This window comes from Lacticaseibacillus suihuaensis (genome assembly GCF_054785075.1).
Genome location: NZ_BAAGBJ010000004.1, coordinates 115,344 through 216,036, shown reverse-complemented (window position 1 = coordinate 216,036; position 100,693 = coordinate 115,344). Strand labels below are relative to the sequence as shown.

Below are 100,693 nucleotides of genomic sequence, written 5' to 3'. Positions count from 1 at the left end.
AATAGAAGTGCGGTGGCGATAGCGAGAAGGATACACCTGTTCCCATGCCGAACACAGAAGTTAAGCTTCTCAACGCCGAGAGTAGTTGGTGGGTGACTGCCTGCGAGGGTAGGAAGCTGCCGCGCTTCATTTATGGAGGATTAGCTCAGTTGGGAGAGCGTCTGCCCTACAAGCAGAGGGTCACAGGTTCGAGCCCTGTATCCTCCAGTGCCCCACGGGCATTGGATCAGTAGTTGATTCACATGAGCCGTTAGCTCAGTTGGTAGAGCATCTGACTTTTAATCAGAGGGTCGACAGTTCGAGCCTGTCACGGCTCATTTTCATTAGAATTGGAATCTGCGGGTGTGGCGGAACTGGCAGACGCGCTAGATTTAGGTTCTAGTGGTTAATACCGTGGGGGTTCGAGTCCCTTCACCCGCATTTGCCGACTTAGCTCAGCTGGCAGAGCACCTGTCTTGTAAACAGGGGGTCGGAGGTTCGAACCCTCTAGTCGGCAGCAGTTGAATATTTCGCGGAAGTAGTTCAGTGGTAGAACATCACCTTGCCATGGTGGGGGTCGCGAGTTCGAATCTCGTCTTCCGCTTCTCACTTTCCGCCGGGATGGCGAAACTGGTAGACGCACAGGACTTAAAATCCTGCGGTAAGTGATTACCGTGTCGGTTCGAACCCGACTCTCGGCATGGTCATATTAATACGCACCCATAGCGCAACTGGATAGAGTGTCTGACTACGAATCAGAAGGTTGTAGGTTCGACTCCTACTGGGTGCATTCCGGCTCGCCGGAACGCAATTGAATAGCGATAATGCGGAAGTAGTTCAGTGGTAGAACATCACCTTGCCATGGTGGGGGTCGCGAGTTCGAATCTCGTCTTCCGCTTCATCGGGAAATAGCTCAGCTTGGTAGAGCGCTACGTTCGGGACGTAGAGGTCGTGGGTTCGAATCCCGTTTTCCCGATCAGTCAAAGATCGACGTGCAGACGCCGATCTTTTTTTGCGTTCGCTTTTTTGGCCAACCATGGCTATAATGAAAGTCAAGATTAGTCAGACTCTCGACAAAGGAGGTGTCGTATTGCAAGGGCAGAACATGTCGGATGTGATTGAGCAGTACCTGAAAGCGATGCTTCAGGCCGAGCGGCAGGTCGAGATCTCGCGAGCCGAGGTCGCAGACCAGTTCAATTGCGTCCCGTCCCAGATCAATTATGTGATCAAGACCCGCTTCACCCCGGAGCGGGGGTACGTGGTCAAAAGCAAGCGCGGCGGCGGGGGCTACATTCGCATTCACAAGGTCAGTCAGCTGTCCGACCAATCGCTGGTGTGCCTGATGGCTCAGAAGCTGCCGGAGACGCTGAGCGACGCGGCGGCTCAGCGCATGCTGCAGCAGCTGTACGAGGCTGGGTTGGTGAGTCGCCAAACCGGCACCGCAATGCTCAACGTGCTGAGCCCCCAGGTGCTGGCCCAGCCCGACGCGGTCAGCGAGGGCCGGCTGCGAGCCAGGCTGATGCAGGCGCTGCTTGACAGCCTGCGCTACGGCCACTAGCCTGTGTTGCGGTCGCACTAGTTCGGCTGTCGCAACTGCGCGGCCGACCGGGATTGCCGCACCGCACCGCCGACCGCTGTAGTTGCACCGCGACGACGAACTGTGACTCAATAGTAGATGAACGTTAGTGTTGAACCGATCCCAGGGATCAAAGGAGTTTGCGTATGGACAACTTATTCACCCCTAGTGCTAAAAACGTCTTACAAATCGCGCAGGATCAGGCTAAGGCCTTCCACCACCACGCCGTCGGCACCGAGCACCTTTTGATTGCCCTGGTGATCGAGCCCGAGGGCATCGCCGGCAAGACCCTGCGTCAGCTGTCGGTCACCGAGGCCGATGTGCATGATGAAATCGAACGCTTCACCGGTTACGGCACCAGCGCCGGCAGCAGCACCGCCAAGGACGCCTACCTGCCGTACTCGCCCAAGGGCAAGGAGATTCTGAGCTTCGCCGGCGATGAGGCCAAGCGGCTCGGCGCCTTAAAGATTGGCACCGAGCACATCCTGCTCGGCCTGCTGCGCGAGGATGACATCCTGGCGGCCCGGATTCTGCAGAACCTAGACCTGAGCCTGGCCAAGACCCGGCAGCTGGTGCTGAAGAAAATGGGTATCTCGGATGCCCCGGCCAAGCACAAGGGCGGCCCAGCTGCCCGGCCGACCCGGGCGGCCAGCGCCGGCACCCCGACGCTCGACGGTCTCGCGCGTGACCTGACCCAGCTGGCCCGGGAGAACAAGATGGATCCCGTGGTCGGCCGCGACAAGGAAGTGCGGCGGCTGGTCCAGATCCTGGCGCGTCGCACCAAGAACAACCCGGTTTTGATCGGTGAACCAGGGGTCGGCAAAACCGCCATCGCCGAGGGCTTCGCCGAGAAAATTGTGGCCGGGCAGGTGCCGGCCGACATGAAGAACAAGCGGCTGATGATGCTCGACATGGGGTCTTTGGTCGCCGGCACCAAGTACCGCGGCGAGTTCGAGGACCGGCTCAAGAAGGTGATCGACGAGATTTACCAAGACGGGCAGGTCATCTTGTTCATCGACGAGCTTCACACGCTGATCGGCGCCGGTGGGGCGGAAGGCGCAATCGACGCCTCCAACATTTTGAAGCCGGCCCTGGCTCGCGGCGAGCTGCAGCTGATCGGGGCCACCACTCTGGACGAGTACCAGAAGTACATCGAAAAAGACGCGGCGCTGGAGCGGCGTTTTGCCACCATTCAGATTGACGAGCCGAGCCCGGCCGAGGCCGAGCAGATTCTGCAGGGCTTGCGGCCGCGCTACGAGGCGCATCACGGGGTGACCATCACCGACGCGGCGCTGCACGAGGCCGTTGTGCTGTCGACGCGCTACATCGCCAGCCGCTTCCTGCCGGACAAGGCAATCGACCTGATCGACGAAAGTGCCGCCAAGGTTCGCTTGGACGAGGCCGATAAGCCGACCAAGGCTGACAAGCTGCAGGCCAAGCTGCAAGACACCGTCGCCGCCAAGAACGAGGCGATCATGCACCAGGACTTCGAGCTGGCCGCCACCATCCGCGAGAAGGAGCAGAAGCTTCGCGCCAAGCTCGAGGCCGACTCGGCCCAGGCCGGTGCGGTTCGCACCGACGTCCAGGTGACCCCAGAGGACGTGGCTGAGGTCGTCTCGCAGTGGACCGGGGTGCCGGTCACCCAGATGCAAAAGAAGGAAAGCGAGCGGCTGGTCAACCTGGAGAAGGTCCTGCACGAACGGGTCGTCGGCCAGGATGAGGCGGTGTCGGCCGTCGCCCGGGCGATTCGCCGGGCCAGGAGTGGTCTGAAGGACCCGACCCGCCCGATCGGCTCCTTCATGTTCCTCGGCCCCACCGGTGTCGGCAAAACCGAGCTGGCCAAGGCCCTGGCGGAGGCGATGTTTGGCTCCGAGGACGCGATGATTCGCGTTGACATGTCCGAGTACATGGAGAAGTACTCGACCAGTCGCCTGATCGGGGCGGCGCCGGGCTACGTCGGCTACGACGAGGGCGGCCAGCTGACTGAGAAGGTACGCAACAAACCTTACTCAGTGGTGCTCTTGGATGAGGTCGAGAAGGCCCATCCGGATGTCTTCAACATCCTGCTGCAGGTGCTGGACGACGGCTTTTTGACCGACTCCAAGGGGCGGCGCGTCGACTTCCGCAACACGATTTTGATCATGACCTCGAACATCGGGGCCACCGCGCTGCGCGACGACAAGAGCGTCGGCTTCGGGGCGGTTAACGGCGCCGGTGACTTCAAGGCGATGAAGTCGCGGATGCTGCAGGAGCTGCGCCGGGCGTTTCGTCCTGAGTTCCTCAACCGCATCGATGAGACCGTGGTCTTCCACAGCCTCAACAAAGACGAACTGCACGAGATCGTCAAGATTATGGCCAAGAACGTGCTGCACCGCCTGTCCGACCAGGACATCACGGTCAAAATCACGCCGGCCGGCATCAACGCCGTCGCCAAGGCCGGCTTTGACCCCGAGTACGGGGCCCGGCCGATTCGCCGGGCACTGCAGCGCGACGTCGAAGACGAGCTGTCCGAGCTGTTGTTGACCGGCCAGGCCAAGGCCGGCGACACCATCACCATCGGCGCCAAGAAGGGGAAGCTGACCTTCGGCGTCCGGCCGGCGGCGGCACCGGCGGAACCGGTCAACGCTTGACAAACAAACGCCGAATCTGGTACCATTAGTGCAATTGCATTTCGGTTAGGATGTGGCTGCGTCGATCTATTGTCCGGCGTAGCGCAAATAAAAACGCAAAAGTAGCGGCACGGCACGACTACTTTTCGTTTTTTTTTGCTCAAAACGCCGCCCGACCAGCAGATGTAACCTAACTGTAATATTTGACGGTACCGTAAATCTATGAGGGGTGAACAAATTTGGTAGGACACTTAGTGAATTACGGCAAGCACCGCACCCGCCGTTCCTATTCCCGGATCAAAGAAGTACTCGATCTGCCCAACCTGATCGAGATCCAGACGAACTCATACCAGTGGTTCTTGGACGAAGGCCTGAAGGAAATGTTCGACGACATTATGCCGATCGAGGACTTCCAAGGCAACCTGTCGCTGGAATTCGTCGATTACCAGCTGCTTGAGCCAAAATACACGGTTGAGGAGGCGCGTCAGCACGACGCGAACTTCTCCGCACCGCTGCACGTCACCCTGCGCCTGACCAACCACGAAACCGGTGAAATCAAGTCCCAGGATGTCTTCTTCGGCGACTTCCCGCTGATGACTAAGCAAGGGACCTTCATCATCAACGGCGCGGAGCGAGTTATTGTTTCCCAGCTGGTTCGCTCGCCTGGTGTCTACTACAACAGCGCCACCGACAAGAACTCCCGCGTGACCTACGGAACCACCGTGATTCCGAACCGCGGCGCTTGGCTTGAGTACGAAACCGACGCCAAGGATCTGGCCTACGTGCGGATCGACCGCACCCGCAAGATTCCGATGACCGAGCTGGTCCGGGCACTGGGCTTTGGCGCCGACCAGGACATCATCAATATTTTCGGCGACAACGACTCCCTGATGCTGACGCTTGAAAAAGACGTCCACAAGAACACCGAGGACTCCCGCACCGACGAAGCGTTGAAGGACATTTACGAACGCCTTCGCCCAGGCGAACCGAAAACCGCGGACTCTTCTCGCTCGCTGCTTTACGCGCGGTTCTTCGATCCAAAGCGCTACGACCTGGCTAACGTCGGCCGCTACAAGGTCAACAAGAAGTTGAGCCTGAAGACCCGGCTTTTGGGCCAGACTTTGGCCGAGACCCTGGCCGATCCCGACACCGGCGAAGTGATCGCCGCCAAGGGCGATAAGATCGACCGCCACGTGATGGACACGCTCGGTGGCTACCTGGACCGTGACGATTTCAAGACCGTCACCTACCAGCCATCCGACCAAGGCGTGGTGACCGAACCGATGACCATTCAGGTGGTCAAGGTCTACTCTCAGGTCAACCCTGAAAAGGAAATCAACCTGATTGGCAACGGTCACATCGACAAGAAGGTCAAGTACCTGACCCCGGCCGACATCATCGCCTCCATGAACTACTTCCTGAACCTGCAGGAAGGTCTTGGCGCCACTGATGATATCGACCACTTGGGCAACCGCCGCATCCGTTCGGTCGGCGAGCTGCTCCAAAACCAGTTCCGCATCGGGCTGTCCCGCATGGAGCGTGTCGTGCGCGAGCGGATGTCCATCCAAGACACCGCAACCATCACGCCGCAGCAGCTGATTAACATCCGGCCGGTGGTTGCCTCGATCAAAGAATTCTTCGGGTCCTCACAGCTGTCCCAGTTCATGGATCAGACCAACCCGCTGGGCGAGCTGACCCACAAGCGCCGCCTGTCCGCCTTGGGCCCTGGTGGCCTGACGCGTGACCGCGCCGGCTACGAAGTGCGAGACGTTCACTACACCCACTACGGCCGCATGTGCCCAATCGAAACGCCAGAAGGCCCGAACATCGGTCTGATCAACAGCCTGGCATCCTACGCGGTGGTCAACCCGTACGGCTTCATCGAGACCCCGTACCGCCGTGTGTCTTGGACGGATCACCGCGTGACCGACAAGATCGACTACCTGACCGCCGACGAGGAAGATAACTACGTCGTGGCTCAGGCCAACGCGCCTTTGACCGACGACGGGGCCTTTGCCGAAGAGACCATTCTGGCCCGTAAGAAGGACGAGAACATCGAAACGACCGCCGATCACATCGACTACATGGACGTTTCGCCTAAGCAGGTTGTCGCCGTTGCGACCGCCTGCATCCCGTTCCTTGAAAACGACGACTCCAACCGTGCCCTGATGGGTGCGAACATGCAGCGCCAGGCCGTGCCGTTGGTCGACCCACACGCACCGCTTGTCGGCACCGGCATGGAGTACAAGGCCGCCCACGACTCCGGGATTGCCGTTTTGGCTGAACACCCTGGGACCGTTGAGTACGTCGACGCCAAGGAGATTCGCGTTCGCCGCGACGACGGCGCCTTGGACAAGTACAAGCTGATGAAGTTCCGTCGCAGTAACGCCGGCAAGAACTACAACCAGCGGCCGATCGTTCGCCTCGGCGACAAGGTCGACGCCGACGAGATCATCGCCGACGGCCCAGCGATGGAGAACGGCGAGCTGGCTCTGGGCCAAAACCCGATCATCGCCTTCATGACCTGGAACATGTACAACTACGAAGACGCGATTGTGCTGTCCGAGAAGCTGGTCAAGGAAGACGCCTACACCTCGATTCACATCGAGGAGTACGAATCGGAAGCCCGCGACACCAAGCTTGGCCCTGAAGAAATCACCCGCGAAATTCCGAACGTCGGCGACGACGCCCTGAAGGACCTCGACGAGTTCGGGATCATCCGCATCGGGGCGGAAGTCCGCGACGGCGACATTCTGGTCGGCAAGGTGACGCCTAAAGGGGTGACCGAGCTGTCCGCCGAGGAACGCCTGCTCCACGCCATTTTCGGGGAAAAGGCTCGCGAAGTTCGCGACACCTCCCTGCGGGTTCCGCATGGCGGCGGCGGCATCATCCAAGACGTTCGCATCTTCACCCGTGAGGCCGGCGACGAGCTGGCGCCTGGCGTGAACATGATGGTCCGCGTCTACATCACCCAGAAGCGCAAGATTCAGGTCGGCGACAAGATGGCCGGCCGTCACGGCAACAAGGGGACCGTCTCCGTGGTTGTGCCTGAAGAAGACATGCCGTTCCTGCCTGATGGCACCCCGGTCGACATTCTGCTGTCGCCAATGGGTGTGCCATCCCGTATGAACATCGGGCAGGTGCTCGATCTTCACCTGGGGATGGCCGCTAAGAAGCTGGGCATTCACGTGGCAACGCCGGTCTTCGACGGTGCCAACGATGATGATCTGTGGGCCACCGTCAAGGAGGCCGGCATGGCCTCCGACGGCAAGTCCGTCCTGTACGACGGCCGCACCGGCGAGCCGTTCGAAAACCGCGTGAGCGTCGGTGTCATGTACTACATGAAGCTCGCCCACATGGTCGACGATAAGCTCCACGCCCGTTCCATCGGGCCTTACTCTCTGGTTACGCAGCAGCCGCTGGGTGGTAAAGCCCAGTTCGGTGGCCAGCGTTTCGGGGAAATGGAAGTTTGGGCCCTGGAAGCCTACGGGGCGGCTTACACCCTGCAGGAAATCCTGACCTACAAGTCCGATGACGTCGTTGGCCGGGTCAAGACCTACGAGGCGATCGTCAAGGGCGAACCGATTCCTAAGCCTGGGGTGCCTGAATCCTTCCGCGTTTTGGTCAAGGAGCTGCAATCCTTGGGCCTGGACATGAAGGTGCTGGACGCTGCCAAGAACGAAATCGAGCTGCGCGACATGGATGACGAGGACGACGACGTGGTATCCGTCGACGCCTTGGCTAAGTTTGCCGCCCAGCAGGAAGAAAAGAAGGCCCAGGAGGCTGCCACAGCCGCCACCGAGCAACACGACGAACACTAGGAGGTTAGCCCTTTGATTGATGTCAATAAATTCGAAAGCATGCAGATCGGCTTGGCCTCGCCGGACAAGATCCGCAGCTGGTCGTACGGGGAAGTCAAGAAGCCCGAGACGATCAACTACCGGACGCTGAAGCCCGAACGCGATGGGCTGTTCGACGAGCGAATCTTTGGGCCGACCAAGGACTGGGAGTGTGCCTGCGGGAAGTACAAGCGCATCCGCTACAAGGGCATTGTCTGCGACCGCTGCGGCGTCGAGGTGACCCGCAGCAAGGTGCGGCGCGAGCGCATGGGCCACATCGAGCTGGCCGCGCCGGTTTCCCACATCTGGTACTTCAAGGGGATCCCGAGCCGCATGGGTCTGGTCCTCGACATGTCCCCACGGGCGCTTGAAGAAGTGATCTACTTCGCGTCCTACGTGGTGATCGATCCCGGCGACACGGCGCTTGAGAAAAAGCAGCTGCTGACCGAGCGCGAGTACCGCGACAAGCGCGACGAGTACGGCAACGTCTTCAATGCGAAGATGGGTGCCGAGGCGATTAAGGAGCTTTTGCAGGCCGTTGATCTGCCCAAGGAAGTCGCCGAACTGAAGGAAGACCTGAAGTCCGCCCAGGGCCAAAAGCGGACCCGTGCGATCCGGCGTCTGGACATCCTCGACGCGTTCCTAGAATCCGGCAACGATCCGGCCTGGATGGTCATGGACACGATTCCGGTCATCCCGCCAGATCTGCGGCCGATGGTTCAGCTCGAAGGTGGGCGCTTTGCCACCTCTGACTTGAACGACCTGTACCGCCGCGTGATCAACCGCAACAACCGCCTCAAGCGGCTGCTCGACTTGAACGCGCCGAACATCATCGTTCAAAACGAAAAGCGCATGCTCCAAGAGGCCGTTGACGCCTTGATTGATAACGGGCGCCGTGGGCGTCCCGTCACCGGCCCGGGCAACCGGCCGCTGAAGTCTTTGAGCCACATGCTCAAGGGGAAGCAGGGGCGGTTCCGTCAGAACCTGCTGGGCAAGCGTGTCGACTACTCCGGTCGTTCCGTTATCGACGTCGGCCCGACCCTGAAGTTCTACCAGTGTGGCCTGCCGCGTTCCATGGCGCTTGAGCTCTTCAAGCCGTTCGTGATGCGCGAGTTGGTCGCTCGGGAAATGGCCTCCAACATCAAGAACGCCAAGCGCAAGATCGACCGTGAAGACGACGACATCTGGGATGTGCTCGAAGACGTGATCAAGGAGCGTCCGGTTCTGTTGAACCGCGCCCCTACGCTGCACCGTCTGGGGATTCAGGCCTTCGAGCCAGTCCTGGTCGACGGCAAGGCAATGCGCCTGCACCCGCTGGTGTGTGAAGCCTACAACGCCGACTTCGACGGGGACCAGATGGCGATCCACGTGCCGCTGTCCGACGAGGCCCAGGCCGAGGCCCGGCTCTTGATGCTGGCCGCTCACCACATCCTGGCACCTAAGGATGGTAAGCCAATCGTGACGCCTTCCCAGGATATCGTTTTGGGTAACTACTACCTGACGATGGAGCAGAAGGGCCGCGAAGGCGAAGGCATGATCTTCAAGGATGCCAACGAAGTCCTGATGGCGCTGCAAAACGGCTACGTTCACCTGCACAGCCGCATTGCCATCGCCGTCAACTCGATGCCGGACAAGCCGTTCGAAGATGCCCAGCGCAACAAGCTGATGGTGACCTCCGTCGGCAAGGTGATTTTCAACGAAATCATGCCGGCCGACTTCCCGTACCTGAACGAGCCGACCCAAGACAACATTGTCAACGGCGTCCCGGACAAGTACTTCCTGAAGCCGGGTGAAGACCTTGACGCCTACCTGACCGATGCCCCGCTGATCCTGCCGTTCAAGAAGGGCTTCTTGTCCGACATCATCGCGGAGGTCTTCAAGACCTACAAGGTGCAGCGGACCTCCGACCTGCTGGACGACATGAAGACCCTGGGCTACACCCAGGCGACGCATTCCGGCCTGACCGTCGGCGTGGCCGACGTGCCGAACCTGCCTGAAAAAGGCGAGATCGTCGAGGCGGCCCACAAGAAGGTCGCAACCGTGTCCAAGCAGTTCCGCCGTGGGCTCATCACCGACCAGGAACGCCACGACCGTGTGATCACGATCTGGAACGACGCCAAAGACGACATTCAGCAAAAGCTGATCGACGCCTTCGACCCGACGAACCCAATCTCCATGATGAGTGACTCCGGGGCTCGTGGTAACATCTCGAACTTCACCCAGCTTGCCGGGATGCGTGGCCTGATGGCGGCGCCAAACGGCGGGATGATGGAAGTGCCGGTCCTGTCGAACTTCCGTGAAGGACTGTCCGTTATGGAAATGTTCATGTCCACCCACGGGGCCCGTAAAGGGATGACCGATACCGCGCTGAAGACCGCCGATTCGGGTTACCTGACCCGGCGTCTGGTCGATGTGGCCCAGGACGTCATCGTTCGCGAGGAAGACTGTGGCACCGACCGCGGTCTGCTGGTCACGGCGATTCGCGAAGGCAACGAAATGATCGAGCCGCTTTACGATCGTCTGGTCGGCCGTTACACGCAAAAGACCGTTTACGATCCAAAGACCAAGGCCGTCATCGTGCCCAAGGACACCCTGATGGACGAAGACGCGGCTCAGGCCGTGGTCGACGCCGGGGTTGAGGCCGTCACCATCCGCTCCGTCTTCACCTGCGACACCAAGCACGGTGTCTGCCAGAAGTGCTACGGCCGCAACATGGCCACCGGCACCCAGGTCGAAGTCGGCGAGGCCGTCGGGACCGTCGCTGCCCAGTCCATCGGCGAACCTGGTACCCAGCTGACCATGCGTAACTTCCATACCGGCGGTGTTGCCGGCGGCGAAGATATCACGCAGGGGCTGCCACGTGTCCAGGAAATCTTCGAAGCCCGCAACCCTAAGGGGCTGGCGGTTATCTCCGAAGTTGACGGTGAAATCACCGCCATCGACGAGAACCCGGCCGAACACACCCGTGAGATCACGGTGAAGGGCGAAACCGACACCCGGACCTACAGTGTGCCTTATGCCTCCTCCGTGGCGGTGGCCGAAGGCGATCACATCGATCGCGGCGGCCGCCTGACCGGTGGTTCGATCGACCCGAAGCAGCTGATTAAGGTTCAAAACGTCATTTCGACCGAAAACTACCTGATCAACGAAGTGCAGAAGGTTTACCGGATGCAGGGTGTTGAAATCGGCGATAAGCACGTCGAGGTCATGGTGCGGCAGATGCTGCGCAAGATCCGCGTGATGGATCCAGGCGATACCGACATTTTGCCGGGGACGCTTTTGGACATCGCCGAATTCACCGAACGCAACAAGCAGACCCTGGTTCAAGGGGGCATTCCGGCCACCGGTCGCCCGGTTCTGCTCGGGATCACCAAGGCCTCCCTGGAGACCAACTCCTTCCTGTCTGCGGCTTCCTTCCAAGAAACCACCCGTGTCCTCACGGATGCCTCGATCCGCGGCAAGAACGATCCGCTGGTCGGCCTCAAGGAGAACGTCATCATCGGGAAAATCATTCCGGCCGGTACCGGGATGGCGACCTACCGTCACATGGAACCCAAGACCGTCGGCACCGTGTCCGACAGCGTCTACTCAATTGCCGATATCGAAAAGCAGATGAAGGACAAGGAGGCAGCCAAGGCTGCCGCCAACACCGACACCCCGACTCAAGACTAGGCGACGTCAAAAGAGGCACCGGCAAGCGCATTGCGCTTGTCGGTGCCTCTTTGCGTGGCTGTCGGTCGCAGCCAAGGCGGCCCAGCCACCAGTTACGGCCGGGCCACGCCCAGGCTCAGACGATGCTGGCGTTCAGCACGGTCTTGAAGTGATCCAAGGCCCAGGCCTGACCGCCGGGCTTGAAGGTCGCGACGGCGTCTTGGTGGATCACCAGCGGGTAGTTCAGGTTGTAGGCGTCGACGGCTGAGTGCAGGACGCAGATGTCCGTGCAGACGCCGACTAGGTGGAGCTCGGTGACCCGCCGCTCGCGCAGCCACAGGTCCAGTGGGGTGCCGGCGAAGCTGGAATAGCGCGTCTTGTCAAACAGCGTGACGTTCGCTTCCGCTTGGTGTTGCTTGTACCATGGGGCGAGCGGGCCGAAGAGTTCGCGGCCCCAAGAGCCGCGAACGTTGTGCGGCGGGAACAGCTTGCTTTCCGGGTGGTAGGGGTCGTGCGGCGTGTGGACATCGGTGGGCAGGTAGACGAAGTCACCGGCCGCCCGGAACTGCTCGGCCAAGGCGACGATGCGAGCCGCAATCGCCTGTGCGGGGGCGCCGGCCGACAAGGCGCCTTGCGCCGCGACAAAATCATTGGTGTAATCGATAATCAACAGGGCTTTTGGCATTTGTAACACCTCCTGCTGCCAACTGTAGCAGAAAGTCGGGCGTTGTCAAGACATCTCGCCGCTCGTGAAACCGTGTGCATTCCAGGCAGCCTTAACGCCGGCACGACGGCCTTTGACAGGCGAAAAAGTTTGCGAAACACCGCGAATTACCTTGCGTTTTGGCGGCCGCTTCTGTATACTATCAAGAGTGCTGTGTAATCTAGTGGGTTACTATGCACTTCTGGCTCGTGTTGGGCCACGGTAGCGTGGATGTGAGAGGTTGCGACACGCCCGGCCGCTTTGCCACGGCGGCGTGGCGGAAATTTTCACGGAGCTAGTCTACTAACTGATAATAGACGAAGGAGGTCACACAATGGCAAAACAAAAGATTCGGATCCGGTTGAAGGCTTACGAACACCGCATCCTTGATCAATCCGCAGATAAGATCGTCGAGACAGCCAAGCGCACAGGTGCTACTATCTCAGGCCCGATCCCTCTGCCGACGGAACGCACGCTTTACACGGTGCTGCGTTCGCCACATAAGTACAAGGACTCTCGGGAACAGTTCGAAATGCGCACGCACAAGCGCCTGATCGACATTGTTAACCCGACGCCCAAGACCGTTGACGCGCTGATGAAGCTCGATCTGCCAAGCGGCGTTGACATCGAAATCAAATTATAATTCATCGTATTGGAGGTGTACCCATGACACGTAAAGGAATCTTAGGTAAGAAAATTGGCATGACGCAAGTTTTCACCGCTAACGGCGAACTCGTTCCCGTTACCGTGATCGACGTGACCCCAAACATCGTCCTGCAAGTCAAGACCGTTGAATCTGACGGTTACGAAGCAGTTCAGCTGGGCTACGGCGACAAGCGTGAAATCCTTAGCAACAAGCCAAGCGTCGGTCACGCCAAGAAGGCTGACACGACCCCTAAGCGCTTCATTAAGGAAATCCGTGATGTAGCGCTTAGCGAATACGAAGTAGGCAAGGAAATCAAGGCTGACGAATTTGCTGCTGGCGACATCGTGGATGTCACCGGTACTTCCAAGGGCCACGGTTACCAAGGTAACATCAAGAAGGATGGCCAATCTCGCGGCCCTATGGCTCACGGTTCTCGTTACCACCGTCGCCCAGGTTCTCTTGGCGCCATCATCAACAAGGTGTTCAAGGGCAAGAAGCTGCCTGGCCGGATGGGTAACCACACCCGCACCATGCAAAACCTGACCGTTATCTCGACCGACCTGGAGCACAACGTTATCCTGATCAAGGGGAACGTTCCTGGCGCCAACAAGTCGTTCGTGACGATCCGTTCCGCTGTTAAAGCAGCAACCAAGTAATACGAAGGGAGGACAATAACTAATGGCAAACGTTACTTTATACAAGCAAGATGGCTCCGAGAACGGCACTGTTGAACTGAACGATGCAATCTGGGCGATCGAACCAAACGAAAACGTCGTGTTTGACGCAGTTGTGATGCAACGCGCTTCCCTTCGTCAAGGCACTTCTAAAGTTAAGAACCGCCACGAAGTTTCCGGCGGTGGCCGCAAGCCATGGCGCCAAAAAGGGACTGGCCGTGCGCGTCAGGGCTCGATCCGCAGCCCGCAGTGGCGTGGCGGTGGGATCGTCTTTGGCCCACACCCGCGTTCCTACGCTTACCGCATCAACAAGAAGGCTTACCGCCTGGCGATCAAGTCCGTTCTGTCTCAGAAGGTCACCGATTCCGAACTCGTCGTTGTCGACGGGCTGAACTTCGATGCTCCGAAGACCAAGGACTTCGCCGCGGCGCTTTCCGCGCTGAAGGTTTCCGAGAAGGCACTGGTCGTTCTTGAGGCCGGCAACGACAACGCCGCTTTGGCTGCGCGCAACCTGCCGAACGTCAAGGTGATCCCGGCTGACGGTGTCAACGTCTTGGACGTTGTCAACTACGGCAAGCTGATTGTGACCCAATCCGCACTCTCAAAGATTGAGGAGGTGCTCGCATAATGGAAGCACGCGACATCATTTTACGCCCAATCGTGACCGAGCAATCCATGGCAGCCATGGACGACAAGAAGTACACCTTCGAAGTTGCCCTGCATGTCGAAAAGACCGCCGTTCGCCGCGCCGTTGAAGAAATCTTCGACGTCAAGGTGGCCAGCGTCAACATTGCCAACGTCAAGGGCAAAAAGAAGCGTCAAGGCAACTTCGTGGGTTACACCCGCAAGCGCCGCAAGGCCATCGTGACCTTGACTGCTGATTCCAAAGAAATCAAGATCTTCGAAGACTAGTTCAAATAATAAGCATAGGAGGGAACAAGCGTGGGTATTATTAAGTACAAACCTACCAGCAACGGTCGGCGTAACATGTCTGGCTCTGATTTCGCTGAAATCACCAAGACGCGTCCTGAAAAGACGCTGCTTGAAAGCCAGAGCCACACGGCTGGCCGTAACTCATACGGTCACATCACGGTTCGTCACCGTGGCGGCGGCCACAAGCAATTCTACCGGACGATTGACTTCAAGCGTCAAAAAGACGGTGTCGTTGCGACGGTCAAGGCAATCGAATACGATCCAAACCGGACCGCTAACATTGCACTGCTGCACTACGAAGACGGGGTCAAGACCTACATTCTGGCACCTAAAGGCCTGAACGTTGGCGACAAGATCGTTTCCGGCGAAGAAGTCGACATCAAGGTCGGCAACGCAATGCCGTTGAAGAACATCCCAGATGGGACCACGATTCACAACATCGAGCTCAAGCCTGGTAAGGGCGGCCAACTGGCCCGTTCCGCCGGGGCTTCTGCCCAGCTGCTGGGTAAGAACGATGACGGCAAGTACGTCACGGTTCGCCTGGCATCCGGTGAAGTGCGGATGGTTCTGGCTGTTAACCGTGCGACCATCGGCGCTGTCGGCAACGAACAGCACGAACTGATCAGCATCGGTAAGGCCGGCCGCAAGCGCTGGTTGGGCTTCCGTCCGACCGTCCGTGGTTCGGTTATGAACCCTAACGATCACCCGCATGGTGGTGGTGAAGGTAAGGCACCTATCGGCCGCCCATCTCCGCTTTCTCCATGGGGTAAGAAGACCCTCGGCAAGAAGACCCGTGATCACAAGGCCAAGTCCGAGAAGTTCATCGTTCGTCACCGTAAGACGAAGTAAGCCACTTACTGAATCACATCGAATAAAGGAGGTCACACAATGGGTCGCAGTCTTAAAAAAGGACCTTTCGCCGACGCTCATCTGATGAAGAAGATCGAAGCACAGGCGGACAGCGACAAGAAGACCGTCATCAAGACCTGGTCTCGTCGCTCTACCATTTTCCCAAGTTTCATCGGTTACACCATCGCCGTTTACGATGGTCGCAAGCACGTCCCAGTTTATGTTTCCGAAGACATGGTTGGTCACAAGCTGGGCGAATTCGTCCCAACCCGTACCTTCCGTGGTCACGCTAAGGACGACAAGAAGACCAAAGGGCGCTAGAAAGGAGCATATTCATGGCTGAACAAATTACGTCTGCAACCGCAACGGCCAAGACGGTTCGGATCGCTGCTCGCAAAGCGCGTTTGGTGATCGACCTGATCCGTGACCGCGACGTTGCCGAAGCATTGGCGATCTTGGACTTCACGCCTCGTGCGGGTTCCCCGCTCGTTGAGAAAGTTCTCAAGTCCGCTATCGCAAACGCGGAACATAACTTTGACTTAGATGCGCAAAACCTTTACGTCAAGGAAGCCTACGTTAACGAAGGCCCAACCTTGAAGCGGTTCCGTCCGCGCGCCAAGGGTTCTGCATCACCGATCAACAAGCGCACCAGCCACATCACCGTGGTTGTTGCCGAAAAAGAAGCATAAGGAGGGATAACGCGTGGGTCAGAAAATCAATCCAAACGGTTTCCGTGTTGGCGTCATTCGTGACTGGGAATCCAAGTGGTACGCAGACAAAGACTTTGCTAAGTACCTTCACGAAGACATCAAGATCCGTAAATTCATCAACGACAAGCTTGCAGAAGCCTCCGTTTCGACTATCGAAATCGAACGCGCTGCAAACCGCGTGAACATCTCCATTCACACTGCCAAGCCTGGCATGGTGATTGGTAAGGGCGGCGCCCAAGTTGAAAGTCTGCGCAAGCAGCTCAACGACTTGACCGGTCGCAAGGTTCACATCAACATCGTCGAAATCAAAAAGCCTGACTTGGACGCCAAGCTGGTTGGCGAAAGCATCGCCGCTCAGCTTGAACAACGTGTGGCCTTCCGCCGCGCGATGAAGCAGGCCATGCAACGCACCATGCGTTCCGGCGCCAAGGGCATCAAGACCCAGGCTGCTGGTCGTCTGAACGGTGCGGATATTGCCCGTCGTGAGCACTACTCCGAAGGCACCGTGCCTTTGCACACCCTGCGTGCCGACATCGACTACGCATGGGAAGAAGCGACGACGACTTACGGCCAGATCGGCATCAAGACCTGGATCTACCGGGGCGAAGTGCTGCCTGATAAGCCTAACCGTCCTCAAGCGAAAGGAGGGAAATAACCAATGTTAGTACCTAAGCGTGTTAAGCACCGTCGCGAATTCCGCGGCAAGATGCGCGGTGCAGCCAAGGGTGGCAAGGAAGTCAGCTTTGGTGAATACGGTCTGGAAGCCCTGGAATCCCACTGGATCTCCAACCGCCAGATTGAAGCCGCTCGTGTCGCGATGACTCGTTACATGAAGCGTGGCGGGAAGGTTTGGATCCGCATTTTCCCTCAAAAGTCCTACACCAGTAAGGGTGTTGGGGTCCGCATGGGTAATGGTAAGGGTGCGCCATCCGGCTGGGTCGCAGTTGTTAAGCGCGAAAAGATCATGTTCGAAGTTGCTGGGGTCCCTGAAGAAGTTGCCAAGGAAGCACTGCGCCTGGCATCGACCAAACTCCCGGTTCGCACCAAGATCGTGAAACGCGAGGAAGTAGGTGAGCAATCTAATGAAGGCTAAGGAAATTACGGCATTAAGCGCTGCTGAGATGCTCGAAAAGGAAAAGCAGTACAAAGAAGAACTTTTCAACCTGCGCTTCCAACAAGCAACTGGTCAGCTTGAAAACACTGCTCGCTTGAAGCAAGTGCGTCACAACATCGCACGGATCAAGACGGTCCTTCGGCAGCAAGAACTCAACAAATAATCGGAAAGGAGACAATCACCTTGGAAGAACGTAATTCTCGTAAAGTTTATCAAGGCCGCGTCGTTTCGGACAAAATGGATAAGACCATTACCGTCGAAGTCAAGACGACTAAGACTCACCCGGTATACGGCAAGCGTGTGAAGTACTCGAAGAAGTACTACGCCCACGATGAGGAAAACACCGCTAAGACCGGCGACTTGGTCCGCATCATGGAAACTCGTCCGATGTCTCGCAACAAGCGTTTCCGTTTATTGAACGTTGTCGAAAAGGCAGTTCGTATCTAATCGAGATCGAGACGAAAGGAGGACCAACCCGTGATTCAACAAGAAAGTCGTCTTAAAGTGGCGGACAACTCCGGTGCCCGCGAATTACTTGTCATCAAAGTGCTTGGCGGTTCCTACCGCAAGACCGGTAACATCGGTGACATCGTTGTGGCAACTGTAAAACAAGCTACACCAGGTGGCGTTGTCAAGAAGGCTGATGTTGTGAAGGCTGTCATCGTCCGCACCAAGTCCGGTGCGCGTCGTGCAGACGGCTCCTACATCAAGTTTGACGAGAACGCGGCTGTCATCATCAACGCCGACAAGAGCCCAAAGGGGACTCGTATCTTTGGACCAGTCGCACGTGAGCTGCGTGACGGCGATTTCATGAAGATCGTTTCCTTAGCGCCCGAAGTTCTGTAATCTGACCAATAGGAGGTGCGAAACATGAAAATCAAAACTGGTGACAAAGTGCGGGTCATGCGCGGTAAAGATGCCGGCAAGACAGGGACGGTGACCAAGGTTCTGCTTAACGCAGACAAGGTCATTGTCGAAGGCGTCAACATGATCAAGAAGCACCAAAAGCCAAACAATGCCAACCCTCAGGGCGGCATTATCGACAAGGAAGCAGCGATTCACGTGTCCAACGTGATGCTACTTGACCCGGAAACCGACAAGCCAACGCGCATCGGTTCCGCCGTTAAAGATGGTAAAAAAGTGCGGATCGCCAAGAAGTCTGGTTCCGCAATCGAAAAGTAATTCAGAAAGGAGGACTAAACTCGCATGACCAACCGTTTACAAGAACGCTACAACACTGAGATCGCGCCTGCTCTGGTTGAGAAATTCAGCTACAAGAGCACGATGCAGACCCCTAAGGTCGAAAAAATCGTCCTGAACATGGGTGTCGGCGACGCGACCCAAAACGCCAAGAACCTTGACGAAGCCGTTGCCGAACTGAAGCTCATCTCCGGTCAGCAGCCTTTGATCACCAAGGCCAAGAAGTCCATCGCGAACTTCCGCCTGCGTGAAGGCATGGCAATCGGTGCCAAGGTTACCCTGCGCGGTGAACGCATGTACGACTTCCTTGACAAGCTGATCAACGTTTCCTTGCCTCGAGTTCGTGACTTCCACGGTATCTCCGCGAAGTCCTTCGACGGGCGTGGGAACTACACGCTTGGGGTTAAGGAACAACTGATTTTCCCTGAAGTGGATTACGATAAGGTTAACCACGTTCGGGGTCTGGACGTTGTCATCGTCACGACTGCTAACACCGATGAAGAAGCACTCGAGCTGCTTTCCAAGCTTGGGATGCCATTCGCCAAATAAGGAGGGACACACTTGGCTAAGAAATCTATGATCGTGAAGAACAATCGGCCTGCAAAGTTCGCAGTGCAAGAATACACACGCTGCCAACGTTGTGGCCGTCCGCATTCCGTCTACCGTAAATTCAAACTCTGCCGGATTTGCCTTCGTGAATTAGCACATGCCGGTCAAATCCCAGGTATGCGCAAAGCTAGCTGGTAAACAACCACAAGTCAAAGGAGGTTAAATCAATGGTCTTGACCGATCCAATCGCAGATTACTTGACCCGGATTCGTAACGCCAACATGGTTCGTCACGAATCCCTGGTCGTACCTGCATCTAAGATGAAAATCAACATTTCCGAGATCCTTAAGTCCGAAGGCTTCATTCGTGATTACGAAGTCATCGAAGACGACAAGCAAGGCGTGATCCGCCTCTTCCTGAAGTACGGGAAGAACAACGAACGCGTCATCTCCGGCTTGAAGCGGATCTCTAAGCCTGGTCTGCGTTCATACGTGAAGGCAAACGAAGTGCCGAAGGTATTGAACGGCCTGGGCATCGCGATCCTTTCCACTCCAGAAGGCGTCATCACTGACAAAGAAGCCCGCGCGAAGAACGTTGGCGGCGAAGTGCTCGCGTACGTCTGGTAAGACAAACAATTCAAAAGGAGGTGCCTACAAGTGAGTCGTATTGGTAATAAAGCAATCACTGTCCCAGCTGGTGTCACCATCACTGCCGACGGCGAGAACATCACCGTTAAGGGTCCTAAGGGCGAATTGACTCGCCACTTTGCGCCTGAAATCGAAATGCACCAGGAAGGCGCAGAAATTACTTTCACGCGCCCGGATGATTCCTGGAAGGCGATGCACGGCACGATGCGTGCAAACCTGAACAACATGATCGTCGGCGTGACCGAAGGCTTCGTCAAGAAGCTCAAGCTCGTCGGGGTCGGCTACCGTGCCCAAAAGCAAGGTGCTAAGCTGGTCCTGGCCGTCGGTTACTCCCACCCGGTCGAAATGGAAGCTCCTGCCGGCGTTGAATTCGATGTGCCAAGCAACACCGAAATCAACGTTTCCGGGATTTCCAAGCAGGTTGTGGGTCAGTTCGCAGCCGAAATCCGTGCCGTTCGTTCCCCAGAACCTTACAAGGGCAAGGGTATTCGTTACGTTGACGAATACGTTCGTCGTAAGGAAGGTAAGACCGGTAAGTAGTCGTTAGCAAACAAAACAAGAGGTGAACATTGTGATTTCTAAGCCAGATAAAAACAAAACTCGGCAGCGGCGTCACGCGCGTGTCCGGGGTAAGATTTCTGGTACGAGCGAGCGCCCACGCTTGAACGTTTTCCGTTCTAACAAGAACATCTACGCGCAATTAATTGATGACGTAGCGGGTGTGACGCTAGCAAGTGCCTCCACTCTTGATAAAGAAATTGCCGCAACCGACAACAAGACCGCCCAGGCAACAGCCGTTGGTGAACTGATCGCCAAGCGGGCCATTGCCGCCGGTCACAAAGATGTGGTCTTTGACCGTGGTGGTTACCTCTATCATGGTCGCGTGCAGGCTTTAGCTGAAGCTGCGCGTGAAAACGGCCTCGAATTCTAATCAAAGGAGGATAACCAACACATGGCATCATACATCGATCCAAACCAACTCGACTTGGAAGACCGCGTCATTGCGATCAACCGCGTCACCAAAGTTGTCAAAGGTGGTCGTCGGCTGCGTTTTGCAACCATCGCGGTCGTCGGCGACAAGCACGGCCACGTCGGCTTCGGTACCGGTAAGGCGCAGGAAGTGCCTGAAGCGATCCGCAAAGCCGTTGAAGACGCCAAGAAGAACCTGATCGAAGTGCCGGTCGTCGGCACGACGATTCCGCATGAAGTGATCGGTCACTTCGGCGCCGGCGAAGTACTGCTGAAGCCTGCCGTTGAAGGGTCCGGGGTCGCTGCTGGGGGCGCTGTCCGTGCCGTCATGGAACTCGCCGGTATCTCTGACGTTACCAGCAAGTCCCTCGGCCGCAACACGCCGATCAACATGATCCGCGCAACCGTTGAAGGGCTCAAGCAGCTCAAGACGATTGAAGAAACCGCAGATCTTCGCGGCGTGTCCGTTTCTCACTTACAAGACTAGGAGGGCACATAATGGCTCAATTAAAAATCACGTTGACCAAGAGTGCTGCTCACCGGTTGCCTAAGCAACGCACGATTGTGAAGGAACTCGGTCTTGGTCGGGTTAACAGCTCTGTTGTTAAGCCCGACAACGCAGCCACCCGCGGTGCGATTTTCCAGATTTCCCACTTGGTTTCCGTTGAAGAGATCAAGGACTAAAACTACACACGAAACGGAGGTGTCCTAGAGTATGAAGTTGCATGAATTAAAGCCAAGCGAAGGCTCACGCCAACACGGCAAGCGCCTCGGCCGCGGTACTTCCAGCGGTCAGGGTAAGACCGCCGGTAAGGGTCAAAAAGGCCAACTGGCACGTCAGGGCGGCAAGACCCGTCTTGGGTTCGAAGGTGGCCAGATGCCACTGTTCCGCCGCATGCCAAAACGCGGTTTCAAGAACATCAACCGGAAGGACTTTGCTGTGATCAACTTGAAGGATCTCAACAAGTTCGAAGACGGGACCGAAGTCAACCCAGCATTGCTGATCGAAAGCGGCCTGGTCAAGGACGCGAAGGACGGCATCAAGTTGCTGGCTGACGGTCAACTCGACAAGAAGCTGACCATCAAGGTCAACAAGGCGTCCGAAGCTGCAGTTGAAGCGGTGAATGCCGCAGGCGGTTCGATCGAGGTGATCTAATGCTGAAGACCCTCATTAACGCGCTCAAAGTCAAGGAGATCCGCAACAAGATCCTCTTCACCTTAGGCGTTTTGCTGGTTTACCGGTTAGGATCTCAGATCTCGGTTCCTGGCGTCGATGCTTCGGCGTTGACCAAAATCAGTGAGAGTGGCTTGATCCCGTTACTTGACACTGTCAGTGGTGGCGGCCTTTCGAACTACTCGATTTTCTCCATGGGGGTTTCACCATACATCACGGCGCAGATCGTGGTCCAGCTGTTGCAGATGGACATCGTGCCCAAGTTCGTCGAATGGAGCAAGCAAGGGGAGGTCGGTCGGCGTAAGCTGAACCAGGTCACCCGTTACCTGACCATCGGCCTTGGGTTCTTCCAGGCAATCGGGATCACGGCCGGGTTCCAAACCCTGTCCGTATACGGCCTGGTGAAGAACCCGAGCATCGAGACCTATGTCGTGATCGGGATTATCCTGACCGGCGGCACGATGCTTTTGACTTGGATGGGTGAGCAGATCACCGATAAGGGGATCGGCAACGGCGTGTCGATGATCATCTTTGCCGGGATCATCGCCCGTCTCCCAAGTGGCTTCCAGCAACTGTTCACGGACAACATCGTCAACAACGATCCGAGTGACCGTTGGAAGGGCGCGTTGTTCCTGATCGCGCTGGCCGTTCTGCTGATCGCCGTTGTGACCTTTGTCACTTGGGTGCAGCAGGCCAACCGGAAGATTCCAATCCAGTACACGCGGCGCGTCACGGCGGCGGGGAGCAATTCCTACCTGCCGCTGAAGGTCAACGTGGCTGGGGTGATTCCGGTCATCTTCGCCAGCTCGTTCATCGTGACCCCTCAGACCATCTTGATGGCCTTTCAGGCCAAGCATGCCGGCGATGGTTGGTACCAAGTGATGACCAACATCTTCAACATGCAAAAGCCGGCCGGGACCGCGATTTACACCCTGTTGATCGTCGTCTTCACCTTCTTTTACGCCTTCGTCCAGGTCAACCCGGAGAAGGTCGCCGAAAACCTCACCAAGCAGGGGAGTTACATCCCAGGTGTTTGGCCTGGTAAGGAGACCGAGAAGTACATGTCCGGCGTCTTGATGCGGTTATCCACCGTCGGGGCACTGTTCCTGGGCGTTGTGGCGCTGATGCCACAGCTGGCCGCGAACATCTGGGGCCTGCCACAGTCCATCGGGCTGGGCGGCACGAGCCTCCTGATCGTGGTCATGACCGCCGTTGAGCTGGTTCGCCAGCTGGACGGACTCTTGATGAAGCGCGAGTACGTCGGCTTCATTCGAGACGATCTCATCACAGACTAGTCAATTTCGAGGAGGATGCAACGTGAATCTCATTTTAATGGGACTTCCCGGTGCAGGTAAGGGGACCCAGGCCGAGAAAATCGAGGCCGAGTACCCCATTGCCCACATCAGTACAGGGGACATGTTCCGTGCGGCCATGGCGGCCGGCACGGCGCTGGGACTCAAAGCCAAGTCTTACATGGATTCCGGGTCTTTGGTCCCGGATGAGGTGACCGAGGCCATCGTGAAGGAACGCTTAGGCGAAGCCGACACGGACGCCGGTTACATGCTGGACGGCTTCCCACGCACCATTGCGCAGGCAGAAGCGCTCGAGCAGATCACGGCCGACCTGGCCAAGCCGGTCGAGGCCGTGATCAACATCGCCGTTGAACCCGAGGTCTTGGTGGATCGCCTTTCCGGCCGGTTCATCTGCAAAACCTGCGGGGCGACCTACCACAAGCTGTACCACCCAACCAAGGTGGCCGGCACGTGCGATCGCTGCGGCGGCCACGAGTTCTTCCAGCGCGACGACGACAAGCCCGAAACGGTGAAGAACCGCCTCAAGGTCAACATTGAGATGAACACCCCGCTGCTGGACTTCTACAAGTCCCGCAACCTCTTGTTTGAAGTCAATGGGGACCAAGACATTGACCTGGTCTTTGCAGAGATCGAGAAGATCTTGAAGGCGATCGCCAAGTAGATCACGCGTCTTTTGCAAATACCCCTGACTGTTTTCAAAATTCAATTTTTATGGTACAATATCGCGGTATGTGCGGTGAGTGCCAGTGGCCTCACCCTTTTCGCGCGTAGAACCAGACATTTAGGAGGAAATTCTTAGTGGCAAAAGACGATGTAATCGAGATTCAAGGCACCGTGGTCGATACTTTACCGAACGCGATGTTCCAAGTCGAGCTTGAAAACGGGGCGACCATCCTGGCCCATGTCTCCGGGAAGATTCGGATGCACTACATCCGCATCCTGCCTGGCGACCGGGTGACCGTGGAGCTGTCGCCGTACGATCTGACCAAGGGTCGGATCACGTACCGCTTCAAGTAGGGTTGCGCTGCAGCCCTTGCCACGTGCCTGACAAGATATCCACTTAACCGGGGCCGCACTATGGCCCACCCAGAGGAGGCTTAATCATGAAAGTACGTCCATCTGTTAAAAAGATGTGCGAGCACTGCAAAGTGATCCGCCGCAAAGGCCGTGTCATGATCATTTGCCCTGCTAACCCAAAGCATAAGCAACGCCAAGGCTAAAACCTAAAACACAAATAGGAGGTGTCCATCGTATGGTTCGTATCGCTGGTGTCGACTTACCACGTGGTAAGCAAATCGTTATTGCCCTGACCTACATTTTTGGGATCGGCAAGACCACCGCTCAGAAGATCCTCAAGGAAGCAGGCGTTCCTGAAAACGTCCGCCAAGAAGACCTGACCCCAGATCAAGAAGACAAGATCCGCGCAGCCGTTGACAACATCAAGGTTGAAGGCGATCTTCGTCGCGAAGTCAGCCTGAACATCAAGCGGCTTCAGGAAATCGGCTCCTATCGTGGGATCCGTCATCGCCGTGGTCTGCCTGTTCGCGGTCAAAACACCAAGAACAACGCACGGACGCGCAAGGGTAAGAAAGTTACCATTGCCGGCAAGAAGAAATAATTAAGAAGGAGGTAATATTCGATGGCAGCACGCAAAACTACTCGTAAGCGCCGGGTGAAGAAGAACATCGAGTCCGGTGTGGCTCACATTCACTCCACGTTCAACAACACGATCGTTATGATCACCGACCCTCGCGGCAACGCGATCGCTTGGTCCTCAGCTGGTAGCCTTGGCTTCAAGGGTTCCCGTAAGTCCACGCCTTTCGCCGCTCAGATGGCCGCGGAAGCCGCAGCGAAGGAATCCATGGAACACGGCATGAAGTCTGTTGAAGTCACCGTCAAGGGCCCTGGCTCTGGTCGTGAAGCCGCGATTCGCTCCCTCCAGGCAACTGGACTTGAAGTGACCGCGATCCGCGATGTTACACCGGTTCCGCATAACGGTTCCCGTCCCCCAAAGCGTCGTCGTGTGTAATTGTGACCAGACGACTCGTCTTGGTTGACAATGTTCACTTCTCGTTTTGAAAGGGGTACAGACTAGATGATCGAATTTGAAAAGCCGAACATCACCAAAGTTGACGAAAGCACCAACTACGGCAAGTTCGTGGTTGAGCCGCTCGAACGCGGCTACGGGACCACGTTAGGTAACTCGCTGCGTCGCATCCTGTTATCCTCTTTGCCTGGTGCTGCGGTCTCCAACATCCAAATCGACGGTGTGCTCCACGAGTTCTCCACGATTGACGGCGTGTTGGAAGACGTCACCCAGATCATCCTCAACATCAAGAAGCTCGCTTTGAAGATGACCGCGGATGATGACAAAACCGTCGAGATCGACGTGGCCGGCCCGGCAACGGTGACGGCTGCCGACATCGTGACCGATAGTGACGTCGAAGTGCTTAACCCTGAGCAGTACATCTGTACCGTTGCTGAGGGCGGCCGCTTCTACGTTCGGATGACGGTTCGCACTGGTCGCGGCTACGTGCCGGCGGACCAAAACAAGAGCGACGACATGCCGATCGGGGTACTGCCTGTCGACTCCATTTTCACCCCCATCAGTCGGGTCAACTACCAAGTTGAAAGTGCTCGTGTTGGGCGGCGCAACGACTTCGACAAGCTGACTTTGGATGTTTGGACTAATGGTTCGATCTCTCCGCGCGAGGCCATCAGCCTGGCCGCGAAGATTTTGACCGAACATCTCGACATCTTCGTCAACTTGACCGATGAAGCCAAGAACGCCGAAATCATGGTTGAAAAGGAAGAGACTCACAAGGAAAAGATGCTCGAGATGACCATCGAAGAGCTCGACTTGTCTGTTCGCTCCTACAACTGCCTGAAGCGTGCTGGCATCAACACGGTTCAGGAACTGACCAACAAAACAGAAGCCGATATGATGAAGGTGCGCAACCTTGGCCGCAAATCACTTGAAGAAGTGAAGAACAAGTTATCCGACTTGGGCCTGGGTCTGCGCAAAGAAGATTAATCTCGTAAAGGAGGCCAATCCATGAGTTACCGGAAATTAGGGCGTACGAGCTCTCAACGTAAAGCACTGCTTCGCGATCTGACGACGGATCTGATCATCAACGAACGGATCACGACGACCGAAGCCCGCGCCAAGGAAATCCGCTCCACGACGGAAAAGATGATCACCTTGGGCAAGCGCAACGACTTGCACGCACGCCGTCAGGCTGCCGCATTCCTGCGCAACGAAATCGCTGACGTCAAGGAAGACGGCGACAAGGTTGTCGTTCAGTCTGCCCTGCAGAAGCTGTTCGCAGACGTTGCCCCACGCTACGCAGAACGCAACGGCGGCTACACCCGCACGTTGAAGACCGCGCCTCGTCGTGGCGATGCCGCACAAATGGTCATCATCGAACTCGTCTAAGTTCGCCTGACCACTTTTTTCAAAACCGAGCCGACCCCCGTGGCCGGTTCACTTTGATCATTTGATCGATGGAGCGTTACGATGTTGGCTACCTTTTGGTATGGGCGTCAGCCCCAGGCCTCGGCCTGCCGAGTCTAGCTTGCGAGCACCGGGCAACCGGTGTCTCCATCTCAAATGATTTTTTTTACATACTGGGCCTCCGCGAAAGCGGGGGCCTTTCGTGCCTCTGGCGGCCGCGGCCTGCCGGTCCCGGGGCGGGGCGACCAGTGGCTGGGGGTTTACTGACGAAAACCAAGCATGGTACGATGGAAGTGACGAGAGGACGCCGCTGACGCAACGAGAAAGTGGGGACGACCATGACAGACGCTATTGTGCCACGCGTTAATCGCGTGGCGATGCTGCCGAACTTGTTCTTGCGCGTGACCTATCAGGACGGCGCGGTTCGCTACGTGCGAAGCCCGGTCAATAAGCAGATCGCCGCCGGGGCCTCGCGCAAGGTGACGGCCAAGACGCTGGGGGCCATGATGCAGACCAGCGCCGCCAGCTACATTCCTGCCAACGCCATCGACATCAATCCGGACAACACCTTCACCGTCAATGCGGTGGACTACGACGGCGACGACCTGTACCGCAACGGGCGGCGGTCGTACATGGGGTGAGTTCCGATCGGGAGGGCGGCCGCCACGAGCGGCCGCCTTTTTGGTGTTCGACAAGGTGGCGTCTGGCAGTGGCTGCGATGACAGTTTCGTGGCGAGAGTGATACAGTTAGCGTTTTAGAAGCATGACAGATGCAAATATGGTATCATGATTCCGTCATGCAAAATCGGAAAAGAGGGGCATCATGGCCGAAGCGATCACGATCGATCATTTGAATTTTCATTATCCGGATGCGGATCATCCCACGCTCAAAGACATCAGCCTGACCGTGCGTCAAGGCGAATGGGTCGCCATCATCGGCCACAACGGGTCGGGCAAGTCGACGCTGGCCAAGAACATCAACGGCCTGCTGGCGCCGGATTCCGGCACGGTGGTGGTCGGCGGCCTGACGCTGGCCGAAGACACGGTGTGGGACATCCGGGCCAAGGTTGGTATCGTGTTCCAGAACCCGGACAACCAGTTCGTCGGCGCGACGGTGGCCGACGATGTCGCGTTCGGGCTGGAGAACCGCGGGGTGCCGCGGCCGGAGATGCTGGTGCGGGTGCAAGACGCGCTTGAGGCCGTCGGGATGAGCGAGTTTGCGACCCGTGAGCCGGCGCGGCTGTCGGGCGGTCAAAAGCAGCGCGTCGCGATCGCCGGGATCGTGGCGCAACGCCCGGACATCATTATTTTGGACGAGGCGACGTCGATGCTGGACCCCGCCGGCCGGGCCGAAATCGTCGCGCTGATCCAGAAGCTGCGGGCGGACACCGACTTGACCGTGCTGTCGATCACCCACGACATCGACGAGGCGGCCAAGGCCAACCGCGTCATTTTGCTCAACGACGGCGAGATTCGTGAGGCGGGGACGCCGGGCGAGATTTTCGCCTACGGACCCGAGCTGATTAAGCTGGGGCTGGACGTCCCGTACCCGGAGAAGCTGAAGGCGGCACTGGCGGCGCGTGGCGTCAAGGTGCCGGCGACATACCTGTCTGAGGAAGGCCTGGTGGATTACTTATGGACATTACATTCGACCATGTGAGCTACACGTACCAGGCCGGGACGCCGTTCGCCGGGCTGGGACTCAAAGACATCAGCACCACCATCAAGGGTGGTGCCTACACGGCCATCATCGGCCACACCGGCTCCGGCAAGTCGACGCTTTTGCAGCACCTGAACGCGCTGATCAAGCCGACCAGCGGCACCGTGACCATCGGCGACTTCACCATCACCAGCGAGACGTCGAACAAGAACCTGCGGCCGCTGCGCCGGAAGGTCGGCATGGTGTTCCAGTTCGCCGAAAACCAGCTGTTCGAGCAGACCGTGGCGCAAGACATCGCCTTTGGCCCCAAGAACTTCGGGGTGCCGGAGCAAGACGCGCTGGCGCTGGCGGCCAAAATGATGCCGCTGGTGGGGCTGCCGGAGGCGCTGCTCGAACGCTCGCCCTTTGACCTGTCGGGCGGCCAGATGCGCCGCGTGGCGATCGCCGGGGTGCTGGCGATGCAGCCGGAGGTCTTGGTCTTGGACGAGCCGACCGCGGGGCTTGATCCCGCCGGCCGCCAGGAGATGATGCAGATGTTCAACCGGCTGCACCAGGAGTCGGGGCTGACCATCGTGCTGGTCACCCACCAGATGGACGACGTGGCCGATTACGCCGACAACGTGCTGGTGATGCAAAACGGCGAGCTGGTGCGGCAAGGCACTCCGGCCGAGGTTTTCACCGATCCGGACTGGCTGCGTCAGCACTCGCTGGGGCTGCCCAAAACGGCGGTGATGGCCGAAAAGCTGGCGGCCAAGGGCTTCGAGTTCGATCCGCTGCCGCTGACCGCCGACGCGTTGGCGGATCAGCTGCTGCCACAGATTGGAGGGGACGCCCGTGAATAAGCTGCTGCTAGGGCGTTACCTGCCCGGCGACTCCTGGGTCCACCGGCTGGATCCGCGAACCAAGCTGATGGCCAGCTTCTATTACATCGCCATCATTTTCCTGGCCAACAACTGGCAGTCTTACCTGCTGATGTTCGCCGTGACCATGGCGATGCTCGCCGCGTCCAAAATCAAACTGGGCTTCTTCCTGCGCGGGGTGCGGCCGATGATCTGGCTGATTCTGTTCACCGTCGTGCTGCAGATCTTCTTCACCAAGGGGGGGCCGACGTACTGGTCCTTCGGGTGGCTGGCGATCACGCAGTTCGGGCTGGTCAACGGCGCGTTCATCTTCATGCGCTTCGTCTTGATCATCTTCGTCTCGACGCTTCTGACGCTGACCACGCAGCCGCTGTCTCTGGCGGATGCGGTCGAGTCACTGCTGCGGCCGCTGCGTAAGCTGCACGTGCCGGTGACCGAGCTGGCGCTGGTGCTGCAGATCGCGCTGCGCTTCGTGCCGACTCTGATGGACCAGACGACCAAGATCATGAACGCGCAACGGGCCCGGGGGGTCGATTTTGGCTCCGGCAACCTGTTTCAGCAGATGAAGGCGGTGGTGCCGCTTTTGATCCCGTTGTTCGTGGATTCGTTCACGATTGCCGAGGACCTCGCGACGGCGATGGACGCCCGGGGCTACCAAGGCGGCGATAACCGCACCAAGTACCGCGTCTTGAACTACCACCGAGCCGACGTGTTCGCCGGCCTCGCGATGGTGGTGCTGACGGCGGCGCTGGTGCTGCTTCGCGCATAGACAAGTGTTGCAGTCGGCGGTCGGGCCTTGAGGTCGGCCGCTTTTGACTGCCGGAAAGGCATACGATGACGCATTACAAAATGACGCTGGCCTACGACGGCACCAAGTTCGCCGGCTACCAGGTTCAGCCCCGCCAACGCACGGTGCAGGGGGTGTTGCAAAAGGCCCTGGGCAAAATGGCCAAGTGCGAGTCGATTCACGTCGACGGCTCCGGTCGCACCGACTCCGGGGTGCATGCGCTGGGCCAGGTGGTGTCCTTTGATTTCCCGGGAAATATTCCCGCCCGGTCGATGCTGCGCGCGATGAACTCGCTGATGCCCCTGGACATTGAGATCCTGAAGGCCGAAATCGTGCCCGAGACCTTTCACGCCCGGTACTCGGCCATCGGTAAGCGCTACTTGTACCGGGTTGCGCGTGGTCGCTTCACCGACCCGTTCAACCGGTTATACACCGGCCACTACCCGTACCCCCTGGACCTCGACCTGATTCGCGCGGCGCTGCCGGATGTCGTCGGCACCCACGACTTCACCAGCTTTGCGGCCAGCGGCGGCGTGATTGTCGACAAGGTCCGCACGATTTACGAGGCGACGGTGCGAGAAGACGCCGCGCGAAACGAGATCGTGTTCGAGTTTTACGGCAACGGGTTTCTCTACAACATGGTGCGAATCCTGGTCGCCACGCTGCTTGAAATCGGCAACGGCCGCCGCCCGGTTCACGACTTCCTGCGCCTGTATCAGGTGTTGGACCGCCAGCAGGCTCGCGGCACCGCCCCGGCCTCGGGGCTGTACCTGAAGGAAGTGTATTACCCCGAGGACGACCAGGCGCTTAAGTGACGGTGCGTCGCCGCCTGTTTGGCAGCGGCCGAGGCGAGGCGGCCGCTACGGTGGGGCGGACACGGCGGTGAGCTTGGCTTCGGGCTGGGATGGCGCCGAGGCGGAAAAGGGGATGCGACTTGAAGAAGCAGAGAACTTGGCTGTTGGTGGTGGGAATCGTGCTGATCGGGGCGAATCTGCGCCTGCCGATCACGATGATGCCGCCGTTGTTGCCGCGGCTGGTGGCCAGCGGCCTGCTGCCACAGGCGCTGGCCGGGCTGGTCACCTCGCTGCCACTGCTGGTGTTCGCCCTGGTGTCGCCGCTGTTCGGGCGGCTGGGCAGCCAGCACGGCAGCGGTCGCATTCTCTGGGGTGCGGCGGTGCTGCTGGTCGCCGGTAGCGGGTTGCGCCTGTTGCCGAGCGGCTGGGCGTTGCTTGCCGGGACGCTGTTGGTGGGGCTTGGCATCGCCGCCGGCAACGTGCTGCTGCCAGCCTTAATCAAGGCCGAGTTTCCGCGGCGCATCGCGGTGATGACCACGGTGTACACCACCGCGATGGGGCTGGTCGCAAGCCTGGGCACGGGAACGGCTGGACTTTTGGCGCAGCACGTCGGGGTCACGGCCACCGAGGCGGTGCTTGGCAGCGTCTCGGTGCTGGCCCTTTTGGTATGGACCCTGGTGCTGCCGCGGTTGACCGGGCCGCGAGGCGGTGGTGTACAAGCGCGTCTGCGCGTTGGCCGGTACCCGATGGCCTGGCTGGTCGCGGCGTTCTTCGGACTGCAGTCGATTCTTTACTACACGCTTTTGACCTGGCTACCGACGATTTGGCAGGCCGCGGGGTTCGATGCGGTGGCGGCCGGCAGCCTGGCCACGCTGTTTCAGCTGTCCGGCCTGCCGCTGACCATGCTGACGCCGAGCTTGGCCGAGCGGCGGCATGGGCTGGTGGGGTTAGTGATCTTCGTCACCGCAGGCTTTGGCCTCGGGCTGCTCGGCGTGTTGGCGGGGCCGGCCAGCTTCGGCTTTCAGGCGGTGGCCGCGGTGGTCGCCGGCACGGCCAGCGGCGCCGCGTTCTCGCTGTGCATCGTCTTTTTTCAGCAGAAAACCGCCAGTCCCCGGGCAACCGCGGCGCTTTCCGGCATGGCCCAGGCCAGTGGCTACCTGCTGGCGGCGGCCGGCCCCCTGGGCTGTGCGTGGTTGGGGCAGCGGCTCGGCTGGGCGCCTGTGCTCGAGCTGTGCCTGGGCCTGACCGTGCTGCTGGGCGGCTTCGGCGGCCTGGTGCTGCGGGGCCCGAAGATTCAGGCGTGAGGGCTGCTGGGAACGCCTGGTGGAGTTGACGCGAAAAACGCGTCGGTCGCGTTGACTTCCCGCCGCATTTTTGGTATGTTAGTAGCTGGTATTGTTTGCCCCACGATAAGCCCCGGAAACTTATGACGTGTCAAACAAGCACAGAAACATTGGAGGAAACAAATCGTGCGTACAACATTTATGGCTAAGCCAGGCGAAATCGAACGTAAATGGTATGTGATCGACGCAACGGACATCAGTCTTGGCCGTTTGGCTTCCGTCGTCGCTTCCATCCTGCGCGGCAAGAACAAGCCGACCTTTACCCCGCACGTTGACACCGGTGACAATGTCATCGTCATCAACGCCGCGAACCTGAAGCTGACCGGCAACAAGGCCAGCGACAAGATCTACTACCGTCACAGCCAACATCCAGGTGGTTTGAAGCATGAAGTTGCTGGCGATCTGCTGAAGAACGACCCAGCACGCTTGGTCGAATACGCTGTCAAGAAGATGCTGCCTACCAAGAACACGCTTGGTCACCAGCAATTCATGAAGCTTCACGTGTACGCCGGGGAAGATCACTCCCACGAAGCACAGAAGCCAGAAGTACTCGACATCACCAACCTAATCTAAGGAGGATACAACTGTGGCTCAAGTATCTTACAGCGGCACTGGTCGCCGCAAAAACTCCGTTGCCCGGGTCCGTCTGGTTCCTGGCTCCGGCAAAATCACAATCAACGGCAAGGACGTCCACGACTACCTGCCATATGAAAACCTGATCCTTGATCTGACCCAACCTTTCGGTATCACCGAAACCACCGGTCAGTACGACGTCTTGGTTAACGCCAATGGCGGCGGCTTCACCGGTCAGACCGGTGCCATCCGTCACGGGATCTCCCGTGCGCTGCTCACCGTTGACCCAGACTTCCGCGGCCCCCTCAAGCGTGCCGGCATGCTCACGCGTGACCCTCGTATGAAGGAACGTAAGAAGCCAGGTCTGAAGAAGGCCCGTAAGGCTAGTCAGTTCTCCAAGCGTTAATCGTTCTCGATTCAACGCCGCGAGCGGTTGCTTCGGCAGCCGACTGATCCGGCTGACGGACAAGGTAAGCCCACTCATTGCGAGTGGGCTTATTTTTGTGCCGTGGCGAGCTTCAAAGTTGACGGCCTAATTGGTAGGGCTTACACTAGATTCAGATGATTGTCAACGGGCAGGCGAAAACGCTGCGGCCGCAGCGCTTGCAACTCTACTGCTTAGGGGGAAGGTCCGGGACATAAGCATTCCCAGTACCCCCACCCATGCCATGCCGAACCAGGCAACAACGTCGACGTTTTCGTGCAACGGCCTCCTCCGATTGGGGCCGACCACCAGGGTGTGGACCACCACCCTCCTGCCGCACAGTCCGGTGCCTACTCGCTTGCGAGGTAGCTGCGGCACCGAACTGACAGGGGGCTTGTCCCAACGTGCCGCGCAGCGATGCGAGTGCGGTGAGACGACAGCACCAGAACGCAAGTCGTCAGCAAGAAAACTGAGGCTGCCGCGGGTTTTGAACCCGCGGTGGCTTCGGCGCGTCTGGCGCATTTGAGGCCGGTGTGGGCGGCGATGCCTGGCACGGATCGCCGCTTGGCTGCAGGCGTCGACGCAAGGCCTGCGGCACCGTGGCCACGGCAAGCAAAAACCGTCAGACCATTGAGTTCCCGGCAGTCATGAGACGAGGCGTCTCGTGATTGGGGGGAGTCCTCAATTCGGTCTGGCGGTTTTTCAGTGCTTCGGGGAATGCTAGTGTTCGCGGTGCTTGCACAGTCCGGTGAGGCCGAATAGCGAGAGCAGCGCGGCCACGCCGTTCATGCTCAGCAAGGCGGCCGCCTGGGTCGCCTCGCCGGTTTGTGGCAGGTCGCGGCCGGTCGCGCTGGTCGTGGTAGCTGGTGCGGCCAGGGTCACTGGGTTGACGGCGGTCACGCTGGCCTTGTCAGCCGCGCTGGCCGCGACGGTGGTTGATTTGCCTGGGTGAGCGGCGGCGATGGCGTGAAGCGCGGTCCCGGTGGCCGGCTTGCCGGCCAGCGCGTGTTGCTGACGCGTTACGTTGTCTTCAAGCGACTCCGCCTGGGTCAACTTAGCCAGCTTGGTCTTGGCCGCGGCGAGCCTGGTTTTGGCGGCAACCGCAGCGGCCTTGGCTTCGGCCAGCGCTGCCTTGGCGGTTTGGGCGGTGGCCTTGGCGGCGGTCAGGGATTGCTTCAAGGCGGCGAGCTTGGCCGTGGCCTGGTCGTAGGCGGCTTGGGCCGCGACCAACGCGGTCTTGGCTGCGGCCAGTGCGGCCGAGGCCTTGGCCTGGGCCGCCGGCACGTCGGCCAGCAGGGCGGCCTGCTTTTGGGCCGCAACTAGCGCGGCCTGGGCCTTGGCGGCTGCGGTCTTGGCGGCGGTCAGCGCCGTCGTGTCGGCTTTTTGCTTGGCGAGGGCCGCGGTCAGTGCCTGCTTGGCGCTGGTCAGCGTGGCCGTGGCTTGCTTCAGCGCGGCCTGGGCGGCAGCGGCGGTGGCTTGGGCCTGCTTCAGCGCGGCGGCCTGTTCGGCTTGCGACTTCAGGCTGTTGGTGTAGGCGGTCTGCGCCTTGGCGGTTGCGGCCTGGGCCTGCTGTAGCGCTTCCTGGGCCGCCTTCAGCGTCTTTTGGGCGGCAGCCAGCGCGGCGGCGTTGGCCTTGCTGCCGGCGGCCAGCTGGTCAACCTTCTTTTGGGCGGCGGTGACGGCAGCGGTGGCGGTGGTGACGGCCTTTTGCGCCGTCGTCTGCGCGGTCTTCGCCTGTGTCAGCGCCGCCTTGGCGGCTGTCAGCTGGTCGGTGGCGGTGGCGACGGCGGCCGCCTGCTTGGTGGTGTCGACCTTGGCGCCGGTGGTCAGGCCGGGCGTGGCAATCACGGTGCGGTCAAAATTGGCGGCGTTGCCAAAGGACGCGGCGGTGTCCGGCACGAAAATCATGCGGTAGGCCTCCATGGTCGCCGGGTCGGCGCCGAAGAAGGTGTCCCAGGCCCCGAAGAAGGCGTCGTGAACGCCGTTAGCGGCGATCGAGGCCAGCTGGTAGTTGGCGATGCCCAGAATCTGTTTGCCGGCCAAGAAGGTGCTGTCGTTCTCAACGGTGGCGTTGCGGTCGGCGTAGATGTCGGCCCCGACGCTGTAGACCTGATTGAAGACGAAGGCCATCAAGGCGCGTTGCTTGACCTCCTTGAAGGTCATGGTGTGTTGCGTGACGGCCCAATCCGCGATGCCGACGTCTTGGTCATCGGACATGACCTGATCGATGATCAGGTTCTCGTCGACGCCCGAGGTTTTGGCGAGGTGGTCCAGGGCATCGGTGATGTCGCCACCCTTGACCGCGGCCGCGTTGACGGCCTTGGCCAAGGCGATGGTGTCTTGGTTGACCTTGACCGCGCCGACCTGATCGATGATTCCGAACTGGGTGCGAATCTCGTTGATGGCGCCGGCCAGCGTCTGCACCAGCTCGGTGATCTCGGCGGGGCTCAGCTGCTTGAGCGTGTCGTTGTAGTCGCGCGTGATCTTGAAGACCTTTTTATCGTTGGCGGTGTTACCCGTGTAAGCAAGGGTCAAATGGCCGTTGGAAGCGTCGCCGCCGAACGCCTGGTTGATCGCGTTCATGTCGGCGACGCGGACCTTGATGCTGGCGTTGGCCTGGGTGTCTTGGATGTACTTGGCCACCGCCTGCTTCAGGGCGGCGGTGACGGTCACCTTGACGCCGCTCTTGGTGCTGGATTGGCTCTTGGCGGCGGTCAAGGCCGCGGTGGCCTGGTCCAGCGCCTGCTGCGCCGTCGTGACGCCGGTCTGGGCCGTCTTGACGGCGGCCTTGGCGGTGGTCAGGTCGGCCGTGGCCTTGGCGAGCGCTTGTTGGGCAGTGGTCAAGGCGGCCTTGGCTTGCTCAGTGGCGGTGTGGTCGCTCGCCTTGGTCGCCGCGTCAACGGCGGCCTGGGCCTGGTCGACCGACGCCTGGGCCTTCGCCTCGGCAGCCTTGGCGGTGTTGAGCGCGGTCAGGGCCTTGGCGGTGTCGGTTTGCTTGGCCGCGGCAGCCACCGCGGCGTCGGCCGTTGCGACCTGGTCCTTGGCCGACACCTGCGCCTGGGTGGCGGTGGTGACGGCAGCCTTGGCGGCCTTGACGGTGCCGGCATCCGCGTCAACGGTTGCCTGGGCCTTAGTCTGGTCTGCGGTTGTAGTCGCAACGGCGGCCGAAGCCTCTGTCACGGCCTGTGCCGCGGCCGCCTGATCGGCCGGGGTGGCGTGTTCGGCCGCGCTTTGGGCGGCGGTGACGTCGGCCTGGGCCGTGGTCACACTGGCCTGTGCCGCGGTCACGGTTTGCGCGGCCGCTGCGGCCTTGGCCTCACCGGTAGTCAAGGCTTGGGCGGCCTTGGTTTCGGCTGCGGTTGCCGCATCGGCGGTTGCCTGGGCCGCGGCCTGGGCCTGCGTCGTGGTGGTGGCTTGGACCTGGGCGGTGGCGACGGCCGCTTGCGCCTGCTCCACCGGGGTGGCGCTGGTCGCCGTCGCGGTTGCGGTCGGTTGGGTCTGATCGGCCGGGGCAGTGGTCGGGGCCGTCGTGTCGGCCTGCACAACGGCGTGGCCGCCGATGCCGGTGATCGCGGCCGCCGCCAGCGTGGCGGCAAGCGTCAACTTACCTTTATGTAGAGTCGTCCCTTTGGTGAGCCGTTGGGTCCGATAATCTTGACGTGTTTGCGTCATAATACGTGTTCCTCCAAACTTTAGTTGCTCGGCTGCAATATCGGCCGTGATCGATAATTATTGCGACCGCCATCGTAGCCAAAAATCACATATATGCACGTGGATTTCCGCCTGGTTCGCCGGATTTGCATATATGCACGCGAATCTCGAGATATTATCATCGAAATCACAATAAATATCACTGTGTAAGCATTTTATAAAAATACTTATACGGCGAGCTTAGCCCCTTATTGAGGCCCAGTCAACGGGATAAACCTACCGTTAACTATCGGTTGGCGGGTCAGGCATCTCCGCCGACCGCCGCGGGGTTTTGTGCTATTCTTGAGGGGTGATGAAATTCATTTTTGGGGAAGATTTATGAGTCAGTTTATTTTCTTATTGTCTGACGTGCTGGCGCTGGGCACCGCACTGCTGGTTGTACTCGGCGGCCTCGCCTTTGCCACCTGGGTCCGGGCCAGCACCGCCGCCCCCTGGGTCGTGGCGCATCGCAAGGCGCTACTGGGTGCCGGTACGGCGGTGGGGGCCTTGTACCTGGGCGGGTTGCTGCTGAACGCTTCGACGCGCTGGACCGCCTTGAACCTGCTGATTGTGACGCTTGCGCTGCTCAGCCTGAGGCCGCGCCGGCGGCCACGGGCCTGGCTGGCAGGGGCCTTGCTTGCGGCCTATGCATTGCTAACGCTCGGCCACCGCGCCACGTGGCTTGCGGTCGCCGGGCTGCTGGTCGCCGCCTCGGCGCTTGCGGGGCGATTCACCGCGGCGGCGGTTCGGCGGCGGTATGGCCTGGTTCAGCTCGGGCTGCTGATCGCGCTGGCCGCCGGCTTGCTGATGGCCCAGGTGCAGTGGGTGGCGCCGGCAGCCGGACCGGCGTTTTGGGGCCGCGAGCTCTTGGCCCTGGCGCTGTTGGCCGCACTGGGCCACGGGGCGGCCGCCTTGTTGGCGGGAACGCTTGCTCGCACCAACCGCCTGGTGGTGCAGACGCGGGTCGATGAGCTGACCGGGGTCCAGAACTTCGGCACCTTCACCAAGGAGCTCGAGCGGCTGTTCTCCGACTTTCAGAAAAACGGCACGGGCTACTCGGTGTTTGAAGGGGACCTCGACCACTTCAAGCAAATCAACGACACTTACGGCCACCTCGGCGGCAACGCCGTGCTGCGGCGGCTGGCGCATGAGCTGGCCGGGTTTGCCGACGGGCTGCCGTTTTCGGCGACCGCTTACCGGCTGGGCGGCGAGGAGTTCGCCATCATCGCCCGAACCGACCTGTCCCAAGCCGCGGCCCAGGCAATCGGTGACCGCTTCTTGGAGCTGCTGCAGCTGGTGCAGTTCAACGACGTGGCGGAGGGGCTGACCATCACCTGCTCGATTGGCCAGGCCCGGGTGCAGGCCGCGGATTACAGCGCCGAGGACGTCTACAAGCAGGCCGACCGCAACCTCTACGCGGCCAAGCACAGCGGCCGCAACTGCATTGTGCCGCAGGCGGATGGCACCGACGGTCAAAACGCCTGACCGGCGGCGCGGCCGCCGACCTGCGACAAGACGTGAAGGCGGCCTGGTGGCTGATGGGCCGCAAGCGGCGGCGAGACGCCTGCCGCCCGGCGTCGGCCGAGGCAAGCCCCGTGGCGAGACGCCAAAAAGCAGTTCAACGATTGAGTTGAACTGCTTTTTTTGACGCGCGGCGCCGGTGGTCGCCTACTGTTGCTCGGCGGCCTTGACCTGCTCGCGCAGTCGGTTTTGGTACTTGATCAGCCACAGGTCGTCAGGGTATTGGGCCATCAGGTTGGCCGCGAATTCCACCGGGTCGGCCCCGACAATCTGGGCGACCGGCACCTGCTCGGCCGCGCTTTCCTGAAACATGCGCAGCATCTCCTCCAGCGGTTCTATCAAGTCGCCGCTGCGAGCGAAGTTCCACAGGTAGGCCTGCAGCGCCAACAGCGTCTGGGCGTAAGGCGCCGGTAGGGCGTTGGCGTCCTTCAAAAACTGCCGGTAGCGCTTCTTATCTCGAATTATCTTGGTCAATCCCGTTGTCATGGTCGGTCTCCTCTGACTGGTCGGTGCCGCGTCGCCGGTTGTTGATGTCGGGCGGCGGTTGAGGCGAGCAGTTTTGCTCAACTAATTGTTAACACTAGGTACCGGTACATAATATCAATGAGTAGCTGCGATGTCAACCAGTCGACCGAGTTTTCACAAGGAAGGTTGCGGCGAAGGAAAATCGAAAAATATTTCAGGAATATCAACTTAACTTGAGATTCGAAAACGCGTTCAAAACGTTCTGGCTATACTAATTGGTAATTGCGGTGCCGGTTTTTGACCCGTCGCCGCAGCGCCATTTGGGGGAATTTGGATGGTCAATCTCAAGGAGGAATTAGGAGAATGAGTCGATTGACGAATCAGCGGGTTGCGCCAGGCGCAGCCAAGGAACACTTCAAAATGTACAAGAAGGGGAAGCTGTGGCTGACCGCCGGAATTTTTGCGGTCGCGATTGGCACCGCCTCCGTCGGCGGAACCAAGGTGCAGGCGGCCAACCCGGCGCAGCCGACCCTAGAACCGGTGGCGACCACCATCACCAGCACCGGGCTGGAGCTCAGCGCCGCCATCGACGAGAAGTATCCGGGCCACATCGACCTGATGTACCTCATCGATAATGGCAACGGCTCCACCGCCATTGCGCCGGACATGTGGATCAACGGCAACGTCGACGCGACCTACACGGTTCAGCCGCTTGATATCCTGGGCTATGTGCCACAGGCGGCGGGAACGTTGCTCTCGTCGACCGCGACCGGGCCGACCAGCAAGGAGCTGCGGCTGCCGCTGGGTACTCGCAACGCCGTGATCTGGTACAAGTGGGTCGGTTTTGACACCGTGAAGACCCATTACGTCGACGAGAATGGCAAAGAGCTGGTGCCGCCGACCGAGTCCAAGCAAGGCACTGCCGGCACCGAGGAAACCGTCACCGCCCCGCACATCGGCGGTTACACCGTCAAGGGCGATGCCAAGCAGACGGTCAAGCATGGCAGCAATCAAAACAGCGAGACCCAGGTGACCTTCACCTACACCAAGAATCCGGAAGCCAAGCAGTTCACCCGCAACTTCCTGTTCGTGGATTACACCGACCCGGACAACCCGGTTCCAATTACCCAGCAGACGGCTCGCGGCGCCTGGGGGACCCCGCCGATGTCCTACGACTACAACTACGTGACCAGAGATCTGGAGAAAGAGGGTTACGTCTACGTCTCCGACAACGTGCCGGACCAGTACGTCACCGGTCCGGACGACCCATACACCGTCAACACCTACGTGATCAAAATGGTCAAGAAGCCGACCACGACGACCACGGACCCTGGGACCACGACGACGGACCCGGGCACCACGACGACGGATCCGGGCACTACGACGACGGACCCGGGCACCACGACGATAGATCCGGGAACCACGACGACAAATCCGGGCACTACAACGACGGACCCGGGCACCACGACCACAGACCCGGGGACCACGACGACCAAGCCGGCCGTGGTCAAGAAGGGTAAGCTGGTGGTGAACTACGTCGACGCGCAGGGTAACGTGATTCACAAGCAGAACGTGATCACGCGCAAGGTTGGCCGCCAGTACAAGATTGCGGTGCCGACCTTCAAGGGCTTCACCTTCGTCGCGGCCAAAACCGGCGCGTTGCGCGGCACCTTCACCGCCAAGAAGCAGACGCTGACGCTTCTGTACGAGGCCGACACCCAAACGGCATCGGTCACCTACATCGACGCGACGGGCAAGACCGTTTTACGCACGGATACACTGACAGGCCGTACCAAGCAGACCAGCGACTATGACCCGACGGCCACGATTCAGTCTTATCTCGCTCAGGGCTACACGCTGATTAGCAACGATTTTCCTGAAAAAGGGCTGGCCTTCGACGCCAACGACGGTAAGGAGCAACTGTTCACCATCGTGCTGAACTCACCGGCCGCTGCGGATGAGGACGACACCACCGGCGACGTGACCATCAACATCGACAGTCACGACACGACGGTTGGGGATGTCACCATCGGCTCGAACAATCCGACCACCGGCGACACCACCATCTCGGGTGACACTAACACAGACAACAGCCAGACCGTCATCTCCGGGGACACGAACAACGACAATAGTCAGACTACCGGTGACACCACGATTTCTGGCGACACAAACACCGATAATAGTCAGACCGTGATTTCCGGCGACACCAATACTGATAACAGTCAGACCACCGGTGACACCACGATTTCGGGTGACACGGACAACAGCCAGACCGTCATCTCCGGGGACACGAACAACGACAATAGTCAGACCACCGGTGACACCACGATTTCGGGTGATACGGATAACAGTCAGACGGTGACAAGTGGTGACACCACAACGATTAAGGATAGTGGCAACACGACTGGGAGCAACAACGTCACTGGCGATACTGACAGTAGCACGACCACCGGTGACACCACGACGACTACCGACAGTGGGAACAGCACAACCGACAACAGTCAGACTAGTGGTGACACGACGGTTACGGATAACAGCCAGATCAACACGACCAACACCGATCACAGCGGCGATACCACTATTGTTGAAAATGGCGGTGACACGACAACCGAAAATAGCGATTCAACCACGCCGGACACCGACGACAATGGTGGTGTGACCGACCCAACCCCTGACGGCAAGGACGGCGACACCCCGACCGATACCACGCCGACGGATACGACGCCGACGGATACGACGCCAGCGGATACAACGCCGACGGACACCACGCCAGCGGATACCACCCCGACCGATACCACGCCAACGGATACAACTCCGACGGATACGACGCCAGCGGATACAACGCCGACGGACACCACGCCAGCGGATACCACCCCGACCGATACCACGCCAACGGATACAACTCCGACGGATACGACGCCAGCGGATACAACTCCGACGGATACGACGCCAGCGGATACAACGCCGACGGACACGACGCCAGCGGATACCACGCCGACGGATACCACGCCGAAGGATACCACGCCGACGGATACCGCGCCGACGGATACCACGCCGACGGATACCACGCCGACGGACACGACGCCAGCGGATACCACGCCGACGGATACCACGCCGACGGATACCACGCCGACGGATACAACGCCGACGGACACGACGCCAGCGGATACCACGCCGACGGATACAACGCCGACGGATACCACGCCGGCGGACACCACGCCAGCGGATACCACGCCAGCAGATACGACCCCGACGGACACCACGCCGACGGATACCACGCCAACAGATACGACGCCGGCAGATACGACCCCGACGGACACCACGCCGGCAGATACGACGCCGCTCACCGGGCTGCCAATCACGGGTGGTAACACCGCGACGACAACGCCAACCGGCAACACGGCCAAGACGCCGGCTCGGGCCACGAACCTGACCACCGGCCGCACCACGGCGACGCCGACTGCGCTGCCGATCACCGGTGGCGCCACCACGACGCCGCTGAGCAGCCCAGCCGCAACGCCGGTCGCGACCAATGGCGAGACCTTGCCGCAAACCGGTGAGGCCAAGAACACCGCGGTGGTGGTTGCTGGACTGGCAATCCTGGCGTTCGGCCTGGCCGGTGCGTTCCTGAAGCGCCGGGCTCACTAGCCCTGGCACCACGATGACTGCAGTTCACTGCCAACGATGAGAAGGCTGCCGACGTCTCTCAGACACGGGCCACGCTAGCCCCCACTGACGCCGCCCGTCGCGCCACCGCAAGAACTGCACGAACCCTATTCCCCATGCCAGCCCCACGCTGGCGCAGGCGGCCCCTCGGCTTTTGAGAGGGGTCGTTTTTGTGCTGGCCGGTCAGTTGCATCCGCCGGCGTTTTTACGCGATTTTTACGCAACCCTTACACTGCGGTGTTAGCGGGGATACATTCACGCGCTACACTGGCTGAGTCCGGCAGGACCGGACCAAACTGGGTTTGGGGAGACGAGAGAATGAGAGTGAAACATTGGCAAAAATGGGCCGTGGTGCTGACGTCGGCCAGCGTGTTGGGCGGCTTGGGGGTCACCGCGGTGCCGCACATTCCGGCGGTGGCGGTCAACCGCTCCGCCAAGGCGGTGGCCAAGCAGCTGATCTCGCAACACACCACGAACTTGGCCCCGGGTGTGGCCGAGGAGAAGGATACATACATTAACCAGCGGGGTGAGCAGACCGTCGCGCATACCGTGCGGGTCGACCTGGGCGGCCAGGCGACGATCGCTGCGGCGCTGCCCAACGACGGCACCAAGGTGGGGATGCAGACGGTGCGGGGCATGGCCAACGCCGCCATTGAGCACGGGCAAAACGTGGTGGCCGCGGTCAACGCCGACTTTTTCAACATGGCGACCGGCGAGCCGCACGGCACCGTGATTGAAAAAGGCGTGGAGCTTCACGCCCCGGGCGGCGCCGACCGCTCGTTCTTCGGCATTCGCAAGGACGGCACCCCGGTGATCGGCACCCGCGAGCAGTACCCGAGCGTGAAGGCCAGCCTCCAGGAGGCGCTGGGGTCGCAGAACATCCTGGTGCATCAGGGCAAGGTCCAAGACACCGCGCCGATTTCCAACGACAACGCTGCGCGAACCGCGGTCGGCATCACGGCGGCCGGTGACGTCTTCTTCGTCACCATCGACGGTCAGCAGGCGCCTTACAGCAACGGGAGCTCGATGGCCGACCTGGCGGCCCTGATGATCGAAAAAGGCGCGGTGGAGGCGGTCGACATCGACGGCGGCGGCTCCACGACGCTGGTCACCAGAAGGCCCGGCGAAGACGCCTTGTCGGTGGCTAACTCGCCTTCCGACCGCGAGGAACGCACGGTGGCCGATTCCTGGCTAATCGTGTCCAAGGCCAAGGCGGATCACCAATTCGCCAGCGCGACGGTCGCACCACACCACGGAGTCTACACCCCGGGGTCGCAGATTGCCTTCACCGCCAAGGGCCTCGACGCCTCCGGGGCGACCGCGGCCCTGCCAAGCGGCCTGACCTGGCGGCTGAAGACGCCGGACCTTGGCACCATCGACGCGACCAGCGGCCGCTTCACCGGCAACGGTTCGACCGGCGACCTGACCGTGCAACTGTGCCGCGGCTCGCAGGTGGTCGGCACCAGCACGTTGACCATCGCGGCGCCGGACGCGATTGCCTTCACCCAGCCGGCCCTGTCGGTCAAAATGGGGGCGGTGGTCGACCTCGGCCTTCGTGCGACTTACAAGGGCCGCCCGGTGGTGCTGCACGACGGCGACATCACCTGGCAGTACGACGCCAAGCTCGGCCACATCGACGCGGCCAACCAGCTGCACAGCGCCGCCACGTCGCAGGCCGGAACGGTGGTGGCCACGGTGGCTGACACCAAGCTGAGCGCAACGCTTGGCCTGACGGTGGGGCAGCTGCCAAGCGTGCTGTACGATTTTGAAAACGGGCTGGGTGACTGGCAGTCCAGCACCGCCGGTCGCGGGGAAACCAGCACGGTGGTCGCGACCAAGGCCGGCGACGGGCCGGTGCGGTTCGGCGCCCATTCCCTGGCGCTTCAGTACGACTTTACCAAGGCCCAAACCGGCACGACGCTCGGCGCTTACGCCGGGCCGAGCCAGGCGCTGCGCATCCCCGGGGCCCCGACCGCGCTGGGCATGTGGGTCCATGCCGACGCGGCGGCGCGTGGTTACTGGCTGCGCATGTACATCACCGACCCGACCGGCTCGACCAAGCCGATCAACCTGACCGACCAGAAGAACGGGGTGGATTGGACCGGCTGGAAGTACGTCGAGGCCGAGATTCCGGCCAGTTACGCCGGGCCGTTCACCACCTTCCCGCGGCAGATGATTCGGCTGTTGTCGCTGAAGTCCGGCCTGCCCGGCGGCGGTCCCAAGACCAAGGGAACGCTGTACGTCGACAACGTCCGGGCGGTCTACGGGGCCAACGTCGACGACCTGACCGCCCCGGTGGTCGATGCGATCAGCGTCGCCGATCGCACGTTCCACACCGCCGCCGTCAACATCACGGCGGCCCTGCACGACCCGCAAGACGCCCATGCCACCGGGATCGACTGGCAGCACAACCAGATTTTCGTCGACGGGAAGGACTTCACCAACCTCAAGGATCATTACTCCTACGACAAGGACGGCACCCTGAGCCTGAACGGGCTGCGCTTCACCGACGGCACCCACCGCGTCCGGGTGGTGGCGACCGACGGCTTCGGCAACACAGGGGAGAAAACGGCGACCTTCTCCGTGGCGACCGCGGCCAAAGACACCGCCATCGGCCTGGCCGCCCCGTCAACCGCGGCGTTGGGCGGCACCGCTCACGTCGCCTTGACCGCGGCCAACCCGGCGGCGGTTCGCACGGTCAAGGCTACCGTTCAGGTCGGTCGCGACTTCCCGGTTCGCGGCGTGACCATGGCGCCTGGCGTCACCGGCACCTGGCAGGCCGACCCGGTCGCCGGCACCGTCAGCCTGCAGCTGACCCGCGGCGCCGCGGCCGCCACCAAAACCGCAGCGCCGCTGGCGACGCTTGACGTGGCCGTGCCGGCGACGACGGCGGCCGGCACCGCGCTGACCACCAGCGTGACCGCCGGGACCGTGAGCTTCACTTCGGCGACCGGCCACAACACCACCGGCACCTTCGCCACGGCGCCGCAGACCACGACCATCGAGGCGGGGCTGCAGCTGGCCACGGCCCCACTGATCAGCGGCCGCCCGGGCGTGGTGACCGTCACCGACGCCCTAGGCCAGCCCGTCGCCGGTGCCAAGGTGGCCGCGACCACTGCCGCCGGCAAGCCGCTGGCGCTGGGCACCACCGACGCGCTCGGCCAGCTGAGCAGCGCCGCCTTGACGGCCAAGGCCCAAAAGCTCACGCTGACGGCCCAAAAGGATCAGGCCTACGCCTTCAGCCTCAGCACCCAGGTCTTCGCCCCGAGCCTCACCACGGTGCCGACCAACCTGCTGACCGGCGCCACCGCCGATCCGACCACGATGAAGACCTTCACCTGGATGACCGCCCCCGGCACCGAAAAGGCGATCTTGCAGCTGGCGCCGGTGACGGCCGGAGCTGCCGGCGACCACGCCAAGGCGGCCGAGTTTAAGGCAACCGGCGCCAAGGCGGCTGAGTTTAAGGCAACCGGGTCCAAGGCAATCGGCGCCAAGGCGGCGGGTTCGAAGGCGGCCGCCGGTGATGCGGCCGCGGCCGGCTGGACCGACGTGGCCGGCACCACGCAGCTTTTGACATACAGCGGCGACGGCAAGGCGCTGCAACTGTCCAGCGTGACCGCGACCAAGCTGACGCCGAACACCACCTACCGCTACCGGGTCGGCGACGGGACGCACTGGTCCGACGTTCGCCAGTTCACGACCCTGGCCGCCGTCGACCACCTGACCTTCAACGTGTTCGGCGACACCCAGGTGACCAACCCGGCCGGCCTGGCCGATTTTGATCGGGTGCTGACGGCCATCGAAGGCGCTAAGCAGAAGTCGGACTTCGCGATTCACGTCGGCGACTGGAACGACGATCAGTCGCTGTTCAAGGAGGCTGACATGACCGCGGCGATGTTCAACCGCCACCCCGGCTTCGACTCGCTGGACCTGCTGCACGTGCTGGGCAACCACGAGTACATGGGCGACGACGGCACCAAGTCGGCCGCGATGATGGGGGTGCCGCGGGGCAACGGCGCCAGCGTCAACCCGACCGGGACCTACGCGGTGGATTACGGCAACCTGCACATCGCGACCATCGGCTGGACCGACTCGGCCGCCACGATGAAGGCGGAGATGGACTGGCTGCGGCGGGACATGAACCACAGCGCGGCCACTTGGAAAATCGTCTTGACCCACCAGCCGGTGTACAACAAGAACCCAGCCGACGCCGGGGCCACGCTTTTTCACGACCAGCTCGCGCCGGTCTGCGACGAACTCGGCATCGACCTGGTGTTCAACGGTCACGACCACTCGTACGGCCGCACCAAGCCGCTGGTGGCGGATAAGGCCAAGGCCGGCGGCACCGTCTACGTCGCGGCCGGCCACACCGGCGACAAGACTTACGAGATTGCGCCGACGCAGCCTGACGTCTGGGCCAAGCTGCAGCAAGACCCCGACCAAAAAGTTTACCTGACCGCGCATGTCGCCGGCGATCACCTGCAGCTGCTCGCCCAGCAGCCCGACGGCACCGTGGTCGATGACACCACGCTGGTCGCCCATGCGCTGGACCGCAGCAAGCTGGCGGCCGCCGTCGCCAAGGCTTCGGCCGTGGTGCTGGCGCAGTACGACCCAGCCGGCCAGCCGGCCTTCCAACAGGCCCTGGCCGCCGCGCAAAAGGCGCTGGCCCAGGATCGCCTGGCCCCGGCCGACCGCGACGCGGCGCTGGCGGCGCTGACGACCGCACAAAAGGCGCTGAAGCCGCTGGCCACCGGTGGCGACCACGGCACCGATCAAGGTGGCAGCGATGGCAAGACCGATGGCAAAAATGACGGCAAGGACGACGGCCACACCGGCTCAAGCGACGGCAAGGGCGACGGTGACGGCGCCACCGGTACCGACAACGGTGCGACGCCGCAACCGGGCACCGACGGCCAGTCCAAGCCTGGCCAGCAGCCGGGTCAGGGAACGAATCAGTTGCCGGACCACAAGCCAGGTGCAAAGCCAGGCGCAAAGCCCGGCCAGAAGCCAGGGCAGGGGTCCAATCAAGCGCCAAGCCAAAAGCCCGGTCAAAAACCAGGCAACGGCTCGGCCACCCCGGCCGGTCACGGCCAGGTGGATCCGGCGGCGACCGGTCGCGGTCAGGCCGACCCGGCCGCGGCCAAGCACCAGCAAGGCGCGATGCCGCAAACCGGTGAGGCCCAAGCCCGGGGCCTCGCGTGGCTCGGCGCCGCGCTGCTGGTGGGGCTGGCCGGCGCCACCGCGGTGAGCCGCCGGTGGCTGCAACGCTGGGTCAACTTCCGTGGCAAGTAGCGGGTTTCGCAGGCGTTAGCGCCACGCCGGTTGCCTGACCTGTCAGCGGCCGCACGTCGCGTGGCGCCGCTCCGGCGTAGGGTTCACAAGCCGCCGGCGCCGCCCCGGCGCCAGCCCCGCAGGCCGCAAGCACTGCCTCTCGGCGCCAATTCCGTCAGACGCCAACGGCCGCCCCTCAGCATGTGAGGAGCGGCCGTTTTTGCCGTCGTGAATCAGGTGTTCGGCGTTGGGTTGAACAGGCAGATGTCGTTGTAGATGCCGTACTGCTCGGTGAACGGCTTGGTGGTGCCGGACGCGACGCTCAAAATGGTGTCGCAGATCGACTCGCCCATGTCTTGGATGCTGGTGCCGGCGGTCAAAACTGAGCCGGTGTTAATGTCGATCACATCCGGCCACTTGGCCTTCAGCTCGTTGCGGGTGCAGACCTTCAGCACCGGCAGGGCGGCCAGGCCGTAAGGGGTGCCGCGGCCGGTGACGAAGACCTGCAGCGTGGCGCCGGAGCACATCTGCATGGTGCCGCAGACCAGATCGGAGGCCGGAGTCGCGGCGAAAATCATGCCGCGCTTGGTCGGGATGCCGCCGGGGACCAGCACCTCTTGAATCTCCTGGCTGCCGGATTTGGCGATCGAGCCCATCGATTTTTCAACGATGGTCGAAAGCCCCCCCTTCTTGTTGCCGGGGCTGGGGTTGGCTGAGCGGTCGACATTGCCCTTGGCCAGGTAGTCGTCGTACCAAGAGACCTGCTGCTTGAAGGTTTCGCAGGTCTCGGGACTGGTGATGCGGTTGGCGATGAACGGGACCCCGTCTCGCACCTCGGAGACCTCGGAGAACATCACCGTGGCGCCGGCTCGCACCAGCATGTCGGCGGCATAGCCGACCGAGGGGTTGCCGGAGACGCCGGAAAAGGCGTCCGAGCCGCCGCACTGCAGGCCGATCAACAGCTTGCTCAGCGGCTGCGGGGTGCGGCGCCGAGCATCCAGCCGGGCCAGCTTGACGGCGGCCATTTTGACGATCGCGTCGATCATGCCCTTGAAGCCGTGCTGGGCCTGCAGGATCACCAGGTTGTCTTCGGTGCAGTTCTCCTGCAGCAGCATGGTCGGCTGCAGCTTCTCGCAGCCCAACGACACGCACATGATCTCGCCGCCGAAGTTCGGGTGATGCACCAGGTTTTGCAGCGCGTGAATCGGAATCTCGGCGTTTTCCGCGTTGATCGCCACGCCGCAGCCGTACTGGTGGTTGATGGCGATCACGTCATCGACGTGGGGGAACTGCGGCAACAGGTCCTGCTTGATTTTGGCAATCGCCGCGTTGACGATGCCGATCACGCACTGCACGGTGGTGTGAATCGCCAAGATGTTGCGGGTGCCGGCGAACGGTGAAAAGGCCGGGTCGTTGGCGTAGCCCATGAAAAAGTCCTGCTTGGGCTCGCGAATATCGGTCGGCGACTTGAAGTCCGGGTTGGCGCGTAAGGCGTCAAGCGCTGGGCTCTTGGGCAGGCGCAGGCTGGTTTCGTTGATCCAAGAGCCCTTGGGGTAGTCGCGCAGGGCATAGCCCAGCACCACGCCGTAGCGGCGAATCGGTTCGCCTTTGCCGACGTCCTCTAGGGTGACCTTGTGGGACTGGGGGATGTCTTCTTGTAGCACCAGCCCGGGGTGACCGTCGACCGCATCCCCGCGGTGGCCGGCCGCAACCAGGACGGCCACGTTGTCTTGAGGCGTTAACTGAATGACTTTCATTCCGCGTTCCTCCTAATGGTTTACAGACCAATTGTAGCGCTTGCATCGGCTGACGAAAGGGTCTGGGGACCAGACTTTGGCCGCCGCTTCTGGCCGGTTGCGGTCTGGGGACCAGGTGGCGGTGGCCGGCCGAAGCGGCGGCCCGGCAATGGTCACGACCGACGGGTGCCGGAACCGAGCCCAGCGGCCGGGCGACGGTCGGGTGACACACTGACGGCGGCTGCGGTCGCGGCGGTGGTGACAGGCGACCGGTGGCCGGCCGAGACCACCACCGCCCGGCCACCGCGAACGCGGCGACTCGCGACCTTGACAGTGGCATTTTGGCCACGAGCGTGTAGACTGGGGGCAGGAGGATTAGACCATGACAGCTATGTTTGCGCTTTCTCACGTCGGCTTCGCCCCGGGCGGCCAGCCGATTCTCAAAGACATCAACCTGACCGTGCCGGCCGGGGCCTACTGGACCATCACCGGGCCGTCGGGGTCGGGCAAAAGCACCTTGTTGCGGCTGTTGGCCACGCTTTTGACGCCGACCACCGGCACCATCACCTACGCCGGCCAGCCGCAAGCGGCGATCGCCAAGCCCGACTACCGGCGCCAGGTGTCTTACTGCTTCCAGCAGCCCAGCCTGTTCGGCGAGACGGTGCGAGACAACCTGGCGTTCCCCTTCGCGATTCGCAATGAGGACTTCGACCAGGCCCGGGCCTTGGCGGCACTTGACGCGGTGGCGCTTGATGCCAGCCAGCTGACGGCCAAGGTAACCGCGCTGTCCGGCGGCGAGAAGCAGCGCGTGGCCCTGATTCGCAACCTGCTTTTCAAGCCCAAGGTGCTCTTGCTCGACGAGGTGACCACCGGGCTTGACGCCGACACCAAGGCCTTGGTGCATCACCTGGTCGAGGCGCAAGTGGCGGCCGGGCTGACGGTGCTGTCGGTGACCCACGACGAAACCGAGATCGCGGCGGCCCAGACGCTTGTGACCATCCGCGGCGGGGAGGTGCAGCATGACTAATCTGATTGTGAGCCCGTTGGCCTTGACCTTCGCCATCGTGCTGGTGCTGATCGCCTTGGCGATCAACCTGCACGAGAAAATCGGCCTGGAAAAGGACATGGTGATTGGCGTCGTCCGGGCGGTCGTTCAGCTAACCGTGGTCGGGTACGTCCTGACTTACATCATCAAGGTCGACCGGCTGTGGCTGACCGGGCTGATGGTTGCGATCATCTTGTTCAACGCGGCCCTGAACGCCAACAAACGCGCGGCCGGCATTCCCCACGCCTTTGCGATCAGCCTGCTGGCGATCGGGACCGCGACGATTTTGACCCTGGTGCTTTTGGTGGCGACCCGGGCCGTGCGGTTCACGCCCAGCCAGATTGTGCCGGTGTCCGGGATGATCGCGTCCAACACGATGGTCGCCATCGGCCTGGCTTACCGCAGCATGAACACCCAGTTTCACGACCAGCGCCAAGGGGTGCTGGAGCGGCTGGCGCTTGGCGCCGACCTACGCCAGGCCTCGCGCCACATCGTTCGCGAGTCGATTCGCACCGGCATGGCGCCGACCATCGACTCGGCCAAAACGGTGGGGATCGTCAGCCTGCCGGGGATGATGTCCGGGCTGATCTTCGCCGGGGTCGACCCGACCAAGGCGATCATGTACCAGATTATGGTCACCTTCATGCTGCTGGCGGCGACCAGCATCGGCTCGGTGATCGCCTGCTACCTGGCCTACCCGCGCTTTTACAACGAGGACGAGCAGCTGCGCTAAGCCTGCTTGTGATTGTTCCGTCGGCGATTGCGGCCGGCGGAATTTTTTTGACGGCGACCGTTGACAAATGTAAACCGGACGGTTATCATGAGCTTTGTAAGTTACAGATGTAAACAAAGGAGGTCACTATGCAAGAAATGTCTCGGGCCGAATGGGAGGTCATGCGCGTCGTCTGGACCAAGGGGGCGGCGACCAGCGGCGACATCATCGCGGTGCTGGCGCAAAAGCGCGACTGGGCCGACTCGACCGTCAAGACCCTGCTGCGCCGGCTGGTCGCCAAAAAGGCGCTGGCGACGACCAAGGCCGGCCGCCAGTTCACCTACACGCCACTGATCGGCGAGCAGGCGACGATGCAGCAGGAGGCCGGCGACTTTTTCGCCCGGCTGTGCGATATGAAAAAAGGCGCGGTGCTGACCACGCTGGTGCAAGACACCACGCTGAGTCAAGGCGACATCGCCAAGCTTCAGGCGCTGTTGGCAACCAAGGCGGCCACGGCCCCAAAGCTCGTGGCCTGCAACTGCCTGGGCGACACCTGCACCTGCGAGATGAAGGAGGCAACAAGCAATGGCCAAGATTAGCGTGACCATCGGGGCGCTGGCCCTGATCGGCTTTATCGTCTGGTGGTTCTTCGGCAAGCACAAGATCGCAAGCGGCACGGCGACGGTGAGCGGCGCGACCCAAAGCATCGCCATCAAGGTGATGGGCGGCTACACCCCGGAACACGTGGTGCTGCAACGCGGGGTGCCGGCAGTGTTGACCTTCACCAGAAGCGACCCGTCGGCTTGCCTGGACCGGGTGGTGTTCCCGGATTTTGGTATCAACCAACCGCTGCCGCAGGGCGAGCCCCAGGCGATCACCATCGACACCAGCAAGCCCGGCACCTACACCTGGGCCTGTGGGATGGACATGTTCCACGGCCAGTTAGTCATCGAATAATTCCACGGAGGAAAACAACATGAGTGAAGCAAGTCAAAACGTCAACATCGAAGTCGCAGGCGGCTACCAGCCGCAGGTCGTTGAGCTCAAGGCCGGCGTTCCCGCCACCTTGACCTTCAACCGCACCAGCGCCCAGGGCTGTCTGGATGTCGTGCATTCTAAGCAGCTCGGGTTTGAAACCGCGCTGCCGCTGAACGAACCGCAAACCGTGACGCTGAACACGACGGCGGCCGGCGAGTACGACTTCAGCTGCGGCATGGACATGTTCCACGGCAAGGTGGTGATCCGCTGATGTCGATTCGCACACGGTTTTGGGTCGCGCTGGTTTTGAGCCTGCCGATGCTGGCGCAGATGGTGCTGATGCCATTTGGAATCATGCTGCCAGGCGGCGACTGGCTGGCCCTGGGGTTGACCACCGTGATCATGGCGGTCACCGCCGTGCCGTTTTGGCGCAGCGCCTGGGCCAGCTTCACCAAGCACCACGCCAACATGGACACGCTGGTGGCGTTGGGGACGGCGATCACCTACTTCTACAGCCTCTACGCGATGGCGACCAACCGGCCCGTGTTCTTCGAAACCGCGGCGGTGGTGGTGACCTTCATCATGCTCGGCCAGGTCTTTGAGGAACGCATGCGCGACAACGCCAGCAACGCCGTGGCCAAGCTCGCCAACCTGCAGGCCAAAGACGCCGGCGTCGTTCGCGGCGGCCGGGTGGTGCGGGTGCCGATCGACCAGATTGTGGTCGGCGACCGCATCCGCGTTTTGCCGGGCGAAAAAATCGCGGTCGATGGCGTAATCGTCGAAGGTACCACCAGCATCGATGAGTCGATGGTGACCGGCGAAAGCCTGCCGGTCGCCAAGGTAACCGGCGACCGCGTGATCGGCGCGACCATCAACGGCACCGGTACCGTCGACTTCACCGCCGACAAAGTGGGTGAAGACACGATGCTCGCGCAGATCGTCGCGATGGTCCAAAACGCGCAGAACTCCCACGCCCCGATTCAAAAGCTGACGGACAAGGTTGCCGACATCTTCGTGCCGGCGGTGCTGATCGCCGCGATCGCGACGTTTTGGATCTGGTTCGTGCTGGTCGGGGCCGGCGTCGCCACCAGCCTGATTTTCGCCGTGTCCGTCGTGGTCATCGCCTGCCCGTGTGCCTTGGGGCTGGCGACGCCGACCGCCTTGATGGTCGGCACCGGCCGCGCCGCGCGGTCTGGGATTTTGATCAAGAACGGTGAGGTGCTGGAGGCGGCCAACGGCATCGCCACCGTGGTGTTCGACAAAACCGGCACCATCACCAACGGGACCCCGGTGGTGACCGACGTGATCGGGGATGAGGCGGCCGTGGTCGGCCTCGCCGCGGCCCTTGAGGCGGCCTCGGAACACCCGCTGGCTGCCGCCGTGGTGGCCAAGGCCGAAGCACTCGGCCTGACCGTGCCGCCGGTGGCCGACTTCGCCGCCGTCGCCGGCAAGGGCGTCACCGGCACGGTCAACGGCCGGCCGGCCTTCGTCGGCAGCGCGAAGCTCGCGGCCGATTACCGGGTGCCGCAGGCGTTGGCCGCCCAGGTCCAGGCGCTTCAAGACGCCGCCAAAACCGTCGTGTACGTCGGCGAGAACGACGCGGTCTTGGGCCTGATTGCGATTCAAGACACCGCCAAGGCGACGTCTCGGGCGGCCATCCAGGCGCTGCACGACCGCGGCTTGAAGACGGTGATGCTGACCGGCGACAACCAACGCGTTGCCAGCGCGATTGCCGCGCAGGTCGGCATCGACCAGGTGATCGCAGACGTCCTGCCGCAGGACAAGGCGGCGGCCGTCCAGCGGCTGCAAGCCAGCGGCAAGGTGGCCTTTGTCGGCGACGGCATCAACGACGCGCCGGCCCTGACCACGGCTGACCTGGGCATCGCGATGGGCTCCGGCACGGATATTGCGATCGACGCCGGGGGCATCGTGCTGGTCAAAAACGACCTGCGAGACGTCGCCTTGGCCTTGGCCCTGAGCCAAAAAACCTTCGGCCGCATCAAGCTGAACCTCTTTTGGGCCTTCGTCTACAACGTGCTGGGCATTCCCGTCGCCGCCGGCGTGTTCGCGGCGTTAGGCGTCACCTTGAGCCCCGAGCTGGCCGGGCTGGCCATGGCGGCCTCGTCCTTGTCGGTGGTCACAAGCTCGCTGCTTTTGAACCGCACGAAGCTCGGCGTTCGGCGCCGGGTCGCGGCGTGAGCCCAGGCAACAACGCAAACAGCACCTGGCGTCTTCCAAGGTTGAGCCTTGAAGGCGCCAGGTGCTGTTGTCAGTTCTGGGCTAATTCCGCCAGGTACCGGGTGATGTCTCGCTTGGTCGCGGCGATGACCGCCTGCTTGTCGTTTTCAACCAGGTCCAGGTCCTGGGTGGCGATAGCGGGGGAGGCGGCCATGACCGTCTGGGGATTTTGGGCCGATCTTTGTTTTTGTGGTGTGGTTAGTCGGTAGTGTGGGCGATTAAGTCGGTTGGCGTAATATATAAGCGACGGTAGCGCGGGGGATTGATTGACAGATTGATAGCAATAATGCTATCATATGAACCACATCGCAAAAGGGGTTGGCAGCGGTGTATGAGGTGGTACTTTACGAAGATCGCAACGGGTTTTGCGAGTTTGAGGATTTCCTGAACCAGTTGGACCGCAGCCGGGCGAAGGCCGATCGCGTGATGTTGCGTAAGATTAGCTATCAGATGGGCCTCCTTCAGATGCAAGGCCTGGCACTTGGAATGCCCCACGCCAAGGCGCTAAGGGGTTATCGCTACCCGCTTCACGAGCTGCGGCCGCTGCCTGAACGCGTGTTTTATTCGCCTTGGCAGCCCAGCGCTTATGTGATTTTGAACCACTTTACGAAGCGCCGGGACAAGACGGATCCGCGACAGGTTCAACGGGCCGTGGTGTTGATGACAGATTGGATGAGGCGAAAGGGGTACTGAGATGAAAACCTGGCGGATGGTCAAAAATCAGTTGAGCACTGTGACACCAACGGAACAAAGCATCATTGAGACACTGGCACAGCTGCAAACCGAGCGCCAGCGTTTGGGGTTGTCGCAACGTGACCTTGCCCAGCGCATCGGCATGACGCAGCCGCAGCTGGCCAAAATCGAACGGCTGGATTCATTACCGACACTGGCCACGCTCGGACGATACGCCGCAGGGTTGGGGCTGACCGTCAAGCTCTCGCTGGTCGCCTCGCCGCAGCAGACCAAGGCTGGTGCAAGGGCCGGACGCTGAGGCCACAACTGCCGCCATCCAAACAGGGACCAGTCCGGGTCCGACAACGTGCGATCACGCTGCCGGGCTCGAGCCGGTCCCTGTTTTTGTAGTGCGGTTAGTCGGCGTCACCTTGGTAGACGGTCTTGGCGAGTCCAAAGGCCGACCACGCCTTGGGCCAGCCGGTGTAAAAGGCCAGCTGCGTGATCAAGGCGACCATCTCGGTCTGGGTGACGCCGTGGGCTTTGGCCAGCTTCATGTGGGTCTCCAGCTGCGGGAACAGGCCCTGGGCCATCAGCGCCGACACCGTGATCAGGCTACGGTCGCGCGGCGACAGCTCCTCTTCCTTGGCCCAGACCTGGCCGAACAGCACGTCATCGTTCAGGGCCGCGAACTGCGGGGCAAAGTCGCCCAACGCGTCGCGACCAGCGGTTTGTTTGGCCATCAGTTGTTGGCCTCCAGTGCGTTGTAGTCGGCGTCCGAGACGGCCTCGAGCCACTCCGGGGTGCCGGCGGTGATTGCGAGGTGGGCGAACCAGGAATCCTTGGTCGCGCCGTGCCAGTGTTTGACGCCGTCGTGGGTCACCACCACGTCACCCACGTGCAGCAGCCGCGCCTCTTGCCCGGCCTCCTGGTACCAGCCGGTGCCGCCGGTGACAATCAAGAGCTGGAAGCCGTCGTGGTGGATGTGCCAGTGGTTGCGACAGCCCGGTTCGAACGTCACCTCACCGACGCCGACGCTGATGGCGGGGTCGGCGATCAGCGTCTTCAGGTAGCTGTTGCCGGTGAAAAACTGCGCGTAGTCGATGTTCTCGGCGCCGCGCGGGTAGAGCTTGGAAATTTGGTCAGTCATGGTCTGAGTCCTCCTCGTGGTTGATGCGTTGCAGGTAAGCGGCGAAGGTCTCGGCGGCGTCGATCGTGCCGGCGAGCTTGCCTTGGTACCACGCGACCTTATCGTCCAGCACGGCCAGGTTGTGCTGCAACGCGCGAATCTGGGCCTGGGCCTCTTCCTGCACGTCTTGCAACAGCGTCAGCCGCGCGGTCAGCGTTGCGTCGCCTTGGGCCCGTAGCCGCACGTATTCGCGCAGCTGCGCCATGGTCATGCCGGTGCCCTTCAGGTGCAGCAAAAATCTCAGCCAGGCGACGTCCTCGTCCGTGTAGTAGCGCTGGTCGTTGGCGTCTCGGTGCGGCGCCACCAGCCCCTCTTTCTCGTAGTAGCGCAGCGTGTAGCTGGACAGGCCGAGGTTGGCGGCGAACTCGCCGATGCGATAAGTCATGTGATCACCTCTTGGACTAAGCTACACCTTAGAGTGGACTCGAAGGCAAGGGTAAAAATAGAAAAGTTTGGCCAGTCGTCGCGCCGGTCAAACTTTGGGTCCAGGCTAGTCGAAGTACAGCTCCCGCGGCGTTCCTTGCCGGTAAGCGTCCCAGACGCCTCGCACCACGGCGTTCATCGGCGCTTGGGCGACTTGGGCCAGCGGCAGCCACGCGGTCTCGCCTTCGTTCTTGGTGCCCGGCGTGACCTGGGTGGGGCGTGGCGTCGGCAGCGTGGCCGCGAAGGCGACAATCAGCTCCTTGTTGCCGTCGGTGCGTCGAAAGTTGACCAGCGCGGCCAGCCGCCAGTCGGTGACGGTCAACCCGCATTCCTCCTCAAGCTCGCGGGTGGCACAAGCGGTCAGCGACTCGCCGGGCTCGCTGTGGCCGCCGGGGAAGGTCAGGCTGGGGGCGAACTCGGAGTCGGTTTTGTGCTGAACCAGGAGCTTACCCTGGCTTTGAACCAGGCAAAAGCAGGTGAGCTCGGTGGGGTAAAAACGGTCGGTCATGGCAGTGCCTCCGCAAGTTGAATGAGGCTAGTATACACCGCGAACCGCGGTCGCGCTGGCACTTTTGGCCTTTTTGGGTGATAATGAACAGGAGTAATCACCTGCGTGTCGCAGGTGGCGTGAGGGGGAATTACAATGGAAGAAGAATCAAAGCAGACCTACCAGACGCTGTACCTGATCTTGGCGATCCTTGGGGTCATCACCTGCACCGGCTTTGGCGGCGTCGCCAACATCGCGCTGGCGCTGGTTCTGGCCGGCCTGGCGATTTACATGCTGGTCAAAATTCCGCGGGGGGACAAGAAGCGCCGCACCGCGCTGATCTTGTTTCTGGTGGCGACCGGGCTGCAGATCGTGTTTTTGGTCATCGCGATTTCGTCGGTTCACAGCGTGGTCACCAACCTCAACAACCTGAAAGAAGAGCTCGACGCCTTGTCCGACAAGCAGGCCGTCCAGATGGTCGGCGGCCTGATGGCGTCGATGATTTTCGGCTTCGCCTCTTGGGTGATTCGCATCATCGGCACGGTGTTCGCCTTCATCGGCTACAACCGCGAGAAGAAGCTCGCCTTCGACCAAGAGAACCCAGAGGCCTAACCCGCCAAGGCATTGCGCGACTCTGTAGCACAGCCGCTGGATAACTTGCGCGGTCCCGCGGCACAGCCGCCGAGTAACTTGCGCGGCCCTGCGGCACCTCTGGCGCTGGCTTTAACGGAGCCGGTAGCAACCCGCCGATGGATTCAAGAGAACCGGTGACGGCTCGCCGGCTGATTCAATAGCATCGGTGGCACGTTTACCGCGTTGCGCCGGCGGCCTCACGTGAGCAGTTGCGTGGGGCCGTTTTGGTGCCTTGATGAAAGGAGCCTTTATGATTTACGAAACCAAGCGGCTGGTCGCCCGGCCGCTGACGCAAGCCGACTTGCCCAGCCTGAGTTTGACCTTGCGCGATCCGACCACGATGTATGCCTACGCCCATGGCTTCAGCGAAGCCGAGGTGCAGGCGTGGTTGGCCAACCAGCTGCGCCGCTACCGCGAGGACGGCTTTGGGCTGTGGGCCCTTGAACGCAAAGCCGACGGCCGCTTCGTCGGCCAGTGCGGCCTGACGAAGCAGCAGTTTCTGGGTCAGCCGGTGATCGAAATCGGCTACTTGCTGCAGCGCGACTTCTGGCACCAAGGCTACGCCTGCGAGGCGGCGATCGGTGCCAAGGCCTACGCCTTTTCGACGCTTGCGGTGCCGACGGTTTGGTCGATCATCCGCGACACCAACTTCGCGTCGATGAACGTCGCGATTCGCAACGGCATGCTGGTGCGAGGCCGCGACGTCAAGCACTACTACGGCTTGACCATGCCGCACTACGGCTTTGCGGTTGACCGGCCGTGAGCTTCACAACACGCCAAAATTGGGGTGCCACCTGCAAGATGCGGTGGGGCCCCAATTTTTTTGTTTAGGTCAGCCGGCGACCCTTTTTTGGGGCAAGCAAAATCCCCCGCCGGCTGGCGGGGGATGCGGCGTTGCTTATTTGGCTTCTTGCTGCTGGCCCTTGGGGTGTCGCACGTGCCACCAGTGCAAGGCGAAGGTGGCGGCGAAGGCGACCAGGACGAAGATGCTGAAGAAGGTGTTGGAGATTTCGATGTTGATCATCGGCAGGCTCAGTCCCAGCTTCAAGGCGATGAAGCCGATCAGGATGTAGGCCATGATCAAAAGTTCCGGCACCTTGTCGAGCAGCACGATCATCATCGAGGCGACGAAACGCATGGCGAGAATGCCGATGCAGCCGCCGATCAGGACGATCACGGGATTGTTGTCGATGGCCAGGGCGGTGAGAATCGAGTCGATGGAGAACACGATGTCCAGCAGAATGATCGCGGCCACCGTGCCGGCGAAGGAGCGCGGCTTGGTCAGCTTTTCGGCCTCACTCGGCTGGTTGGGGCGGTGCTGCTCGTAAAAGAAGTGCAGCGACATGTACAAGAGGTAGGCGGCGCCGATCGCCTTGGCCGCCCAGAACTTGATCAAAAAGCTCCCGAGGCCGATGGCGATGAAGCGGAAAACGTAAGAGCCCCACAGGCCGTACATCAAGGCCATGTGTTCCTTGTGCGGCTCCTTCAAGGTGGCCGTCTGGGCGGCGAGCACGACGGCGTTATCCACCGACAGCAGGCACTCCATGATGGCCAGCGTGAGGATGGTCATCAGGCCGCTGCCGGTCATGATGGCGGCATGCCACTCCGCACCGGAGAAGAATGGGGCGTAAAGTTTGATCAGCGTATCGATTCGAGGTTCTCCCTTCTGGTTCATAGGTCATTATACAAAGACTTGACGGCCAGCGGGGAGGTTTTCGTGAAAGGTTATACTTTTTGGTCGGCAACCCGCATTCTGGAAGCGTAAACATGGTCTGGCGACCAGGTTTGGCCGAATTCGGACTTCCTGAAAATGGCCTGGCAACCATCAACCGGCCGCAGCCGGCGTGGTGCCGCGGTGCCGGCTTCCGCCCAAGTTGGCGCGGAGTCACCGGCGAAACTAATAAAACAGTATATGCATAATTTATGCAACAAAAGATAGTGGTCAGTGGAATCGCGGCGAACCGCGCCGGGCCGCCCAGGCGACCGATTGCCACGAAGGGCCTGCCCGGTAACACCGGGGAAGGCCGCTGTAACAGTTTTTTGTAATGAAAATGAAATTTTTGCTTGCAACTAATCGTTCATCCGGTATACTAGATAGTGCCGGCGAGTTTTCAGAAACTTGCCACGTGGCCGATATTCACTAGACAAAATAAACATACAAAATGTAAGCAAGGAGAAATTACCATGAAGAAATTGATCGCACCTGTTCTGCTCACTGCACTCGCCGGCGTTGCGCTGGCCACCGTTAACCCCGTTTCCGCCGCCGAGACCACCGGGACCACCACCGGGACGATCAACTTCAAGGCCGGTGACCTGAGCCTGACCAACGTGACGGCGAAGGCCAACTTCGGCTCCGATCTCACCGTTGCAGGCGTTTGGACCGAGGGTTTCAACGGTGCCGCCGATAACAAGCTGACCGCGACCGTCACCGACTTCCAGGGCCTGGACAACGACAACTGGATGCTGAGCGTGAAGGCCGCCGGCTGGCAGGCTAGCACGGACGGCTCCGCGGCCGGCGCCGCCATTCTCAACGCCAACGCGACGCTGACCGCGACTCAAGGCGACACCAGCGCCAACCTCGCCGATGGCTTCCTGATCGCCTCCGGCACGACCGGCGAGACCACGGTTGAAGACACGACCGTGACCCTCGCCATCCCGGCCAATACCGCCATCAAGGCCGGTAGCTACACCAACACGCTGGACTGGAACCTGACCGCAGCGGCAAGCACCGACCAAGACTAATCATGAAAAAGCAAAACTTATTCCTCGCACTGCTGCTCGGGCTCATGCTCGGGCTGGGGTTGCGAGGCCCAATCGTGCAGGCGGCTAGCCTGCCTTTTTCGGTTCAGGCGCAAACCGGCACGGCGCAGCGCAAAGGGGCCGGCTCGTACTTCGACGTCGTGGTGGCGCCGGGCAAGGCGACGCCGCTGAACGTGGTGCTCAAAAACACGACGGCCAAGCCGGTGAAGGTAGCGGTGCGGTTCCACACCGCGGCCACCAGCGCCAACGGCCAGGTGGATTACGCCGGCACCAGCAAGCCGGCGGCCACCTTGAAAGTTGCGCTGGCCGACCTGGTGACCGGGGCTCACAGCGTGACGATTCCGGCCAAGGGGCAGGTGACCTACAAGGCGACGTTGACCATGCCCAAGACCGCGCTTGACGGCCTGATTGCCGGTGCCTTGACCTTCAGCCCGGCCAAGGCGACCAAGGCGCAAGGCTCGGGGCTGGCAATCGTCAACCGTTACAGCTACAGCATCGCGGTGGTTGCGCGAAACACCGACCGCACCTTCACGCCGAAGCTGACGGCCGGCCGCACCACCATCGCGACGGTGGCCGGGGCCAAAACCGCGACGCTGACGCTGGCCAACACCAGCGCCACGTTTTTGAATCAGCTGGCCGTCACCACCACCGTCAAGAACCTGACCACCGGCAAGACCACCAAGCGCCAGGCGACGGGCATGCAGATGGCGCCCAACTCGCAGTTCGGCTTCCAGCTGGCGCTGCCGGGCGGCCAGGCCGGCCGCTACAAGGTGACCACCGCGGCGTATTACGTCGAAGACGCCAAGGGGGCCTACGTCGGGCCCAAGGGTCAACGCTACCGCTACCGGCTGACCAATGGCCAAACCGTCACCCTGACGGCGAAGGCGGCGGCGGCCCAGGCGAAGGCGACGGCGGCCCAGCGCGGCGGCTGGCCGTGGTTCGTCTACGCCGCCATCGCGGTGTTCGCCCTGCTGCTGGTGGTGATTGCGCTGCTGGTCGTGCTACTATTGAGGCGTCGCAAAAAGTAAGCGCGGCTTCCGCTAACAGTCGTCGCGATTCTACGAAAAGTAGTCGCGGTTCTACGAAAAGTAAGCGCGGTCTCCGCTCAAAGCGTCGCGGCTTCGGCAAGAAGCAGTCGCGGCGCTACAATCAGTAATCGCGGTTTCCGTTGATGGTCGTCGCGGTGCCACGAAAAGTCAAGCTGCGGCGTCGCCCAACGCAATCGCGGAGCCGCACCGGTAAAGGAGGTCGGGCATGCACAGACTGAGCCGCATCATCGCCGCACTGACGGTTCTGTTCGGGCTTTTGGCCTTCGCCCGACCGGTGCAGGCCGCCACTGCCGCGGATTACGCCGGCAACACGCTGGAGACTTACGGCATTCCAGACGCCGTGATTGAGGTGGTGCTGGCCAACAGCACTTACGCCGACGGCCAGACGCCACGTGAGCGTGGCCAGCAGCCGGCAACCTTCACCATGGCCGACGTCGCGCAGCTTGCGACCTTCAGCCTGGCAGAGCGCAGCGTGGCGGCCAGCGGTGCGGTGGTTGCCACGCCTAGCGCCACCGTCAGCAACTGGGTGGCCGGCCTGGCCCAAGGGGCGACCGGCTACGACGTCAGCGAAAACATTTACAACCAGGTGCTGATCGCCGGGCAGTCGGACCAGGCGCTGGCCGACAACGCCCTGAGCTACGACGGCAAAACGGCGGCCGTGCAGTACCACCCGCCGTTTAACATGCTGATGCTGGTGGCGGCTTCTGCGACCAGCGCGACCACCGTCGACCTCACCGGGGTGACCGAGCGCATCGGCGATTCGAGCCTGGCCCAGCAGCTGATGAGCCTGTTCGACACGCCGCGGCTGCCGCACCTGACCACGCTCATGCTGGGGCACAACAACCTGGGGATGCTGGATTATTCGCACGTGGCAGACACCTTGCTCAACGCCACGGCGGCTCAGCGCATCACCACGCTCGACTTGAACACCAACCGCATCCTGCAGCTGGCGTGGGACCGCGAGTTCGCCGCGGTGAAGTACGTGACCAACCTAAACCTAGCCGGCAACGCGGTGCTGTTGATCTCAAGCACCCTGAATTCGATGCTGCAGACGGTGATCACCAACGCCGGTAACTCCGACCTCAGCGACAGCAACTTGGATGTCGGCAACTGGAACACGATCATCTACATCCTGAACTTGGTTAACATGGATACCGGTAGCCTGAGCCTGTCCGATCAAAGCGTCAACGCGATCGTGTCGGCCACCGCCAACCCGTACAGCGGCATTCCCCAGATGAACGACCACGCGGTCAGCGTGTTTTTGCCGCAGATGACCGCCGATTCAATTCAAAGCCTGCTGGACAACAACGCGAATCTCTCCGCCGCCACCCGCCAGGCGCTTCAGGACCGGCTGGTGCAGCTGCAGCAGCCGGCGGCGACGCTGGCGGTCAGTGGCACTTGGAACTTCGGCACCCTGACGCTGGGCCAGCTGCCAAGCGCGGTCACCAGCACCGGGCTGGTCAGCCTGGCCGCGACCCTGCCGGCCAACAGCAGCCTGACCGTCGCCATCTCGCCGTGGCAAAACGCGGCGGGGGCGAGCTTCGCCGGGGCGCTGACGCTGCCGGCGGTGAGCGGCCTGTGGGGGACCACGGTGCTGGGCCGAACGCCGCAGACGTTGCTCACCAACACCGGCACCGCAGCCATCACCGTGAGTCGGTCCGTCGGTAACGTGAGCCTGCAGCTGCCGGACCAGACGGCCGTCACCGCGACGTCGTACTCGGCCACCGTCAACTGGAGCATCGTCAGCGGGGTCTCGGCCACCGCCAACTGAGTCTTGTTCAAGGACCGCCGCCACCGCAGCGGTCCTTTTTGGCGGCCCCTCAAAAATTCCTCAATTAATGTAGATTAATTCACAACTAATCGGCATAATCAAAAGTGATGGGCGGCCGACTCGCCCATACGGAGGAACGACATGAGCAAACACCATCAACACCGCCGCCTGCGCTGGGACCGCGTCGCCATGGCGGCCGGCTGCACCGTCTTGGTCCTCAGCCTGCTGGGCTGGGGCGTTCACACCATGGTGGCGCCAGACGACGGCCTGGACGAGCCGGCGACGGCGGCCAAGGCCGAAACGGACGCCAGCGCCGAGACCGCAGACAGCAGCACCACCACGGCCAGTAGCGAGACGGCCAAAACCGCGACGGTTAAGAAGGCCGCCGCGACCACTGCGCTGACGGCGGCCCAGGTGACCCAGCGGCAACGAAACATTCGCACCAAGCTTGCGGCCTACCTGAAGGAGGTCGGCGCCAGCGGCAACGTCGCCGTCAGCTTCTACAACTTGAGCCCCACCGCCGGCAGCGCCGCGGCCAAGGCCAAGACCGCCGCGGTTTACCAGCAAGGGGCGCTTGCGGCCAACGTCAACGGCACCACCAGCTGGACCGCCGCCAGCACCTACAAGCTGTACATCACCGCCTATCTTTTTCACCAAGTCGAAAGCGGGGCCCGGACTTGGACGAGCGAGGACGAAACCGGCTTCACCAACATGATCGTCAACTCGGCCAATGAGTACGGCGAAGCCCAGCTGTACCGCTACGGCGCCACGGCGATGAACGCCTACTTCGCAAGCCTCGGCGTCGTCAGCCCGGTGTTCGGCAATGGCATCGCCAAGACGACGGCCAACGACCTGGTCACCGTGCTGCGGCGCATCGCGCTGCGCCAGGCGCCGTTCGCCACGGCCAGCCTGGCCAGCAAGCTGACCGGCGACATGGCGACGCAGGTCTACCGCGACGGCATTCCCGCCGCCGTGGCAAGCCTGACGCCCAAGGCCGTGGTGCAAGACAAGGTCGGCTGGCTGGAATCGACCGACAACGACGCGGCGATCGTCACGCTGCCCAACGGCCAGCGCTACCTGCTGGCGGTGTTGACCACCAACCAGGACTACATGGACTGGTCGCTGGTCCAAACCATCGCGACGCGCGTCCAGCAAATCGTGTACGGGGACTGAGCCGCCGTCCGGAACCAGAGCCGGTTGGCGACCGGCCGGAGCCGTGAGTCGGCGCCGGCCGCGGAATGAACGGGCGGCGACTCATCGCGCGAGCCGTTGCCCAACCACGCGAGCGTAAAAGTTGACAGCCGCCGTGGCAGGGCTTACATTATAATCAGATGATTGTCAACGGGCAGGGAAAACGCTGCGGCCGCAGCGCTTGCAACTCTACTGCTTAGGGGGAAGGTCCGGGACATAAGCATTCCCAGTACCCCCACCCATGCCATGCTGAACCAGGCAACAACGTCGACGTTTTCGCGCAACGGCCTCCTCCGATTGGGGCCGACCACCAGGGTGTGGACCACCACCCACCGGCCGCTCATTGGTCCGCCTACTCGCCATGCGAGGTAGCTGCGGCGGGGCATTGACCGGTGGCTTGTCCCCAGGCACCGCGCAGCAGCGCGGCCGCCGCGGGGCCATCGGCACAAGAACGCAAGTCACCAACAAAAACAACCGAGGCCGCCGCGGGTCTGAACCCGCGGTGGCTTCGGCGCGTCCGGCGCAGCGATGCGCCGGATTTTTGAGTGACGAAACGCCAAAATCCCGGTGCTGCCAACCCGTTCGGGTCGGTCGCACCGGGATTTGATTTTGGCCGTGGCTCAGGTGTGGCTCAGGCGTTGGCGCGAACCGCCGCGATCAAGAAGGCGGCGGCGGCGCCGGCCAGCGTGTCGTAGTAGGCGCCAAAGCGGCTGTCGCCCTCGTACATGGCCATCAGGTTGCGGTGCATAGCCGGGTCGTACTTGCGCCACATAATCTCAAGCCACTGGCGGTGCAGGGTGCAGACCTGCTGGCCTTGGGGGCCGGCGGGAGCGGCGCTTGAGGCGATGGCCTGGCGCAGCGCCTGGGCCAGCTGCTGTTCGATCGCCTGGGCGCGGTTGTAGGTGGCCTCATCGAGGCCTTTGAAGTGGCGGTCGGCGGCCGTTTTTTCATCCGGCCCCCACTTGGCCAAGACCTCCTGGCCGTACTCGGCGTCGTTGTGGGCGAGGGCCGCCTGCTTGAAGGCGGTGAATTTGGCGGTATCTGTCATCGGTTGTCCCTCCTGATTGGTGAGTGTGCTGTCCAGCTCGGCGATGAGGTGCCCCAGCGCCTGCCGTTGGGCGACCAGTTTGGCGCGTTGGGCCCTCAGCGCCGCAACCCGGCTCGCGGCGTCGCCTTCCAGCAGCGCGGCGACGCTGTTCAGGCTCAGGCCAAGCGCCGTGTAGAAGCGAATCAGCTGCGCCGCATCGGCGTCTTGACTTGAAAACAGGCGGTAGCCGTTGGCCGCGACCTGCGGGTGCAGCAGCCCGAGCCGGTGGTAGTAGCGCAGGGTGCGAGGCGTCAGGCCGGTCAAGGCGGCGAACTGGCTGGTGGTGTAAGTGGGCATCTCATTCCTCCGTTCGGGGCCGGGTTGGCCCCACTCAGTAGCATAAGGGCTGACGCGGCGTCAGGGTCAAGGGGTGATTGCCCCAAAAATGGGCGGCGGTTGCGCGACGGCCGGTCGCCGGCGGTGGTGCGGCGGTTTCGGACCGGCAAGGCGCGACGCCGCTGCGACCTCGGGCAGCGGTTGGTCCGAGGTCGCCGGCCGGTCCGTGGCCGAGCCGCCCGACCGCTCGCCGCCCGACCGCTCGCCGCCCGACCGTTCGCCGCCCGACGGCTACGGCGTCGGCGCGGTCGCCTGCTCGCGGTAGGCCTTGGGGGACAGGCCGATGGTTTTTTTGAACAGCTTGGAGAAGTAGAAGGGGTCGTGGTAGCCCAGGGTCGTCGCGACCGCCCCGACGCGCATGTCGGTCAGGCGCAGGTAGCTGCAGGCGCGGTTCATGCGCGACTCGATGAACAGCTCGATCGGCGAGCGGCCGGCGTACTGGCGAAACAGCTGGTTCAGGTAACTGATCGAGACGCCGGCGTGTTTGGCCAAAGCGGCCGCGGTGAGGTCGGTTTCCAGGTGGCTGTTCATGTAGGCGATGCAATCGGACACCAGCTTGGCCTTGAGGTCTTGAACCGGCGTATTTTGCATGAAGTAGCTTTCGGTGATGATCAGGGTCAGGTAGTTGGAGGCGCAGATCAGATTGGCAATCGAGACCTCCTGCTCAAGCAGGGTCAAGAGCTCCGAGAAGTGCTGCTCGATTCGCGCCTGCTTGGCCGCGCCGAGGTGCAACAGCTTGGTCCTGTCGGTCGCCTGAATCTGGGCGAAGGTCTGGGAGGCAAAGTGAAACCACATGATGGTCCAAGGCGCCGTCGGGTCGGCGAAGTAGCGGTGCGGCGTGTTGGCCGGGATGAAGCAGATGGTGCCGGCGGTCATCGGGTAGGTGGTCCCGCCGAACTCGACGGTGCCGCGGCCGGCGACGCAAAACAAGAAGATGGTCTGGGCCGCCCCGTGCGGCCGCTCGCGGTAGTGGAACCGGGCGGCGGGGTAGTAGCCGATCTCCGTGATGTAGTTTTGATTGACCAGCGCGTGGTCCAAAAGTGCCGCCGAATCGCGCATCGGCAACAGCAAGTAGCGCTCGCCGGCAAAGCCGGCCCTTTTTTGAATCGTCATGCGATCACCTCGCGCCCTTTATACCGCGAGAGTGGCGGATAGTCAATGCTTTCGGCTGAAAGTGCATTCATTTTGACCGGTCAAGCGGCTACGATAGGGGCGATTAACAAAGGAGTGTGGATCAGATGCAAGTGAAAGCTTGGGAAGAGAACGTTGTGCTGCCGACCTACGAGGTGGCCAAGCCGGATAAGAACCCGCTGTTTTTGGAGAAGCGGGTCTACCAAGGATCCAGCGGCAAGGTCTACCCGCTGCCGGTGACCGAAAAAATCGCGGACAAGCCGACGGACAAGACCTACCGCGCCGTCTACCTCGAAAACGACTACCTGAAGGTGATGATCCTGCCGGAGCTCGGCGGCCGCATCCAACGGGCCTTGGACAAGACCAACGGCTACGATTTCATCTACTTCAACCACGTGATCAAGCCGGCCTTAGTCGGGTTGGTCGGGCCCTGGATCAGCGGCGGCATCGAGTTCAACTGGCCGCAGCACCACCGGCCGTCGACCTTCATGCCGGTGGAGCACGAGCTGGTCAAAAACGCCGACGGTAGCCAAACCGTAATCGTCTCGGAAATCGATCAGATGTACGGCACCAAGGGTGAGGCGCGGTTCACGCTGTACCCGGACAAGGCCTACATCCAAATTGACGGGCAGCTGTACAACCGCACGGACCTGCCGCAGACCTTCCTGTGGTGGGCTAACCCGGCGGTGCCGGTCAACGACCACACCTACTCCGTTTTCCCGCCCGACGTCAACGCGGTGATGGACCACGGCAAACGCGCGGTGTCGAGCTTCCCCATCGCCACCGGGACCTACTACAAGTACGACTACTCGGACGGCGTGGACATCTCGCGCTACAAGAACGTCAAGGTGCCGACCTCGTACATGGCCTACCACTCGGATTACAACTTCATGGGCAACTACGACGAAGCTTCGGCGGCGGGGCTGTTGCACGTCGCCGACCACCACGTCTCGCCGGGCAAAAAGCAGTGGACTTGGGGCTCGGGCGACTTCGGCCAGGCCTGGGACCGCAACTTGACCGACCACGACGGCCCGTACATCGAGCTGATGACCGGCGTGTTCACCGATAACCAGCCGGACTTCTCGTGGCTGGCCCCGTACGAGGAGAAGACCTTCACCCAGTACTTCATGCCGTACAAGGGCGTCGGCCACATCAAAAACGCGACCAAGGACGCGGCGATCAACGTCGAGCTGACCGCTGGCAAGACCCGCGTGGCCGTCTACGCCTCAAGCAAGCTCTCGGCCCAGCTGACCCTGGCGCTGGACGATGAGGTGCTGTTCACCGACCGCGTCGACCTGACGCCTAACGCGGCCTACGAGAAGCTGCTCGACACGCCGATCGCCGCGATTGACGAGCGGGTGAAGCTGACTTTGAGCGACGACCACGGCGTGATCGTCGCCTACCAAGGGGCCCCGGCCGCCATCGCCGACCTGCCGGATCCGGCGACCGCTATCGGCGACCCGGCCGCGATCAAAACCACCGAGGAGCTCTTCCTGGCCGCCCAGCACATCGAGCAGTACCGCCACGCGACGCTGGACGCGGCGGCCTACTACCAGGAGGGGCTGCGCCGCGACGCCGAAGACAGTCGCCTGAACAACGGCTACGGCCTGTACCTGTATCGCCGCGCCGAGTTCGAGGCGGCCAAGGCCCACTTCGCCAAGGCCGTGGCCAGACAGGAACTGCACACCCCCAACCCCGACACCGGGGCCCCGCGCTTCAACCTGGGGCTTGCGCAGCTGGCGCTGGGTGAAGACGCCGCGGCGTTCGACAGCTTCTACAAGGCGACCTGGAACGACGACACCAAGGGCCCGGCCTTCTTCCAGCTGGCCCTGGCCGCCGCCCGGCAGGGGAACGACCGCCAGGCGCTGGCCTTCGTCACGCAGGCCTTAACCCGTAACACCCACCACCTCAAGGCGCGGGTGCTGCAGGTGGTGTTGATGCGGCGACTGGGCCAGCCGGTTGACGCGGCGATTGCGGCCAACCTCGCCATCGACCCGCTGGATCTGGGTAGCCTGTACGAGGCCGGCCGCGGGGCTGCCGCGGCCCAGGCGACCTGGCAGCAGGCGATGCGCGGATCTTTGAACAACTACCTGGAGCTGGCCGATGACTACTGGCAGATGGGCGAGCTGACGGCGGCCGCGGCGATTTTGCAGGCGGCGCCGGCCGGCCCGATGCCGCACTACTACCTGGCGGCGCTGGCGTTGGCCCAAGGCGACACGCGAAAGGCGCAGGCCGCGCTGGCCGCGGCCGAGGCGGCGGATCCAAGCTACTGCTTCCCCAACAAGCTGCGCGAGTACCGGGTGCTGACTGGCCTGATTGCGGCCTACCCAACGGCCACCCCGCATGCGTCATACTACCTGGGCAACCTGCTGTACGACAAGCGGCGCCACGAAGCGGCCATCGCGGCCTGGGAAAAGGCGCAGGAACAGCTGCCTGAGTTCCCGACCCTGCTGCGCAACCTGGCTTTCGCGCGTTACAACGTCCAAGACGACCTGAAAGGCGCCTTGGCGCTTCAGACCAAGGCCCAGGCGCTTGATCCAACCGACGCGCGGCTGTTGCTTGAGCTCAACTCGCTGCAGCAGCTGGCCGGCCAGCCGGTGGCAACGCGGCTGGCGGGGCTTGAGGGCAAGCTCGCCTTGGTCCACCAGCGCGACGACTTGCTGGTCGAATACATCACGCTGCTCAACGCGCGTGGCCGTCATCAGGACGCGCTGGATGAAATCATGCACCGCCAGTTCCACCCGTGGGAAGGCGGGGAGGGCAAGGTCTCCACGCAGTACGTGACGGCTTTGACCGAGCTGGCGAAGGCCGCGCTGGCCAGTGATCCCCAACACGCAATCGACCTGCTCAACCGCTCGCTTGAGCGGCCGGCCAACCTCGGCGAGGGCAAGCTTGCCAACTACCACGACAACCTCAGCGAGTACCTGCTGGGCGTCGCCTACGCAAAGCTCGGCGATACCGCAGTGGCCCGGGAACATTTTCAAAAGGCGACGGTCGGCGACCAGGAGCCCGGCGACGTCTTGTACTACAACGACCAGCCGGCCGACCTGATCCTCTACATGGGGCTGGCTTACCTGAAGTTGGGCGAGACCAAGGCGGCCAAGCGCTGCTTTTACGCCTTGACCACATACGGCCAAAAGCACCTGCACGACGTCGCGCATTACGACTACTTCGCCGTGTCGATGCCGCAGACCACGGTGTTCAAGGCCGACATCACCAAGAACCACCGCATTTACTGCCGCTACCTGCTGGCGCTGGGCCACTACGGCCTGGGCCAGCACGACCTGGCGCGGCAGCTGGCGACCACAGTGCTGGCCGCGGCGCCGGATCACCTCGGCGCCATCACCTTGCTGCAACGATTGGATGACCCGTTGTTTGAGACTTTGTAGGAGGAGCACATGAAACCTATGCACTGGCCGCTGCCGTCTCCGGACGGCCACCTGGTGGCCACCATCAATATGGATGCCCAGGGGCAGCTGACCTACGCCTTGGCGCTGGATCAGACGCCCCTGATGACCGAATCGCCGCTCGGCCTGGTTTTGACCGGCGCGGATCTGACCCGCGACCTAACCTTCGTGGCCGGCCCGACCAAGTCGCGCGTCGACGAGCGGTACGCGCTGCCGGCCGGCAAGCTGGCCGAGTACCACAGCGAAGGTTTTGCCTACGTGCTGCGCTTCGCCCAGGGGACGCAGGCCTTTGAGCTCGAGTTTCGCCTGGCCAACAACGGGTTTGCCTGGCGCTACCGGGTGCCAGGCGCAACCGCGGCGACGGCGGTGGTCAAGGAGGCCACGGCCTTCAACTTCGCGGCGGGGCTGACCGATGTCTGGCTGCAAGACATCGTCGCGTCTTACGAAGGCCCGTACAACCACGGCCACTGGGGTCAGGCGCGGCAGGGGCAGCGTTACAACCTGCCGGCCCTGGTCCACGGCGCTGACACCCCCTGGCTGATGGTCAACGAGGCCGGGGTGTTGAACCTCGAGCAGAACTACTGCATCAGCCACGTGGTGGGCACCGCCGGGGCGGGGCTTGACCTCGAGTTTGCGCTTGAGGAAAAGGGCCAGCCGGTGGCGACCACGCTGCCGCTTGAGACGCCTTGGCGCTACCTGCTGGTGGCGCCGACGCTCGACGACGTGGTCCGGGCGCATTTCAACTTCGACCTGAACCCGGCCTCGATTATCGAAGACACCAGCTGGATTCACCCGGCCCGGACGCTTTGGGCCTGGTGGAGCAACGACTTGGGGGCCCAGAAGTTCACCGAGGCCAAGGCCTACGTCGACTTCGCGGCGGCCAACGGCTTTGAGGCCGTGCTGCTCGACGCCGGCTGGGATGCCAGCTGGATTCAGGAATTTTGCGCCTACGCCCATGCGCATCACGTCCAGGCCTGGGTCTGGACGGCGATGCAGGCGATCGACACCGTTGAATCCGCCGAGGCTCACCTGCCGAAGTGGAAGCGCTGGGGCGTCGACGGCGTCAAGATCGACTTTTTTGAAAACGACTCGGCTCACACCGCCAAGCAGTACAAAATGATGGCGGAAATCGCGGCCAGAGAAAAGCTGATGGTCAACTTCCACGGCTCGACCAAGCCGATGGGCGAGGGTCGCACCTGGCCGCACTTCATCGCCGCCGAGGGCATCGAAGGCATGGAGTACTACAAGTGGAGCAGCGGCCCGACCGCCGAGCACAACTGCACCGTGCCGTTCATTCGCAACGCGGTGGGACCGATGGACTACACGCCGACCGGCTTCATCAATGCCAACCGCAACACCACCATGGCGCATCAGGCGGCCTTGGCCGCGGTGTTCGAGTCCGGCTGCCAAGACTACGCCGCCAGCATCTACAACCTGCTCCCCTGGACCGGCACCCGCTTTTTGCAGCGGCTGGCCGCCAAGTACGACGGCATGCGGTTGTTGGCCGGCGAGCCCGGCAGCCACGTGGCGATGCTGCGCTGGACCAAAGACGCGTACGTGATCGGCGTGATTGTCAACGAGCGGCGCGACCTGACGCTTGACCTGAGCTTTTTGCCCGAAGGCGAGTTTGAGGCTGAGCTGTACCAAGACGACCGCTTCGGCGACCAGATTCACGTCACCACCCAGCAGGTGACCCGCGATAGCAAGTTGCTGCTGCGGCTCTTGGAACACGGCGGGGCCGGCCTCTACATCGCCCGACACGTCACTCCCTATGCGGTCAAGCCGACCGGCCGCTTCATGGCGGCGGGGCAGGTGACCTACCCGGCCGCCTCGATGACGCCGCTTTTGGGCAGCGTCCGATCCGCGGTTTCCGATGAGGACGGCCGTGCGGTGCTGCAGCTCAACCACACCGCGACGATCGCCTGCCCGGAAAACTTCGCGGCCGGCTCGCACCGGCTGCGCCTGACCTACGCGGCGCTTGAGCCGATCACGCTGACGCTGGGTGACGGCCACACGCGCCAAACCGTGACCCTGCCCCCGGCCAGCCACGGCGGCACGGTGTTTGCCGTGCATGACGTCAACTTCCCGCTGGTCGGCGGTCCGCTCAACCTGACCATCACCCGGCAGGCCGGGCCGGCGCCGCTGCTGTCAGCGGTGCAGATTGGCCAGGCGGTCGCACCCGCACCGCTGACGCTTGACGTCGCGGTCGCGGCCCTGAGCGGCCACGCGCATCTGACCGAGGCCGCCCCAGCCGTGCTGGTCGGCCTGGATGCCCAAAGCAGCGCGACCTTCGACCCGGTGTTCGTCGCCGACGCCGGCCGCTACATCCTGGCGGTGAACTACTACGCCGCGGCCGGTGGCACCGCCACCGTCACGGTCAACGGCGACCAGCAGGTCCAGGCCGGACTTGGCGGCGTCGGTGTCTGGGGAGCAACCCAGGTCGGCGAGCTGTTGACCCGCGAGGTGCTGGTCGACCTCGTTGCCGGTGCCAACCGCATCGTGCTGACCACCGCCGGGCAGCTACCGAACCTGGTCAACCTGACGCTGCAGCCGGCCTGATCCAGCGTCGGCCTGATCCAGCGTCGGCCTGATCCAGCGTCGGCCATAGCCCAAATAAGCCAGTCCTCATCGCGCGTCGCCGCGGTGAGGGCTGGCTTATTGGCGTTGGGGCGACGAAGCCGACCCACGGCGCAACCGGTCGGCCAAGCCCGGCCACGCAAAACACCCCGCGAGGTGCCTCGCGGGGTGTTGGTTGCTACATGAGCGTCGTGACTTGCCGGCCGCCTACTTGCCGGCCGCCGCCGCATGGGCGGCCACCTGGGCCTCGAAGGTCTGCAGGGCCGGGAAGCACACCTTGGCGGCGAAGAAGGTGAAGAACCCGGCCGCCAGAAACAGCGCGAACAGCGGCTGGTAGTATAGCGCCAGCAAGGCGAAGACGGCCAGCGAGTCCAGCTTGAACAAAAGCCCGAACTGGTGGTAGAGCTTGCCCAAAATGAACAGGTACAGGTGGGGCAGGGTGACGGTGAAGCGTCCGATCAAGGCGCTGCCGAAAATCGTGAGGTAGGCGTGAAGCAGCAGGAGCAACACGGGGAAGACGATCAAAAGCGGGTTGCCGTTTTGAACGCTGAAGGCAAAGAAGGTGGTCAACAGCAAAAACAGCACGGTTTGGACCAGCGAGAAGCCGTAGTTTTGCAGCACCCCCTGGCGGTAGTAGTGCAGGTAGTCGCGAATCATGCGCGGGGATTCGCCGCGCAGCTGCTTGCCCATCAAGGCCAAGGCGGCGATCAGGCTGGGGATGAAGGGCAACAAGACCAGGTAGGCCAGAAAGCTCTTGAACAGCTCGGCTTGAAAGAGAATGAAGGCGATGAGCAGCGGGAGGTTGGCGACCAGAATCAGGCAGGACAGCTGCAGGGCCAGGTAGATCTTGTCGATGCACTTGAGGACGATGTTTTTAGGCTTCATGAATGTTGATTCCTTCCATGGGATCGAGGCAGGGACGGTTGAGGCGGCGCCACTCGCTCGGCGCCATGGTGAAGCGCTTTTGGAAGGCCCGAGAGAAGTTCAGCTGGTTGGCGTAACCCGCCTTTTCGGCAATCAGCTTGATCGAATCGCTGGAAAAGCGCAGCATCTCCGTCGCCTTGGCCAGCCGGTAGTTGATCAAAAACTCCTGGATGCTCTTGGAATACATTTTCTTGAAAACGGCCCCGAGGTAGCTGCGGCTGAGGTTGCAAAACTCCGCGATGTCCTCCACGGAAATCGGCTCGGCGTAGTGGTACTCGATGAACTCGATGGCGCGAAGCACGTAATCCAGCTGGCGCTGATCGCTTCTGGCGTAGGCGTTCAGCGCGTCGTCGTTGTGCCGCTTGGTCAGGTAATCGACGGCCAGGTAGGTGTGAGCCAAGAGGTTCAAGGGCGACTGGTCGGCGTTGTTGGCCAGGTACATCATCTCGGTTTGCAGGTGGCGGAACAGGTGGTCGTTGGGGGTGCGAAAAATCGGGCTGTCCTGGCTGAGCCCGGCCAGCTTCAGCAGGTGATACGCCTGCAGCCCGTCGAATTCCATCCACACGTAAGACCAAGGCAGCTCGCGGTCGGCGTAGTAGGTGTTGACCTGCTCGGGCACGATCAAAAAGCCGCTGCCCTTGTTCAGGTGGTAGTCGACGGTTTCGCCGGTCGAGCGGGTCGACTGCAGCGTTCCCTTGCCGTCGATGATCAGGTGAAACAAGAAGTGGTTGCGCTTGACCGGCCCGTAGTAGTGCAGCGGCTCGCAGGCCGCAAAGCCGGCCTGGTACAGCCGCAAGTCGAGCATTTCCTCTTGCGCAAGCGTCAGCAATTTATCGGTTTCCATGATACCCCTCCCCGCGCCCACAGCAATGGCGGCCGGTCCCCCTCCTGACCGGTCGTTGTGTAAGCGCTTTTCGCCTCGAGTATAGCAGAATGCGCGAACATGTCAATAATGCTAGGAAAAAGCGCATTTCGCCGCATTCAAAGCCGGTCAGTCCATATCATTGGCGCCGCCCGGTCCCTAGAATGAGGGGGTAGACTGGAGAGAGAAGAGGAAAACGCATATGACGGTTGTATACCACAAGACGGATTCGACGTTCCACCTGAGCAACGCGCAGATCAGCTACGTGCTGGCGGTACTCCCGAACGGCCAGCTCGGCCAGGTGTATTTTGGCCCGCGCATCCCCGACCGGGTGTACCTGTCCGACCTGATCGACGCGCCGCTGAGCTTCGATCCGGCGCAGCCCGACGCCAACCAGATGGACCAGGTCCGGCAGGAGTACCCGACCTTTGGCACCGGCGACATGCGGACGCCGGCCTTTGAGGTGGCCCAGCCAAGCGGCAGCCACGTCACCAATTTCACCTACCAAAGCCACGCCATCACCCCGGGCAAGCCGCGCCTGGCCGGACTGCCGGCGACCTACGTCGAAGCTGCCGAAGAAGCGACGACGCTTGCCATCACGCTGCACGACGCGGTGATCGACGCGACTTTGGTCTTGTCCTACACGATCTACGAGAACCGGCCGGTGATCACCCGCAACGCCCGGTTTGCGGCGACCACGACGCCGTTGACCGTCACCCGGGCCGCCAGCCTGGCGCTGGATCTGCCGGATCAAGACTACGAGCTGATGACGTTGACCGGCGCCTGGGCTCGGGAACGCGCGATCACCACGCGCAAAATCGTGCCGGGCATCGCCGCCATTCAGAGCCTGCGCGGTCACTCAAGCGCCCAGTTCAACCCGTTCATGGTGCTGCGCCGGCCGCACACCACCGAGTTCGCCGGCGACGCGATCGGCCTGGCGCTGGTGTACAGCGGCAACTTCCAGGGGCTGGTCGACGCCGACACGATGAACAAGACGCGGGTTTTGATGGGCATTCACCCCGACCATTTTGCCTGGCGCCTGGATGTCGACGGCGCCTTGCAGACCCCCGAGGTGGTGATGGTTTATTCGACCCACGGGCTCAACGCGATGAGCCAGGCCTTCCACGACCTGTTCGCGCATCGGCTGGCTCGCGGCCCGTACCGCGACGCCCCGCGGCCGATTCTGCTGAACAACTGGGAGGCCACGTACTTTGACTTCGACGAGGCCAAGCTCTTGGGCATCGCCCAGACGGCCAAAAAGGTCGGCGTCGAGCTGTTCGTTTTGGACGACGGGTGGTTCGGCGAACGCCACGACGACCAACGCGCCTTGGGCGACTGGCAGGCCAACCTGGCTAAGCTGCCCGGCGGCATCACCGGCCTGGCCGACCAAATCACCAAGCTGGGCCTGAAGTTCGGCCTGTGGTTCGAGCCCGAAATGGTCAACCCGGACTCCAATTTGTTTCGGGCCCATCCCGAGTGGGTACTTAGAACCCCGGACCGCGTGGCCTCGGTCGGGCGGCACCAGTACGTCTTGGACTTCTCCAAGCCCGAGGTGGTCGACGCCTTGTACCAGCAGATGAGCGCGATTCTGGGCGGCGCCAAGGTCAGCTACGTGAAGTGGGACATGAACCGCAGCCTGACGGAGGTCTTCTCCCAAGGCGCCAGCCCGGCTGCCCAGGGCAGTGTCTACCACCGCTTCATCCTGGGCGTCTACGCCTTGTACGAGCGGCTGATTCAGGCCTTCCCGGATGTCTTGTTCGAGTCTTGCGCCAGCGGTGGCGCCCGGTTCGACGCCGGCATGCTGTACTACGCGCCACAGGCCTGGGCGTCCGACGACACCGACGCGGTGGCCCGGCAAAAAATTCAGTACGGCACCTCCTTGGCCTACCCGCTGTCTGCGATCGGCTCGCACGTCTCGGCCGTGCCGAACCACCAGGTGGGGCGGATCACGCCGCTGACCACCCGGGCCAACGTCGCGTACTTTGGGACGTTTGGCTACGAGCTGGACCTCAACAAGCTAAGCGCCGCCGAGCTGGCGGAAGTCAGCCGCCAGGTCGCCTTCATGAAGGCGCATCGCGAGCTGATCCAGTACGGCACCTTCTACCGGCTGCTCAGCCCGTTTGACGGCGACGAAACCGCCTGGCTGGTGGTGGCCAAGGACCAAAAGACGGCGCTTGTGGCCGACTACCGCACCTTGAACCAACCTAACCAGCCGGTCGCCACTTACCTGCACCTGCAGGGGCTTGACCCCGCCTTGAACTACCGGGTCAACGGGGCCGGACCACGCGCCGGCGCCGAGCTGATGAACGCCGGGCTGCGCGTCGCCACTGAGAACGACCAGCAGGCCTTCGACGGCACCGCAGGCGACTTCCAGTCGCGGCTGTACGAACTGACGGCCGAGTAACCCGCCGTGAAGTGTGGTCATCAAACCTTGTGCGTGTCGGATTGATCCGGCACCGAACGCCTCGAAATCCGGGCGGTTCACCCTTGCGGTGAGCCGCTCTTTTTAGATGGGGCGAAAGTGGTCTAAGCGCTTGCAAGGGTTAATTATCCCGAATGAGTCTAGATTGTGGGCGAGATGTAAACGCTTTATCCAAAATATGGCGAGATGCTAGACTTTATCAGTAATGGGCTGAAATAGCGCATTAGGTCGCCTGCATCGAGCATCTGCCCATGTATTTGGGCGCGAATACCCCCTATACTTTGGGTATCAACTAAGGAGGTTGGACAAATGAACAAGCACTTTGTAAGTCACACACTCTTGCTAAGTGGTTTAGTACTTGGCGGCGCTGTCATGCTCTCTGCATGCGGTGCCAAAGACTCTGGTTCCAAATCGGACACGAACAAAACCGTCACGCTCACGTGGTTCGATGGGAACTCGGGGTCTGCCAAGTTTGATGATCCAGTGGCCAAAGAAATCGAAAAGCAAACCGGGGTCAAGGTCGACATCCAAAACCCATCCGGCGACCCGGACGGCAAGCTCTCGCTGCTGCTTTCAAGTCACGATTATCCCGATATTGTTATGGTTAGCCGCTCGTCGAATAACCTGAATAAGTACATTTCATCCAAGGCCTTCGTGCCGCTCAACGACTTGATCGACAAGTACATGCCGAACGTCAAGAAGATGTACGGCAACACCCTGAACAAGACGCGCTGGTCCGACGGCAAGAACTACTACCTGGCCAACTGGTACAACGGCACGGGCGACCCGGTCGGCGGGTTCGAAATGCGTTACGACTACATGAAGGAGCTGGTCGGCGCCAAGCGAGCCGCCTCCTCCAAGCCGTTCACGCAGTCCGAAATGATCGACATTTTGACCAAATTCAAGCAACAGCACCCCAAGATCGACGGCAAAGATAGTGTGCCTTTGCTGCTGAACGGCACCGGCGCCTTCTGGGTCGTCGACGGGATGTTCGGGGTCAAGAAGTACTACCAGACGGAAAAGGGCGGCAAGCTCAACTGGAACGCCTACGATCCGCAGTACCTCAAGGAAATGCTGTTTGTCAACGAGCTGCATCGCAAGGGCCTGCTCGACAAGGAATGGGTCACCAACAACGACACCCTGTCCTCGCAAAAGCTCTCGGCCAACAACGTGCTTGGGACCATGTGGGCCTACTGGAACACCGACACGGCGTCCAAGAGCCTTGAGGCCTCGCACGGCAAGGATGCCCACTATGTGGCCTACAAGGTCATGGGTGACGGCGTCGGCCCGAAGGAGACCACTTACGGGGCCGCCGGCACCCTCGGCTGGGATGCCATCGGCATCACCGATAAGTGCAAGGACAAGAAGGCCGCCGCGAAGCTGCTGAACTTCCTGGCCAGCCGCAAGGGCCAAGACCTGATGTTCTGGGGCTTCAAGGGTAAGGATTACAACATCAAAAACGGCGAGTACGTGCCAACCGCGAAGATCGAAAAGGCCTTCAAGGCTGATCAAGACAAGGCCAAGAAGGAAACCGGGATCACGCGTTGGACCTGGTGTGTCACCTCGACGCCGCCGACACCAAAGAGCGCCCAGAGCGTGACCGCCTACATCGGCAACCAGAGCATGAGCGCGAAGTTCGCCAAGCAGAACCTGACGGACACCGCCTACGACACGGCGCCTTACGACTCACTGCTTCCGGAAGGCAGCACACCGGAAGGGTTGAAAGCTCAGAAGATTCAAGACATTCAGACGCAAGCCATTCCAAAGATGGTCAACGCCAAGACTGCGGCCGGCACCAAGAAGGCCTACAAGCAGATGCTCAAAGACATCAACGCGGCCGGGCTGAAGGACGTCTTGAAGGTGGTCAACCAGAAGTACAAGGCTCAAAACAAACTTTGGGGCGAATGAGTTGATCGGTTCTGTAAAGCTTGAGGCTAACCCCTCAAGCTTTATTCATAGAGAGGAGTGAGTTTATGGATAACGCAACACCGGCACCGACGACTCAAGTGACGCACCCGAACAAGAAGAAGAATGGCTGGAAAACCATCGTCGACCAGCGCTACTTGTGGCTTTTGGCCTTTCCCGCCATCGTCTGTGTCATCTTGTTCAACTACGCGCCAATGTCCGGGATCTACATGGCCTTCACCAACTACAGCTCAAGTTCCAACGGCTACATCTCGGATCTGACCCACGCGCCGTTCGTCGGGCTCTACTGGTTCAAGTACTTCTTTGAAAACGACTTCGGGCTGATCATGCGCAACACCCTGGGCGTCAGCCTGCTGTCGTTGCTGTTCGGCTTCCCGATGCCGATCATCATCGCCGTTTTGCTCAACGAGGTTCGCGTCGGTTGGGCCAAGAAGGGCATCCAGACCGCATCCTACCTGCCATACTTCATTTCCTGGGTTGTCGCGGCCAACCTGATTTTGACCATGTTCTCCGCCAACGGGATCATCAACGACATCCTGCAGGCGCTGCACATCACCACCAAGGAGATCTTGTTCTTCCAAAACGGGAAGTACTTCTGGTGGATCCTCGCGATCGCCAACATGTGGAAGGGGATGGGCTACAACGCCATCATCTACCTGGCGGCGATTTCCGGGATCGACCAAGAGCAGTACGAGGCGGCCGACATTGACGGCGCCACCCGCTCGCAGAAGATTCGCTTCATCACGCTGCCGGCCCTGAAGCCGACCATCATGATTCTTCTGATTCTCTCCATCGGTGGCATCCTCAACACCGGCTTCGAGCAGATTTTGCTGTTGCAGAACTCCTCGATTCTGAACTACGCCGATGTGCTGGACACCTACTCGTACCGTTACGGGATGGTCAACGGCATGTACTCCTACGGTACTGCCGTCGGGCTGTTCAAGGCCGTCGTGTCCTTCTTGCTTGTGATTTTTGCCAACAAGCTGTCCAAGAAGTACAGCGACGCGGCGCTCTTCTAAGGGGGGAACATCATGACGGAAAAATTGCACAAATACTTCGCACGTTCCTCCAAGGGCGACGTCGTCTTGGACATCGTCAAGTGGGTCGTGTTGGCCCTGGTTCTCTTGGTCACCTTGTACCCGTTTTGGAACGTCTTGATCGTGTCCTTCAACGACGCGACCGATGCGGTTCGCGGTGGCATCTACTGGTGGCCGCGCAAGTTCAGCCTGGCCAGCTACACCAACATTTTGCAAAACGTGGAGTTCCTGGACTCCATCAAGGTCACCGTGGCCCGGACTCTAATCGGCACCCCGGTTTCGCTGTTCGTCACCGCGGCCTTGGCCTACGTCATGTCGCGGCGTGACTTCTACGGCGGCAAGACGCTGACCATGATCTTCATCTTCACCATGTACTTCGGTGGCGGTCTGGTGCCGTTCTACATGATCATCAAAGCCCTCGGCCTGATCAACAACTTCTGGGTCTTCATCATCCCAGGCGCCTTGAGCGTCTACAACATGATCTTGATTCGCAGCTACATCGACACGCTGCCGGAGGACCTGTTCGAATCGGCCCGGCTGGACGGGGCGTCGGACCTGACGATTTTCTTCAAAATCGTCGTGCCGCTGTCCAAGCCAATCCTGATGACCGTCGCCTTGTTCGTGGCGGTCGGGCAGTGGAACTCATGGTTTGATGCCTACTTGTACACCTCGTCTCAAAGCCTCAAGCCGATGCAGGCGATCCTGGTTGAAATCCTGAACCAGTACGCCACCGGCGACGCCTCCAAGGCCGCGGTCAAGAACGCGACGGCGGCCCAGGCGGTCACCCCGGACAGCATCCGCATGGCGGCGACCATCGTGTCCTCCGTGCCGATCATCATGGTTTACCCGTTCGTCCAAAAGTACTTCGTCAAGGGCATGATGCTCGGGGCCGTCAAGGCTTAGCTAGCATCACCCCGGCAGTCGCGGCTGTTCCCTAGCGGCCGCGGTTGCACAGGCGCTGGTTCACCTCACCACGCTAAGTCAGGCTCGTCTTTCGACGCCCACTCGAAAGGCGATGCTTGGCAATGCGCAAGTCAACCCCTCGACTCGCGTGTTGCCAAGCACCGCAGAACCAAGTTTTAGTCACTGTTGGCTGTTGCATTCAATAAGGAGTTATCGCTGATGAAGATGGAAGATCAAACCCTGACAATTGACGGCGCCTGGCAGCTCCAGGCCCTGGCACCTTTTGCCGTGACGGCGGATGGCACTCGCCTGACGCCGACTGAGACGCCGGTGGCGGCCGCAACGACCGTCGCCTTCGGGGATCGCACCTTGGCCGCCACCACGACCACGTTTGCGCTGAGCGAAGGCACCGCGACAATCATCGCCGCGGCATTGAGCGCGACCACCGGGCTGGTGCAGGTCAGCGTGACCGGCGCCGACCAGACGACCGTGGCGCTGCGCCAGGTCGGCTTGACCGCGACTTTGGCCGGCACCGCGGCCTGGCGGATGCTGGCCGTGCCGTTTGACAACGACAAGTGGGCGAAGTTCGTCGACTACCCGTTGAGCGAGGCCCGGGAGATCTACGGCTTCACGGCGCTTCACGCCAGCGGCGACAACACGGGGCTGGTGGTCGGCGCCGTCGACCACGACACGTGGAAGTCCGCGATCAACGTGGTGGATGCCACGGCCGCGCGGGTTCAGATCTACTCCGGGGCGACCAGCGAGGTGACGCGCGACTTCGACGGTGCGGTTCACGGCACCGTGAGCGGTCCGACGGTCAGCTCCGCGCGGTTCTTCGTCGGCCAGTTCGCGGACTTTCAGGCGGGGCTTGCGCAGCTGGGCGACGCCTTGAAGGTCGTGCAGCCGCCGCTGACCTGGTCGCACCCGGTGCCGGTGGGGTGGAACACCTGGGCGGCCTTCATGGGCAACATCACCTACGACCGCTTCTTGATCTCCGCGGATTACCTGGCCCAGCACAAGGAATTCAGCGACGCCAAGGGCAACCAGTGGCTGAACCTCGACGCCAGCTGGAACAAGTTCACCGACCGCATGAAGGTGCTGCCGGCGCGGCTGCAGGAGAACGGCCAGATCGCCGGCTCCTACCTGGCGCCGTTCATCTCCGGCGGTAACTTCGACGAATACGTCTCCGGCACCGACGACAACTACCGGCTCAAAGACATTGTGCTGCGCGACCACGCCGGCAACATTTTGCCGCCGGTCGATGGGCTGTACTCGCTGGATCCGACCCACCCCGGCACCATTCAGCACCTGCAGTACGACCTAGACCGCATCGTCGCCTGGGGTTTCCGCTTCGTCAAAATCGACTTTCTCGGCCACGCCAGTCGCGAAGGCGCGTTCTACGACCCATCGATCACCACCGGCATGGCGGCCTACAACTTCGCGATGAAGCAGATCACGGCCCGGCTGGCGCCCGAGCGCATCGGCTACGACATGTTCATCAGCCTGTCGATCGCGCCGATTTTCCCCGGCGGCTACGGCCACGCCCGGCGCATTTCGTGTGACGCCTTCGGGGCCTTGGACCAATCCGAGTACGTCAACAACTCGATGACCTACCTGTGGTGGCTGCAGGGGCGGCAGTTCGCCTACAACGACCCGGATCACATCGTGCTGTTCCACAGCAACGACTCCGATTCGATCAGCCTGGCCGAGGCCAAGACGCGCTTTTCGACCGGCCTGATCTCCGGGCTCAAGCTGATTTCCGAGGACTTCGCGGTGCCGCAGGCCAGGGCCAACGCCGAGTCAATCTTCGGCAACGCCGCAATCATGGCGCTGGTCAAAAAGGACCTGGCCTTCCGCCCAGTGGGTGAGCCACTGCTGGGCAAGGCCTCGGCCACGGTGTTTTACGCTCGCGACACGGATGCCACCTACGTCGCCTGCTTCAACTACAGCCTGTCGGAGCCGGCCGACTTGAACCTGGACCTGGCGGCGGTCGGTGTCGGCCAGCACGGGATCATCACCGAGCTGTGGCACAACCAGCCGGTGGTGGCCGGCGCCATTTTGGCCGCGACCCTGGCCCCTAAGGAGACGCTGATTTTCAAAATCGCCGATTGAGGTGCGACATGACCGAACTTGTGATGACCTACGACCAGCCGGCCCGGCAGTGGGAGGAAACCCTGCCGGTCGGCAACGGCAGCCTGGGCGGCATGGTCTGGGGCGGCATCGGCGTTGAGCGCATCGGGCTCAACCAGGAGACGCTGTGGTCGGGCTACTACCGCGACAAGAACAATCCTTCGGCGTTCCGGTACCTGGCGCAGGTGCGGCGGCTGATTCAGGCCGGGCGCAACCACGAGGCCGAGGCGATCATGGCGGCCCACATGCTGGGGGAGAACAACGAGTCGTACCTGCCGCTGGGCAACCTCGAGCTCGAGTTTCTCAACCAGCACGTCGCGAGCAACTACCGCCGCGTGTTGGACCTCGACACGGCGACGGCCACGGTCAGCTACGACATGAACGGAGAACACCTGCGCCGCGAGGTGATCGCGAGCTTCCCGCACCAGGCGCTTCTGATTCACCTGACCGGGCGGCAGTCCTTTCAGGTGCGGTTCGCCTCGCTGTTGCAACACGCGGCGGTCGCCGCTCGCACCGGGTTGACCGTCACCGGGCAGTGCCCGGAACACGTCGAGCCCGAGTACAACTGGGACGTGCCGGCGCCGATCCTTCAGGGGACGCGCGGCCAGCACTTCCAAGGCGCCGTGCGGCTGCTTCACACCGACGGCCGCACCTACGCCTACGACCAGATGCTCGAGGTCAGAGACGCGACCGACACGCTGTTGGCCGTTGAATTCGTGAAGCCGGCGCAGCTGCCGACCGGGGCCACCTGGGACCAGCTGCTAAGCGCCCACGTCACGGATTACCGGCGCCTGTTTGCCACCGTCAGCCTGGACCTCGGGCCCCAGTCCGACCTGCCGGTGCCCGAGCGCTTGGCCGCGGTGCGAAAAGGCGCCAGCGACCCGGCCCTGGTCGCCTTGTACTTTCAGTACGGGCGCTACCTGATGATTGCCAGTGCCCGGCCCGGCAGCCTGCCGCCCAACCTGCAAGGCATCTGGAGCTGGCAGCTGCGAGCCCCTTGGAGTGGCAACTGGACCACCGACATCAACCTCGAGATGAACTGCTGGCCGCTTCAAAGCTGCAACCTGCTGGACTGCTTCGAACCGTTCGTCGACTTCATGCACGGGGTGGTCAAGGAAGGCGAAAAAACGGCGCGGATCAACTACCACGCCCGGGGCTTCGTCGCTCATTGCAACCTCGATTACTGGCAAAACACCAATCCCGTCGGCATCAACTACGGCGACCGCGAAGGCAACGCCGTCAGCGTCTGGTGGGGGATGTGGCCGATGGCCGGGGTGTGGCTGGCCCAGGAGTTTTACAAGCACTACGAATACACCAAGGACCGCGATTTTCTGGCCGCGGAGGTTTACCCGGTGCTCAAAGAAGCCAGCGCCTTCTTGTGCGACTGGCTGGTTGAGGCGCCGGACGGCGAGCTGACTACCTGCCCGGCCGATTCGCCGGAAAACCAGTTCCTGTTGCCCAACGGCGAGCCGGCGGCCTGGACCGATGGCGTCGCCTTGGACCTCGAGCTCACGGCGGCGACGTTCCGTGATTTTCTGCGGACGACCACGGCGCTTGGCCTCGACGACGCCTTCATTCGGGAGGTGGCGGCCAAGGCCAAGCGGGTGAAGGCGACCCGGGTGGGGGAAGACGGGCGGCTGCTCGAGTGGGGGCAGCCGCTGCCGGAGCGTGAGCCCGGCCACCGCCACCTGTCGCCGGTGTTTGGGCTGTACCCCGGCGACCTGTTCGCCACCGACCCCAAGCGCCAGGCGGCCTGCCGCAAGCTGATCGAATCTCGGGTCGCCCATTCCACCGAGCAGATCGGCTGGAGCTGCGCCTGGCTGATCAACTTGTACGCGATTTTGGGCGACGGCGAGCAGGCGGGACGCTTCGTCCACAACCTGCTGGTCCAGTCCACCCTGGCCAATCTGTGGGATTCTTGCCCACCGTTTCAGATCGACGGCAACTTCGGCGCCATCGCCGGCATCGCCAACATGCTGGTGCAAGACCACGGCGCAGGCGTTCGCCTGCTGCCGGCGCTGCCAGCCGAGTGGCGCGAAGGCAGCGTGTCCGGCCTGCGCATCAAGGGCGGCCGCACCGTCGACTTGACCTGGCGCGACCACCGGCTGGTCGCCCACAAGATTCACGAACCCAAGGAAGAAGCGAGCTCAATTGACGACAAAATCTGACGTTCCCATCTGGAGCCTGCACCCGCTGGATTACCACACGGTGCCGACTTCACTGGCCTATGATACCCAAGTGATCACCCTGGCGACGCCGGTGGTGGCCCCAAGCGTTCGGCTGCGGCTGAGCAACGTGTTCGGCACCAAGCCCTTGGTGTTCACCGCCGCGACGGTCCAAGACGTTGCGGTCCCTGACGCCGCGGCACTGCCGGTGACGCAAGGCGGCAGCCCGACGCTGATGGTGCCGGCCGGCGGCACCTTGGTTAGCGACGCAATCGAGTTGACCGGGCCAACGCCGCACCGGCTGTGCGTGACGCTGACTGCGGTGGCCGCAACCGTCGAGACGCTGACCTGGACCTACGACCAGACGCTGGTGCAGGTGGCGCATCGTGACGCGGCCGGGGCCGCGGTGGCTTCGCGCGACTTGTTCGCGCTGGCGGCCAACGACCCGCATGCCCTCGTGCTGTACGGCCTGCAGGCGCTGTTGGTGCCGGCCCCGGCGCCGCGGCGGCTGATCGCGCTGGGCGATTCGATCACCCAGCAGGGGTACTTCCTCGGCGCGATGGCGCAAAGCCAGCCGGGGCTGGCCATCGTCAACCTCGGGGTGTCCGGCAACCGGGCGCTGCGCGACACCGACCCTAGCCAAGGGGTCGGCAACCAGTACGGCACGGCGGCGGTGAGCCGCGCGGCCGGCGAGCTGGCCGCCTGTGGTGCCGGCCCAAGCGACCTGGCCGTCGTGCTGCTGGGCATCAACGACCTGGTGCAGCCGGGTCCATGGGCACCCGCCGATCAGGAGGTGCCGGTGGCGGCCTTGCTCGCCGGCTTTGCCAAGCTGCAGGCGATTGTGGCCGCGGCGCAGGTGCCGGCGGTGGTCAGCACCTTACTGCCGTTCGGCGGGTCCGATTACCACACGAAGGCCCGTGAGGCGGTGCGGCAGACCTTGAACCAGGCGATTCTGGCCGGCCGCTTCGGGGTGAGTGTTGACCTCGCTGCGGCGGTCGCCGACCCCAAGGCCCCAACGCGCTATTGGGCCGTGAACGACTCGGGCGACCACGTTCACCCGACGCCGGCCGCCGGGGCGTTGATGGCCCGGCAACTGACCGCTAATCCGGTGGTTGCGGCTTGGCTGAAGGGAGGACGCCATGCGACTCGATGAAATCAATGTGCGAGACCCCTACGTCTTGGTCGATCACGACCGCTACTACCTGTACGGCACCCGCGGCGCGACGACCTGGGGGCCGGCCGACGGCTTCGACGGCTACGTCAGCAGCGACTTGAGCGAGTGGCTCGGGCCGGTGACTTGTTTTCAAAACCGCGGCGACTTCTGGGCGACGGAGAACTACTGGGCCCCGGAGGTGTCGGCTTACGGCGACCGCTTCGTGATGCTGGCGACCTTCAAGGCGCCGGGCCGGGCCCGTGGCACCCAGATTCTGGTGGCCGACCGGCCGCTTGGCCCCTTCAAGCCGCTGACCGCCGGGCCGGTGACGCCGCCGGATTGGGAGTGTCTCGACGGGACGCTGTGGGTGGAAAACGGCACCCCGTACCTGGTGTTTTGCCACGAGTGGCTGCAGGCACGAGACGGCACCATCTGTGTCCAGGAGCTATCGGTCGACCTCACCCGGGCCATCGGGGCGCCACAGGTGCTGTTTCACGGCTCCGAAGGCGTCGGCGTCACCCCCTTTGAGGACGCGACGGCCACTAAGGCGGCCGCCTATGTCACCGACGGGCCGTTCTTGGTGCAGCGGCCGCAGGGATTGTTCATGCTGTGGTCGTCGTACGGTGAAGGCAAGTACCTGCTGCTAGCGGCGCGGTCCGACACCGAGTCGGTGCTTGGCCCTTGGCGCCAGTGTCCGGTGCCGGTGTTTGGCCAAGACGGCGGCCACGCCATGGTGTTTGAGACGCTGGCCGGTCAGGCGCTGTTGACGCTTCACGCGCCGAATGACCAGCTGCGGGAGCGGCCGCATTTTTACCCGTTCGAGATTCGAGACGGGCAACCGAGCATAAGTCGTTAGAAAGTTGGAGAGTAAATATGATTGAGTTTGATTCCCAAAAGCAGCAGTTTCACCTATACAACGACCAGATCAGCTACGTGATGGAGGTCCTGCCGGGCGGTTACCTGGTGCATGTCTATTCCGGCAAGCGGATTCGCCGCTTCGCCCAAAGCCAGCCCTACCCGCACGACGGGCGGTCGAGCTTCTCGCCGAACGTCCCGGACAAGCGCCTGCAGGGCTTCACGCTGGACCTGTGGCCGCAGGAGTACCCGGGCGACGGCGCCGGCGACTACCGCGAAACCGCCTTTGAGTTCACCTACGCAGACGGCACCAACGCGACCACGTTGACCTACGACCACCACGAGATTGTCGCCGGCAAGCCCCGCCTGACCGGGCTGCCGGCCACCTACGTCGAAGACGACAGCGAGGCGCAGACGCTCAACATCACGCTCAAGGACGCGCTGCGCCACGTCGCCGTGGTTTTGAGCTACACCATCTACGCCGACCGCAACGTCGTGACCCGCACCGCCCGAGTCGAAAACGAGGGCGACACGCTGATTCGGCTCAACAAGGTGATGTCTGGGTGCTTCGACTTCACGGATTCGGATTACGACATGATCCAGCTGCCCGGCGCCTGGGCCAACGAGAAGCAGCTGCGCCGCGACCACCTGGCCGCCGGCATCCACGTGCTGGACAGCAAGCGCGGCGCAAGCTCCGTCGCCCAGCAGCCGTTCATCGCGCTGTGTAGCCCCAACACCGACGAGTTCCAAGGCGAGGTTCACGCCTTTCACTTCGTCTACTCCGGCAACTTCCGCATCGCCGCGGAGGTCGACGCCTTCGATCAGACCCGGGTGTTGGCCGGCATCAACCCCTACGAGTTCGAGTGGCAGCTGGAACCAGGCACCAGCTTCCAGGCCCCGGAGCTGGTCTACGTCTACTCCGACAAGGGGTTGAACGGCATGTCCAACACCTTCCACCACCTGTACCGCGAGCGGCTGGCCCATGGGCAGTACCGCGACGCCCAGCGCCCGATTCTGGCCAACAACTGGGAGACCACGTACTTCAACTTCAACGAGGACAAACTGGTCGACCTGATCGACAACGCCCACAAGCTGGGCGTCGAGCTCTTCGTGCTGGACGACGGCTGGTTCAAAAAGCGCAACTCGGACACCACGTCGCTTGGCGACTGGCAGGTCGATCGCGACAAGCTGCCGCAGGGGCTGGCCGGGGTCGCCAAGGCCGCGGTCGACCGCGGGATGCAGTTTGGTCTGTGGTTTGAACCCGAGATGATTTCCGAGGACTCCGACTTGTTTCGGGCCCATCCCGACTGGCACGTTCACGTCGCCGGCTACCCGAGCTCGCGCGGTCGCAACCAGCTGGTGCTGGACTTCTCGCGGCCGGAGGTGCGAGAAGAAATCTTCCGCCAGATGGCCGCGATTCTCGATGAGCTGCCGATCACCTACGTCAAGTGGGACTTCAACCGCAACCTGACCGAGGTCGCCTCGGTCGGCCGCGCCGCGGCGCATCAAAAGGAAACCGCGCATCGCTACATCCTGGGTCTGTACGATTTTTTGGAGAAGCTGACCGCCCGTTACCCGCAGATTCTCTTTGAGAACTGTTCGGGCGGCGCCGGGCGCTTCGACCCGGCGATGTGCTACTACATGCCGCAAAGCTGGGCCTCCGACAACACCGACGCGATCGCGCGGCTGAAGATTCAGTACGGCACCAGCCTCTTGTACCCGGCGTCGATGATCTGCGCCCATGTCTCCGAGTCGCCCAACCAGCAGGTCGGGCGCATCACGGACCTCTCGACGCGCTTTGCCACCGCGGCCTCGGGCAACCTGGGCATCATGCTGGACCTGGGGCAAAAAGACCGCACCGACCTGCCGGAGGTGGCGGCCGGCATCAAGTTCTATAAGGCCCACCGCCAGCTGATCCAGTTTGGTGACTTCTACCGGCTGCTCAGCCCGTACGAGACCAACGATTGCGCCTGGATGTTCGTCAGCCCGGACCGCAAAGACGCGCTGCTGTTCTTCTTCCAGATTCTCAACAGCGCCAGCCGGCCGCACGTCAAGCTGCGGTTGTGCGGCCTGGATCCGGCCGCGACCTACGAGATCGACGGCCAACAGCTGCCGGGCGATGAGCTGATGAACTACGGCCTGTTCATCGACGCCGGCATCAACCACGATTTTCAGGCGCGGGTCTTAACCCTGCACCAAGTCAACTAAGGGCGGCAAGCGTCGCACAACGCCTGGGGGCAACCCCGGGCGTTCGGGCGTTGGGCCAAGAGACATTGGAGGAATGAACATGACCAACTTATTGCTGCATTACAATCACCCGGCGCTGCAGTGGGAGGAAAGCCTGCCGCTGGGCAACGGGAGCCTCGGCGCGATGGTCTGGGGGACGGTCGGCCGCGAAGTGATCGGCCTCAACGAGGAGACGCTATGGTCCGGCTACCCGCGTGACAAGAACAACCCGCAGGCCTTCGCTCACCTGCAAGAGGTGCGGCAGCTGATTTTTGACCAGCAGTACGAAAAGGCCGAGGCCGTGATCGCCCAGTCGCTGCTGGGCGAAAACAACGAGTCCTACCTGCCGCTGGGCAACCTGATCATCGACGGGCTCAACCAAAGCATCGTGACCAACTACCACCGCAGCCTGGACCTTGCGACCGCGGTGGCCAGCGTCGATTACGACATGGGCGGGGCCCACCTGCACCGCGAGGCCTTCGTCAGCCATCCGGCCCAGGCGCTGATCATTCGCCTGCAGGGGCCGCAGTCCTTCCAGCTCAAGTTCGAATCCGAGCTGGCCGTGACCGTGGAGGCGGCAGGGGATACGCTGAGCTTGAGCGGCCAGTGCCCGGAACACGTGGATCCCGAGTACCACTGGGAGGCCCCACAGGCCGTGATCCAAGGCACCCGCGGCATTCGCTTCACCGGTGCGGTGAAGATTCTCGCCACCGATGGCCGGGTCAACGCCTATCATGGCACCTTGGACGTCCACGACAGCCACGACACGGTGATCGCGGTGTCTTGCGTTCGCGAGCCCGTGCTTGACGGCGATTACGCCGCCTTGAAGGCCCAACACATCGCCGATTACCAGCGGCTGTTCGGCCGCGTTGAGCTGAGCCTTGACGCCACCGCCGACGAAACCGCGCCGACCGACGTGCGGCTGGCGCGGGTGCGTGACGGTGCGACCGACCTCGGGTTGGTCAGCCTGTATTTCCAGTACGGGCGCTACCTGCTGATCGCCTCGGCCAGAGAAGACAGCGCCTTGCCGCCGACGCTTCAGGGCATCTGGAACTGGCAGCTGCGGGCCCCTTGGAGCAGCAACTGGACGGTCAACATCAACTTGCAGATGAACTACTGGCTGGCCCATGTCGCCAACCTCGAGGAGGCCTTCCCGCCGTACCTGCGCCTGATGCGCAAAGTCGTGACGGCAGGGCAAAAAACCGCGGCGATCAACTACCACGCCAAGGGTTTTGTCGTTCATCACAACGTCGATGCCTGGGGCAGCACCAACCCGGTCGGCATCAACTTCGGCGACCAAACAGCCAGCGGCATCGCCGTGTGGTGGTCGATGTGGCCGATGGGCGGCGCGTGGCTGGCCAGCGAGCTGTTCCAAGAGTACCGCTACACCAAGGACCAGGCCTACCTGAAGGAGACGGTCTACCCGATTTTGCGTGAGGCGATGCTTTTCCTGAACGACTGGCTGGTCGACCGCGGCGACGGCACCTACACCACTTGCCCGTCGAGCTCGCCTGAAAACCAGTTCATCACGCCGCGCGGCAACTTCGCCGGCATGACCGAAAGCGTCGCGCTGGACCGCGAGCTGGTTCGCAGCACCTTCCGCGACTTCAGCCGCACCTGCGAGATCTTGGCGATCGACGACCCGCTGATCGCCGAGTTTGCCGCCAAGCTCGCGCATTACCCGGACGTTGAGGTCGGCGAAGACGGCCGCCTGCTGGAGTGGAACCGCGCCTTCCCGGAGCGGGAACCCGGCCACCGGCACATGACGCCGGTGTGGGGCCTGTTCCCAGGCGACCTGTTCAGCAAGCGCCCGGACCTGCAGGAGGCCTGCCGCAAGCTGATCGAACACCGCCTGGCCAACTTGGAGGTCAAGGACCAGATCGGCTGGAGCTGTGCCTGGCTAATCAGCCTGTTCGCGGTGCTGGGCGACGGCGACCGAGCCGGCGCCTTCGTGCAGCGGCTGCTTCAGGGGTCGACGTTGAACAACCTGTGGGACTCTTGCCCACCGTTTCAGATTGACGGCAACTTCGGCGGCACCGCCGGCATCGCCAATATGCTGGTGCAAGACCGCGAAGACGGGCTGAAAATCCTCCCGGCGCTGCCGGCGGCCTGGGCCAACGGCCACGTGTCCGGGCTGCGCCTGACCGGTGGCCGCACCATCGACATCACTTGGGCCAACCACCAGCTGGTCGACTACCAGATTCACGAGGCGCCGATCACGGCCGACGGTGGCGCCGCAATCGCCGCTGGCGCGGCTGGGACCACCGGGAACGCGGCCGACACCGCTGGCACCGCTGTGAACGCCGCCGGCGCGGCCGCTGCCCCAAGCACCACCGGGGCCGCTGCCAAGAGCGACGCCGCAGCCACCGGGGAGGCGCCGCAATGACGCCGCGGGTGCTTTTGCTCGGCGATTCGATTCGCATGGGCTACCAAGACGTGGTCAAGGACGAGCTGGCCGGCAAGGCCGACGTCGTGGCCCCGGTCGACAACGGCCGCGACACCACCTACACGCTGTATCAGGCCAACCAGCTGCTGGCTGGGGACGGGGATTTTGACGTGATCCACTGGAACAACGGCTACTGGGACATGAACATCGAGCCGCCGCTTGAGACCCCGCTGCGACCGCTGCCCGAGTACGGCTACCAGCTGGACCGGCTGGCCGAGCTACTGTTGGCGCATTGCCACACGCTGCTGTTCGCCACCAGCCTGCCGATCGAACGCAGCGGGGCGGCGGTTGACAACACCGGCACCGGCGCCGAGATTCACTACGACAACGAGTGGGTGGTCGCCTACAATCGGGCGGCCAAGACGGTGATGGCCGCGCGAGGGGTGGCCATCGACGACCTGTACCAGGTGGCGCTTGCCGGCCCTCATTTTTACAAGGGGGCCGACCACCTGCACCTGACCGCTGCCGGCAACCGGGTGGTCGGGCAGGCGGTGGCCGCGGCCATCGCCGCGGCGCTGTGACGCACACGCCAAGGAGGCAATCATGAAGCTAATGGAACAAACCCCGGCGACGCGCTTTGAAGACGCGCATCTGCTGGGCAACGGGTCGCTTGGCGCCACGGTATACGGCGACCCGGTGCATGACGACGTGTTGATCAACCACGACACGCTGTGGTCCGGAGAAGAACACGACACGTTCAACCCCGAGACCCGGGCCCATTTTGAAGAGGCGCGGCGGCTGACTTTGGCCGGCCAGTTCCGCGCGGCCAACGACCTGATCAACGACCACATGGTGGGGTGTTGGAGTGCGGCCTACCTGCCGCTGGCCCATGTCCACCTGACGCTGGGCAACACTAGCAATTGGCGCGACGCCGAGCAAAAGCGCCGGCTGGCCGGCGAACGGCCGGTCACCGACTACCGCCGCGAGCTGGACCTCGACTCCGCGGTCGCCACGGTCAGCTTCGAGCAGGCCGGCCAGCCGTTCACCCGCACCTACTGGGTCTCCCACCCCGACAACGTGGTCGGGATTCGCTACCAGAGCCCGGCGCCGTTCGACCTGTCGGTGGCGCTTGACTCGCCGCTGCGCCACGAAGGCCGCCACCTGAGTGTGGGTACTGTGGCGGTCACCGGCCGGGCCCCGGATCAAGTCGAGTCGTACTGGCCGCAGTACTCGCCGCGCATGGTCTACGAGGCCGACAGTCACGCGCTGCGCTTCTGCGCGGTGGCCACGGTGGCTGACACCGACGGCACCCTGACGCAAGACGCGGTTCGCACCTATGTTCACGGCGCCACCTACGTCGAGGTGCTGGTCAGCGCGACCACCAATTACGCCGGCTTCCAACAACCGCGCGACTTGGCCGTGCAGCCGCTGGTCGAGGCCGCCCAGGCGGTGGTGGCCCAAGCCGCCACCCACGACTGGGCGGCTTTGACCGCCCGGCACGTCGCCGATTACCGCCAGCTGGCCGACCGCTTCGGCCTGCGGGTGGCCGGGCCCAGCACCGACATCTGGCCGACCAGCAAGCGCCTGGCCGCCTTCGCCACCATGGACGACCCGAGCCTCTCCGCCTTGGTGATGCAATACGCGCGTTACCTGATGATTGCAAGCTCGCGGCCGGGCAGCCAGGCGATGAACCTGCAGGGCATCTGGAACGCCAACCCGTGTCCGATGTGGGCGTCCAATTACACCACCAACATCAACGTGCAGATGTGCTATTGGATCGCCGAAAACCTCAACCTCGCCGAGTGTCACGAGCCCTTGATGGCGATGCTGCAGGAGTTGGCCGTGACCGGCCACCGGGCGGCTTTGCATTTGATCGACTCCGATGGCTGGATGGTCTGGCACAACACGGACCTGTGGCGGATGGCCGACGTCGCCGGCGAGGACGCCTCTTGGGCGTGGTGGCCGACCGCCGGGCTGTGGCTGACCCAGCACATCTGGACGCACTACACCTACAGCCAAGACCGCGCCTTTTTGGCCAAAATGATGCCGGTCTTGACCGGGGCGATGCAGTTCGTCTGCGACTTCGTGGTGTGGGACGACGCGCTTGGCGCCTACGTCACGGCGCCGTCCCTGTCGCCGGAAAACAAGTTCGTGCTGCCGGGCCACACGGTGCGTGACAACGCCGAAGACCTCGAGCAGATCCGCCAGACCAGCCGCTTCTCGCCGGACCACCCGGCGCTGGCCGCGGTGTCCAAAATTTCGACCATGGACCTCAGCTTGATTCGCGAGCTGATTGCCGACTACCAGGCGGCCTGCCGCGTTTTGGGTCAAGCCGAGCTGCCTGCGGTCGCGACCGTTGCGGCGCATCTGCCGGCCTTTCAGATTGGGCGCTACGGCCAGCTGCAGGAGTGGGAGCAAGACTTCGCCGAATGTACCCCGGGGATGGGGCATGTATCCCACCTGGTCGGGGCCTACCCCGGCAACGTCTTGACCGCCGACCCCAAGCTGATGGCCGCGGCCAAGGCGGCGCTGGACCGCCGCCAGCGTAACGGCGCGGCGACCGGCCAGTGGCCGAGTGCTTGGAACCTGTGTCTGAACGCGCGGTTCAAGGACCTCACGGCCTGCTACCTCAACGAGGCCTCGCTGCATGCCGGGCTTGGCGCCAACTTCTTCACCGCAGAGACGCTGCAGATCGACGCGGTGATGGGCTGGGCCGCCGGGCTGGCCGAGATGCTTTTGCAGGGCCACCGCGGCGTCGACGAGCTGCTGCCGGTGCTGTTGCCCAGCTGGCGAGACGGCGATTGCCACGGCCTGCGTTCGCCTGCCGGCATCGACTACGCGCTGGTGTGGCGCAACGGCGAGCTGACCCAAGCGACGTTGGTGGCCACGCGCGACGTCACCCGCACCGTGGTTTACCAAGGCGCGACGCTTGAGGTGACGCTTGCGCCCGGCGAGCACAAGACGCTGGCGTATGATGCAGCGACCAAGACGCTGCAGGAGGTGGCCGATGCTTAAGCCAGAGGCCAACAAGGCGCGAACGGTGCTGAGCCTGCCTTCCGTCTGGGACTTTCAGCTGGCCGGTGAGACCTTCGATTCGGCCTGGGTTCGCCACCCGCTGCCGGACCCGACGCCGATGGCGGTGCCGGGTTCGTACAACAGCCAAAAAGCGCAGGCGGCCTACCGCGATCACTACGGCTGGGCGGTTTATCAGACCCGCCTGACGGTGCCTAGCGCGTTGGGCGACCAGCGGGTGTGGCTGCGCTTCGGCGGCGTCACGCACCGGGCACAGGTCTTCTTGAACGGCGAGCTGCTCGGGGAGCACCGCGGCGGGTTCTTGCCCTTCGAGTTCGAGCTCACCGCGCGGCTGCCGCTGCCGGAAGGGGCGCTGTTGACCGTGGCGGTGGACAACCGCATCGACTTCACGACGCTGCCGGTGGGCACCAGCCCGGCGGAGGCTCAGGCGGCCTACCAGCCGTCCGGGGTGCCGAGCATCGACGTCGCCGAGGCACGGCGAGCCCCGTTCAACCGGCCGAACTTCGACTTTTTCAACTTCGCCGGGATTCACCGGCCGGTCTGCCTGTACACCACGCCCAAGACCTACATTCAAGACGTCGCCGTGACGCCGGCGCTTGACGGTACCACCGGGCTTTTGCGCTACTCGGTCACCACCAGTGGCGCGACTGCGGTCAGCGTGACGGTGCAAGACCAGGCCGGCGTGATCTGCGCCAAGGCGACGGGGCCCAACGGGGTGTTGCGCCTGCCCAACGCCCACCTCTGGGCCCCGGGCAAGCCCTACCTGTACCAGGTGACCGTGACGGCCGAAGCCGACCGCTACCAGCTGGCCGTTGGGGTTCGCACCGTCCAAGTCAGCGGCACCAAGCTCTTGATCAACGGCGAGCCCTTTTACTTCAAGGGCTTTGGCAAGCACGAGGACGCGGCGGTTCACGGCCGCGGTCAAGACGACTGCCAAAACGTGCTGGACGTCGACTTGATTCGCTGGCTGAACGCCAACTCCTTTCGCACCAGCCACTACCCCTACGCCGAGGCGATGTACGACCTGTGCGACCGCGAAGGCATCGTGATCATCGACGAGGTGCCGGCGGTGGGGCTTGGGTGGAGCCAAGACGGCCAGGCCTACCGCGACCCGGCCATCTACGCCAACCACGCCCGGACGCTGCAGGACATGATCGCTCGCGATAAGAACCACCCGAGCGTCGTGATGTGGTCCTTGGCCAACGAGGCGGCGCTGGATCAACACCCAACGCTCGCCCGGGATTATTTTCACCGCCTGTACGAGCTCGCACATGTCAGCGACCCGGCGAGCCGGCCGGTGACCGGCGTCAGCTACCCCAACGACTACGAAAAGGACCTGACCACTCGCACGATGGACGTGGTCTGCCTGAACCGCTATTACGGCTGGTACAACCTGTCCGGCGACCTGGATGCGGCCTGCGACGCGCTGGCCGTCGAGCTCGACTGGTGGGCGGCCCAGCACAAGCCGGTGATGCTGACGGAGTACGGCGCCGACACGATTGCCGGGCTGCACAACGTCGTGCCGGGGATGTTCGACGAGGAGTTTCAAGTCGAGTACTACCGGCACATCAACGCGGTGCTGGACCGCTACCCGTTCGTGATCGGCGAGCAGGTCTGGAATTTCGCGGATTTCGCCACGATTCAAGGCACCCTGCGCGTCGACGGCAACAAGAAGGGCCTGTTCACCCGCGACCGCCGGCCCAAGATGGCGGCGCATTACGTCAAGGACCGCTGGGCGACCGTGCCGGACTTCGGGTACAAGCGCTAGGCGACCACAAAAGCAGCCTGGCTCCGCGACTAGATTGCGGAACCGGGCTGCTTTTTGAATACAATCAGTTCTCGGCTTTGGCGGCCAGGTGCATGAACGGCAGGTAGAGCAAGGCGCCGATTGGCAACAGCACCAGTTGCAAGGCGGCGGCTCGCCAGTCGCCGCCGGTGGCCAGAAAGCCGCTGAGGACCGGCGGGGTGATCCACGGCAGCGCGATCATCGTCGGGGCGATCCAGCCGGCCGCGGTCGCCGCGTAGGCCACCAGGCCGTTGACCACCGGCACCAACAGGAAGGGGATGGTCATCACGCGGTTTTGGACGATCGGGTAGCCGAAGATGATCGGCTCGTTGATTTCAAAAATCCCAGCCGGCAGCGCGACTTGGCCGAGCTCGCGCAACCGCGGCTTTCGGGCGACCAAGGTGGCCAAGACCAGCGCCAGGGTGGCGCCGCTGCCGCCCAGTTGGGTGAAGCTGACCTGCCAGGCGGTGGTCACCGTGTGGGCCAACGGCTGGCCGTTGGCCCAAGCCGCGAGGTTCTCCGCCAGCGCAATCGTGATGAACGGCTCCGTCAAGGTGCCGGAGATCACGCCTTGGTGAATGCCGCGGGTGTAAACCAGGTTGGCGAAGCTGTACAAGAGCAGGTAGCCGCCGATGCTGGTGGTGACCCACAGAAGCGGCCGGTCCAGCCAGGTCAGCCCCAGCTGCCACCAGGTGGTGCCGGCCACCTGCCAGGTCAGCAGGCTGACCCCGGCGGTCGCTAGCACCGTCACCAACGGCGCAATCAGCCCCTGCAAGAAAGCCAGCGCGTTGGGTGGCACGGCGCCGGCCGGCAGCTCAAGCCGGGTCGCGGCCAGGCTTGAGCCGTGGTTGAGCAGGCCGAACACCAGCCCGGCGGCGATGCCGGTCAAAATGCCCAGCCCGGTCTGCGCCGGGGCGGCCAGCTGGTTGAGGTAGGCCAGACCGAAGGCGGCGACGGCACTCATCAAGGCGTCCTCGTGCCAGGTCTCCGCCAGGCTTTTGGCGGCCAAGGCGGCGGCCAGCGGCCCGGTCAGGCCTAGCAGCTTGGCGACGCCCAGGTGCAGCGGGGCGGTCAGCGCGGTGGCGGCCCCCAGCGCGTTGAGCCCAAGGACTGCCAGCACCAAGACGCTCAGCGTCAGCGTAATCGGGTTCAGCGGCCAGGTCGCGCTGCGAAAGGCCTGGGGCAGCGGGTGGTGGTCCAGCCAGCCGGAGAAGGCGACCACCCGGCCCTCCAGACTGCGGTCAGTCATGACGCGCGGTGCCATCCGCCGGCTCAGCGTTCTCGCCCGGCTGCGCGGCGCCACCAACGGCCGCCTCAGTAGCAGTTAAATCCGATAAATCGGCGCCGCCAACGGCTGCTTCGGCCGCAGTCAGATCCGAAAGGTCAGCGCCGTTGGTCGCGATCACCCGCTTGAACCAGGCGTAGCTCTTCTTGGGGCTGCGGCTGAGGTCGCGCAGGTCGTGGTTGGTGCGGTTGACGTAGACCAGCCCGTAGCGCTTGCGCATGTCGCCTTGGGAGCTGAGGATGTCGATCAGGCCCCAGCCCAGGTAGCCGATGATCGGGATGCCCTCGTACTGCATCGCGTCTTTCATCGCCTGAATGTGGGCGCGGTGGTAGACCACGCGGTAGTCGTCTTGAATCGGGTGCTGGCCGTCCCATTCCTCGATCACGCCGATGCCGTTTTCGATGGGGAAGACGGGCAGGTGGGTCTTGCTGTAAATCTGGTCGATGCAGTAGCGGAAGCCGAGCGGGTCGATCTGCCAGTGCCACTCGGCGGTCGCCTTGAGGTAGGGGTTGGCCTCGGTGCCGACGTCGTGGTACTGATACACCGGCATGTCCGGCGTGATTTTGTCGCCGTTCAAGACGTTGGAGTAGTAGTAGCTAAAGGCGATGTAGTCGCTTCTCAGGTGGGAGAGTTCCTCGAGGTCGCCGGGCTGGAAGACGTCGTCGATGCCGAACTGGCGCATCTCGGCCAGTACCTCGTTGGAGTAGGTCCCGGTCGAAAACAGCTGCAGTAGGTTCTGGTTCAAAAACTCATCCTGCTTCCGGGCGACGAAGGCGTCGTGCGGCTTGGCAGTCGCCGGGTAGTAGAGCATGTAGGCCAGCATTCCGCCGATCTGCGCCTGCTTGTAGGTCGCGTGAAGGTAGTTGGCCAGCCTTGCGTGGGCCATCATGATGTGGTGCTCGATGAAGTACAGCTGATGCACGTTGTAGTCGCCGTCGAGGTCGCCGGCGGCCCCGAACGCGCCCATGTGGTAGAGGTTTTGCTCGTTGAAGGTCAGCCAGTACTTCACCTTGCCCGCGAAGCGGTCCATCATCTCCTTGCCGAACCGCACGAAGGCGTCCATCACGTGGCGGTCGGCGAAGCCGTGGTAGGCCTGGGCGAGGTGCAGCGGCATGTCGAAGTGGTACAGGCAGACCATCGGCTGAATGCCCCGGGCCAGCAGGTCGTCGATGAAGCGGTCGTAAAAGGCGATGCCGGCCTCGTTGAAGTCCCCGTCGCCGTCCGGGCAGACGCGGCTCCAGGAGATCTGGAACCGGTAGCAGGTCATGCCGAGGTCCTTCATATAGTCGAAGTACTCGCGGTAGCGGTGGTAGCTGTCGGTCGCGACCTTCCAGTCGGACTGATGCTCGCTTGATGGTCGAATGTCATATACGGACGGGCCCTTGCCGTCTTCGTTCCAGGCGCCTTCGGTCTGCATGCTCGACACCGAGTTGCCCCACAGAAATCCCTTTGGAAGTTCAGTCATCTTGTCATTCCTCCTGCGTATGATTGCTGAATACCCTTTCATCATAGCGGCATAACGGGTAGAATAGAAGTGTTGAATGTGCTGTGGACATGGCAAAATGTACTGAGAAAGGCAGGCGAGTCGGATGGTCAAGCTGCGACCGGACGAGCTTTTTTTCAAGGCCTACGCCGCCACGCAGATGGATCTGAACTTCGACTTCTGCGGCCTGGCGCATGGGCCCAACGCGACGTCTAACGGGCAGATGCTCAAGGGCAACGCGGTGATTCATTACGTGCTGCGCGGCAAGGGCAGCTTCGCTTGCAACGGCCGCACCGTCGCGCTGGGGCCGGGCGACTGCTTCCTGCTGCCGCCCAACGTGCCGACCGCCTACTGGCCCGATGCCGCCACGCCTTGGGAATATTTTTGGCTGGGAATGAGCGGCACCAAGGTTACCTCGTACCTGGGCCGCAGCGCGTTGACCACCGCCAATTACCTGCACTGCGACCCCGACTCGCAGTTCGTCAAGCAGCTGCATGCCTTGATGGCGCTGGCCCAGGCGCCGGCCGATGCCGACCACGACCTGCTGCTCACCGGCGAGCTCTACCGCCTGCTGTACTGGCTGGCCCGGGAACACCCGCAGCAAGCGACGCCGCTGCCGCGCCAGGCGCGTTACCTGCGCCAGGCCCAGGCGTTCCTCGAGGCCAACTACGACCGGCCGCTGAGCGTGGTCGACGTCGCCGCTCACCTGAACCTGTCGCGCGGCTACTTGTACCGGCTGTTCAAGGACGGCATCGGCGTGTCGCCGCAGCAGTACCTGGTCGGCCTCAGGTTGCAAAAAGGGGCCGACCTGCTGGCTCGCACGCGCTTTCCCGTGCAGCAGATCGCCCAGGCGGTCGGCTACGTCGACCCGCTGGCCTTTTCCCGCAGCTTCACCCGGGCGTTCGGGCAAGCCCCCACGCAATACCGCGCCAAACGCGCGTCCAAGGAGAATAACGATGAAATATAAGCAGTTTGTAGCGAACCACCAAGGCGGCTGGGCCGCCTTGGTCTGCGTCTTAGTGTATCTGGTGTTCACGATCGCCGGTGGCCTC

The 100,693-nt window shown here is 62.2% G+C and carries 91 protein-coding genes, 9 tRNA genes and 1 rRNA gene (1 of these 101 running past the window's edge); 85 read left to right on the top strand and 16 right to left on the bottom strand.

Translation table 11 applies throughout. The features are described from left to right. Window positions 1–8: 8 nt before the first annotated feature. The 14 genes from rrf (at window position 9) to rpoC (ending at window position 11,675) form a co-directional block, all read left to right on the top strand. Window positions 9–125, top strand: a 5S ribosomal RNA gene (rrf, locus tag ACYVRZ_RS05715). 9 nt (window positions 126–134) lie between these two features. Continuing rightward, window positions 135–207, top strand: a tRNA-Val gene (locus ACYVRZ_RS05710). A gap of 37 nt (window positions 208–244) precedes the next feature. Next, a tRNA-Lys gene (locus tag ACYVRZ_RS05705) sits at window positions 245–317 on the top strand. Between the two features lie 21 nt (window positions 318–338). Then, window positions 339–420, top strand: a tRNA-Leu gene (locus tag ACYVRZ_RS05700). Window positions 421–423: 3 nt separating this feature from the next. After that, window positions 424–496: transfer RNA gene (locus ACYVRZ_RS05695), tRNA-Thr, on the top strand. A gap of 15 nt (window positions 497–511) precedes the next feature. After that, window positions 512–583, top strand: a tRNA-Gly gene (locus ACYVRZ_RS05690). A gap of 11 nt (window positions 584–594) precedes the next feature. Further along, window positions 595–680: transfer RNA gene (locus ACYVRZ_RS05685), tRNA-Leu, on the top strand. A 15-nt stretch (window positions 681–695) separates the two neighbouring features. Next, window positions 696–769, top strand: a tRNA-Arg gene (locus ACYVRZ_RS05680). A 36-nt stretch (window positions 770–805) separates the two neighbouring features. Further along, window positions 806–877 (top strand) — tRNA-Gly (locus ACYVRZ_RS05675). A gap of 4 nt (window positions 878–881) precedes the next feature. After that, a tRNA-Pro gene (locus ACYVRZ_RS05670) sits at window positions 882–955 on the top strand. Between the two features lie 114 nt (window positions 956–1,069). Continuing rightward, window positions 1,070–1,537: a CtsR family transcriptional regulator gene (locus ACYVRZ_RS05665; RefSeq protein WP_461225535.1), complete on the top strand. Its 468-nt coding sequence runs from the start codon at window positions 1,070–1,072 to the stop codon at window positions 1,535–1,537. 164 nt (window positions 1,538–1,701) lie between these two features. Then, a complete protein-coding gene (locus ACYVRZ_RS05660) occupies window positions 1,702–4,185 on the top strand; it encodes an ATP-dependent Clp protease ATP-binding subunit (protein WP_461225534.1) in 2,484 nt (827 codons plus the stop codon). A gap of 218 nt (window positions 4,186–4,403) precedes the next feature. Beyond that, window positions 4,404–7,985 carry a DNA-directed RNA polymerase subunit beta gene (gene rpoB, locus ACYVRZ_RS05655; protein ID WP_461225533.1) on the top strand — a complete coding sequence of 1,194 codons (3,582 nt, stop codon included), beginning with the start codon at window positions 4,404–4,406 and terminating at the stop codon, window positions 7,983–7,985. Window positions 7,986–7,997: 12 nt separating this feature from the next. Beyond that, entirely contained in the window at window positions 7,998–11,675 is a 3,678-nt protein-coding gene (rpoC, locus tag ACYVRZ_RS05650; RefSeq protein WP_262315158.1) for a DNA-directed RNA polymerase subunit beta', read from the top strand. Window positions 11,676–11,790: 115 nt separating this feature from the next. On the opposite strand, the gene ACYVRZ_RS05645 is transcribed toward rpoC, so the two are convergent. Then, the gene (locus ACYVRZ_RS05645; protein WP_461225532.1) at window positions 11,791–12,348 is read right to left on the bottom strand and encodes a cysteine hydrolase family protein; all 558 of its coding nucleotides are present in this window, start codon (window positions 12,346–12,348) and stop codon (window positions 11,791–11,793) included. Between the two features lie 343 nt (window positions 12,349–12,691). Between ACYVRZ_RS05645 and rpsJ the strand changes: the two genes are divergently transcribed. The 37 genes from rpsJ (at window position 12,692) to rpsI (ending at window position 33,012) form a co-directional block, all read left to right on the top strand. Beyond that, window positions 12,692–13,000, top strand: coding sequence for a 30S ribosomal protein S10 (gene rpsJ, locus ACYVRZ_RS05640; RefSeq protein WP_003567567.1), 309 nt, complete (start codon window positions 12,692–12,694; stop codon window positions 12,998–13,000). A 23-nt stretch (window positions 13,001–13,023) separates the two neighbouring features. Then, window positions 13,024–13,659: a 50S ribosomal protein L3 gene (rplC, locus tag ACYVRZ_RS05635; protein ID WP_461225531.1), complete on the top strand. Its 636-nt coding sequence runs from the start codon at window positions 13,024–13,026 to the stop codon at window positions 13,657–13,659. A 22-nt stretch (window positions 13,660–13,681) separates the two neighbouring features. Next, window positions 13,682–14,305, top strand: a complete 624-nt coding sequence (gene rplD / locus ACYVRZ_RS05630) for a 50S ribosomal protein L4 (protein WP_262315155.1) — start codon at window positions 13,682–13,684, stop codon at window positions 14,303–14,305. Beyond that, window positions 14,305–14,589, top strand: a complete 285-nt coding sequence (gene rplW, locus ACYVRZ_RS05625; RefSeq protein WP_262315154.1) for a 50S ribosomal protein L23 — start codon at window positions 14,305–14,307, stop codon at window positions 14,587–14,589. The genes rplD and rplW overlap by 1 nt, the downstream gene beginning before the upstream one ends. 30 nt (window positions 14,590–14,619) lie before the next feature. Then, window positions 14,620–15,459, top strand: a complete 840-nt coding sequence (gene rplB / locus ACYVRZ_RS05620) for a 50S ribosomal protein L2 (protein WP_225046464.1) — start codon at window positions 14,620–14,622, stop codon at window positions 15,457–15,459. Window positions 15,460–15,498: 39 nt separating this feature from the next. Beyond that, the gene (gene rpsS, locus ACYVRZ_RS05615) at window positions 15,499–15,780 is read left to right on the top strand and encodes a 30S ribosomal protein S19 (protein WP_225046465.1); all 282 of its coding nucleotides are present in this window, start codon (window positions 15,499–15,501) and stop codon (window positions 15,778–15,780) included. Between the two features lie 14 nt (window positions 15,781–15,794). After that, on the top strand, window positions 15,795–16,148 hold the full coding sequence (rplV, locus tag ACYVRZ_RS05610; protein ID WP_225046466.1) for a 50S ribosomal protein L22: 354 nt from the start codon (window positions 15,795–15,797) through the stop codon (window positions 16,146–16,148). Window positions 16,149–16,161: 13 nt separating this feature from the next. Further along, window positions 16,162–16,824, top strand: a complete 663-nt coding sequence (rpsC, locus tag ACYVRZ_RS05605) for a 30S ribosomal protein S3 (protein ID WP_262315153.1) — start codon at window positions 16,162–16,164, stop codon at window positions 16,822–16,824. Window positions 16,825–16,827: 3 nt separating this feature from the next. Beyond that, entirely contained in the window at window positions 16,828–17,262 is a 435-nt protein-coding gene (rplP, locus tag ACYVRZ_RS05600) for a 50S ribosomal protein L16 (RefSeq protein ID WP_262315152.1), read from the top strand. Next, window positions 17,252–17,446 carry a 50S ribosomal protein L29 gene (gene rpmC, locus ACYVRZ_RS05595; protein ID WP_225046469.1) on the top strand — a complete coding sequence of 65 codons (195 nt, stop codon included), beginning with the start codon at window positions 17,252–17,254 and terminating at the stop codon, window positions 17,444–17,446. The genes rplP and rpmC overlap by 11 nt, the downstream gene beginning before the upstream one ends. 20 nt (window positions 17,447–17,466) lie before the next feature. After that, on the top strand, window positions 17,467–17,730 hold the full coding sequence (rpsQ, locus tag ACYVRZ_RS05590) for a 30S ribosomal protein S17 (RefSeq protein WP_225046470.1): 264 nt from the start codon (window positions 17,467–17,469) through the stop codon (window positions 17,728–17,730). A 30-nt stretch (window positions 17,731–17,760) separates the two neighbouring features. Then, window positions 17,761–18,129, top strand: coding sequence for a 50S ribosomal protein L14 (rplN, locus tag ACYVRZ_RS05585; protein WP_262315151.1), 369 nt, complete (start codon window positions 17,761–17,763; stop codon window positions 18,127–18,129). Window positions 18,130–18,153: 24 nt separating this feature from the next. Further along, entirely contained in the window at window positions 18,154–18,465 is a 312-nt protein-coding gene (gene rplX / locus ACYVRZ_RS05580) for a 50S ribosomal protein L24 (RefSeq protein WP_461225530.1), read from the top strand. Window positions 18,466–18,489: 24 nt separating this feature from the next. Then, window positions 18,490–19,032: a 50S ribosomal protein L5 gene (rplE, locus tag ACYVRZ_RS05575; RefSeq protein ID WP_262315149.1), complete on the top strand. Its 543-nt coding sequence runs from the start codon at window positions 18,490–18,492 to the stop codon at window positions 19,030–19,032. Between the two features lie 12 nt (window positions 19,033–19,044). After that, window positions 19,045–19,230 (top strand): type Z 30S ribosomal protein S14, encoded by a 186-nt coding sequence (locus ACYVRZ_RS05570; protein WP_054717680.1) that lies wholly within the window; start codon window positions 19,045–19,047, stop codon window positions 19,228–19,230. A 29-nt stretch (window positions 19,231–19,259) separates the two neighbouring features. Continuing rightward, window positions 19,260–19,658, top strand: a complete 399-nt coding sequence (rpsH, locus tag ACYVRZ_RS05565) for a 30S ribosomal protein S8 (protein WP_262315148.1) — start codon at window positions 19,260–19,262, stop codon at window positions 19,656–19,658. Window positions 19,659–19,688: 30 nt separating this feature from the next. Continuing rightward, window positions 19,689–20,219: a 50S ribosomal protein L6 gene (gene rplF / locus ACYVRZ_RS05560; protein ID WP_461225529.1), complete on the top strand. Its 531-nt coding sequence runs from the start codon at window positions 19,689–19,691 to the stop codon at window positions 20,217–20,219. 31 nt (window positions 20,220–20,250) lie between these two features. Beyond that, complete coding sequence (gene rplR / locus ACYVRZ_RS05555; protein ID WP_262315146.1) at window positions 20,251–20,610, top strand: 50S ribosomal protein L18; 360 nt, start codon at window positions 20,251–20,253, stop codon at window positions 20,608–20,610. 21 nt (window positions 20,611–20,631) lie between these two features. Next, window positions 20,632–21,135 (top strand): 30S ribosomal protein S5, encoded by a 504-nt coding sequence (gene rpsE, locus ACYVRZ_RS05550; protein WP_262315145.1) that lies wholly within the window; start codon window positions 20,632–20,634, stop codon window positions 21,133–21,135. Between the two features lie 11 nt (window positions 21,136–21,146). Continuing rightward, window positions 21,147–21,332, top strand: coding sequence for a 50S ribosomal protein L30 (gene rpmD, locus ACYVRZ_RS05545; protein WP_262315144.1), 186 nt, complete (start codon window positions 21,147–21,149; stop codon window positions 21,330–21,332). 31 nt (window positions 21,333–21,363) lie between these two features. Continuing rightward, entirely contained in the window at window positions 21,364–21,804 is a 441-nt protein-coding gene (gene rplO, locus ACYVRZ_RS05540) for a 50S ribosomal protein L15 (protein WP_225046479.1), read from the top strand. Continuing rightward, window positions 21,804–23,117: a preprotein translocase subunit SecY gene (gene secY, locus ACYVRZ_RS05535; RefSeq protein ID WP_262315143.1), complete on the top strand. Its 1,314-nt coding sequence runs from the start codon at window positions 21,804–21,806 to the stop codon at window positions 23,115–23,117. The genes rplO and secY overlap by 1 nt, the downstream gene beginning before the upstream one ends. Window positions 23,118–23,139: 22 nt before the next feature. Further along, the gene (locus ACYVRZ_RS05530; protein WP_461225528.1) at window positions 23,140–23,796 is read left to right on the top strand and encodes an adenylate kinase; all 657 of its coding nucleotides are present in this window, start codon (window positions 23,140–23,142) and stop codon (window positions 23,794–23,796) included. A 137-nt stretch (window positions 23,797–23,933) separates the two neighbouring features. Then, window positions 23,934–24,152 (top strand): translation initiation factor IF-1, encoded by a 219-nt coding sequence (gene infA / locus ACYVRZ_RS05525; RefSeq protein WP_225046482.1) that lies wholly within the window; start codon window positions 23,934–23,936, stop codon window positions 24,150–24,152. Between the two features lie 86 nt (window positions 24,153–24,238). After that, window positions 24,239–24,355 carry a 50S ribosomal protein L36 gene (gene rpmJ / locus ACYVRZ_RS05520; protein WP_125706037.1) on the top strand — a complete coding sequence of 39 codons (117 nt, stop codon included), beginning with the start codon at window positions 24,239–24,241 and terminating at the stop codon, window positions 24,353–24,355. Between the two features lie 32 nt (window positions 24,356–24,387). After that, window positions 24,388–24,753 (top strand): 30S ribosomal protein S13, encoded by a 366-nt coding sequence (rpsM, locus tag ACYVRZ_RS05515; RefSeq protein ID WP_262315141.1) that lies wholly within the window; start codon window positions 24,388–24,390, stop codon window positions 24,751–24,753. A gap of 21 nt (window positions 24,754–24,774) precedes the next feature. Beyond that, a complete protein-coding gene (gene rpsK / locus ACYVRZ_RS05510) occupies window positions 24,775–25,164 on the top strand; it encodes a 30S ribosomal protein S11 (protein WP_125706033.1) in 390 nt (129 codons plus the stop codon). Window positions 25,165–25,230: 66 nt separating this feature from the next. Then, window positions 25,231–26,169, top strand: coding sequence for a DNA-directed RNA polymerase subunit alpha (locus ACYVRZ_RS05505; RefSeq protein ID WP_461225527.1), 939 nt, complete (start codon window positions 25,231–25,233; stop codon window positions 26,167–26,169). Window positions 26,170–26,190: 21 nt separating this feature from the next. After that, window positions 26,191–26,571, top strand: a complete 381-nt coding sequence (gene rplQ, locus ACYVRZ_RS05500) for a 50S ribosomal protein L17 (RefSeq protein ID WP_461225526.1) — start codon at window positions 26,191–26,193, stop codon at window positions 26,569–26,571. A gap of 356 nt (window positions 26,572–26,927) precedes the next feature. Then, a complete protein-coding gene (locus ACYVRZ_RS05495) occupies window positions 26,928–27,230 on the top strand; it encodes a hypothetical protein (RefSeq protein ID WP_461225525.1) in 303 nt (100 codons plus the stop codon). Between the two features lie 182 nt (window positions 27,231–27,412). Next, window positions 27,413–28,249, top strand: a complete 837-nt coding sequence (locus tag ACYVRZ_RS05490; RefSeq protein WP_461225524.1) for an energy-coupling factor ABC transporter ATP-binding protein — start codon at window positions 27,413–27,415, stop codon at window positions 28,247–28,249. Then, window positions 28,225–29,091, top strand: a complete 867-nt coding sequence (locus tag ACYVRZ_RS05485; protein ID WP_461225523.1) for an energy-coupling factor ABC transporter ATP-binding protein — start codon at window positions 28,225–28,227, stop codon at window positions 29,089–29,091. The genes ACYVRZ_RS05490 and ACYVRZ_RS05485 overlap by 25 nt, the downstream gene beginning before the upstream one ends. After that, window positions 29,084–29,878 carry an energy-coupling factor transporter transmembrane component T family protein gene (locus tag ACYVRZ_RS05480; protein ID WP_262315136.1) on the top strand — a complete coding sequence of 265 codons (795 nt, stop codon included), beginning with the start codon at window positions 29,084–29,086 and terminating at the stop codon, window positions 29,876–29,878. Before ACYVRZ_RS05485 ends, ACYVRZ_RS05480 begins: the two co-directional genes overlap by 8 nt. A gap of 65 nt (window positions 29,879–29,943) precedes the next feature. Next, the gene (truA, locus tag ACYVRZ_RS05475) at window positions 29,944–30,711 is read left to right on the top strand and encodes a tRNA pseudouridine(38-40) synthase TruA (protein ID WP_461225522.1); all 768 of its coding nucleotides are present in this window, start codon (window positions 29,944–29,946) and stop codon (window positions 30,709–30,711) included. 119 nt (window positions 30,712–30,830) lie between these two features. Continuing rightward, the gene (locus tag ACYVRZ_RS05470; protein ID WP_461225521.1) at window positions 30,831–31,994 is read left to right on the top strand and encodes an MFS transporter; all 1,164 of its coding nucleotides are present in this window, start codon (window positions 30,831–30,833) and stop codon (window positions 31,992–31,994) included. Between the two features lie 165 nt (window positions 31,995–32,159). Further along, entirely contained in the window at window positions 32,160–32,606 is a 447-nt protein-coding gene (rplM, locus tag ACYVRZ_RS05465; protein WP_225046492.1) for a 50S ribosomal protein L13, read from the top strand. A gap of 13 nt (window positions 32,607–32,619) precedes the next feature. After that, window positions 32,620–33,012 (top strand): 30S ribosomal protein S9, encoded by a 393-nt coding sequence (gene rpsI / locus ACYVRZ_RS05460; protein WP_225046493.1) that lies wholly within the window; start codon window positions 32,620–32,622, stop codon window positions 33,010–33,012. A 738-nt stretch (window positions 33,013–33,750) separates the two neighbouring features. On the opposite strand, the gene ACYVRZ_RS05455 is transcribed toward rpsI, so the two are convergent. Further along, on the bottom strand, window positions 33,751–36,702 hold the full coding sequence (locus ACYVRZ_RS05455) for a hypothetical protein (protein ID WP_461225520.1): 2,952 nt from the start codon (window positions 36,700–36,702) through the stop codon (window positions 33,751–33,753). Window positions 36,703–37,059: 357 nt separating this feature from the next. Between ACYVRZ_RS05455 and ACYVRZ_RS05450 the strand changes: the two genes are divergently transcribed. Then, entirely contained in the window at window positions 37,060–38,205 is a 1,146-nt protein-coding gene (locus ACYVRZ_RS05450; RefSeq protein WP_461225518.1) for a GGDEF domain-containing protein, read from the top strand. A 183-nt stretch (window positions 38,206–38,388) separates the two neighbouring features. Here the strand turns inward: ACYVRZ_RS05450 and ACYVRZ_RS05445 are convergent, their stop codons facing one another. Next, window positions 38,389–38,727, bottom strand: a complete 339-nt coding sequence (locus ACYVRZ_RS05445; protein WP_461225516.1) for a DUF1048 domain-containing protein — start codon at window positions 38,725–38,727, stop codon at window positions 38,389–38,391. A 342-nt stretch (window positions 38,728–39,069) separates the two neighbouring features. On the opposite strand from ACYVRZ_RS05445, the gene ACYVRZ_RS05440 reads away from it, so the two are divergent. Together ACYVRZ_RS05440 and ACYVRZ_RS05435 are read left to right on the top strand one after the other, a co-directional pair. Next, the gene (locus ACYVRZ_RS05440) at window positions 39,070–42,354 is read left to right on the top strand and encodes a mucin-binding protein (RefSeq protein ID WP_461225514.1); all 3,285 of its coding nucleotides are present in this window, start codon (window positions 39,070–39,072) and stop codon (window positions 42,352–42,354) included. A 336-nt stretch (window positions 42,355–42,690) separates the two neighbouring features. Further along, entirely contained in the window at window positions 42,691–47,664 is a 4,974-nt protein-coding gene (locus ACYVRZ_RS05435; RefSeq protein WP_461225512.1) for a phosphodiester glycosidase family protein, read from the top strand. Between the two features lie 212 nt (window positions 47,665–47,876). Here the strand turns inward: ACYVRZ_RS05435 and ACYVRZ_RS05430 are convergent, their stop codons facing one another. Next, complete coding sequence (locus ACYVRZ_RS05430) at window positions 47,877–49,400, bottom strand: UxaA family hydrolase (RefSeq protein ID WP_461225510.1); 1,524 nt, start codon at window positions 49,398–49,400, stop codon at window positions 47,877–47,879. Window positions 49,401–49,761: 361 nt separating this feature from the next. Between ACYVRZ_RS05430 and ACYVRZ_RS05425 the strand changes: the two genes are divergently transcribed. The 6 genes from ACYVRZ_RS05425 to ACYVRZ_RS05400 all read left to right on the top strand — a co-directional run bounded on the left by ACYVRZ_RS05425 (window position 49,762) and on the right by ACYVRZ_RS05400 (window position 54,313). After that, a complete protein-coding gene (locus tag ACYVRZ_RS05425; RefSeq protein WP_461225508.1) occupies window positions 49,762–50,406 on the top strand; it encodes an ABC transporter ATP-binding protein in 645 nt (214 codons plus the stop codon). Then, window positions 50,399–51,157 (top strand): ABC transporter permease, encoded by a 759-nt coding sequence (locus ACYVRZ_RS05420; protein ID WP_262315126.1) that lies wholly within the window; start codon window positions 50,399–50,401, stop codon window positions 51,155–51,157. The genes ACYVRZ_RS05425 and ACYVRZ_RS05420 overlap by 8 nt, the downstream gene beginning before the upstream one ends. A 128-nt stretch (window positions 51,158–51,285) precedes the next feature. Then, window positions 51,286–51,735, top strand: a complete 450-nt coding sequence (locus ACYVRZ_RS05415) for a CopY/TcrY family copper transport repressor (RefSeq protein WP_461225506.1) — start codon at window positions 51,286–51,288, stop codon at window positions 51,733–51,735. Continuing rightward, entirely contained in the window at window positions 51,722–52,093 is a 372-nt protein-coding gene (locus ACYVRZ_RS05410) for a cupredoxin domain-containing protein (RefSeq protein ID WP_461225504.1), read from the top strand. The genes ACYVRZ_RS05415 and ACYVRZ_RS05410 overlap by 14 nt, the downstream gene beginning before the upstream one ends. A 19-nt stretch (window positions 52,094–52,112) precedes the next feature. Beyond that, a complete protein-coding gene (locus ACYVRZ_RS05405; protein WP_461225502.1) occupies window positions 52,113–52,385 on the top strand; it encodes a cupredoxin domain-containing protein in 273 nt (90 codons plus the stop codon). Next, complete coding sequence (locus ACYVRZ_RS05400; RefSeq protein ID WP_461225500.1) at window positions 52,385–54,313, top strand: copper-translocating P-type ATPase; 1,929 nt, start codon at window positions 52,385–52,387, stop codon at window positions 54,311–54,313. Before ACYVRZ_RS05405 ends, ACYVRZ_RS05400 begins: the two co-directional genes overlap by 1 nt. Window positions 54,314–54,383: 70 nt before the next feature. On the opposite strand, the gene ACYVRZ_RS05395 is transcribed toward ACYVRZ_RS05400, so the two are convergent. After that, window positions 54,384–54,506: a hypothetical protein gene (locus ACYVRZ_RS05395; protein WP_461225498.1), complete on the bottom strand. Its 123-nt coding sequence runs from the start codon at window positions 54,504–54,506 to the stop codon at window positions 54,384–54,386. A gap of 173 nt (window positions 54,507–54,679) precedes the next feature. On the opposite strand from ACYVRZ_RS05395, the gene ACYVRZ_RS05390 reads away from it, so the two are divergent. Together ACYVRZ_RS05390 and ACYVRZ_RS05385 are read left to right on the top strand one after the other, a co-directional pair. After that, complete coding sequence (locus ACYVRZ_RS05390; RefSeq protein ID WP_461225496.1) at window positions 54,680–55,045, top strand: type II toxin-antitoxin system RelE/ParE family toxin; 366 nt, start codon at window positions 54,680–54,682, stop codon at window positions 55,043–55,045. Between the two features lies 1 nt (window position 55,046). Beyond that, a complete protein-coding gene (locus ACYVRZ_RS05385; protein WP_461225494.1) occupies window positions 55,047–55,343 on the top strand; it encodes a helix-turn-helix domain-containing protein in 297 nt (98 codons plus the stop codon). A gap of 97 nt (window positions 55,344–55,440) precedes the next feature. Here ACYVRZ_RS05385 and ACYVRZ_RS05380 read toward each other — a convergent pair whose 3' ends face one another. The 4 genes from ACYVRZ_RS05380 to ACYVRZ_RS05365 all read right to left on the bottom strand — a co-directional run bounded on the left by ACYVRZ_RS05380 (window position 55,441) and on the right by ACYVRZ_RS05365 (window position 57,144). Next, on the bottom strand, window positions 55,441–55,767 hold the full coding sequence (locus tag ACYVRZ_RS05380; RefSeq protein ID WP_461225492.1) for a carboxymuconolactone decarboxylase family protein: 327 nt from the start codon (window positions 55,765–55,767) through the stop codon (window positions 55,441–55,443). Next, window positions 55,767–56,174 carry a cupin domain-containing protein gene (locus ACYVRZ_RS05375; RefSeq protein ID WP_461225491.1) on the bottom strand — a complete coding sequence of 136 codons (408 nt, stop codon included), beginning with the start codon at window positions 56,172–56,174 and terminating at the stop codon, window positions 55,767–55,769. Before ACYVRZ_RS05375 ends, ACYVRZ_RS05380 begins: the two co-directional genes overlap by 1 nt. After that, on the bottom strand, window positions 56,167–56,598 hold the full coding sequence (locus tag ACYVRZ_RS05370; protein ID WP_461225489.1) for a MerR family transcriptional regulator: 432 nt from the start codon (window positions 56,596–56,598) through the stop codon (window positions 56,167–56,169). The genes ACYVRZ_RS05375 and ACYVRZ_RS05370 overlap by 8 nt, the downstream gene beginning before the upstream one ends. 105 nt (window positions 56,599–56,703) lie before the next feature. Beyond that, the gene (locus ACYVRZ_RS05365; protein ID WP_461225487.1) at window positions 56,704–57,144 is read right to left on the bottom strand and encodes an NUDIX hydrolase; all 441 of its coding nucleotides are present in this window, start codon (window positions 57,142–57,144) and stop codon (window positions 56,704–56,706) included. Between the two features lie 135 nt (window positions 57,145–57,279). On the opposite strand from ACYVRZ_RS05365, the gene ACYVRZ_RS05360 reads away from it, so the two are divergent. Continuing rightward, the gene (locus ACYVRZ_RS05360; protein ID WP_461225485.1) at window positions 57,280–57,735 is read left to right on the top strand and encodes a hypothetical protein; all 456 of its coding nucleotides are present in this window, start codon (window positions 57,280–57,282) and stop codon (window positions 57,733–57,735) included. 271 nt (window positions 57,736–58,006) lie between these two features. Beyond that, the gene (locus ACYVRZ_RS05355; protein ID WP_461225483.1) at window positions 58,007–58,519 is read left to right on the top strand and encodes a GNAT family N-acetyltransferase; all 513 of its coding nucleotides are present in this window, start codon (window positions 58,007–58,009) and stop codon (window positions 58,517–58,519) included. A 135-nt stretch (window positions 58,520–58,654) separates the two neighbouring features. Here ACYVRZ_RS05355 and ACYVRZ_RS05350 read toward each other — a convergent pair whose 3' ends face one another. Then, on the bottom strand, window positions 58,655–59,431 hold the full coding sequence (locus ACYVRZ_RS05350; RefSeq protein WP_461225481.1) for a TerC family protein: 777 nt from the start codon (window positions 59,429–59,431) through the stop codon (window positions 58,655–58,657). Between the two features lie 509 nt (window positions 59,432–59,940). On the opposite strand from ACYVRZ_RS05350, the gene ACYVRZ_RS05345 reads away from it, so the two are divergent. From ACYVRZ_RS05345 to ACYVRZ_RS05330, 4 genes are all read left to right on the top strand, one after another. Continuing rightward, the gene (locus ACYVRZ_RS05345) at window positions 59,941–60,498 is read left to right on the top strand and encodes a hypothetical protein (RefSeq protein WP_461225479.1); all 558 of its coding nucleotides are present in this window, start codon (window positions 59,941–59,943) and stop codon (window positions 60,496–60,498) included. Window positions 60,499–60,500: 2 nt separating this feature from the next. Beyond that, window positions 60,501–61,544, top strand: coding sequence for a DUF916 domain-containing protein (locus ACYVRZ_RS05340; RefSeq protein ID WP_461225477.1), 1,044 nt, complete (start codon window positions 60,501–60,503; stop codon window positions 61,542–61,544). 226 nt (window positions 61,545–61,770) lie between these two features. Next, a complete protein-coding gene (locus tag ACYVRZ_RS05335; RefSeq protein ID WP_461225475.1) occupies window positions 61,771–63,336 on the top strand; it encodes a hypothetical protein in 1,566 nt (521 codons plus the stop codon). Window positions 63,337–63,477: 141 nt separating this feature from the next. Continuing rightward, on the top strand, window positions 63,478–64,509 hold the full coding sequence (locus ACYVRZ_RS05330) for a serine hydrolase (RefSeq protein ID WP_461225473.1): 1,032 nt from the start codon (window positions 63,478–63,480) through the stop codon (window positions 64,507–64,509). 649 nt (window positions 64,510–65,158) lie between these two features. Here the strand turns inward: ACYVRZ_RS05330 and ACYVRZ_RS05325 are convergent. Together ACYVRZ_RS05325 and ACYVRZ_RS05320 are read right to left on the bottom strand one after the other, a co-directional pair. Next, window positions 65,159–65,911 (bottom strand): MerR family transcriptional regulator, encoded by a 753-nt coding sequence (locus ACYVRZ_RS05325; protein WP_461225472.1) that lies wholly within the window; start codon window positions 65,909–65,911, stop codon window positions 65,159–65,161. A 270-nt stretch (window positions 65,912–66,181) separates the two neighbouring features. Then, window positions 66,182–67,063, bottom strand: coding sequence for an AraC family transcriptional regulator (locus tag ACYVRZ_RS05320; RefSeq protein ID WP_461225471.1), 882 nt, complete (start codon window positions 67,061–67,063; stop codon window positions 66,182–66,184). Window positions 67,064–67,188: 125 nt separating this feature from the next. On the opposite strand from ACYVRZ_RS05320, the gene ACYVRZ_RS05315 reads away from it, so the two are divergent. After that, window positions 67,189–70,470, top strand: coding sequence for a DUF5107 domain-containing protein (locus ACYVRZ_RS05315; RefSeq protein ID WP_461225469.1), 3,282 nt, complete (start codon window positions 67,189–67,191; stop codon window positions 70,468–70,470). 9 nt (window positions 70,471–70,479) lie between these two features. Beyond that, a complete protein-coding gene (locus ACYVRZ_RS05310) occupies window positions 70,480–73,047 on the top strand; it encodes a glycoside hydrolase family 97 catalytic domain-containing protein (RefSeq protein WP_461225467.1) in 2,568 nt (855 codons plus the stop codon). 225 nt (window positions 73,048–73,272) lie between these two features. Here ACYVRZ_RS05310 and ACYVRZ_RS05305 read toward each other — a convergent pair whose 3' ends face one another. Further along, window positions 73,273–73,950 carry a hypothetical protein gene (locus ACYVRZ_RS05305; protein ID WP_461225465.1) on the bottom strand — a complete coding sequence of 226 codons (678 nt, stop codon included), beginning with the start codon at window positions 73,948–73,950 and terminating at the stop codon, window positions 73,273–73,275. Next, window positions 73,940–74,833, bottom strand: coding sequence for an AraC family transcriptional regulator (locus tag ACYVRZ_RS05300; RefSeq protein WP_262315104.1), 894 nt, complete (start codon window positions 74,831–74,833; stop codon window positions 73,940–73,942). Before ACYVRZ_RS05300 ends, ACYVRZ_RS05305 begins: the two co-directional genes overlap by 11 nt. A 220-nt stretch (window positions 74,834–75,053) precedes the next feature. Between ACYVRZ_RS05300 and ACYVRZ_RS05295 the strand changes: the two genes are divergently transcribed. The 13 genes from ACYVRZ_RS05295 (at window position 75,054) to uidA (ending at window position 96,855) form a co-directional block, all read left to right on the top strand. After that, window positions 75,054–77,255, top strand: coding sequence for an alpha-galactosidase (locus ACYVRZ_RS05295; protein WP_461225463.1), 2,202 nt, complete (start codon window positions 75,054–75,056; stop codon window positions 77,253–77,255). 501 nt (window positions 77,256–77,756) lie between these two features. Next, entirely contained in the window at window positions 77,757–79,181 is a 1,425-nt protein-coding gene (locus ACYVRZ_RS05290) for a type 2 periplasmic-binding domain-containing protein (RefSeq protein WP_461225461.1), read from the top strand. Between the two features lie 65 nt (window positions 79,182–79,246). Further along, window positions 79,247–80,218: an ABC transporter permease gene (locus ACYVRZ_RS05285; protein WP_262315101.1), complete on the top strand. Its 972-nt coding sequence runs from the start codon at window positions 79,247–79,249 to the stop codon at window positions 80,216–80,218. A 12-nt stretch (window positions 80,219–80,230) separates the two neighbouring features. Further along, the gene (locus tag ACYVRZ_RS05280) at window positions 80,231–81,139 is read left to right on the top strand and encodes a carbohydrate ABC transporter permease (protein ID WP_262315100.1); all 909 of its coding nucleotides are present in this window, start codon (window positions 80,231–80,233) and stop codon (window positions 81,137–81,139) included. 219 nt (window positions 81,140–81,358) lie between these two features. After that, window positions 81,359–83,251 (top strand): alpha-amylase family protein, encoded by a 1,893-nt coding sequence (locus ACYVRZ_RS05275; RefSeq protein WP_461225459.1) that lies wholly within the window; start codon window positions 81,359–81,361, stop codon window positions 83,249–83,251. Between the two features lie 8 nt (window positions 83,252–83,259). Further along, window positions 83,260–85,437, top strand: coding sequence for a glycoside hydrolase family 95 protein (locus ACYVRZ_RS05270; RefSeq protein ID WP_461225457.1), 2,178 nt, complete (start codon window positions 83,260–83,262; stop codon window positions 85,435–85,437). Then, window positions 85,421–86,587 carry a GDSL-type esterase/lipase family protein gene (locus ACYVRZ_RS05265; protein WP_461225455.1) on the top strand — a complete coding sequence of 389 codons (1,167 nt, stop codon included), beginning with the start codon at window positions 85,421–85,423 and terminating at the stop codon, window positions 86,585–86,587. The genes ACYVRZ_RS05270 and ACYVRZ_RS05265 overlap by 17 nt, the downstream gene beginning before the upstream one ends. After that, entirely contained in the window at window positions 86,574–87,443 is an 870-nt protein-coding gene (locus ACYVRZ_RS05260; RefSeq protein WP_461225453.1) for a glycoside hydrolase family 43 protein, read from the top strand. The genes ACYVRZ_RS05265 and ACYVRZ_RS05260 overlap by 14 nt, the downstream gene beginning before the upstream one ends. A gap of 17 nt (window positions 87,444–87,460) precedes the next feature. Further along, entirely contained in the window at window positions 87,461–89,650 is a 2,190-nt protein-coding gene (locus ACYVRZ_RS05255; RefSeq protein WP_461225451.1) for an alpha-galactosidase, read from the top strand. Window positions 89,651–89,729: 79 nt separating this feature from the next. Beyond that, window positions 89,730–92,054, top strand: coding sequence for a glycoside hydrolase family 95 protein (locus ACYVRZ_RS05250; RefSeq protein WP_461225450.1), 2,325 nt, complete (start codon window positions 89,730–89,732; stop codon window positions 92,052–92,054). Further along, the gene (locus ACYVRZ_RS05245; RefSeq protein WP_461225448.1) at window positions 92,051–92,635 is read left to right on the top strand and encodes a hypothetical protein; all 585 of its coding nucleotides are present in this window, start codon (window positions 92,051–92,053) and stop codon (window positions 92,633–92,635) included. The genes ACYVRZ_RS05250 and ACYVRZ_RS05245 overlap by 4 nt, the downstream gene beginning before the upstream one ends. Window positions 92,636–92,657: 22 nt before the next feature. After that, window positions 92,658–95,069, top strand: a complete 2,412-nt coding sequence (locus ACYVRZ_RS05240; protein ID WP_461225447.1) for a glycoside hydrolase family 95 protein — start codon at window positions 92,658–92,660, stop codon at window positions 95,067–95,069. Next, entirely contained in the window at window positions 95,062–96,855 is a 1,794-nt protein-coding gene (gene uidA, locus ACYVRZ_RS05235; protein ID WP_461225445.1) for a beta-glucuronidase, read from the top strand. Before ACYVRZ_RS05240 ends, uidA begins: the two co-directional genes overlap by 8 nt. 64 nt (window positions 96,856–96,919) lie before the next feature. Here the strand turns inward: uidA and ACYVRZ_RS05230 are convergent, their stop codons facing one another. Together ACYVRZ_RS05230 and ACYVRZ_RS05225 are read right to left on the bottom strand one after the other, a co-directional pair. Then, entirely contained in the window at window positions 96,920–98,122 is a 1,203-nt protein-coding gene (locus ACYVRZ_RS05230) for a PTS transporter subunit EIIC (protein WP_461225443.1), read from the bottom strand. Next, window positions 98,115–99,623, bottom strand: coding sequence for a glycoside hydrolase family 1 protein (locus tag ACYVRZ_RS05225; protein ID WP_461225441.1), 1,509 nt, complete (start codon window positions 99,621–99,623; stop codon window positions 98,115–98,117). Before ACYVRZ_RS05225 ends, ACYVRZ_RS05230 begins: the two co-directional genes overlap by 8 nt. 124 nt (window positions 99,624–99,747) lie before the next feature. Between ACYVRZ_RS05225 and ACYVRZ_RS05220 the strand changes: the two genes are divergently transcribed. Further along, a complete protein-coding gene (locus tag ACYVRZ_RS05220) occupies window positions 99,748–100,608 on the top strand; it encodes an AraC family transcriptional regulator (protein WP_461225439.1) in 861 nt (286 codons plus the stop codon). Continuing rightward, on the top strand, window positions 100,598–100,693 hold the beginning of the coding sequence (locus tag ACYVRZ_RS05215; protein WP_461225437.1) for a CPBP family intramembrane glutamic endopeptidase. It continues 672 nt past the right edge of the window; only the first 96 of its 768 coding nucleotides appear in the window; the start codon lies at window positions 100,598–100,600; its stop codon lies beyond the right edge, outside the window. The genes ACYVRZ_RS05220 and ACYVRZ_RS05215 overlap by 11 nt, the downstream gene beginning before the upstream one ends.

Excerpts from the sequence above, each read along its gene's own strand:
- ACYVRZ_RS05410 (WP_461225504.1), top strand. The coding sequence starts at position 51,722 with ATGGCCAAGATTAGCGTGACCATCGGGGCGCTGGCCCTGATCGGCTTT.
- ACYVRZ_RS05440 (WP_461225514.1), top strand. The coding sequence starts at position 39,070 with ATGAGTCGATTGACGAATCAGCGGGTTGCGCCAGGCGCAGCCAAGGAA.
- ACYVRZ_RS05315 (WP_461225469.1), top strand. The coding sequence starts at position 67,189 with ATGCAAGTGAAAGCTTGGGAAGAGAACGTTGTGCTGCCGACCTACGAG.
- ACYVRZ_RS05280 (WP_262315100.1), top strand. The coding sequence starts at position 80,231 with ATGACGGAAAAATTGCACAAATACTTCGCACGTTCCTCCAAGGGCGAC.
- ACYVRZ_RS05455 (WP_461225520.1), bottom strand. The coding sequence starts at position 36,702 with ATGACGCAAACACGTCAAGATTATCGGACCCAACGGCTCACCAAAGGG.
- ACYVRZ_RS05255 (WP_461225451.1), top strand. The coding sequence starts at position 87,461 with ATGATTGAGTTTGATTCCCAAAAGCAGCAGTTTCACCTATACAACGAC.
- rplO (WP_225046479.1), top strand. The coding sequence starts at position 21,364 with ATGAAGTTGCATGAATTAAAGCCAAGCGAAGGCTCACGCCAACACGGC.
- rplX (WP_461225530.1), top strand. The coding sequence starts at position 18,154 with ATGAAAATCAAAACTGGTGACAAAGTGCGGGTCATGCGCGGTAAAGAT.
- rpsE (WP_262315145.1), top strand. The coding sequence starts at position 20,632 with ATGGCATCATACATCGATCCAAACCAACTCGACTTGGAAGACCGCGTC.
- ACYVRZ_RS05245 (WP_461225448.1), top strand. The coding sequence starts at position 92,051 with ATGACGCCGCGGGTGCTTTTGCTCGGCGATTCGATTCGCATGGGCTAC.
- ACYVRZ_RS05395 (WP_461225498.1), bottom strand. The coding sequence starts at position 54,506 with ATGGCCGCCTCCCCCGCTATCGCCACCCAGGACCTGGACCTGGTTGAA.
- uidA (WP_461225445.1), top strand. The coding sequence starts at position 95,062 with ATGCTTAAGCCAGAGGCCAACAAGGCGCGAACGGTGCTGAGCCTGCCT.
- ACYVRZ_RS05445 (WP_461225516.1), bottom strand. The coding sequence starts at position 38,727 with ATGACAACGGGATTGACCAAGATAATTCGAGATAAGAAGCGCTACCGG.
- rpsJ (WP_003567567.1), top strand. The coding sequence starts at position 12,692 with ATGGCAAAACAAAAGATTCGGATCCGGTTGAAGGCTTACGAACACCGC.
- ACYVRZ_RS05425 (WP_461225508.1), top strand. The coding sequence starts at position 49,762 with ATGACAGCTATGTTTGCGCTTTCTCACGTCGGCTTCGCCCCGGGCGGC.
- ACYVRZ_RS05260 (WP_461225453.1), top strand. The coding sequence starts at position 86,574 with ATGCGACTCGATGAAATCAATGTGCGAGACCCCTACGTCTTGGTCGAT.
- rpsM (WP_262315141.1), top strand. The coding sequence starts at position 24,388 with ATGGTTCGTATCGCTGGTGTCGACTTACCACGTGGTAAGCAAATCGTT.
- rplC (WP_461225531.1), top strand. The coding sequence starts at position 13,024 with ATGACACGTAAAGGAATCTTAGGTAAGAAAATTGGCATGACGCAAGTT.
- ACYVRZ_RS05355 (WP_461225483.1), top strand. The coding sequence starts at position 58,007 with ATGATTTACGAAACCAAGCGGCTGGTCGCCCGGCCGCTGACGCAAGCC.
- ACYVRZ_RS05385 (WP_461225494.1), top strand. The coding sequence starts at position 55,047 with ATGAAAACCTGGCGGATGGTCAAAAATCAGTTGAGCACTGTGACACCA.
- ACYVRZ_RS05350 (WP_461225481.1), bottom strand. The coding sequence starts at position 59,431 with ATGAACCAGAAGGGAGAACCTCGAATCGATACGCTGATCAAACTTTAC.
- ACYVRZ_RS05230 (WP_461225443.1), bottom strand. The coding sequence starts at position 98,122 with ATGACTGACCGCAGTCTGGAGGGCCGGGTGGTCGCCTTCTCCGGCTGG.
- ACYVRZ_RS05340 (WP_461225477.1), top strand. The coding sequence starts at position 60,501 with ATGAAAAAGCAAAACTTATTCCTCGCACTGCTGCTCGGGCTCATGCTC.
- ACYVRZ_RS05365 (WP_461225487.1), bottom strand. The coding sequence starts at position 57,144 with ATGACCGACCGTTTTTACCCCACCGAGCTCACCTGCTTTTGCCTGGTT.
- ACYVRZ_RS05225 (WP_461225441.1), bottom strand. The coding sequence starts at position 99,623 with ATGACTGAACTTCCAAAGGGATTTCTGTGGGGCAACTCGGTGTCGAGC.
- rpsK (WP_125706033.1), top strand. The coding sequence starts at position 24,775 with ATGGCAGCACGCAAAACTACTCGTAAGCGCCGGGTGAAGAAGAACATC.
- rplE (WP_262315149.1), top strand. The coding sequence starts at position 18,490 with ATGACCAACCGTTTACAAGAACGCTACAACACTGAGATCGCGCCTGCT.
- ACYVRZ_RS05405 (WP_461225502.1), top strand. The coding sequence starts at position 52,113 with ATGAGTGAAGCAAGTCAAAACGTCAACATCGAAGTCGCAGGCGGCTAC.
- ACYVRZ_RS05220 (WP_461225439.1), top strand. The coding sequence starts at position 99,748 with ATGGTCAAGCTGCGACCGGACGAGCTTTTTTTCAAGGCCTACGCCGCC.
- ACYVRZ_RS05505 (WP_461225527.1), top strand. The coding sequence starts at position 25,231 with ATGATCGAATTTGAAAAGCCGAACATCACCAAAGTTGACGAAAGCACC.
- ACYVRZ_RS05485 (WP_461225523.1), top strand. The coding sequence starts at position 28,225 with ATGGACATTACATTCGACCATGTGAGCTACACGTACCAGGCCGGGACG.
- ACYVRZ_RS05345 (WP_461225479.1), top strand. The coding sequence starts at position 59,941 with ATGAAGAAATTGATCGCACCTGTTCTGCTCACTGCACTCGCCGGCGTT.
- ACYVRZ_RS05370 (WP_461225489.1), bottom strand. The coding sequence starts at position 56,598 with ATGACTTATCGCATCGGCGAGTTCGCCGCCAACCTCGGCCTGTCCAGC.
- rplP (WP_262315152.1), top strand. The coding sequence starts at position 16,828 with ATGTTAGTACCTAAGCGTGTTAAGCACCGTCGCGAATTCCGCGGCAAG.
- rpsH (WP_262315148.1), top strand. The coding sequence starts at position 19,260 with ATGGTCTTGACCGATCCAATCGCAGATTACTTGACCCGGATTCGTAAC.
- ACYVRZ_RS05320 (WP_461225471.1), bottom strand. The coding sequence starts at position 67,063 with ATGACGATTCAAAAAAGGGCCGGCTTTGCCGGCGAGCGCTACTTGCTG.
- ACYVRZ_RS05400 (WP_461225500.1), top strand. The coding sequence starts at position 52,385 with ATGTCGATTCGCACACGGTTTTGGGTCGCGCTGGTTTTGAGCCTGCCG.
- rplW (WP_262315154.1), top strand. The coding sequence starts at position 14,305 with ATGGAAGCACGCGACATCATTTTACGCCCAATCGTGACCGAGCAATCC.
- ACYVRZ_RS05435 (WP_461225512.1), top strand. The coding sequence starts at position 42,691 with ATGAGAGTGAAACATTGGCAAAAATGGGCCGTGGTGCTGACGTCGGCC.
- ACYVRZ_RS05430 (WP_461225510.1), bottom strand. The coding sequence starts at position 49,400 with ATGAAAGTCATTCAGTTAACGCCTCAAGACAACGTGGCCGTCCTGGTT.
- secY (WP_262315143.1), top strand. The coding sequence starts at position 21,804 with ATGCTGAAGACCCTCATTAACGCGCTCAAAGTCAAGGAGATCCGCAAC.
- ACYVRZ_RS05330 (WP_461225473.1), top strand. The coding sequence starts at position 63,478 with ATGAGCAAACACCATCAACACCGCCGCCTGCGCTGGGACCGCGTCGCC.
- rplV (WP_225046466.1), top strand. The coding sequence starts at position 15,795 with ATGGCTGAACAAATTACGTCTGCAACCGCAACGGCCAAGACGGTTCGG.
- ACYVRZ_RS05360 (WP_461225485.1), top strand. The coding sequence starts at position 57,280 with ATGGAAGAAGAATCAAAGCAGACCTACCAGACGCTGTACCTGATCTTG.
- ACYVRZ_RS05335 (WP_461225475.1), top strand. The coding sequence starts at position 61,771 with ATGCACAGACTGAGCCGCATCATCGCCGCACTGACGGTTCTGTTCGGG.
- ACYVRZ_RS05660 (WP_461225534.1), top strand. The coding sequence starts at position 1,702 with ATGGACAACTTATTCACCCCTAGTGCTAAAAACGTCTTACAAATCGCG.
- ACYVRZ_RS05275 (WP_461225459.1), top strand. The coding sequence starts at position 81,359 with ATGAAGATGGAAGATCAAACCCTGACAATTGACGGCGCCTGGCAGCTC.
- ACYVRZ_RS05285 (WP_262315101.1), top strand. The coding sequence starts at position 79,247 with ATGGATAACGCAACACCGGCACCGACGACTCAAGTGACGCACCCGAAC.
- truA (WP_461225522.1), top strand. The coding sequence starts at position 29,944 with ATGACGCATTACAAAATGACGCTGGCCTACGACGGCACCAAGTTCGCC.
- ACYVRZ_RS05415 (WP_461225506.1), top strand. The coding sequence starts at position 51,286 with ATGCAAGAAATGTCTCGGGCCGAATGGGAGGTCATGCGCGTCGTCTGG.
- ACYVRZ_RS05380 (WP_461225492.1), bottom strand. The coding sequence starts at position 55,767 with ATGGCCAAACAAACCGCTGGTCGCGACGCGTTGGGCGACTTTGCCCCG.
- ACYVRZ_RS05495 (WP_461225525.1), top strand. The coding sequence starts at position 26,928 with ATGACAGACGCTATTGTGCCACGCGTTAATCGCGTGGCGATGCTGCCG.
- rplD (WP_262315155.1), top strand. The coding sequence starts at position 13,682 with ATGGCAAACGTTACTTTATACAAGCAAGATGGCTCCGAGAACGGCACT.
- ACYVRZ_RS05240 (WP_461225447.1), top strand. The coding sequence starts at position 92,658 with ATGAAGCTAATGGAACAAACCCCGGCGACGCGCTTTGAAGACGCGCAT.
- rpmJ (WP_125706037.1), top strand. The coding sequence starts at position 24,239 with ATGAAAGTACGTCCATCTGTTAAAAAGATGTGCGAGCACTGCAAAGTG.
- ACYVRZ_RS05300 (WP_262315104.1), bottom strand. The coding sequence starts at position 74,833 with ATGGAAACCGATAAATTGCTGACGCTTGCGCAAGAGGAAATGCTCGAC.
- ACYVRZ_RS05420 (WP_262315126.1), top strand. The coding sequence starts at position 50,399 with ATGACTAATCTGATTGTGAGCCCGTTGGCCTTGACCTTCGCCATCGTG.
- ACYVRZ_RS05310 (WP_461225467.1), top strand. The coding sequence starts at position 70,480 with ATGAAACCTATGCACTGGCCGCTGCCGTCTCCGGACGGCCACCTGGTG.
- ACYVRZ_RS05250 (WP_461225450.1), top strand. The coding sequence starts at position 89,730 with ATGACCAACTTATTGCTGCATTACAATCACCCGGCGCTGCAGTGGGAG.
- ACYVRZ_RS05295 (WP_461225463.1), top strand. The coding sequence starts at position 75,054 with ATGACGGTTGTATACCACAAGACGGATTCGACGTTCCACCTGAGCAAC.
- ACYVRZ_RS05375 (WP_461225491.1), bottom strand. The coding sequence starts at position 56,174 with ATGACTGACCAAATTTCCAAGCTCTACCCGCGCGGCGCCGAGAACATC.
- ACYVRZ_RS05270 (WP_461225457.1), top strand. The coding sequence starts at position 83,260 with ATGACCGAACTTGTGATGACCTACGACCAGCCGGCCCGGCAGTGGGAG.
- rplQ (WP_461225526.1), top strand. The coding sequence starts at position 26,191 with ATGAGTTACCGGAAATTAGGGCGTACGAGCTCTCAACGTAAAGCACTG.
- rpmC (WP_225046469.1), top strand. The coding sequence starts at position 17,252 with ATGAAGGCTAAGGAAATTACGGCATTAAGCGCTGCTGAGATGCTCGAA.
- rpmD (WP_262315144.1), top strand. The coding sequence starts at position 21,147 with ATGGCTCAATTAAAAATCACGTTGACCAAGAGTGCTGCTCACCGGTTG.
- ACYVRZ_RS05490 (WP_461225524.1), top strand. The coding sequence starts at position 27,413 with ATGGCCGAAGCGATCACGATCGATCATTTGAATTTTCATTATCCGGAT.
- ACYVRZ_RS05325 (WP_461225472.1), bottom strand. The coding sequence starts at position 65,911 with ATGCCCACTTACACCACCAGCCAGTTCGCCGCCTTGACCGGCCTGACG.
- ACYVRZ_RS05450 (WP_461225518.1), top strand. The coding sequence starts at position 37,060 with ATGAGTCAGTTTATTTTCTTATTGTCTGACGTGCTGGCGCTGGGCACC.
- rpsS (WP_225046465.1), top strand. The coding sequence starts at position 15,499 with ATGGGTCGCAGTCTTAAAAAAGGACCTTTCGCCGACGCTCATCTGATG.
- ACYVRZ_RS05305 (WP_461225465.1), bottom strand. The coding sequence starts at position 73,950 with ATGAAGCCTAAAAACATCGTCCTCAAGTGCATCGACAAGATCTACCTG.